Source organism: Streptomyces sp. NPDC045701, assembly GCF_056432045.1.
The window spans coordinates 238,532-351,699 of the sequence record NZ_JBWKJV010000003.1 but is presented as its reverse complement, the minus strand read 5'-3'; the positions used below and the strand labels follow the sequence as shown (position 1 = coordinate 351,699).

General features: G+C 70.8%; 102 protein-coding genes, 3 tRNA genes and 1 pseudogene. 60 read left to right on the top strand and 46 right to left on the bottom strand.

Annotated elements, in window-relative coordinates; all coding sequences use genetic code 11:
- Positions 1-49: 49 nt before the first annotated feature.
- The 4 genes from AC07DW_RS05730 to AC07DW_RS05715 all read right to left on the bottom strand — a co-directional run bounded on the left by AC07DW_RS05730 (position 50) and on the right by AC07DW_RS05715 (position 2,409).
- Positions 50-484 carry an SsgA family sporulation/cell division regulator gene (locus AC07DW_RS05730; RefSeq protein WP_478856389.1) on the bottom strand — a complete coding sequence of 145 codons (435 nt, stop codon included), beginning with the start codon at positions 482-484 and terminating at the stop codon, positions 50-52.
- Positions 485-634: 150 nt separating this feature from the next.
- Positions 635-1,399, bottom strand: a complete 765-nt coding sequence (locus tag AC07DW_RS05725; protein WP_478856388.1) for an IclR family transcriptional regulator — start codon at positions 1,397-1,399, stop codon at positions 635-637.
- A 281-nt stretch (positions 1,400-1,680) separates the two neighbouring features.
- Positions 1,681-1,893: a DUF5326 family protein gene (locus AC07DW_RS05720; RefSeq protein ID WP_478856387.1), complete on the bottom strand. Its 213-nt coding sequence runs from the start codon at positions 1,891-1,893 to the stop codon at positions 1,681-1,683.
- Between the two features lie 198 nt (positions 1,894-2,091).
- Complete coding sequence (locus AC07DW_RS05715) at positions 2,092-2,409, bottom strand: cupin domain-containing protein (RefSeq protein WP_478856334.1); 318 nt, start codon at positions 2,407-2,409, stop codon at positions 2,092-2,094.
- A gap of 51 nt (positions 2,410-2,460) precedes the next feature.
- On the opposite strand from AC07DW_RS05715, the gene AC07DW_RS05710 reads away from it, so the two are divergent.
- From AC07DW_RS05710 to AC07DW_RS05695, 4 genes are all read left to right on the top strand, one after another.
- Complete coding sequence (locus AC07DW_RS05710; protein WP_478856333.1) at positions 2,461-2,841, top strand: phage holin family protein; 381 nt, start codon at positions 2,461-2,463, stop codon at positions 2,839-2,841.
- A gap of 116 nt (positions 2,842-2,957) precedes the next feature.
- On the top strand, positions 2,958-4,079 hold the full coding sequence (locus AC07DW_RS05705) for a cystathionine gamma-lyase (protein WP_478856332.1): 1,122 nt from the start codon (positions 2,958-2,960) through the stop codon (positions 4,077-4,079).
- Between the two features lie 215 nt (positions 4,080-4,294).
- A complete protein-coding gene (locus AC07DW_RS05700) occupies positions 4,295-5,191 on the top strand; it encodes a LysR family transcriptional regulator (protein WP_478856331.1) in 897 nt (298 codons plus the stop codon).
- A 61-nt stretch (positions 5,192-5,252) separates the two neighbouring features.
- The gene (locus AC07DW_RS05695; protein ID WP_478856330.1) at positions 5,253-5,732 is read left to right on the top strand and encodes an NUDIX domain-containing protein; all 480 of its coding nucleotides are present in this window, start codon (positions 5,253-5,255) and stop codon (positions 5,730-5,732) included.
- A 58-nt stretch (positions 5,733-5,790) separates the two neighbouring features.
- On the opposite strand, the gene AC07DW_RS05690 is transcribed toward AC07DW_RS05695, so the two are convergent.
- The 4 genes from AC07DW_RS05690 to AC07DW_RS05675 all read right to left on the bottom strand — a co-directional run bounded on the left by AC07DW_RS05690 (position 5,791) and on the right by AC07DW_RS05675 (position 9,912).
- Complete coding sequence (locus AC07DW_RS05690; RefSeq protein WP_478856329.1) at positions 5,791-7,524, bottom strand: globin domain-containing protein; 1,734 nt, start codon at positions 7,522-7,524, stop codon at positions 5,791-5,793.
- Positions 7,525-7,834: 310 nt separating this feature from the next.
- Complete coding sequence (locus tag AC07DW_RS05685; protein WP_478856328.1) at positions 7,835-8,080, bottom strand: hypothetical protein; 246 nt, start codon at positions 8,078-8,080, stop codon at positions 7,835-7,837.
- Positions 8,081-8,216: 136 nt separating this feature from the next.
- Positions 8,217-8,642 carry a GlcG/HbpS family heme-binding protein gene (locus tag AC07DW_RS05680; RefSeq protein ID WP_478856327.1) on the bottom strand — a complete coding sequence of 142 codons (426 nt, stop codon included), beginning with the start codon at positions 8,640-8,642 and terminating at the stop codon, positions 8,217-8,219.
- A 55-nt stretch (positions 8,643-8,697) separates the two neighbouring features.
- Positions 8,698-9,912, bottom strand: coding sequence for an MFS transporter (locus AC07DW_RS05675; protein WP_478856326.1), 1,215 nt, complete (start codon positions 9,910-9,912; stop codon positions 8,698-8,700).
- Positions 9,913-10,052: 140 nt separating this feature from the next.
- Between AC07DW_RS05675 and AC07DW_RS05670 the strand changes: the two genes are divergently transcribed.
- Together AC07DW_RS05670 and AC07DW_RS05665 are read left to right on the top strand one after the other, a co-directional pair.
- Positions 10,053-10,514, top strand: a complete 462-nt coding sequence (locus AC07DW_RS05670; RefSeq protein ID WP_478856325.1) for a MarR family winged helix-turn-helix transcriptional regulator — start codon at positions 10,053-10,055, stop codon at positions 10,512-10,514.
- A 38-nt stretch (positions 10,515-10,552) separates the two neighbouring features.
- Positions 10,553-11,005: an N-acetyltransferase family protein gene (locus AC07DW_RS05665; protein ID WP_478856324.1), complete on the top strand. Its 453-nt coding sequence runs from the start codon at positions 10,553-10,555 to the stop codon at positions 11,003-11,005.
- A gap of 95 nt (positions 11,006-11,100) precedes the next feature.
- On the opposite strand, the gene AC07DW_RS05660 is transcribed toward AC07DW_RS05665, so the two are convergent.
- Positions 11,101-12,477 (bottom strand): serine hydrolase domain-containing protein, encoded by a 1,377-nt coding sequence (locus tag AC07DW_RS05660; RefSeq protein WP_478856323.1) that lies wholly within the window; start codon positions 12,475-12,477, stop codon positions 11,101-11,103.
- A gap of 167 nt (positions 12,478-12,644) precedes the next feature.
- Positions 12,645-13,742, bottom strand: a complete 1,098-nt coding sequence (locus AC07DW_RS05655; RefSeq protein WP_478856322.1) for a DNA polymerase III subunit beta family protein — start codon at positions 13,740-13,742, stop codon at positions 12,645-12,647.
- 314 nt (positions 13,743-14,056) lie between these two features.
- Here AC07DW_RS05655 and AC07DW_RS05650 point away from each other — a divergent pair, with 314 nt between their 5' ends.
- Positions 14,057-14,623 (top strand): dihydrofolate reductase family protein, encoded by a 567-nt coding sequence (locus AC07DW_RS05650; RefSeq protein WP_478856321.1) that lies wholly within the window; start codon positions 14,057-14,059, stop codon positions 14,621-14,623.
- A 185-nt stretch (positions 14,624-14,808) separates the two neighbouring features.
- Here the strand turns inward: AC07DW_RS05650 and dnaB are convergent, their stop codons facing one another.
- Positions 14,809-16,299 carry a replicative DNA helicase gene (gene dnaB / locus AC07DW_RS05645; protein WP_478856320.1) on the bottom strand — a complete coding sequence of 497 codons (1,491 nt, stop codon included), beginning with the start codon at positions 16,297-16,299 and terminating at the stop codon, positions 14,809-14,811.
- A gap of 424 nt (positions 16,300-16,723) precedes the next feature.
- On the opposite strand from dnaB, the gene AC07DW_RS05640 reads away from it, so the two are divergent.
- Positions 16,724-18,061, top strand: coding sequence for an MATE family efflux transporter (locus AC07DW_RS05640; protein ID WP_478856319.1), 1,338 nt, complete (start codon positions 16,724-16,726; stop codon positions 18,059-18,061).
- Between the two features lie 149 nt (positions 18,062-18,210).
- On the opposite strand, the gene rplI is transcribed toward AC07DW_RS05640, so the two are convergent.
- From rplI to rpsF, 4 genes are all read right to left on the bottom strand, one after another.
- Positions 18,211-18,657 carry a 50S ribosomal protein L9 gene (gene rplI, locus AC07DW_RS05635; protein WP_064069759.1) on the bottom strand — a complete coding sequence of 149 codons (447 nt, stop codon included), beginning with the start codon at positions 18,655-18,657 and terminating at the stop codon, positions 18,211-18,213.
- Positions 18,658-18,674: 17 nt separating this feature from the next.
- Positions 18,675-18,911 carry a 30S ribosomal protein S18 gene (gene rpsR / locus AC07DW_RS05630; RefSeq protein ID WP_005315025.1) on the bottom strand — a complete coding sequence of 79 codons (237 nt, stop codon included), beginning with the start codon at positions 18,909-18,911 and terminating at the stop codon, positions 18,675-18,677.
- A gap of 63 nt (positions 18,912-18,974) precedes the next feature.
- The gene (locus AC07DW_RS05625) at positions 18,975-19,562 is read right to left on the bottom strand and encodes a single-stranded DNA-binding protein (RefSeq protein ID WP_478856318.1); all 588 of its coding nucleotides are present in this window, start codon (positions 19,560-19,562) and stop codon (positions 18,975-18,977) included.
- A gap of 76 nt (positions 19,563-19,638) precedes the next feature.
- Positions 19,639-19,929, bottom strand: a complete 291-nt coding sequence (rpsF, locus tag AC07DW_RS05620; protein ID WP_004950685.1) for a 30S ribosomal protein S6 — start codon at positions 19,927-19,929, stop codon at positions 19,639-19,641.
- A 271-nt stretch (positions 19,930-20,200) separates the two neighbouring features.
- Here rpsF and AC07DW_RS05615 point away from each other — a divergent pair, with 271 nt between their 5' ends.
- The 3 genes from AC07DW_RS05615 to AC07DW_RS05605 all read left to right on the top strand — a co-directional run bounded on the left by AC07DW_RS05615 (position 20,201) and on the right by AC07DW_RS05605 (position 22,837).
- Entirely contained in the window at positions 20,201-20,515 is a 315-nt protein-coding gene (locus tag AC07DW_RS05615; protein WP_478856317.1) for a hypothetical protein, read from the top strand.
- A gap of 109 nt (positions 20,516-20,624) precedes the next feature.
- A complete protein-coding gene (locus AC07DW_RS05610; protein WP_478856316.1) occupies positions 20,625-21,743 on the top strand; it encodes a lipid II:glycine glycyltransferase FemX in 1,119 nt (372 codons plus the stop codon).
- A gap of 62 nt (positions 21,744-21,805) precedes the next feature.
- Entirely contained in the window at positions 21,806-22,837 is a 1,032-nt protein-coding gene (locus tag AC07DW_RS05605) for an alanine racemase (RefSeq protein WP_478856315.1), read from the top strand.
- Between the two features lie 129 nt (positions 22,838-22,966).
- Here AC07DW_RS05605 and AC07DW_RS05600 read toward each other — a convergent pair whose 3' ends face one another.
- Together AC07DW_RS05600 and AC07DW_RS05595 are read right to left on the bottom strand one after the other, a co-directional pair.
- Entirely contained in the window at positions 22,967-24,454 is a 1,488-nt protein-coding gene (locus AC07DW_RS05600; protein ID WP_478856314.1) for a glycosyltransferase family 87 protein, read from the bottom strand.
- Positions 24,455-24,647: 193 nt separating this feature from the next.
- Entirely contained in the window at positions 24,648-27,374 is a 2,727-nt protein-coding gene (locus AC07DW_RS05595; RefSeq protein WP_478856313.1) for a transglycosylase domain-containing protein, read from the bottom strand.
- Positions 27,375-27,750: 376 nt separating this feature from the next.
- Between AC07DW_RS05595 and AC07DW_RS05590 the strand changes: the two genes are divergently transcribed.
- The 3 genes from AC07DW_RS05590 (at position 27,751) to AC07DW_RS05580 (ending at position 30,940) form a co-directional block, all read left to right on the top strand.
- A complete protein-coding gene (locus AC07DW_RS05590) occupies positions 27,751-28,467 on the top strand; it encodes a PadR family transcriptional regulator (RefSeq protein ID WP_478856312.1) in 717 nt (238 codons plus the stop codon).
- Positions 28,468-28,516: 49 nt separating this feature from the next.
- Positions 28,517-29,599 (top strand): inositol-3-phosphate synthase, encoded by a 1,083-nt coding sequence (locus AC07DW_RS05585; protein ID WP_478856311.1) that lies wholly within the window; start codon positions 28,517-28,519, stop codon positions 29,597-29,599.
- Positions 29,600-29,671: 72 nt separating this feature from the next.
- Positions 29,672-30,940, top strand: a complete 1,269-nt coding sequence (locus AC07DW_RS05580) for an MFS transporter (protein WP_478856310.1) — start codon at positions 29,672-29,674, stop codon at positions 30,938-30,940.
- A 94-nt stretch (positions 30,941-31,034) separates the two neighbouring features.
- Here AC07DW_RS05580 and AC07DW_RS05575 read toward each other — a convergent pair whose 3' ends face one another.
- Positions 31,035-32,501 (bottom strand): CCA tRNA nucleotidyltransferase, encoded by a 1,467-nt coding sequence (locus tag AC07DW_RS05575; protein WP_478856309.1) that lies wholly within the window; start codon positions 32,499-32,501, stop codon positions 31,035-31,037.
- A 208-nt stretch (positions 32,502-32,709) separates the two neighbouring features.
- Here AC07DW_RS05575 and AC07DW_RS05570 point away from each other — a divergent pair, with 208 nt between their 5' ends.
- The 7 genes from AC07DW_RS05570 (at position 32,710) to trxA (ending at position 42,265) form a co-directional block, all read left to right on the top strand.
- Positions 32,710-35,067: a DUF6049 family protein gene (locus AC07DW_RS05570; RefSeq protein ID WP_478856308.1), complete on the top strand. Its 2,358-nt coding sequence runs from the start codon at positions 32,710-32,712 to the stop codon at positions 35,065-35,067.
- Between the two features lie 46 nt (positions 35,068-35,113).
- The gene (gene murJ / locus AC07DW_RS05565) at positions 35,114-37,288 is read left to right on the top strand and encodes a murein biosynthesis integral membrane protein MurJ (RefSeq protein ID WP_478856307.1); all 2,175 of its coding nucleotides are present in this window, start codon (positions 35,114-35,116) and stop codon (positions 37,286-37,288) included.
- 117 nt (positions 37,289-37,405) lie between these two features.
- Positions 37,406-39,130, top strand: a complete 1,725-nt coding sequence (locus AC07DW_RS05560) for a protein kinase family protein (protein WP_478856306.1) — start codon at positions 37,406-37,408, stop codon at positions 39,128-39,130.
- Positions 39,131-39,184: 54 nt separating this feature from the next.
- Positions 39,185-39,889, top strand: coding sequence for an RNA polymerase sigma factor SigM (gene sigM / locus AC07DW_RS05555; RefSeq protein WP_478856305.1), 705 nt, complete (start codon positions 39,185-39,187; stop codon positions 39,887-39,889).
- Positions 39,886-40,773, top strand: a complete 888-nt coding sequence (locus tag AC07DW_RS05550) for an anti-sigma factor (protein ID WP_478856304.1) — start codon at positions 39,886-39,888, stop codon at positions 40,771-40,773. The genes sigM and AC07DW_RS05550 overlap by 4 nt, the downstream gene beginning before the upstream one ends.
- Before the next feature lie 126 nt (positions 40,774-40,899).
- The gene (trxB, locus tag AC07DW_RS05545) at positions 40,900-41,874 is read left to right on the top strand and encodes a thioredoxin-disulfide reductase (protein WP_478856303.1); all 975 of its coding nucleotides are present in this window, start codon (positions 40,900-40,902) and stop codon (positions 41,872-41,874) included.
- A gap of 43 nt (positions 41,875-41,917) precedes the next feature.
- Complete coding sequence (gene trxA, locus AC07DW_RS05540; RefSeq protein WP_478856302.1) at positions 41,918-42,265, top strand: thioredoxin; 348 nt, start codon at positions 41,918-41,920, stop codon at positions 42,263-42,265.
- Positions 42,266-42,343: 78 nt separating this feature from the next.
- Here trxA and AC07DW_RS05535 read toward each other — a convergent pair whose 3' ends face one another.
- The 9 genes from AC07DW_RS05535 to rpmH all read right to left on the bottom strand — a co-directional run bounded on the left by AC07DW_RS05535 (position 42,344) and on the right by rpmH (position 49,177).
- Positions 42,344-42,961, bottom strand: a complete 618-nt coding sequence (locus AC07DW_RS05535) for a GNAT family N-acetyltransferase (RefSeq protein ID WP_478856301.1) — start codon at positions 42,959-42,961, stop codon at positions 42,344-42,346.
- A 317-nt stretch (positions 42,962-43,278) separates the two neighbouring features.
- Entirely contained in the window at positions 43,279-44,382 is a 1,104-nt protein-coding gene (locus AC07DW_RS05530) for a ParB/RepB/Spo0J family partition protein (RefSeq protein ID WP_478856300.1), read from the bottom strand.
- Positions 44,379-45,455: a ParA family protein gene (locus AC07DW_RS05525; protein ID WP_478856386.1), complete on the bottom strand. Its 1,077-nt coding sequence runs from the start codon at positions 45,453-45,455 to the stop codon at positions 44,379-44,381. Before AC07DW_RS05525 ends, AC07DW_RS05530 begins: the two co-directional genes overlap by 4 nt.
- A gap of 235 nt (positions 45,456-45,690) precedes the next feature.
- Entirely contained in the window at positions 45,691-46,401 is a 711-nt protein-coding gene (gene rsmG, locus AC07DW_RS05520) for a 16S rRNA (guanine(527)-N(7))-methyltransferase RsmG (RefSeq protein WP_189549758.1), read from the bottom strand.
- Between the two features lie 160 nt (positions 46,402-46,561).
- Positions 46,562-47,071 (bottom strand): Jag family protein, encoded by a 510-nt coding sequence (locus AC07DW_RS05515; protein ID WP_478856299.1) that lies wholly within the window; start codon positions 47,069-47,071, stop codon positions 46,562-46,564.
- A gap of 14 nt (positions 47,072-47,085) precedes the next feature.
- Positions 47,086-48,321 carry a membrane protein insertase YidC gene (gene yidC, locus AC07DW_RS05510; protein ID WP_478856298.1) on the bottom strand — a complete coding sequence of 412 codons (1,236 nt, stop codon included), beginning with the start codon at positions 48,319-48,321 and terminating at the stop codon, positions 47,086-47,088.
- A gap of 3 nt (positions 48,322-48,324) precedes the next feature.
- Positions 48,325-48,651: a membrane protein insertion efficiency factor YidD gene (gene yidD, locus AC07DW_RS05505; RefSeq protein WP_336321155.1), complete on the bottom strand. Its 327-nt coding sequence runs from the start codon at positions 48,649-48,651 to the stop codon at positions 48,325-48,327.
- A complete protein-coding gene (rnpA, locus tag AC07DW_RS05500; RefSeq protein WP_478856297.1) occupies positions 48,648-49,019 on the bottom strand; it encodes a ribonuclease P protein component in 372 nt (123 codons plus the stop codon). Before rnpA ends, yidD begins: the two co-directional genes overlap by 4 nt.
- 20 nt (positions 49,020-49,039) lie before the next feature.
- Positions 49,040-49,177 (bottom strand): 50S ribosomal protein L34, encoded by a 138-nt coding sequence (rpmH, locus tag AC07DW_RS05495; RefSeq protein ID WP_018846094.1) that lies wholly within the window; start codon positions 49,175-49,177, stop codon positions 49,040-49,042.
- A gap of 360 nt (positions 49,178-49,537) precedes the next feature.
- On the opposite strand from rpmH, the gene dnaA reads away from it, so the two are divergent.
- From dnaA to AC07DW_RS05440, 11 genes are all read left to right on the top strand, one after another.
- On the top strand, positions 49,538-51,304 hold the full coding sequence (gene dnaA / locus AC07DW_RS05490) for a chromosomal replication initiator protein DnaA (protein ID WP_478856296.1): 1,767 nt from the start codon (positions 49,538-49,540) through the stop codon (positions 51,302-51,304).
- A gap of 1,021 nt (positions 51,305-52,325) precedes the next feature.
- Positions 52,326-53,456 (top strand): DNA polymerase III subunit beta, encoded by a 1,131-nt coding sequence (gene dnaN, locus AC07DW_RS05485; protein ID WP_478856295.1) that lies wholly within the window; start codon positions 52,326-52,328, stop codon positions 53,454-53,456.
- 139 nt (positions 53,457-53,595) lie between these two features.
- Positions 53,596-54,474, top strand: coding sequence for a phosphogluconate dehydrogenase (NAD(+)-dependent, decarboxylating) (gnd, locus tag AC07DW_RS05480; RefSeq protein WP_478856294.1), 879 nt, complete (start codon positions 53,596-53,598; stop codon positions 54,472-54,474).
- Between the two features lie 58 nt (positions 54,475-54,532).
- The gene (gene recF, locus AC07DW_RS05475; RefSeq protein ID WP_478856293.1) at positions 54,533-55,651 is read left to right on the top strand and encodes a DNA replication/repair protein RecF; all 1,119 of its coding nucleotides are present in this window, start codon (positions 54,533-54,535) and stop codon (positions 55,649-55,651) included.
- Positions 55,648-56,193, top strand: a complete 546-nt coding sequence (locus AC07DW_RS05470) for a DciA family protein (RefSeq protein ID WP_478856292.1) — start codon at positions 55,648-55,650, stop codon at positions 56,191-56,193. The genes recF and AC07DW_RS05470 overlap by 4 nt, the downstream gene beginning before the upstream one ends.
- A gap of 677 nt (positions 56,194-56,870) precedes the next feature.
- Positions 56,871-58,943, top strand: a complete 2,073-nt coding sequence (gene gyrB, locus AC07DW_RS05465; RefSeq protein WP_478856291.1) for a DNA topoisomerase (ATP-hydrolyzing) subunit B — start codon at positions 56,871-56,873, stop codon at positions 58,941-58,943.
- A 41-nt stretch (positions 58,944-58,984) separates the two neighbouring features.
- Entirely contained in the window at positions 58,985-61,687 is a 2,703-nt protein-coding gene (gene gyrA, locus AC07DW_RS05460) for a DNA gyrase subunit A (protein ID WP_478856290.1), read from the top strand.
- A 3-nt stretch (positions 61,688-61,690) separates the two neighbouring features.
- On the top strand, positions 61,691-62,305 hold the full coding sequence (locus AC07DW_RS05455) for a DUF3566 domain-containing protein (protein ID WP_478856289.1): 615 nt from the start codon (positions 61,691-61,693) through the stop codon (positions 62,303-62,305).
- A 71-nt stretch (positions 62,306-62,376) separates the two neighbouring features.
- A tRNA-Ile gene (locus AC07DW_RS05450) sits at positions 62,377-62,450 on the top strand.
- 213 nt (positions 62,451-62,663) lie between these two features.
- On the top strand, positions 62,664-62,798 hold the full coding sequence (locus tag AC07DW_RS05445; protein WP_003958712.1) for a DLW-39 family protein: 135 nt from the start codon (positions 62,664-62,666) through the stop codon (positions 62,796-62,798).
- Between the two features lie 106 nt (positions 62,799-62,904).
- The gene (locus AC07DW_RS05440) at positions 62,905-64,446 is read left to right on the top strand and encodes a hypothetical protein (protein ID WP_478856288.1); all 1,542 of its coding nucleotides are present in this window, start codon (positions 62,905-62,907) and stop codon (positions 64,444-64,446) included.
- A 106-nt stretch (positions 64,447-64,552) separates the two neighbouring features.
- Here AC07DW_RS05440 and AC07DW_RS05435 read toward each other — a convergent pair whose 3' ends face one another.
- On the bottom strand, positions 64,553-65,911 hold the full coding sequence (locus AC07DW_RS05435) for a serine/threonine-protein kinase (RefSeq protein WP_478856287.1): 1,359 nt from the start codon (positions 65,909-65,911) through the stop codon (positions 64,553-64,555).
- A gap of 44 nt (positions 65,912-65,955) precedes the next feature.
- Positions 65,956-66,504, bottom strand: a complete 549-nt coding sequence (locus AC07DW_RS05430; protein WP_478856286.1) for a helix-turn-helix domain-containing protein — start codon at positions 66,502-66,504, stop codon at positions 65,956-65,958.
- A 151-nt stretch (positions 66,505-66,655) separates the two neighbouring features.
- Here AC07DW_RS05430 and AC07DW_RS05425 point away from each other — a divergent pair.
- The 4 genes from AC07DW_RS05425 to AC07DW_RS05410 all read left to right on the top strand — a co-directional run bounded on the left by AC07DW_RS05425 (position 66,656) and on the right by AC07DW_RS05410 (position 70,084).
- Positions 66,656-66,728 (top strand) — tRNA-Ala (locus tag AC07DW_RS05425).
- A 298-nt stretch (positions 66,729-67,026) separates the two neighbouring features.
- Positions 67,027-68,700 carry a hypothetical protein gene (locus AC07DW_RS05420; RefSeq protein WP_478856285.1) on the top strand — a complete coding sequence of 558 codons (1,674 nt, stop codon included), beginning with the start codon at positions 67,027-67,029 and terminating at the stop codon, positions 68,698-68,700.
- Positions 68,701-68,728: 28 nt separating this feature from the next.
- Entirely contained in the window at positions 68,729-69,493 is a 765-nt protein-coding gene (locus AC07DW_RS05415; protein WP_478856284.1) for a bestrophin-like domain, read from the top strand.
- 120 nt (positions 69,494-69,613) lie between these two features.
- Positions 69,614-70,084 carry a DUF6344 domain-containing protein gene (locus AC07DW_RS05410; RefSeq protein WP_478856283.1) on the top strand — a complete coding sequence of 157 codons (471 nt, stop codon included), beginning with the start codon at positions 69,614-69,616 and terminating at the stop codon, positions 70,082-70,084.
- 65 nt (positions 70,085-70,149) lie between these two features.
- Here AC07DW_RS05410 and AC07DW_RS05405 read toward each other — a convergent pair whose 3' ends face one another.
- Positions 70,150-70,872, bottom strand: coding sequence for a DUF5324 family protein (locus tag AC07DW_RS05405; protein ID WP_478856282.1), 723 nt, complete (start codon positions 70,870-70,872; stop codon positions 70,150-70,152).
- A 263-nt stretch (positions 70,873-71,135) separates the two neighbouring features.
- Between AC07DW_RS05405 and AC07DW_RS05400 the strand changes: the two genes are divergently transcribed.
- Both AC07DW_RS05400 and AC07DW_RS05395 read left to right on the top strand, forming a co-directional pair.
- Positions 71,136-71,669: a peptidylprolyl isomerase gene (locus AC07DW_RS05400; protein WP_478856281.1), complete on the top strand. Its 534-nt coding sequence runs from the start codon at positions 71,136-71,138 to the stop codon at positions 71,667-71,669.
- 154 nt (positions 71,670-71,823) lie between these two features.
- Positions 71,824-72,687 (top strand): rhomboid family intramembrane serine protease, encoded by an 864-nt coding sequence (locus tag AC07DW_RS05395; protein WP_478856280.1) that lies wholly within the window; start codon positions 71,824-71,826, stop codon positions 72,685-72,687.
- Positions 72,688-72,943: 256 nt separating this feature from the next.
- On the opposite strand, the gene crgA is transcribed toward AC07DW_RS05395, so the two are convergent.
- On the bottom strand, positions 72,944-73,201 hold the full coding sequence (gene crgA / locus AC07DW_RS05390; protein ID WP_433115732.1) for a cell division protein CrgA: 258 nt from the start codon (positions 73,199-73,201) through the stop codon (positions 72,944-72,946).
- A 147-nt stretch (positions 73,202-73,348) separates the two neighbouring features.
- Here crgA and AC07DW_RS05385 point away from each other — a divergent pair, with 147 nt between their 5' ends.
- The 5 genes from AC07DW_RS05385 (at position 73,349) to AC07DW_RS05365 (ending at position 76,853) form a co-directional block, all read left to right on the top strand.
- Positions 73,349-74,116 carry a DUF881 domain-containing protein gene (locus tag AC07DW_RS05385; protein ID WP_478856279.1) on the top strand — a complete coding sequence of 256 codons (768 nt, stop codon included), beginning with the start codon at positions 73,349-73,351 and terminating at the stop codon, positions 74,114-74,116.
- A gap of 167 nt (positions 74,117-74,283) precedes the next feature.
- Positions 74,284-74,445 carry a hypothetical protein gene (locus tag AC07DW_RS05380; protein WP_189549781.1) on the top strand — a complete coding sequence of 54 codons (162 nt, stop codon included), beginning with the start codon at positions 74,284-74,286 and terminating at the stop codon, positions 74,443-74,445.
- Positions 74,442-75,080 (top strand): aminodeoxychorismate/anthranilate synthase component II, encoded by a 639-nt coding sequence (locus AC07DW_RS05375; RefSeq protein WP_478856278.1) that lies wholly within the window; start codon positions 74,442-74,444, stop codon positions 75,078-75,080. The genes AC07DW_RS05380 and AC07DW_RS05375 overlap by 4 nt, the downstream gene beginning before the upstream one ends.
- Entirely contained in the window at positions 74,999-76,138 is a 1,140-nt protein-coding gene (locus AC07DW_RS05370; protein WP_478856385.1) for a class E sortase, read from the top strand. The genes AC07DW_RS05375 and AC07DW_RS05370 overlap by 82 nt, the downstream gene beginning before the upstream one ends.
- 37 nt (positions 76,139-76,175) lie before the next feature.
- Positions 76,176-76,853, top strand: a complete 678-nt coding sequence (locus tag AC07DW_RS05365; RefSeq protein ID WP_478856277.1) for a class E sortase — start codon at positions 76,176-76,178, stop codon at positions 76,851-76,853.
- Positions 76,854-76,925: 72 nt separating this feature from the next.
- On the opposite strand, the gene pknB is transcribed toward AC07DW_RS05365, so the two are convergent.
- The 6 genes from pknB to AC07DW_RS05335 form a co-directional block, all read right to left on the bottom strand.
- Positions 76,926-78,974: a Stk1 family PASTA domain-containing Ser/Thr kinase gene (gene pknB, locus AC07DW_RS05360; protein WP_478856276.1), complete on the bottom strand. Its 2,049-nt coding sequence runs from the start codon at positions 78,972-78,974 to the stop codon at positions 76,926-76,928.
- Positions 78,975-79,138: 164 nt separating this feature from the next.
- Complete coding sequence (locus tag AC07DW_RS05355) at positions 79,139-80,605, bottom strand: peptidoglycan D,D-transpeptidase FtsI family protein (protein WP_478856275.1); 1,467 nt, start codon at positions 80,603-80,605, stop codon at positions 79,139-79,141.
- On the bottom strand, positions 80,602-82,032 hold the full coding sequence (locus tag AC07DW_RS05350) for an FtsW/RodA/SpoVE family cell cycle protein (RefSeq protein WP_478856274.1): 1,431 nt from the start codon (positions 82,030-82,032) through the stop codon (positions 80,602-80,604). Before AC07DW_RS05350 ends, AC07DW_RS05355 begins: the two co-directional genes overlap by 4 nt.
- Before the next feature lie 27 nt (positions 82,033-82,059).
- Positions 82,060-83,559 carry a Stp1/IreP family PP2C-type Ser/Thr phosphatase gene (locus AC07DW_RS05345; protein ID WP_478856273.1) on the bottom strand — a complete coding sequence of 500 codons (1,500 nt, stop codon included), beginning with the start codon at positions 83,557-83,559 and terminating at the stop codon, positions 82,060-82,062.
- A gap of 138 nt (positions 83,560-83,697) precedes the next feature.
- Entirely contained in the window at positions 83,698-84,210 is a 513-nt protein-coding gene (locus tag AC07DW_RS05340) for an FHA domain-containing protein FhaB/FipA (protein WP_084900752.1), read from the bottom strand.
- Between the two features lie 10 nt (positions 84,211-84,220).
- Positions 84,221-85,084, bottom strand: a complete 864-nt coding sequence (locus AC07DW_RS05335) for an FhaA domain-containing protein (RefSeq protein WP_478856272.1) — start codon at positions 85,082-85,084, stop codon at positions 84,221-84,223.
- A 620-nt stretch (positions 85,085-85,704) separates the two neighbouring features.
- Here AC07DW_RS05335 and AC07DW_RS05330 point away from each other — a divergent pair.
- Positions 85,705-85,791, top strand: a tRNA-Leu gene (locus AC07DW_RS05330).
- A 256-nt stretch (positions 85,792-86,047) separates the two neighbouring features.
- Here the strand turns inward: AC07DW_RS05330 and nhaA are convergent.
- Both nhaA and AC07DW_RS05320 read right to left on the bottom strand, forming a co-directional pair.
- A complete protein-coding gene (nhaA, locus tag AC07DW_RS05325; RefSeq protein ID WP_478856271.1) occupies positions 86,048-87,346 on the bottom strand; it encodes a Na+/H+ antiporter NhaA in 1,299 nt (432 codons plus the stop codon).
- A 284-nt stretch (positions 87,347-87,630) separates the two neighbouring features.
- Positions 87,631-89,166, bottom strand: coding sequence for an alanine/glycine:cation symporter family protein (locus AC07DW_RS05320; RefSeq protein WP_478856270.1), 1,536 nt, complete (start codon positions 89,164-89,166; stop codon positions 87,631-87,633).
- A 317-nt stretch (positions 89,167-89,483) separates the two neighbouring features.
- Here AC07DW_RS05320 and AC07DW_RS05315 point away from each other — a divergent pair.
- From AC07DW_RS05315 to AC07DW_RS05300, 4 genes and pseudogenes are all read left to right on the top strand, one after another.
- A pseudogene (locus AC07DW_RS05315) lies at positions 89,484-90,005 on the top strand (DNA repair ATPase); the annotation flags it as partial.
- 437 nt (positions 90,006-90,442) lie between these two features.
- Positions 90,443-91,891, top strand: coding sequence for a DUF2252 domain-containing protein (locus AC07DW_RS05310; protein ID WP_478856269.1), 1,449 nt, complete (start codon positions 90,443-90,445; stop codon positions 91,889-91,891).
- A gap of 33 nt (positions 91,892-91,924) precedes the next feature.
- The gene (locus AC07DW_RS05305; RefSeq protein WP_478856268.1) at positions 91,925-92,758 is read left to right on the top strand and encodes a hypothetical protein; all 834 of its coding nucleotides are present in this window, start codon (positions 91,925-91,927) and stop codon (positions 92,756-92,758) included.
- Between the two features lie 104 nt (positions 92,759-92,862).
- Positions 92,863-93,207, top strand: coding sequence for a rhodanese-like domain-containing protein (locus AC07DW_RS05300; RefSeq protein ID WP_478856267.1), 345 nt, complete (start codon positions 92,863-92,865; stop codon positions 93,205-93,207).
- A gap of 120 nt (positions 93,208-93,327) precedes the next feature.
- Here the strand turns inward: AC07DW_RS05300 and AC07DW_RS05295 are convergent, their stop codons facing one another.
- From AC07DW_RS05295 to paaA, 5 genes are read right to left on the bottom strand one after another with little or no spacing between them, the layout of a single operon-like run.
- Entirely contained in the window at positions 93,328-94,389 is a 1,062-nt protein-coding gene (locus AC07DW_RS05295; protein WP_478856266.1) for a 2Fe-2S iron-sulfur cluster-binding protein, read from the bottom strand.
- Positions 94,390-94,917, bottom strand: a complete 528-nt coding sequence (paaD, locus tag AC07DW_RS05290) for a 1,2-phenylacetyl-CoA epoxidase subunit PaaD (RefSeq protein ID WP_478856265.1) — start codon at positions 94,915-94,917, stop codon at positions 94,390-94,392.
- A complete protein-coding gene (gene paaC, locus AC07DW_RS05285; protein WP_478856264.1) occupies positions 94,911-95,660 on the bottom strand; it encodes a 1,2-phenylacetyl-CoA epoxidase subunit PaaC in 750 nt (249 codons plus the stop codon). Before paaC ends, paaD begins: the two co-directional genes overlap by 7 nt.
- Positions 95,657-95,944 carry a 1,2-phenylacetyl-CoA epoxidase subunit PaaB gene (paaB, locus tag AC07DW_RS05280; protein ID WP_478856263.1) on the bottom strand — a complete coding sequence of 96 codons (288 nt, stop codon included), beginning with the start codon at positions 95,942-95,944 and terminating at the stop codon, positions 95,657-95,659. The genes paaC and paaB overlap by 4 nt, the downstream gene beginning before the upstream one ends.
- Positions 95,941-96,894 carry a 1,2-phenylacetyl-CoA epoxidase subunit PaaA gene (gene paaA / locus AC07DW_RS05275; RefSeq protein ID WP_478856262.1) on the bottom strand — a complete coding sequence of 318 codons (954 nt, stop codon included), beginning with the start codon at positions 96,892-96,894 and terminating at the stop codon, positions 95,941-95,943. The genes paaB and paaA overlap by 4 nt, the downstream gene beginning before the upstream one ends.
- Before the next feature lie 117 nt (positions 96,895-97,011).
- Here paaA and AC07DW_RS05270 point away from each other — a divergent pair, with 117 nt between their 5' ends.
- Genes AC07DW_RS05270 through AC07DW_RS05260 form a run of 3 tightly spaced genes read left to right on the top strand, consistent with a single transcriptional unit; the run spans position 97,012 to position 100,042 of the window.
- Entirely contained in the window at positions 97,012-98,148 is a 1,137-nt protein-coding gene (locus AC07DW_RS05270) for a DUF5819 family protein (protein WP_478856261.1), read from the top strand.
- Positions 98,145-99,389, top strand: a complete 1,245-nt coding sequence (locus AC07DW_RS05265) for an HTTM domain-containing protein (protein WP_478856260.1) — start codon at positions 98,145-98,147, stop codon at positions 99,387-99,389. Before AC07DW_RS05270 ends, AC07DW_RS05265 begins: the two co-directional genes overlap by 4 nt.
- A complete protein-coding gene (locus AC07DW_RS05260; protein ID WP_478856259.1) occupies positions 99,386-100,042 on the top strand; it encodes a TrmH family RNA methyltransferase in 657 nt (218 codons plus the stop codon). The genes AC07DW_RS05265 and AC07DW_RS05260 overlap by 4 nt, the downstream gene beginning before the upstream one ends.
- A gap of 115 nt (positions 100,043-100,157) precedes the next feature.
- Here the strand turns inward: AC07DW_RS05260 and paaN are convergent, their stop codons facing one another.
- Positions 100,158-101,852: a phenylacetic acid degradation protein PaaN gene (gene paaN, locus AC07DW_RS05255; RefSeq protein WP_478856258.1), complete on the bottom strand. Its 1,695-nt coding sequence runs from the start codon at positions 101,850-101,852 to the stop codon at positions 100,158-100,160.
- 123 nt (positions 101,853-101,975) lie between these two features.
- Between paaN and AC07DW_RS05250 the strand changes: the two genes are divergently transcribed.
- Complete coding sequence (locus AC07DW_RS05250; RefSeq protein ID WP_478856257.1) at positions 101,976-103,487, top strand: 3-hydroxyacyl-CoA dehydrogenase; 1,512 nt, start codon at positions 101,976-101,978, stop codon at positions 103,485-103,487.
- Positions 103,488-103,503: 16 nt separating this feature from the next.
- Positions 103,504-104,097 (top strand): TetR/AcrR family transcriptional regulator, encoded by a 594-nt coding sequence (locus AC07DW_RS05245; protein ID WP_478856256.1) that lies wholly within the window; start codon positions 103,504-103,506, stop codon positions 104,095-104,097.
- A gap of 188 nt (positions 104,098-104,285) precedes the next feature.
- Here AC07DW_RS05245 and AC07DW_RS05240 read toward each other — a convergent pair whose 3' ends face one another.
- Positions 104,286-104,798, bottom strand: a complete 513-nt coding sequence (locus tag AC07DW_RS05240) for an Lrp/AsnC family transcriptional regulator (RefSeq protein ID WP_478856384.1) — start codon at positions 104,796-104,798, stop codon at positions 104,286-104,288.
- A 199-nt stretch (positions 104,799-104,997) separates the two neighbouring features.
- On the opposite strand from AC07DW_RS05240, the gene pdhA reads away from it, so the two are divergent.
- The 7 genes from pdhA to AC07DW_RS05205 all read left to right on the top strand — a co-directional run bounded on the left by pdhA (position 104,998) and on the right by AC07DW_RS05205 (position 113,048).
- On the top strand, positions 104,998-106,131 hold the full coding sequence (gene pdhA / locus AC07DW_RS05235; protein WP_478856255.1) for a pyruvate dehydrogenase (acetyl-transferring) E1 component subunit alpha: 1,134 nt from the start codon (positions 104,998-105,000) through the stop codon (positions 106,129-106,131).
- A complete protein-coding gene (locus AC07DW_RS05230) occupies positions 106,131-107,156 on the top strand; it encodes an alpha-ketoacid dehydrogenase subunit beta (protein WP_478856254.1) in 1,026 nt (341 codons plus the stop codon). The genes pdhA and AC07DW_RS05230 overlap by 1 nt, the downstream gene beginning before the upstream one ends.
- A complete protein-coding gene (locus AC07DW_RS05225) occupies positions 107,156-108,604 on the top strand; it encodes a dihydrolipoamide acetyltransferase family protein (protein ID WP_478856253.1) in 1,449 nt (482 codons plus the stop codon). Before AC07DW_RS05230 ends, AC07DW_RS05225 begins: the two co-directional genes overlap by 1 nt.
- A gap of 101 nt (positions 108,605-108,705) precedes the next feature.
- Positions 108,706-109,662, top strand: coding sequence for an NTP transferase domain-containing protein (locus AC07DW_RS05220; RefSeq protein WP_478856252.1), 957 nt, complete (start codon positions 108,706-108,708; stop codon positions 109,660-109,662).
- Complete coding sequence (locus AC07DW_RS05215) at positions 109,659-110,972, top strand: molybdopterin molybdotransferase MoeA (RefSeq protein WP_478856251.1); 1,314 nt, start codon at positions 109,659-109,661, stop codon at positions 110,970-110,972. The genes AC07DW_RS05220 and AC07DW_RS05215 overlap by 4 nt, the downstream gene beginning before the upstream one ends.
- On the top strand, positions 110,969-112,051 hold the full coding sequence (locus AC07DW_RS05210) for a potassium channel family protein (RefSeq protein ID WP_478856250.1): 1,083 nt from the start codon (positions 110,969-110,971) through the stop codon (positions 112,049-112,051). The genes AC07DW_RS05215 and AC07DW_RS05210 overlap by 4 nt, the downstream gene beginning before the upstream one ends.
- A 10-nt stretch (positions 112,052-112,061) precedes the next feature.
- On the top strand, positions 112,062-113,048 hold the full coding sequence (locus AC07DW_RS05205) for an NAD(P)H-quinone oxidoreductase (protein ID WP_478856249.1): 987 nt from the start codon (positions 112,062-112,064) through the stop codon (positions 113,046-113,048).
- Positions 113,049-113,168 lie beyond the last annotated feature (120 nt).

Here is a 113,168-nt window from a genome sequence, read left to right as displayed (position 1 = left end):
ACGGCCGGTCCGGGGTGCCGCACGGTGCGCCGGACCGGCGCCGTCGTCGTCAGCCGGCGTTCTCCTCCGCGAGGATCCGGCCGAGGGCCTCTTCCAGGTGCTCCTCGAAGTCCCCGAGCGTGCGCTCCTGCCCCAGCGGCACCAGCTTGTCGGTCCGGTCGAGGAAGGCCACCAGGGGCGGCGCGCTGGACCGGAACAGCGCGCGGTCGCCGCCGACCTGCAGCTGGATGCTGACGTCCGACAGGTCCTCGGGACCGGTCGGAGAGATGTGCACATCGCCGTCGCCGCTCGGTCCGTTGATGCCGTCCAGCAGCAGCTCTCTTCCGAACGTCCAGGTCACAGGCGCATCGCCGGGGAGATGGAACGTCATCCGGACAGCGAAGGGGTCTTTGGTCTCGTACCCCAGCTCAACCGGAATCCTGAAGGAAAGCTCCTCGGAGACGACGAAGCTCATCAGGACTTCGGCCTGGACCGACTCGCGCATCATGTACCCCGCAATGGATGAAGCAGTGGTGAACAACGGCTGATGAAGATCGGTGAGGAAAGCGGCTGGAAAAATCGGCCAGTAATGATCCCTACTGACCTCTTGACGTAATCGTCCTGTAAGCACTACAGGATCACAAGGAGTGAGTTTTCAGATACTGATAGAGAAAGCAAGCGAGTTGAAGAGCTCTCCCACCTCCTGGCGGAGTCGACCGACTGCCGGCAGCAACCGTTGCTCCTGGTGGGAGGGTACGGAAATGGCCATCGTGGCGGCGGCGGAACCCGCCGAAATGGGGATGGCCGCACAGACCGTACCGAGCGCGTACTCCTGACGTTCGACCACCGGCCGGGTGCGCTCGGTGGTCCTCAGCCGGGCCAGCAGCGTGCGCCCGTCACGGACGGTGTACGGCGTGATGGGCTGGACGGGGTGGCGGTCCAGGTGGTCCCGGCGGTCCCGCTCGTCGAGCTGGCTCAGCAGGCACTGGCCGATCGCGTGGGCGTGGCCGGTCTCGCGGAAGTCGGCCCACTCGTCGACGGCGGGCGCGGTGGGCGTGTCGGCGACCGAGACGAGTTCGATCTCACCGTCCCGGTACACCGCGAAGTACACCGGGACGCCGATCGTGTCGCGCCAGTGCGCGAGAGAGTTCTCGATCTTGCTGCGACGATTCTGCAGAGCTTCGCCACGCGTCAGCCGCCCCACCGCGTCACCGAGGACGAACAGCCCCTGCTCCCTGCGCAGATAGCCCTCGTACGTGAGCGTACGCAGCAGGTGGTACGCCGTGGGCAGCGGCAGGCCCACCTCACGCGCCAGCTGCTTGGCGGGGGCGCCGTCGGCATGCGATCCGACGGCTTCCAGCAGCCTCAGCGCCCGCTGCACGGAGGCGATCAGGGTGGGGGGAGGGGTCGAGGGAGAGATCGAGGGAGGGGTCGCGGTTCGGGAAGGGGTACGGGAATGCGGTGCCGTGGCCAAAGGTCACCCCCAGGCGATTCGCCCCGTACAGTCATACAAACCGCTGGTAGGGCGTGAGTAAACCCCTTGAATCCAAGGGCAGTGGAGACTCGCCACTCTAATGGCAGCCTCCGTTCGGGGTGAGGTTTCGCCGGGGTCGTTCCCCCGCCCGGGCTAACAGCCGGGTGCCCGGCCGGGCAGGCGGACGAGGTCTTCGTACGCCTGTCTCAGTACGGCCTCGGAACGGGTCACCAGTCCCCGCGCGACGACGACGAGGACATGAACTTCCGCACGACGTAGATCAGTCCACCGACGAGCACCGCGAACACGAGCACCTTGAACAACAGCCCGATCAGCACGCTGATCACCGTCCCGATCAGGCCGCCGAACACCACCAGGGCGATGACAGGTATGGCGATCCACTTCACCCACCAGGGCATCCCCGCGAGAACGTTCCGAATCGCCGCCATTGTCCCTACCTCATCTCCGGTGACACGTCCTGCCGTTCGACACCCTCGATGCTAGGTGCCGGAAGGCCGGACGGACGCTCCGGCAGCCCCCGCTTCCCCCTGATCCTCCCCCTAGGGTGTATCGACCCGCGGGGTTGTCCACCCGGGTCGGTACACCCAGGGGGCCCCGGCCCCGCCGGGCGCCGGCGGTCAGCTCTCCGGAGGAGAGAAGACCACCATGACCCGCAGGTCCTCGGTGATGTGGTGGAACTTGTGCGGCACCCCGGACGGTACGTAGACCACGCTCCCCCGGCCCACCTGCGTCGTCTCCGTCCCCACCGTGATCGACGCGCGTCCGCTGACGACGAAGTACACCTCGTCCTCCTTGTGCGGCCGCTGCGGGTCGAGCTGCCCCGCGTCGAGCGCGTAGAGGCCCACCGACATGTTCCGTTCACGCAGGAACTGCAGATACGCGCCGTCGTTGGCGGCGCGTTCCGCCTCCAGCTCGTCCAGTCGGAATGCCTTCATCGCCCGTCCGTCCCTGCGCTCGGTCCTGTCACGTCTGCCACGATCAGACACATGATGAATTTCCTCGTCAAGACGATCGCGAACGCGGCCGCCCTGGCCGTGGCGATCTGGCTGCTCGCCGACATCACCCTGACCGGTGACAGCACCGGCAAGAAGGCCCTGACCCTGGTCCTGGTGGCGCTGGTCTTCGGCATCGTGAACGCCCTCGTCAAGCCGATCGTGAAGCTGTTCACACTGCCCCTGTTCATCCTCACGCTCGGCCTGTTCACACTGGTGGTCAACGCTCTGATGCTGTTGCTCACCTCGTGGCTGGCCGACAAGCTCGACCTGAACTTCCACGTCGAGGGCTTCTGGACCGCCGTACTGGGTGGCCTGATCATTTCCGTAGTGTCGTGGGCGATGAACGTGGTCCTCCCGGACGGCAGGGACTGACGCCTGCGGGTCCGGTGGGTCCGGTGGGTCCGGTCGGACCGATGGGGTCCGGCGGGTCCACGAGGATACGGTTGCCGCGGTCCTGCGACCCGGCGGAGTCCGAAGGAGCGTGCCGCATGACATGGGGCGAGGGGACGAGGGTGGTGCGGGCCGGGCTGCCCGAGCCGAAGGCCTACGAGCCGACCCTCCCGGGGCCGGTGTTCGCCGCCCACTACCACCTGCCCGGCGAGCCGACCGGCCCGTACACGTACGGGCGGGACGAGAACCCGACCTGGACGCACCTGGAGCGGGCCATCGGCGAGCTGGAGGCGCCGGGTGGGGCGGATGTCGAGACGGTCGTGTTCGCGTCCGGGATGGCCGCCATCTCCTCCGTCCTGTTCTCACAGCTCAAGGCGGGTGACGCGGTCGTCCTGCCGGCCGACGGGTACCAGGCGCTGGCGCTGGTGCGCGAGCAGCTGGCGGCGTACGGGATCGAGGTGCGCACCGCGCCGACCGGTGGCGACGCGCAGCTGTCGGTGCTGGGCGGGGCACGGCTGCTCTGGATCGAGACGCCGTCCAACCCGGGCCTCGACGTCTGCGACATCCGGCGTCTGGTGGCCGCCGCCCGCACGGAAGGCGCGCTGGTCGCGGTCGACAACACCCTCGCGACCCCCCTGGGGCAGCGCCCGCTGGAGCTGGGCGCGGACTTCTCCGTGGCCAGCGACACCAAGGGGCTGACCGGCCACGGGGACATCCTGCTCGGGCACGTGACCTGCCGCGACGCCTCGCTGGCCGGCTCCGTACGGCGCTGGCGCAAGATCGCCGGGGCCATTCCGGGCCCGATGGAGGCCTGGCTCGCCCACCGGTCGCTGGCCACGCTCCAGCTGCGGGTCGACCGGCAGTGCGCGACCGCGCTGGCTCTCGCCGAGGCGCTGTCGGCCCGCGACGACGTCTCCGGGCTGCGGTACCCGGGGCTGCCCGGCGACCCGTCGCACACGGTGGCGGCCGGGCAGATGCGGCGCTTCGGGTCGGTCGTCTCCTTCGTCCTGCCCGACCGCGAGCGGGCGGAGCGCTTCCTGGACGCGCTGCGGCTGGTGGACGACGCGACCAGCTTCGGCGGGGTGCGCTCCACGGCCGAACGGCGCGGCCGGTGGGGCGGGGACGCGGTGCCCGAGGGCTTCGTCCGGTTCTCGGTCGGGGCGGAGGACGCCGAGGACCTGGTGGCGGACGTGCTGCGCGCGCTCGACCGGGTGCGCTGAGCCCACCGGGTACGACGAACGGACGGTCCGAGCCTCCCCCCTCATGGCTCGGACCGCCCGCGCTTCCGGCGGATGACCGCGTGCCCAAGGCTAGTTGACTCTGTGTCAGTGTCCAATCACGGTAACGACAGAGACCTATCGACTTATTTATAGTTGGACGGTCGGCCCTGAGGCACCGTCAGCCGGACGTGGCCGGGGGTGGAGGGGGGAGGCACATGGATCTGGCGTTGCTGCGTACGTTCGTCACCGTGCACCGGGCCGGCTCCTTCACCCGCGCCGCCGCCCTTCTGGGCCTCTCGCAACCCGCTGTCACCAGCCAGATCCGTACGCTGGAACGCCAGTTGGGCCGCCCGCTCTTCCTGCGGCAGGCCCGCGGCGTCACCCCGACGACCATCGGTGACGAGCTCGCCCAGCGCGCCGCACCGCACCTGGACGCGCTCGTCGAGATCGCCGAGGCCGGTCTCGACGACGAGTCCGGAGTACGCACCCTCCACCTGGCCGGTCCGCCCGAGTTCACCTCCGTGCGCGCCCTGCCCGCCCTCACCGGGCTGGTATCCCAGGGCCTCGCGGTGCGCACGTCGCTGGTCTCCGCCGCCGAGGAGGTACTCGACGGGCTGGCCGCCGGCCACCACGACCTGGCCATCGCCACCGCCCGCCCCCGTGGTGGGCTGCTCACCGCGACACCGCTCTGCGACGAGGAGCACGTGCTGGTCGCCTCCCCGCGCTGGGCCGCCCGGCTGGCGCCGGGCGTCCTGCTGCGCCGGGGCGCCGTGGTGCTGGAGCAGCTGCCGGTGGTGGAGGTGCACGAGTCGCTGCCGTTCGTCGCGCGCTACTGGGCGGCCGTCTTCGAGTCCAAACCGGCCGCCGCGGCCACCGTCATCGCGCCGGACCTGCGCGCCGTCCTGGAGTCGGCCGCCTCGGGCGCCGGGCTCGCCGTACTGCCCCGCTACCTGTGCGAGGACGCCCTGGCCGACGGCCGGCTGGTAGCCCTGCTCGATCCGCCGGTACCGCCGCTGCGCACGTATTTCGTGGTCGTGCGCGCCGGCACGCTGTCCCTGCCGCACGTCGCGCGGGCGCACGAATCCCTGTTGCGCGCCGCGACGGACTGGTGACCACCCGAGGCCGGGGTGCCCCCGGGGTTTCAGAACGTGCGCCACGGGCCATTTTCAAGCCATGACCGAACGTCCAGTGGTCAAGCGCACCGCACGCGCCATCCTGCTCGACGGCGACGACCTCGTCCTGATCAAGCGGACGAAGCCCGGCATGGATCCCTACTGGCTCACACCGGGCGGCGGGGTCGAGCCGGATGACGCCACGGTGGTCGACGCGCTCCACCGGGAGGTGCACGAGGAACTGGGCGCCAAGATCATGGACGTGGTGCCGTGCTTCGTCGACACGGTCGAGCACATCGTGGACGGTGGCGTCTCGGGCGTGAAGGTCCAGCACTTCTTCGTCTGCCGGCTGGAGTCCATGGACCTCGCGCAGCGGCACGGACCGGAGGTGGACGAGCCGCTCGGCGAGTACGAGATCGTGCGGGTCCCCTTCAGCCGGGTCGGTATCGCCGCGGTCCACCTGGTGCCGCTGTCGCTGCGGCACTACCTGGACGGGAACATCGAGGGCGTGCGGGCGATGCACGCCCCCGACCTGGGCTAGGAGGGCCCCGACCGGTGTTCCGGGTCCCCCGGACGGTCCTCCGGGTGCCCGGACGCCCCTAATCGGCCGCCGCCACGAGTTCCTCCAGCGAGTCGTGGCGGATCCGCTCGTAGGGCACGCCGACTCCTCGCAGGGCGTCGACCCCGCTGCGGATCATGCCGACCGGGCCGGAGAGGTAGGCGTCGTACTCGTTCCAGGGGCCGTACTCGCGCACCACGTCCGGCAACTGCGTCTTGCCGTCGATCATCGCGCGCACCTCCAACCACGGATGCGACTGCTGGAGCCGCAGCATGGTGTCGATCTCGTACAGGTCGTTATCGGTCCGGGCACCGTAGAAGACCTCGACCGGGCGCCGCGCTCCGTGCTCGGCGACGTCCTCCACCAGCGCCTTGATGGGCGCTATACCGGTGCCGCCGCCCACGCAGAGGAGCCCGTTGTCGGTGGTGTGGTCGACGGTCATCGATCCGGCGGGCGGCCCCAGCCGCAGTACGTCGCCGGGGCGGGCGTGGTGGACCAGGGCGTTGGACACCCAGCCGGCCGGGACGGCCTTGACGTGGAAGGACAGCAGGCCGTCGGAGCGGGGGGCGGAGGCGAAGGAGTAGTGCCGCCAGATCCGCGGCCACCACGGGGTCTCCAGGCTCGTGTACTGCCCGGCCAGGAAGGGGTACGGCTGGTCGGGGCGGACCGTGATGACCGCGATGTCGGGCGTTCTCAGGTCGTGCGACACCACCTCGGCGTGCCACCAGGCCGGTGCGTGCCGCTCGTTCTCGGCAGCCGCGTCGATCATGATCTGGGAGATCGTGGTGTACGTCCGGACCCAGGCGGACTCGGTCTCCTCGTCCCAGGTCGTGGTCGCGTAGCGGCTGAGTGCCCCGATGAGCGCCTCACCGACGGCCGGGTAGTGGGACGCGTCGGTGCCGTACTTGCGGTGGCCGCGCCCGAGGTGCTGGAGATACCCGGTGAGCATCGCGGCGTTGTCCATGTGCTCGGCCGCGGTCAGCAGCGCCTTGAGGAGCCGGTCGCGCTGGGCCTCCATCGCCGCGGGGAACAGGGCGCGCAGCTCGGGGTTGCGGGTGAAGAGCAGGGCGTAGAAGTACGAGGTGACTTTGTCCGCCACGGGTCCGATCTCGCCGAGCGTCCGCCGGACCCGTACCGCGTCGGACGATCCGGACTCCGTGGCCGCGGTGTCGGCGGTCGGGGTCGCGGCGGTCGCGGGGCGGGGCGGCGCGGCGGGGGGCTCGCGGGGCGGGACCGGGTCCTGGCGGGGGGCGGGCCGGGGCCGGGGGGCGGGCCCCTGGCTGTCCGGGGCGACCGGGTGGCGGCCGCCGCCCGTTTGCTGGAGCCCCTCCCCGTGGCCGGTGGGCCCGTCGTACGGAGTGGTCCGCTGCTCGGGCCCGTGGGGAACCTCGGACGGGGCGCCCTGGGGCGCGGGGGCGGTGGGCCGGTCGGCGGGCCGCTCACGGACCGCGCGCCCCGAGCCGTCCGGCCACGGGGCGGCGGGCGGCGCGTGGGTCGCCGCGTCGGGCACCCGCGGCGCCGAGGTCATGTGCGGCTCGGCCGTACGCGCCGCCCCAGCGGCACCGACCATGCGTATGGAGGTCAGCGGCCGGCGCTGCCCGGCTATGCGCTCCTGGCTTCCGTCCGCGGCCTCACGGCCGCCCGCCTCGCGCTCCGCCCGCTCTCCGTCGGGAGACGTCGCGGGCTCGGTCGGCCTATCGGTGACCGGCTTGCGCGGGGTGAACCAGCCACCCCCTCCGCCGCTGTCGCTCGACGTGCCGTTATCGGCCGACATGGTGGTCGGAGCGTCCATAGAGTGCCTCGCCTCGAACATCTCTCGGTCGGTCTGTGCACTTCCGCCGGCCCGGAAGGTGCCTCAATTCGCCGCTTTCGGCTCGTATTCGCTGCCCGCCGCCGCCCACAGTAACCCTCGGTCGGTCCGAGAATCGGAAGGGGTGCCGCTGGCTGTGGCATCGACCGCGACAGCTGTGGCCGCGGCAGGGCGGGAGCGGCCGGCCCGTCAGAGGGGAAAGCGGAAAGCCCTGATGTGGTCCCCCGTTTTCGTTGGGCCGCGTTACCGCCCCGTCCTCGAACGAACGGCGGGGTCATACCAGTTCGTCGGCTTCGCGGAGATCGCCTCCCGTGTAAGCGTGTGTGGCAAGCCCGGACAGATGAGGGTCCGCGTTGAACGCCACCGCCACCGGGACCGTCGCGAAGATCTCCGCGTCGGACATGGAATCACCGTATGCAACACGCTCGTCCAGTTCCACCCCCAACCCCGCACAGAGTCGGTTCGCGATCTTCACTTTGGCCGACGTGTCGGGAATGCCCTCGCCCGGATATCCGCCCACACCTCGCGGGTGCCTCCAGCGCCCGGTGTGCGGCCAATCCCATGTTTCACGTGAAACAACGCCCGTCCCCCCGGCCGGGAGCGGGTCCGGGCCAGGGGGACGGGCGTGAGTGATCACCGGGGAGCGCACCCGGACTTTACGCCAGGGCCTCCACGGCGGCAGTGGCGAAGCCGTGGTCCTGCTCCGGGGCGCCGCCTCCTACGCCGATCGCGCCGATGAGGCGGCCGCCGCGGTGGACGGGGACGCCACCGGCGATGAAGAGGAGGGGGCGGTCAAGAGCGGTGGGGAGCGTGTGGAACGGGCCGCCCGGCTGTACGGCATCGACCAGATCCGCGGTCGGAGCGTTCAGCTGAAGGGCGGTGAACGCCTTGCGCGTACTCGTCTCGCCGGCGATCAGTACAGCGCGGTCGTCGCGGCGGAAGGCCAGCAGGTGGCCGCCCGCGTCCAGGACGGTGATGGCGACGGTGGCGCCGGCCGCCTCGGCGGCGCTGCGGGCCGTGTCCACCAGCGCCTCGGCGTCCTGGGTGGTCAGTGGGGCGACGGCGGTGGCGGTGGTGCTCATGCGGGTGCTCCTTGCGGCGTGGGCGGTACTGAGGTGAAGGTCGTGGGGTGATGCGTCAGGCCCGGGACACCGGGACGGCGGCCGTCTCGGGCGCTGCACCGGCGACGACGCGGCTCCGGCGGCCTGCGTCCCGGCGCTCCAGCGCGCTGGAGAGGACCGCGAGAACCAGCGCGGAGGCGGCCAGGGCGGCCCCGACCCAGTTGGGCGCCGTGAAGCCCAGTCCGGCGGCGATGACGAGGCCGCCGAGCCAGGAGGCGAGCGAGTTGCCCAGGTTGAAGGCGCCGATGTTCACGGCGGAGGCCAGGGTAGGGGCGCCGGAGGCCTGGTCCAGAACGCGCTTCTGCAGGGGCGGCACGGTCGCGAAGCCCAAGGCGCCGATCAGGGTGAGGGTGACGGCTGCGGCGACCTTGTCGTGGGCGGTGAAGGTGAACAGGGCCAGGACAAGGGCAAGCGCGGTCAGCGACACGTACAGCAGGGGCATCAGCGCGCGGTCGGCGAACTTGCCGCCGATCAGATTGCCGCCGACCATGCCGAGGCCGAAGAGGACCAGCAGCCAGTTGACGGAGCCGGCGGAGTATCCGGCGACGTCGGTCATCATCGGGGTGATGTAGGTGATCGCGGCGAAGACACCGCCGAAGCCGAGAATCGTCATCGCCATGGCGAGCAGGACCTGCACATTGCGGAAGGCCGCGATCTCGTGGCGCAGTCGTACGCCCTCGGGCTTCGGCTGCTCCGGAACGAGCTTGGCGACGCCCAGCAGGCCCAGCACTCCGAGCGCGGCGACCAGGAAGAACGTGGTGCGCCAGCCGGCGCTCTGGCCGATGAAGGTACCGAGCGGCACGCCGACGACGTTGGCGACGGTCAGGCCGGTGAACATCATCGCGATCGCTCCGGCCTTCTTCTCGGGGGCGACCAGGTCGGCGGCGACGACCGAGCCGATTCCGAAGAAGGCGCCGTGGGCGAACGAGGCGACCACGCGGCCGGCGAGCATGACCTCGAAGGCCGGGGCGGCTGCGGAGAGCACATTGCCCGCGATGAACAGGACCATCAGCAGCATCAGCATCCGCTTGCGGGACATCCGCGTGCCGAGCGCGGTCATCAGCGGGGCGCCGAGGACCACACCGAGGCCATAGCCGGTGACCAGCAGGCCGGCGGTGGGGATCGACACCTGGAAGTCGGCGGCCACCTCGGGCAGCAGGCCCATGATCACGAATTCGGTCGTCCCGATACCGAAGGCCCCGATGGCGAGGGCCAAGAGCGCGAGGGGCATGGAATGCACCTTCCAGAAGTTTGCGTCTGCGCCTTACAAGCGTCGACAATAATTGCAAACGCGGGTTAATTGCAAGCGCGGGCTATTGCAGACGTCGTCTACCCTGGTGACAAGCCGCACCGGGACCGAGGAGAGATCCCATGACCGCCACAGATCCGGCACTCACCGCCCTCTCGCAGGGGTGGTGCGCGCTCTCTCTGCTCCACGGCAGGATCGAGGCCCACATCGAGCGCGCGCTGGAAGCCGGGCACGGACTGAGCGTGCGCGAATTCTCCCTGCTGGACGTCCTCAGCCGACAGCACAGCGGGCCCGGCGGCCACCTCCAGATGAAGCAGGTCGCCGACGCGGTCGTCCTGAGCCAGAGCGCCACCACCCGCCTGGTCACCCGCCTGGAGGACCGCGGGCTGCTCACGCGCTACCTGTGTGACACCGATCGACGCGGCATCTACACCGACGTCACCGAAGCCGGCCTGGCCCTGCTCACCGAAGCCCGGCCCACCAATGACGCCGCTCTCCGGGAAGCCCTGGACGAGGCCGCGAAGAACCCGGAGCTCGCCCCGCTGGTCAGGGCCGTCGAGGAACTGCGCGTACCGGTGGGCTGACCGGTCCGGGCGGACGACCCACAGGTAGCCTGCGCTGCATGAGCGATCTTGAGATCAGGCCCGCCGCCCTCACCGACATCCCCGCGATCGTGGCCATGCTCGCCGACGACCCCCTGGGGGCGCGGCGCGAGTCGCCCGACGACCTGGCTCCGTACACGGTCGCCTTCGAGCGGCTGGCGGTCGACCCTCACCAGCACCTGGTTGTCGCCGTACGGGCGGAGCGGGTCGTCGGGACGTTGCAGCTGACGATCGTCCCCGGGTTGTCACGGCGTGGCGCGACCCGGTCGATCATCGAAGGTGTCCGCATCCACGCCGACGAGCGGGGCGGCGGCCTCGGCACGCAGCTCATCGAGTGGGCCGTCGCCGAATCGAGGCGGCAGCAATGCCAGTTGGTGCAACTGACCTCCGACGCCACGCGTACCGATGCCCACCGCTTCTACGAGCGGCTCGGCTTTGAAGCCTCCCACGTGGGCTTCAAGATGGCCCTGTGACGCCTGGCGCGCCGGGCGGGGGTACACCCCACCCACGCCTGGCGCGCCGGGCTGGAGGACACCCCACCCGGCGTTTCACGTGAAACATCGCGAGGTCAGAGCCCGCGCCACCCCGCCGGATCGACACCGCCCGGTACCGCGTCCCCGGACTCGTACGGCTCGCGCGTGAAAACGAAGGACCCGAGATCGAGGTGGCTCACCGAGCCGTCCTGGTGCCGCGCCACCCGCAGCGTCTCTCCCGTGTAGTAACCGTCCAGCCCGGTCCAGGTGCCGTCCGCCTCCGCCCGGAAGCGCGAGGCGCGCCCCTGCCCCCGCAACGGACCCAGCTCCACACCTCCACCCGCGAGAACCCGCAGGCCATAGGCGTACGTGCCCCAGTACCAGGGGCCGGTCAGCTCCAGCAGCGCCGGATCGATCCCGGGCAACGGGCGCCAGGGCTCAGGGATGCGCGGCTCGGCGTCGGCCACGATCCGTACGAGGTCGGCGGCGATCGCGCCGGGCATCGGCCCGGAAGTGGCGTTGGCCAGCACGACCGCGGCGACACCGTCCTGCACGCTCACCCACAGCCCGGCGAGGAACCCCGGCAGGGAGCCGGAGTGCCCCATAAGAGTCCGTCCACCCCGCCGTACCAACTGCAGCCCGAGCCCATAACCGCTCTCCCAGTCGCCGGCCTCCGGCGGTACGGCAGGGGTTCGCATTTCCCGCAGCGTCTCGGCATTCAGCACCCGCTCGTCGCCCTCCGCGAGGAAGACGGCGAACCGGCACAGGTCCGAGGCGGTCGACCACAGCTGGCCCGCCGACGCCATCAACCCCAAGTCCTCGGCCGGTTCGGGCAGCATCACATCGGCCCACGGGTGCACTGCCCAGCCTCCGGCATGCGGGGCGACGGGTTGGGGAGTCGTGCGCGTCAGCCCCAGAGGTTCGAGGATCTCGGCCTTCAGGGCCTCCTCCCAACTCACCCCGCGTACCGCCTCGACCAGCGAACCCAGCAGCGTGTAACCGGTGTTGGAGTAGTGGTGACGGCGCCCCGCCGGATGCAGCACCGGCCGCTCACCGAGCACGTCGGCGAGCTCCGGGCGCAGCGACCCCGCTGTCCGCTCCCACCACGGCGCCGGGGACTCCGCGGCCAGCCCGGCGCTGTGCCCGAGCAGTTGGGCGACCGTCACCTCGCCGACACCCGTCCCGGGCAGGTGCTTCTCCAGCGGATCATTCAGGTCCAGCAGGCCCTCGTCCCGCAGCCGCATCACCAGAACGGCGGTAAACGGCTTGGTGATGGACCCGATCCGGTACTGCGTATCGGCGTCCGGGACGTGCCCGTCGACGCAACTGCGCCCGCCTTCCCACACCAGCCTGCCGTCTCTGGCGACCGCGCCGACGAGCGAGGGCGTCCGCCCTTCCGCCTGCGCGGTGGCCACCCGGTGCAGCAGCGCACGCGCGGTGCTGGGGAGAAGGTCTTCGAAAGATGAGGTCATGCCCCAGGTCTATCCGCCGGGCACCGGCATCGTCGACCGCATTCGCGTACGAGGCCGAGCGTCCCGCGGCCGGCCCGGGCGCAGAACGGTGCGAGCGGTTCCATCACTCCTGGTTCGCAGCGCAGCGCCCTCTCCGGGGGGACTGGTGCCGTGCGACGTAGTGGGCCTCACGCCCGGCCGACCGGCATGACCAAGGTCGTGAAGCTGCCCTGGTCGGCGGAGCGCACCACGACCGGCTGCGTCGGAGAGGAGCTCTCCAGCAGGACGTCCGGCCCCACCGCCGCCTCCAGCGCCCCCAGGAGCACATCCGGGTCGAAGGCGATGTCCAGCGGCGGTCCCGTGCTGATGGCGCGCAGGGCGGTGCTCTCCGCCCCGGGGCCGGAGAGCACCAGCCGCCCTTCCTCCGTACGCAGGGCGATGGCCGACTGTCCGCAATGGCCGGCCACCGCCTCGCGGAGGTCCGTCCGTGCGGTGATGAGCCGGTGCACGGACGGGGGCAGAGCGTCCAGGACCATCCGGTACTCCGGGAAAGTCCCGTCGACGACCGGCACGGTGCGTATCCGGCCGCGGCCATGCGCACGGGTGCCCTGTTCGTCGCTCTCGATCGTGATCTCCGCCTCGCGCAGCGCCCAGGTCGCGAGGTCCCTCATCTCGGCGACCTCCACGAGCACCTGTCGTGGCGTGCCCTCGACGGCACCGGCACGCAGTACCCGGACGGCCAGGCGGAAGCGGTCCGTCGCCACCAGGCGTACCTCATGGCCGTCGAGTTCGAGCAGTACGCAGCCGAGCTCGGGAAACGCCTCCCGGGTCCCACCTGCCACAGCCGAGGCCGCCACCTGCCGTACCGCGCCGGCGAATTCGGCTCCGCCGACCCGGGCCCGGCTCCGCGCCGTCTTCGGCCCGCCCGCCGTATCCGTGGTCATGCCGGGCAGCTCCCGCAGGATGCTGTCGACAGCCGCCTGGGCCGCCGCCGCCATGTGGCGGCTCCTGCGCGCATGGCTCTCCAGCACCGCGCGAGCCTCTTCGGGGTTGCCGTCGAGCACCGCCACGACGTCCACCAGCGGTAGACCCGCCTCCCGCAAGCGCCGCACGAGGCCGGCCCGCCCCTCCTGACCCGGCGCGTAGAGGCGGTAGCCGGTCGCCCCGTCGACATGCGCGGGGCGCAGCACACCGCAGTCGTCGTAGAACCGCAAGGCACTCGGCGCCAGCCCCACCCGGCGGGCGAAGGCGCCGATGGTCAACCGTGCTTCGGTCGTCTCGTCCATGGGCGCGATTCTCGGCCTTCGACCAACGTGAAGGTCAAAGCCCCGCTGTGAGGTCTCGCCGCTCGCGACATGTCGATCCGGCATGACCTGGGCGTCCTTGGCTCTCACGGCCTTGGCACCCATGAGCGGTCTCCAATCCGTGGCATTTCACTCACGAGGGCGAGGTCGAGATCAGGCGGCTCTCCCGTGTCGGCCGAGTACACCGCGCTGAGCCCGGAGCACGAGGACTACCGGCGAGCCCAGATCGCGCACCGATGAGTTTCCCGCGCCACGCTGGTCCGTACATCGGACACCCGCGTACGGAAGGCTGGGCCATGCGGAAACTGATCTACGGCATGAACCTGACCCTGGACGGCTACATCGCCTCGGCCGGCGACGACATCGGCTGGAGCGGACCGCCGAGCCCGGAGCTGTTCCAGTGGTGGCTCGACCACGAGCGGGCGAGTGGCCTGTCGCTGTATGGGCGCAAGCTCTGGGAGGCGATGAGCTCCTACTGGCCGACCGGCGACCAGCAGCCCGACGCCACCCCGGCGGAGATCGAGTTCGCGCGGAACTGGCGGGACACGCCGAAGGTGGTGTTCTCCTCGACGATCGACAAGGTCGACTGGAACACCCGTCTGGTCACCGGCGACGCGATCACCGAGATCACCCGGCTCAAGGCCCAGGACGGCGGCCCAATGAGCATCGGCGGCGCAACGCTCGCCGGTGCGGCCATGCGCGCCGGGCTGATCGACGAGTACGTGGTCGCCGTCCATCCGGTCCTGGTGGGCGGCGGCACGCCGTTCTTCACAGCGCTGGACAGCTGGGTGGACCTGAACCTGGTGGAGACGCGGACGTTTCCCGGCGGCGTGGTCCTGACCAGGTACGAGACGAGGCGCTGAGCAGCTTCCCGCTGTCTCACGGCTTGGAGGGGTGCTTCCTCACACCGCAGTGCACCACGACAGCGACACACTCGAATGAGATGCGGCAGCGACCTGCGAACCGCAGCTCGGTGTCGGATCCGACTTTCATCCGACACCGACGGTGGGATTCCGACACGACATCCGATCCCCCGCACCCGCAGGGGTCAGGTCTGCGCCATGTCGACGAAGCGCGAGTAGTGGCCCTGGAAGGCCACGGTGATGGTCGCCGTCGGGCCGTTACGGTGCTTCGCCACGATCAGGTCCGCCTCGCCCGCACGGGGCGACTCCTTCTCGTACGCGTCCTCGCGGTGCAGCAGGATGACCATGTCGGCGTCCTGCTCGATGGAGCCGGATTCACGGAGGTCCGAGACCATCGGCTTCTTGTCCGTCCGCTGCTCGGGGCCACGGTTCAGCTGCGACAGGGCGATCACCGGCAGCTCCAGCTCCTTGGCCAGCAGTTTCAGGTTTCGCGACATGTCCGAGACCTCCTGCTGCCGGCTCTCGGCCCGCTTGGACCCGCCGGACTGCATCAGCTGGAGGTAGTCGATGACGACCAGCTTGAGGTTGTTGCGCTGCTTGAGCCGGCGGCACTTGGCCCGGATCTCCATCATCGACAGGTTCGGTGAGTCGTCGATGTAGAGCGGGGCCTGCGACACGTCCGGCATACGGCGGGCCAGCCGCGTCCAGTCCTCGTCCGTCATCGTGCCCGACCGCATGTGGTGCAGCGCCACGCGCGCCTCCGCCGACAGAAGACGCATCGCGATCTCGTTGCGCCCCATCTCCAGGGAGAAAATGACGCTCGGCAGGTTGTTCTTGATCGATGCCGCGCGCGCGAAGTCCAGGGCCAGCGTCGACTTACCCATGGCGGGGCGGGCGGCGATGACGATCATCTGGCCGGGGTGCAGGCCGTTGGTCAGGGAGTCGAAGTCCGTGAAGCCCGTCGGTACCCCGGTCATCTCGCCGCTGCGCGAGCCGATCGCCTCGATCTCGTCGAGAGCGCCCTCCATGATGTCACCGAGCGGCAGGTAGTCCTCGCTCGTGCGCTGCTCGGTGACCGCGTAGATCTCCGCCTGGGCCGAGTTGACGATCTCGTCGACGTCTCCGTCGGCCGCGTATCCCATCTGCGTGATCTTGGTGCCGGCCTGGACGAGCCGCCGGAGGACCGCCCGCTCGTGGACGATCTCGGCGTAGTACGAGGCGTTCGCCGCGGTCGGCACCGACTGGACGAGGGTGTGCAGGTAGGAGGCGCCGCCCACCCGGTTGATCTCTCCGCGCTTGGTCAGCTCGGCGCCCACCGTGATGGGGTCGGCCGGCTCGCCCTTGGCGTAGAGGTCGAGGATCGCGGTGTAGATCGTCTCGTGGGCCGGCTTGTAGAAGTCGTGGCCCTTGATGATCTCCACGACGTCAGCGATCGCGTCCTTGGAAAGCAGCATGCCGCCGAGCACGGACTGCTCGGCGTCGAGATCCTGCGGGGGCACCCGCTCGAAGCCGCCCGCACCGCTGTCCCAGGGGCCGCTGTCGCTGCCCCGCTCGTGCTGATCGTCGCGGCCGGTGCCGCGGCCGCGGTTGTCACCGCCGCGCTGGCGGGTGACGGGCAGACGGTCACTGGGACCGGTGTCGGCCCAGGGGTCGTCCAAGGGCTCGGAAATGCTCACCGGCCCACCTCCTCCCGTCCGCTCCGCGGACCCTCGCCGTGCCACTCTTTCTACGGCACGACACTGACAAAGCGAGTCGCTCAACTCCGCTTCTGGCGCGTCGAGCGCCGGACCACGGTAGGCCCGCGGGCACCGTCAGCCAATCTGGTTATCCACAGGGCCTGTGGGTGAAGACCCAGATGCTGTGGAGAACCCCGCAGAACCTGTGCACGGACCGGGGGACAGCCGTGTGGACAAACTCATAGCCGCAGCACGACAACCATGCTGACCTGCTGCTTTTCCGTCCACCGGCTGTGGGGGAGAAAAACTTTTCCCTCCGGACCAAGATCAGAACAAACAGCGCACACCCCGAGCGTCAACTTGGTGATCCGTAAGGACCCAAGGCCCCTTGCATCTCTTACCTGTGGAAGATTAGATTGCCTGCATGACCCAGGCACCCGCGCGACCCAAACGCGACCGGCGCCGGCACGACCGCGAGATCTTCGCGCTCGCCGTCCCGGCCTTCGGAGCGCTCGTCGCCGAGCCGCTGTTCGTCATGGTCGACAGCGCCATCGTCGGCCACCTCGGCACTCCCCAACTCGCCGGGCTCGGTATCGCCGCCGCCCTCCTGGCCACCGGTGTGAGCGTCTTCGTCTTCCTCGCCTACGCCACTACCGCGGCCGTATCCCGCCGCGTGGGCGCCGGCGACCTGCCGTCGGCCATCCGCCAGGGCATGGACGGCATCTGGCTGGCACTGCTCCTCGGTCTGGCCGTCATCGCCGTCACCCTCCCCACAGCACCCTGGCTGGTCGAGCTCTTCGGCGCCTCCGACACCGCCGCCCCCTACGCCACCACCTATCTCCGCATTTCCAGCCTCGGCATACCGGCCATGCTGATCGTCCTCGCCGCCACCGGTGTACTCCGCGGCCTCCAGGACACCAAGACCCCCCTGTACGTCGCCGTCGCGGGGTTCGCGGCCAACGCGGTACTGAACGTGGCCCTGGTGTACGGCGCCGGCCTCGGCATCGCCGGCTCCGCCTGGGGCACCGTCATCGCCCAGGTCGGCATGGCGGCGGCCTACCTGGTCGTGGTCGTACGGGGAGCCCGGCTCCATGGCGCCTCACTGCGCCCCGATGCCGCCGGCATACGGGCCAGCGCTCAGGCAGGCGTCCCGCTGCTGGTTCGCACGCTGTCACTCCGCGCGGTCCTGATGATCGCCACCGGCGTAGCCGCCCGGCTCGGCGACACCGAGGTCGCCGCCCATCAGATCATCCTGTCACTGTGGAGCCTGATGGCCTTCGCCCTGGACGCCATCGCCATCGCGGGGCAGGCCATCATCGGCCGCTACCTGGGCGCCGGAGATGCCGAGGGGGCGCGGCGGGTCTGCCGCCGCATGGTCGAGTGGGGCATCGCCTCCGGTCTGGTCCTGGGCGCGCTGATCGTCCTCGCCCGCCCCCTCTTCATCCCGCTGTTCACCGGCGACCAGACCGTACGGGACACGCTCCTGCCCGCGCTGCTGGTGGTGGCGCTCACGCAGCCGATCGCCGGCGTCGTTTTCATCCTGGACGGCGTGCTGATGGGCGCGGGAGACGGCCCCTACCTGGCGGTGGCCATGGTGGTGACGCTCATCGTCTTCGCTCCGGTCGCCCTGCTGGTGCCGGTCTTCGGCGGCGGGCTGACCGCGCTCTGGTGGGCGATGGGCCTGATGATGGCGGTCCGGATGGTGACGCTGTGGCTGCGCATGCGGTCCGGCCGGTGGGTGGTCACGGGCGCCTCCCGCTGATGCCGGTCCTGTTTCACGTGAAACAGAACCGAGTCGAAGGCAGGCCGGGCGCGGACCGGACACAGCAGAAGGGCCGCACCCGGAGGTGCGGCCCTTCAGTGTGCTGAACGGTCGCCGGGCGACCGCTGGCGAAGCGCTGAGCCCAATGCTCAGGCGGCGACGATCTCGACGCCCAGCTTCGCGACGACCTCGGCGTGCAGACGCACGGAGACCTGGTGCGAGCCAAGGGTCTTGATCGACGAGCCGAGCTCAACACGGCGCTTGTCGACCTCGGGGCCACCCGCCGACTTGATCGCCGCAGCGATGTCGGCCGGGGTCACGGAGCCGAAGAGACGGCCGGCGTCGCCGGAGCGAACGGCCAGGCGCACCTTCGTGCCCTCGAGCTGAGCCTTGATCTCGTTGGCCTGCTCGATGGTCGCGATCTCGTGGATCTTGCGGGCGCGGCGGATCTGCGCCACGTCCTTCTCGCCACCCTTGGTCCAGCGGATCGCGAAACCGCGCGGGACCAGGTAGTTGCGAGCGTAACCGTCCTTGACGTCGACGACGTCACCGGCGGTGCCGAGGCCGGAGACCTCGTGCTTGAGGATGATCTTCATATTTCGGTCACCCTCTCTTATCGCGCGGTGGACGTGTAGGGCAGCAGCGCCATCTCACGGCTGTTCTTCACGGCCGTGGCGACGTCACGCTGGTGCTGCGTGCAGTTGCCGGTAACGCGGCGGGCACGGATCTTGCCGCGGTCGGAAATGAACTTCCGCAGCATGTTCGTGTCCTTGTAGTCCACGTACGCGGTCTTGTCCTTGCAGAATGCGCAGACCTTCTTCTTCGGCTTGCGCACAGGCGGCTTCGCCATGGTGTATCTCCTGTGTGATCAAGAAGTGGGGTACGAGCCTGAACCCTGAAGCCCTGGAGGGGTCTAGAAGGGGGGCTCGTCCGAGTAGCCGCCGCCGGAGCCACCGGAGCTTCCGCCCCAGCTGCCTCCGCCGCCCTGCTGCTGGCCACCGGCCGGCGCACTGGTCGCCCACGGGTCGTCGGCGGGAGCGCCGCCACCCTGCTGGCCACCACCCGGGGCACCGCCCCAGTTGCCGCCGCCCTGCTGGCCGCCGCCGTAGCCGCCCTGGCCGCCCTGACCGCCCCGGCCCGTGGTCTTGGTGACCTTGGCCGTGGCGTTCTTGAGGCTGGGGCCGACTTCCTCGACGTCCAGCTCGTAGACCGTGCGCTTGACGCCCTCGCGGTCCTCGTACGACCGCTGCTTCAGCCGGCCCTGCACGACGACGCGCATGCCTCGCTGAAGAGACTCGGCGACGTTCTCCGCCGCCTGGCGCCAGACCGAGCAGGTCAGGAACAGGCTCTCGCCGTCCTTCCACTCATTGGTCTGACGGTCGAAGGTGCGGGGAGTGGACGCGACGCGGAACTTCGCGACCGCCGCACCGGACGGGGTGAAGCGCAGCTCGGGGTCGTCGACAAGATTGCCGACGACCGTGATGACGGTCTCGCCTGCCATGGGGAACCTCTCGGCGGGATTGCTTCTGGCTGCTTGCTGCTGCTACTCGAACCCGAATACCTCTGAGCGAGAGGGCTCAGTGGGTTTCGGGACGGAGGACCTTGGTCCGGAGGACCGACTCGTTCAGGTTCATCTGGCGGTCGAGCTCCTTGACGACCGCAGGCTCGGCCTGCAGGTCGATGACCGAGTAGATGCCCTCGGGCTTCTTCTTGATCTCGTAAGCGAGACGACGACGGCCCCAGGTGTCGACCTTCTCGACCTTTCCGTTGCCCTCACGGACGACGGAGAGGAAGTTCTCGATCAGCGGGGAGACAGCGCGCTCCTCGAGATCGGGGTCGAGGATGACCATCACCTCGTAGTGACGCATGTGGAACCCACCTCCTTTGGACTCAGCGGCCACGGTCGTTCCGTGGCAGGAGGGTCGTGATGCGTGAGCAACGGTATCGGCCACCACTGACAATCACCCTCAGGAATGAGGGATCCGGATCAGGGCATGGGCAGACACCGGTGCAGACCGTACAGACTACCCGTACACCGGCTTCCGGTTGAAATCCGGTGGCCAGGGGACGCAATCTGTACACATCGGGTGCGTGCGGCGCTACGATGCGCCGCCTTCCGGCACAGCCAGGAGGTATCTCATGGCACAGGCATTCCACCGTCACCCCACCTCGTCCCTCCTCGCCACGGACGGCAAGCCCCATCCGCTCCAGGACACGCTGATGGCGGTGACCCTGGTGCTGGGAGCCGTCGCCTTCATCACGGCCCAGTTCCACAGCCTCCACCTGATCAGCTCGTGGGCGGGCCTGATCGGCATCGTCACCGGCGCCTACGGCCAGTACGTCTCCGAGACGACACGCGAGCGCACCCTGCTGATCATCGGCATGGGGGCCTCGGCGATCGGTCTGGGGCTCGGAATGGCCCACGGCGGCCTCTTCGGCGGCGTGCTCGGTTAGGCCCTCCTGGCGTACGGCCAGTCGGGGCGCTCCCCCGGTGCCAGTAGGCTTCGCGCGAGAGCCGGAGCCCCTGTACCCATGGGGACACACCTGCCGAGGAGCGCCCCGCATGAGCCTGACCCTGAGGACCATCAGCCGAGAGCAGCATCTGGCGTACATCCAGACCCTGCCTGCGGCGAGCCACTGCCAGGTCCCCGCATGGGCTGATGTGAAGACCGAGTGGCGTTCGGAGAACCTTGGCTGGTTCGACAAGGACGGCCAGCTGGTCGGTGCCGGCCTGGTGCTCTACCGCCAGCTCCCGAAGATCAAGCGCTACCTCGCGTACCTGCCGGAGGGCCCGGTGATCAACTGGTACGCGCCCAACCTGGACGACTGGCTGCAGCCGATGCTGGCGCACCTGAAGAACCAGGGTGCCTTCTCGGTGAAGATGGGCCCGCCGGTGGTGATCCGCCGCTGGGACGCGGCCGCGATCAAGTCCGGCATCCAGGACCCGGACGTGAAGCGCCTGCGCGACGTCGAGGCCTCGCACATCGAGCCGCGCGCCTTCGAGGTGTCCGACCGCCTGCGCAAGATGGGCTGGCAGCAGGGCGAGGACGGCGGCGCCGGCTTCGGCGACGTACAGCCGCGCTACGTCTTCCAGGTGCCGCTGGCGAACCGTTCGCTCGACGACGTCCTCAAGGGCTTCAACCAGTTGTGGCGTCGCAACATCAAGAAGGCCGAGAAGGCCGGCGTCGAGGTCGTCCAGGGCGGTTACGAGGACCTCGCCGAGTGGCAGCGGCTGTACGAGATCACCGCCGTGCGCGACCGGTTCCGGCCCCGCCCGCTGTCGTACTTCCAGCGCATGTGGACCGTCCTCAACAACGAGGACCCCAACCGCATGCGGCTCTACTTCGCGCGCCACAACGGCGTGAACCTGTCGGCGGCCACCATGCTCGTGGTCGGTGGGCACGTCTGGTACTCCTACGGTGCCTCCGACAACATCGGCCGCGAGGTCCGGCCGTCGAACGCCATGCAGTGGCGGATGCTGCGCGACGCCTACGCGATGGGCGCCACCGTCTACGACCTGCGCGGCATCAGCGACTCGCTGGACGAGACGGACCACCTCTTCGGCCTCATCCAGTTCAAGGTGGGCACCGGCGGCGAGGCCGTCGAGTACATCGGCGAGTGGGACTTCCCGCTGAACAAGCTGCTGCACAAGGCGCTCGACATGTACATGTCCCGCCGCTGACGTTCCGTAGTCTCGTACACACCTCTGACACACCGCAGCCACAGAAAGGTTCCGGGCCGGCCATGGCGCTCTCCCTCTACGTCGACACCGCTCGCTGGCGGGCGCACCAGAAGTCCGTGATCGACCAGTTCCCGGGCCTGGTCCCGGTGTGCAAGGGCAACGGTTACGGATTCGGCCACGAGCGCCTGTCCGAGGAGGTGTCCCGCTTCGGGGCCGACATGCTCGCCGTCGGCACCACCTACGAGGCGGCCCGCGTCAAGGACTGGTTCGGCGGTGACCTGCTGGTCCTCACCCCGTTCCGGCGCGGCGAGGAGCCGGTTCCGCTGCCGGACCGGGTGATCCGCTCGGTGTCGTCCGTGGACGGCGTCCACGCCCTCGTCGGCGCCCGGGTCGTCATCGAGTGCATGAGCTCGATGAAGCGGCACGGCATCGGCGAGCACGAGCTCGGCCTGCTGCACGCCGCCATAGAGGACGTACGCCTCGAGGGCTTCGCCCTGCATCTGCCGCTGGACCGCACGGACGGCACCGACGCCGTCGAGGAGGTCATCGGCTGGATGGACCGGCTGCGTGCGGCCCGGCTGCCGCTGCACACCATGTTCGTCAGCCACCTCAAGGCCGACGAGCAGGCGCGGCTCCAGCAGCAGTTCCCGCAGACCCGGTTCCGGGCGCGCATCGGTACGCGGCTGTGGCTCGGCGACCACGAGGCGACGGAGTACCGCGGCGCGGTCCTGGACGTCACGCGCGTGGCCAAGGGTGACCGTTTCGGCTACCGCCAGCAGAAGGCGGCGTCCGACGGCTGGCTGGTCGTCGTGGCCGGCGGCACCTCCCACGGCGTGGGCCTGGAGGCGCCGAAGGCGATGCACGGCGTGATGCCGCGCGCCAAGGGCGTGGCGCGAGCCGGTCTGGCGACCGTGAACCGCAACCTGTCGCCGTTCGTATGGGCGGGCAAGCAGCGCTGGTTCGCCGAGCCGCCGCACATGCAGGTGTCGATCCTGTTCGTCCCGTCCGACGCCCAGGAGCCGAAGGTCGGCGACGAGCTGGTCGCCCACCTGCGGCACACCACGACCCAGTTCGACCGCCTGGTCGAGCGGTAGGCCCGCCGGGCCCCACGGACCCACAGGCACCACGGGCGCCGGACACCACAGCCACCGGACACCACGGGCGCCGGACGCCAGGCGCCGGACGCGCCTCCACCCGGCCGGTGGGGGCCGGTCCGGCGCCTCTCACCTTCGTACGACGCCCCACTCCACACGCGGCCCCTGGACCGCGTGTGCGGTGTGCTGCGGCGGGCGGGCGGCCCGGCCCAGGACGAAGACGTCCCCGGCGCGGTCCAGGACGCCCCCGGACGGGTCGTCCGTCCCGTCGCGCCGGACCCCGTCCCGCTCGGGCATCAGGATGTCCCGCACCACCATGGCGCACAGGAACAGCGTCCCGGCCAGGTGCAGGACGATCGCGAACTGGTAGCCCTCCGTCGGCAACCCCTGCTTGTTGCCGCTCGTCGTGTACGCGAGGTACATCCAGATGCCGGTGAAGTACATGACCTCGCAGGCCTGCCAGACCAAGAAGTCCCGCCAGCGCGGCCGGGCCAGCGCGGCGAGCGGGATCAGCCACAGCACGTACTGCGGCGAGTAGACCTTGTTGGTGAGGATGAACGCCGCGATCACCAGGAAGGCCAGTTGGGCGAAGCGGGGCCGGCGCGGCGCGGTCAGCGTCAGGGCGGCGATCCCGAGGCAGGCCAGCGCCATCAGCACGCTGGCGTACGTGTTGACGGCCTCCGGCGTGATGTTCGCGCCCGTGCGCTGGGTGATGACCAGCCAGAAGGAGCCGAAGTCGATGCCCCGCTCCTGGCTGAAGGTGTAGAACTTCTTCCACCCCTCGGGCGCCAGCAGCATCACCGGGACGTTCACCGCGAGCCACGAGGCGGCCGTGCCCAGCACGGCTGCCCCGAACTCCCGCCACTTCCAGGCCCGCCAGCACAGCAGCAGCAGCGGCCCGAGGAGCAGGAACGGGTAGAACTTGGCGGCGGTGGCGAGACCCAGGAAGATCCCGAAGGCGAGGGCCCGCCCGCGGGACCACATCAGCATGGCGACGGCGGTGAGCGCCAGGGCGAGCAGGTCCCAGTTGATGGTGGCGGTGAGGGCGAAGGCGGGCGCCAGGGCGACCAGCAGGGCGTCCCAGGGGCGGTGCCGGTGCGTGCGGGCGACGCAGACGGCGAGGACGGCGGCGCAGGCCATCAGCATGCCCGCGTTGACCATCCAGTACATCTGCTCGCGGTACTGCAGGTCCCCGTCGAAGGGCAGCGTCAGCCATGACGCGACCTGCATGAACAGGCCGGTCAGCACCGGGTACTCGAGGTACTCCATGTCGCCGCCGAGGCGGTCGAAGTACGGGATCAGTCCGTCGGCGAAGCCCCGCCCGATGAACAGGTGCGGGATGTCGGAGTAGCAGGCGTGGGTGTACTGCGAGCTGGTGCCCCGGAACCACGCCCAGTTGTAGCAGGGCAGCTTCTGCACCATGCCGAGCGCGAACATCCCGATCGTGACGAGGGCGATCACCCGGACGGGCGTGAGCCCGCCGCCGCCGAGCCGCGCCGAGCGGCCGAGCGGGCCGCCGATCAGCTCGCTGCCGGCGGCTGCGACCTCGTCCCGCCGGGTCGGGGCCACGACGGGCCGGTCCTGAGGGGCGCTCGTCGTCTTGTGTGGGCTCGGCATGGGGACATCCTGCCGTACGCGGCTGTGGGCGGTCGTCGGCCTGTGGACAACGCTCCCCGGACGGCTCCGGCCCCCTCCGGCACTTGTGGACAACGACGAGGGCCGCCGCGTCCGGCGTACGCACGCGCTGTGCGCACTCCGGTGCGGCGGCCCTCGCCCCGCTGCCCCGGGCGGCGGTGGGGAACGCCGGGCGCTAGCCCTCCGTTCCGCCGAACCAACTGCCGTTGCCGCCACCGTTGCCATTGCCGTTGGTGGTGCCGCCGGTGGTCACCGACGGACTGGGACTGACCCCGCCGGTGGTGGCGCCGCCGTCGTCCGTACCGCCGGTGTCGGTGCCGCCACCCCCGTCCTGGCCCTCGACCTGGCCACCGTCCTGGCCGCCGTTCTGGCCGCCGTCCTCGTTGGCGCAGTCCCAGTCGAAGGGTCCGCACGAGGGCTCCGCCGGCTTGGAGCTCTCCGACTGCGACGGGGTGGGCGACGGGCTCTGGGACGGCGTCTGGGACGGTGTCGGCGAAGGAGACTTCGAAGGCGTGGGCTCGGGGCTCTTGGCGCCGCCGCCGTAGACGGTGTCGGCCTCCAGCGGCTCCGGCTCGGGGAAGCGCATGACCTCCTCGCCCTTGAGCGCCGCCGACATGTACTTCTGCCAGATCTCGGACGGGAACGACGAACCGTGGATCTTCTGCTGACCGCCCGTGCCGAACATCTTCAGGAACTTGCGGTTCTTGTTCGCCGCGTTGTCGTCCATCCGGTACATGTCGATGGCGGTGGCCAGCTGCGGCGTGTAGCCGACGAACCAGGCGGACTTGTTGCCGTCGGTCGTACCGGTCTTGCCGGCGACCTGACGACCCGGGATGGCCGCGTTGTTACCGGTGCCCTCGGGGTCCTCGACGACGTCCTTCAGGACGTCGGTGACGTTGCTGGCGATGGCGGACGAGAAGGCCTGCTCGGTCTTGGCCTCGTGCTTGAAGATCGTCTCGCCGCGCTTCTTCACCTCCGTCACGGAGAACGGGTCACGCTGCTTGCCGTTGGCCGCGAAGGTGGCGTAGGCACCCGCCATGCGGATGGCGCTCGGGTCGGAGATGCCGATCGAGAAGGACGGCACGTTCGCCGCGACCAGGCTCTCCTTGCGCAGGCCGGCCGCGATCGCCGTCTGCCTGACCTCCTCGATGCCGACGTCCATGCCCAGTTGCACGAACGGTGAGTTGGCCGAGTGGATCATCGCCTCGCGAAGGTTGATGTCCCCGTAGCTCTGGTCGCCGTCGTTGACCTGGAGCCACTCCTCCCCGTCCTCGTTGTGCCAGACGCTGCCGTCATACTTCTTGATCTTGAGCTTGTTCTGGCCGTTGTAGTACGTCTTGTCCGGATCGACCGTGCGCCGCTGCTCCGGGCCCTGCACCGCCTCCCCGTTGGGGTCGCGGACGCCGTACTCCATGGCGGCGGCCAGCACGAAGGGCTTGAACGTCGAGCCGACCTGGGCACCGGTCTGGTCGGCGTTGTTGGTGAAGTGCTTGGTCGCGTCGGAGCCGCCGTAGATGGCGACGATCGCGCCCGTCCTCGGGTCGACGGAGGCTCCGCCGAACTGGACGTGGGTGTCCGTGTCGGGTCGCTTCTCCGGGTCGATGTTGGCCTTCTCGACCTTTTCGACGGCCAGCCTCAGCGCCTCGACCTTCTTCCGGTCGAAGGTCGTGCGGATCTCGTAGCCGCCCTGGGACAGCTTCTTCGCCGTGATGCCCACATCGTTGTTGTTGATGACGAACGCCTTGGCGAGGTCCACCATGTAACCCACCTGGCCGCTGAGGCGGGCTTGCTTCTTCGGCGGCTCCGGCATCGGGAACTCGTTGTACTTGGCTCGCTCCGCGGCGTCCAGGTGGCCGTCCTTGACCATCTCGTCGAGGATCCACTTCCACCGCTTGGTGGCCGCCGTCGTGTTGGCCTCGGGAGTGGCCCGCGGGTCGATGTCCACCGAACCGGCCGGGTCGTAGTAGGTGGCGCCCTTCAGCAGCGCGGCGAGGAAGGCACACTCGCTGGCGTTGAGCTCCTTGGCGTCCTTCTCGTAGTACGTCCGCGCCGCGGCCTGGATGCCGTACGCCCCGCGCCCGTAGTAGGAGGTGTTCAGGTAGCCCGCCATGACCTCCTCCTTGTCCCCCTCCATACCGGCCTTGAGGGAGATGAAGAGTTCCTTGGCCTTGCGGCTCACCGTCTGGCTCTGGTCGTCCAGCATCGCGTTCTTCACGTACTGCTGGGTGATGGTGGAGCCGCCCTGGGTCTGCTCGCCCATGGCCATGTTGTAGAAGGCCCGGCCGATGCCCTTCGGGTCGACGCCCTTGTCGCGCCAGAACGTCTTGTTCTCGGCCGAGACGACCGCGTTCTGCATGTCCTTGGGGATCTGCTCGAAGTCGAGGATCTGCCGGTTGATCTCACCACCGGTGGCGGCCATCTGGGTGCCGTCGGCGTAGAGGTACACATTGTTCTGCGCCGTCGCGATCTTGACCGCCTGCGGCACCTCCACCATGGAGTACACCACCGTCGCCCCGCCCAGGACCGTGGCCGCGAACCCCAGGGACATACCGCCCACGAGCTTCCAGGACGGCACCCAGCGACGCCACCCGTACTTGTCGTGGCGCGGGTAGTCGATCAGCCGCTTCCTGCCCGGCTCCCCTCCCCGCGCGCCACGCCCCCCGGCGGCCGCGGCGGCGGTCTCGGCACCACGCCGGCGGCCGCCGCGCTGGGCGGCCCGGCGGGCCTCGGCGCGACTGCCGTACGCGCGCTCCTCGCCGCCGCCGTACGGGTCGGCAGGAGATCCTGTTCTGGTTCCCCGCGCCTGGGCCGCCCTGCGGCCTGAGGGCTGCTGGGCGGCTCGCCTGGCCGCGGCACGTCCGCCGCCCTGCGGCTGCGGCGGTTTGCGACGGTGCTCGCTCATCGAACGACTACTCCTCGGGCAGGCGAGTACGCCTGGAAGCGGCAGCTGGGTTCCGGTCCCCCCGAAATGGTTACGGACCAGCCCTGGCTGGGGCTCATCCGCGATGCACTCAGAACGAGGACGCCTACCGGCATCGCTTGGTTCCCACTGGTGTGCATGCCGCACAGACTACGCACGCTCAAAAACCCCTGAGGACCGAAGTTCATCCCAAATCAGGCAAGTCGTTTACTGCGAATTGACTATGTGACGCCGCTCACCCTAACCGCCCTTGTCGGGGGTGCCGGGCCGTTCTATCGTCAGGATGTATCGAGTCGATACATCAGCACGGCATAAGAGCCACGGTGTACGAGCCGGCGAGAGCGGAGGAGGGCGACGGATGAGCAGGCGATCCGGCATCCTCGAGTTCGCCGTCCTCGGCCTGCTCCGCGAAGCCCCGATGCACGGGTACGAGCTGCGCAAGCGGCTCAACACGTCGCTGGGGATCTTCCGGGCCTTCAGTTACGGCACCCTGTACCCCTGCCTCAAGACGCTGGTCGCAAACGGCTGGTTGATCGAGGAACCGGGCAGTGCCCCCGAGGACGCCCTCGCCGCCTCCCTCGCGGGGCGCCGCGCCAAGATCGTCTACCGGCTGACGGCCGAAGGTAAGGACCACTTCGAGGAGCTCCTGTCCCACACCGGACCGGACTCCTGGGAGGACGAGCACTTCGCCGCCCGGTTCGCCTTCTTCGGTCAGACGGAGCGCGAGGTGCGGATGCGGGTGCTGGAAGGCCGGCGCAGCCGCCTGGAGGAGCGCCTGGAGAAGATGCGCGCCTCCCTGGCCCGTACCCGGGAGCGCCTGGACGACTACACGCTCGAGCTGCAGCGGCACGGCATGGAGTCCGTGGAGCGCGAAGTGCGCTGGCTGAACGAGCTCATCGAGAGCGAGCGGGCGGGGCGGGACCAGCGACGGTCCGGCCCCGGGAGCCCGAAGGCCGGCCAGGCCCCCGAGGGCTCGGCCGATGCTCAGCAGGACGACACATCTGGAGACACGGGCGGCCTGCCCCGGCACGGGGGCAGTACCCGGCCGGATCCGTCCGACGACACCGCCAAGTGAGGCCCTGCGACCCGCAGGGCTTCGAAGATCAACACAGGGAGCAACCGGAATGGGTTCGGTTCGCGTAGCCATCGTCGGCGTGGGCAACTGCGCCGCCTCGCTCGTGCAGGGCGTCGAGTACTACAAGGACGCCGACCCGGCGGCCAAGGTGCCGGGTCTGATGCACGTGCAGTTCGGCGAGTACCACGTACGGGACGTCGAGTTCGTGGCCGCCTTCGACGTGGACGCGAAGAAGGTGGGTCTTGACCTCGCGGACGCCATCGGCGCCAGCGAGAACAACACCATCAAGATCTGCGACGTGCCGTCGACGGGCGTGACCGTCCAGCGCGGCCACACCCTGGACGGCCTGGGCAAGTACTACCGCCAGACCATCGAGGAGTCCCCCGAGGCCCCGGTCGACGTCGTCCAGGTCCTCAAGGACAAGCAGGTCGACGTCCTCGTCTGCTACCTGCCGGTCGGCTCCGAGGACGCCGCGAAGTTCTACGCCCAGTGCGCCATCGACGCCAAGGTCGCCTTCGTCAACGCCCTTCCGGTCTTCATCGCCGGCACCAAGGAGTGGGCGGACAAGTTCACCGAGGCCGGCGTCCCGATCGTCGGTGACGACATCAAGTCGCAGGTCGGCGCCACCATCACGCACCGCGTCATGGCGAAGCTGTTCGAGGACCGGGGCGTCGTCCTGGACCGCACGATGCAGCTGAACGTCGGCGGCAACATGGACTTCAAGAACATGCTCGAGCGCGAGCGCCTGGAGTCCAAGAAGATCTCCAAGACGCAGGCCGTCACCTCCCAGATCCCCGACCGGGACCTCGGCGAGGACAACGTCCACATCGGTCCCTCGGACTACGTGGCCTGGCTGGACGACCGCAAGTGGGCGTACGTCCGCCTCGAGGGCCGTGCCTTCGGTGACGTCCCGCTGAACCTGGAGTACAAGCTCGAGGTCTGGGACTCCCCGAACTCGGCGGGTGTCATCATCGACGCCCTGCGCGCCGCGAAGATCGCAAAGGACCGCGGCATCGGCGGCCCGATCCTCTCCGCGTCCTCGTACTTCATGAAGTCCCCGCCGGTCCAGTTCTTCGACGACGAGGCCCGTACGAACGTCGAGAAGTTCATCAAGGGCGAGGTCGAGCGCTAAAGCTCCACCCCACCGCCGAAGGTCTCCGTGGCATCTGCCCGGGGACCTTCGGCGTATGTGACCCTTGCTGCCATGCCTGTCGTACGTGACCTGCGCGTACTCGTGCGCCTGACGGACTTCCGCCGCCTGCTGGCCGTACGACTGCTCTCCCAGTGCGCCGACGGCGTCTACCAGGTCGCGCTCGCCGCGTACGTCGTCTTCTCCCCCGAGAGGCAGACCTCCCCCGCGGCGATCGCCGCCGCCATGGCGGTCCTGCTGCTGCCGTACTCGTTCGTCGGCCCGTTCGCGGGTGTCCTGCTGGACCGGTGGCCGCGCCGCCAGGTCTTCCTCTACGGCAATCTGCTGCGCGCCCTGCTCGCCACCGGCACGGCGTTCCTCATCCTGGCCTCCGTACCGGACTGGCTGTTCTACGCGTCGGCGCTCTCCGTCACGGCCGTCAACCGGTTCGTCCTCGCCGGGCTTTCGGCGGCCCTGCCCCGGGTCGTGGACCCCAGCCGGCTCGTGATGGCCAACTCGCTCTCGCCCACCGCCGGCACACTCGCCGCGACGGCGGGTGGCGGGCTCGCCTTTGTCGTGCGACTGGCCGGCTCCGGTTCCGACGCCGCGGTGGTATTGCTGGGCGCCGGCCTCTACCTGGGCTCGGCCCTCGCCTCCCTGCGCATGGGCCGCGAACTGCTCGGCCCCGACCCGGACGGAGTGCAGCCCCGGCTCGGCGCCGCCCTGGCCTCGACGGCCAAGGGGTTGGTCAGCGGGGTGCGCCACCTCGCTCGGCGGCGGGCGGCTGCCCGGGTGCTCGTCGCGATGACGGTGATGCGCTTCTGCTACGGCGCGCTGACCGTGATGGTGCTGATGCTCTGCCGATACGCCTGGTCGTCGACCGAGTCGGAGGGGCTCGCCCTGCTGGGGCTGGCGGTCGGCGCCTCGGGGGCGGGGTTCTTCGCCGCCGCCGTGTTGTCGCCCTGGGCAGTCGAACGGCTGAGGCGAAGCGGCTGGATGGTGTGGTGCGCCGCTTCGGCCGCGGTGCTGACACCGGCGCTGGCGTTGCTCTTCGCCCCCACGCCCATACTGGTCGCCGCCTTCGTGCTCGGGCTCGTCACCCAGGGCTCCAAGATCGCCACGGACACGGTGGTGCAGCTGGCGGTGGACGATGCCTACCGGGGGCGGGTCTTCTCGCTGTACGACGTCCTCTACAACACGGCCTTCGTCGGCGCGGCCGGGATCTCCGCCCTCATGCTGCCCCCGGACGGCCGATCCGTCCCGCTGGTCGTCATGACCGCTGCCCTGTACGCCGTCGTCGCCACCGCGCTGGAGCACTGGAGGCGCAGGGACGCCGTGCTCTGACGCGAAGGGGTGGTGTTTCACGTGAAACACCACCCCACAGTCAGCGGGCGGCCCGGTCATGTTTCACGTGAAACACGACCCGGCTTCCCCGCGCTCAGTTCTGCCCGGCCCACCACTCCCTGAGTGCGGCGACGGCGTCACTGTGCTCCATGGGTCCGTTCTCCAGGCGCAGCTCCAGGAGGAACTTGTACGCCTGGCCGACCGCCGGCCCCGGACGGATACCGAGGACCTCCTGGATCTCGTTGCCGTCCAGGTCGGGCCGGATGGCATCCAGCTCTTCCTGCTCCTGAAGCTTCGCGATCCGCTCCTCCAGCCCGTCGTACGCGCGGGAGAGGGCGGCCGCCTTGCGCTTGTTCCGGGTGGTGCAGTCCGAGCGGGTCAGCTTGTGCAGCCGGCTCAGCAGCGGCCCTGCGTCGCGCACATAGCGGCGTACCGCGGAGTCGGTCCATTCGCCGGTGCCGTACCCGTGGAAGCGCAGATGCAGCTCCACCAGGCGCGAGACGTCCTTGACCATCTCGTTGGAGTACTTGAGCGCGACCATGCGCTTCTTGGTCATCTTCGCGCCGACCACCTCGTGGTGGTGGAAGGAGACCCGCCCGTCGGACTCGAAGCGGCGCGTACGCGGCTTGCCGATGTCGTGCAGGAGCGCCGCAAGCCGGAGCACCAGGTCGGGGCCATCCTCTTCGAGGTCGATGGCCTGCTCCAGCACGGTGAGCGAGTGCTCGTAGACGTCCTTGTGCCGGTGGTGCTCGTCGCTTTCGAGTCGCAGCGCGGGCAGCTCCGGCAGCACCCGCTGGGCGAGCCCGCTGTCGACCAGCAGGCCCAGCCCCGTGCGGGGGCCGGCGGAGAGGATCAGCTTGTTGAACTCGTCCCGTACCCGCTCGGCGGAGACGATCTCGATCCGCTCGGCCATCCGCTTCATCGCGTCCACGACCTCAGGAGCGACCTCGAAATCCAGCTGCGCGGCGAAGCGTGCCGCGCGCATCATGCGCAGCGGGTCGTCGGAGAAGGACTCCTCCGGCGTTCCCGGTGTCCGCAGCACGCGGCCGGCCAGGTCCTCCAGCCCGCCGTGCGGGTCGATGAACTCCTTCTCCGGCAGGGCGACGGCCATCGCGTTGACGGTGAAGTCGCGGCGGACCAGGTCCTCCTCGATGGAGTCCCCGTAGGACACCTCCGGCTTGCGGGAGGTCCTGTCGTACGCCTCTGAGCGGTATGTCGTGATCTCGATCTGGAAGACCTGATCCGTGTCTCCGACACGGGCGGCCTTCTGCACGCCCACCGTGCCGAAGGCGATGCCGACCTCCCACACCGCGTCGGCCCACGGCCGGACGATCTTCAGCACGTCCTCGGGCCGGGCGTCGGTGGTGAAGTCCAGGTCATTGCCGAGCCTGCCGAGCAGTGCGTCCCGTACCGATCCGCCGACCAGGGCGAGGCGGAAGCCCGCCTCCCGGAAACGGCGGGCGAGATCATCGGCAGCGGGGGACACACGCAGTAGTTCACTGACCGCGCGGTGTTGCGCCTGGCTCAGTGCAGTCGGGTTGTCTTCGTTGGCGTTCGGCACAACAGAAAAGGGTACGTGCCCCGGCCCGGGGCGGCGTCCCGGTTTTCAGCGGCCTCGAGCCCCTGCTCCCCGCTTCCTCCGGGCCCCCGTGTGCCCGATCATGTGGAGCAGTCCGCGGCACTTAGCCGCGGCGCTCCTCGTTACCATGCGTGGACGCAGGAACCGACGAACCACCAACGGCAACAGACGAACGAGGACGGGCGAGCGCGTGGCCGAGGCGGCAGACTTCCAGAGCACGAGTCGCTCTCCTGCCCGGCGGTGGCTACGGCGCGCGGCCTCCGCCCTCGTGAGTGCGCCGGTCCTGGCGACCCTGCTGTACGTCCCCGCCACGCCCGCGTCCGCCGCCGAGAAGGCGTCCCCGTCCCGGACGGTCGATGTGTCCCTGGACACGGTGACGCCCACCACGCCGGTCGAGGGGGACACCCTCACGATCAGCGGCACCGTGACGAATGAGGGCAAGGAGACGGTGAACGCGGCGAAGGTCGACCTGCGGCTCGGGTCCCGGATGGCCAACCGGGGCGAGATCGACGCGGTGGCCAAGCGCACCGGCTTCAGGCCCGGCGACGACGGCGCGGCGCTCGGCGGCCCGTACAGCATCAAGATCCCGCAGCTCGCCGCCGGCATCAGCAAGGACTTCAGCATCGCCGTACCGGTCGAGAAGCTGGGCCTCGACGACGAGGGCGTGTACCAGCTCGGGGTCTCCCTCACGGGCCGGACGGGGAGTGCCCGCTACGACCAGGTGCTGGGAATCGAACGGACCCTCCTGCCCTGGCAGCCCGAGGCGACCGAGAAGAAGACGCAGGTCACCTATCTCTGGCCGCTGATCTCCTCGACGCACCTGTCCGCGGAGACCGGCTCGGACGACCAGCAGACGCCGGTGTTCGAGGACGACGACCTGGCCGCGGAGCTGGCTCCGGGCGGCCGGCTGGAGCGGCTGGTGGCGCTCGGCGCGGAGCTCCCCGTCACCTGGGTCGTCGACCCGGACCTGCTCGCCACCGTCGATGCGATGACGCGGAACTATCAGATCAAGGCCGATGACGAGCGCGTACCCGGCAAGAACCAGGCCATCGCCAAGCAGTGGCTGAACAGCCTGGACAAGGCGGTGCAGGGCGACAAGGTGGTGGCCCTGCCCTACGCCGACCCGGACCTGGCGTCCCTCGCCCATCGGGGCAAGGACGTCTCCGGCTCGCTGAGTCATCTCCAGCCGGCGACCCAGGTGGCCGAGAGCACGGTCGAGACGATCCTCCATGTGAAGCCGTCCGTCGACTTCGCCTGGCCGGTCGACGGAGCGGTCGACCCGTCGATCATCGACATCGCCACCTCAGCCGGCGCCGACAAGGTGATCGCCCGCAGCGACAGCATCCGGGACGAACTGCCCTACACGCCCAACGCCGCACGACCCATCGGCGGTGGAACCACCGCCGTCGTGGCCGACGCGTCGCTGTCCACGGTGTTCGAGGGCGACATGACCCGGGCGGGGAACTCCACCCTCGCCGTCCAGCAGTTCCTCGCCCACACCCTGGCCGTGACCCAGCAGCAGCCGGGCAAGCTGCGCAGCATCGTGGTCGCCCCGCAGCGGATGCCGACCGCCGCGCAGGCCCAGTCGATGGCCACCGCGCTGCGGGCCCTGTCCGCACAGCGCTGGACACAGCCCAGCGACCTGCTCACGGCGGCGGCGGCCAAGCCCGACGACCGGGCGACGACGAAGGTCCCGGGCGCCAGGAAGTACCCGGCCAAGCTCCGCAAGCGCGAGTTGCCCGTCCAGACCTTCCAGGACATGAAGATCACCCAGGACAGCCTGGACAACTTCAAGGTCATCCTGACGACGGCGTCCCGGGTCGTCACGCCCTTCGGCAACGCGATCAACAGGGAGATGTCGACGTCCTGGCGCGGCCGCGCCCAGCCGGCGTCGGCCTACCGGGAGAGCGTGCAGGTCCATCTGCTGGACCTCACCTCCGAGGTCCAGCTGATCGACAAGTCCGACCTCACGCTCTCGGGACGCAGCGCCACCATCCCGGTCACGGTGCAGAACCAGCTGTTGCAGGACGTCGAGCACCTGGTGCTGCGGCTGACGTCGACCAAGCCGACCCGTCTGAAGCTGAACGGCGGCAACGCCGTGACGGAGCTGCCGGTGAAGATCGCCGGCGGGCACAGCCAGTCGGTGAAGTTCACGGCGTCCGCCAACGCCAATGGTCCGGTCCCGATGACGGCCCAGTTGTACACGGAGGACGGCAAGCCGTACGGCAAGCCGATGATCTTCACGGTGAAGGTCTCCGAGATCACGCCGACCGTGATGCTGGTGATCGCCGGCGGCTTCCTGCTGCTGGCTCTCGCCGGCATCAGGATGTACACCCACCGCAAGCGCGCCGCGGCGCGCGAGGCGGACGCGGTCGACGAACCCGGCACCGAGGCGGAGACGCCGTCGGCGTCCGGTCCGGGCGCCACCCCCGGGGCCGGCGATGCGACTGCGCAGAGCAACGATCCCGAGCAGCCGAGTGACCCGGTGCCGGACACCGGAGCACAAAGCACCGACCCGTCGGGTCAGGGTGAGAAAGTGGACCGTTGAGCGATGTCGTGGCCGGTCGGCCGGGGACGATGAGGTGGGGTAAACCATGAACGCGCCGTACGACGGTGACCGCGGTCAAGGCGCGGGCGGCGGCAGCGCGCCTTCCGGGGGGACGTTCCCCCCGGCGGGCCATGTCCCGCCCCCGGGCCCGCCGCCCGCCCCGGACCCGTACGTCCAGCACGCCTACGAGCAGGACCCGTACGGCAGCCACGACCTCGCCGCGCAGGACCCGGTCGGCGAGGCGCTCTACGACCGAGCGGCGCACCCTCCGCCGCCGCCCGGCACCTACGAGGAGCCGCCGCCGCTCTACCAGCAGCCGGCGGCGCCGCAGTACGCCCCGGACCCGCGGGTCTGGGCGCAGACCCCGCCGCCCGAGCCCGACGGGCCGTCCCGCCACCTCCCGTACGGCGACGACGCCCGGACCGTTCAGTTCACCGGGGTCGACGACCTCGTCACGCACGCCGCCGATGAGCAGCCCGAGCCGGACGCGTTCGCGCACCTGTACCGCGACCAGCAGGCCCACGGGCAGCCACCGGCCCCCCGGGAGCCCGAACCGGAACCGGCTGCCGCGCCCGCCCCCAAGAAGTCGGGCGGTCGCGCGTCGGGCCTGCTCAAGTCGAGCGCCGTGATGGCGGCCGGCACGCTGGTCTCCCGGCTCACCGGCTTCGTACGCAGCCTGGTGATCACCGGTGCCCTGGGGGCCGCGCTGCTGGGCGACACCTACACCATCGCGGCCACCCTGCCGACGATGATCTACATCCTGACCGTCGGTGGCGGTCTCAACTCGGTCTTCGTCCCCCAGCTCGTCCGCTCGATGAAGGACGACGAGGACGGCGGCGAGGCGTACGCCAATCGCCTGCTGACGCTGGTGATGGTCGCGCTGGGCGTGATCGTCACCATCGCGGTGTTCGGCGCCCCGCTGCTGATCCGGGCGATGTCGGACACCATCGCGAGCGACGCCTCCGCGAACAGTGTGGCCGTCACCTTCGCCCGCTTCTGCCTGCCCACCATCTTCTTCATGGGCGTGCACGTGGTGATGGGTCAGATCCTCAACGCCCGCGGCCGGTTCGGCGCGATGATGTGGACCCCGGTCCTCAACAACGTCGTCGTGATCTTCACCTTCGCCATGTTCATCTGGGTGTACGGCTCCTCCGCCGAGACCGAGATGGGCGTCACGACCATCCCCGACGAGGGCATCCGCCTGCTGGGCATCGGTACGCTGCTCGGCCTGGTGGTCCAGTCGCTGGCGATGATCCCGTACCTGCGCGAGGCCGGCTTCCGCTTCCGCCCCCGCTTCGACTGGAAGGGCCACGGCCTCGGCAAGACGGTCAAACTCGCCAAGTGGACCGTCCTGTTCGTCCTCGCCAACCAGGCCGGTGTCGTCGTCGTCACGCAGCTGGCCACGGCGGCGGGCAAGGCGTCCGGCCAGGACGGCGCCGGCTTCCTCGCGTACTCCAACGCCCAGTTGATCTGGGGCATGCCGCAGGCCATCATCACCGTCTCGGTCATGGCCGCGCTGCTGCCGCGCATCTCGCGCGCCGCCCACGACAACGACGCGGGCGCCGTCCGCGACGACATCTCCCAGGGGCTGCGGAACTCCGCCGTCGCGATCGTGCCCGTCGCCTTCACCTTCCTGGCTCTCGGCGTCCCGATGTGCACGCTGCTGTACGCCTCCAGCGGCACCGAGGCCGCCCGGAGCATGGGCTTCATCCTGATGGCCTTCGGCCTCGGCCTGATCCCCTACTCGGTGCAGTACGTCGTCCTGCGCGGCTTCTACGCCTACGAGGACACCCGGACGCCCTTCTACAACACCGTGATCGTGGCCGCCGTGAACGCGGCGGCGTCGGCGGCCTGCTACGTACTGCTGCCTCCCAAGTGGGCCGTCGTCGGCATGGCCGCCTCCTACGGTCTGGCGTACGCCGTCGGTGTCGGTGTCGCCTGGCGTCGGCTGCGCAACAGGCTGGGCGGCGACCTGGACGGCGCGCACGTCGTGCGCACCTACGCCAGGCTGTGCATGGCCTCCGTCCCCGGCGCGGTCCTCGGCGGCGCCGCGGGCTTCGGGATCCTCAAGGCCCTGGGTGACGGTGCCCTCGGGTCGCTCGCGGCACTCGTGGGCGGTGGGATCGTACTGATGGGCGTGTTCTACGTCGGGGCCCGGAAGATGCGGATCGCGGAGCTGAACGCCATGGTCGGCATGGTGCGCGGGCGTCTCGGACGCTAGAAACTAGGACTGGCACAACCATCGTGGGCGACCGCGTGTCGTGCATAGCGCCGGACTGTGGGCACAATTGGCATGGCTGTTGGATGTGGCGCAACGGATGGGGAGGCAGGAACGACGGTGGCGGAACGTAGCACGGCTGCCGTCGACGTGGCCGACAACAGCGGAAACGACCCGCTGACCGCCAAGGCGGACGAGGCCGCGAGCGACGGGGTGGCGGAAGCGCAGGACACGGCGGAGCGGTCCGCCCAGGACAGCGACGGCGAACGGCGGGACAGCGAGCAGACCCTCATCACGACGCCCGAGCTCCACAGTGGCCACAAACTCGCCAGACGCTACCGGCTCGAGGAGTGCGTCACCCGTCTGGACGGGTTCAGCAGTTGGCGTGCCGTCGACGAGAAACTGCGCCGGGCCGTCGGGGTCCACATCCTCCCCGCCGACCACCCGAGGGCCCGTTCGGTGCTGGCCGCCGCACGCTCCTCGGCACTCCTCGGCGACCCGCGCTTCGTCCAGGTCCTGGACGCGGTCGAGGAGAACGACCTCGTCTACGTCGTCCACGAGTGGCTGCCGGACGCCACCGAGCTCACCGCGCTGCTCGCGGCCGGCCCGCTCGAAGCGCACGACGCCTACCAACTCGTCAGCCAGGTCTCCCAAGCCATGGCCGCCGCCCACCGCGAGGGCCTCGCCCACCTGCGGCTCACGCCGAGCGCCGTGCTGCGGAGCTCCACCGGCCAGTACCGGATCCGCGGACTCGCCGTGAACGCCGCCCTGCGCGGCATCAGTGCCGAACGTCCCCAGCGCACCGACACCGAGGCGATCGGCGCCCTGCTGTACGCGGCGCTGACCAAGCGCTGGCCGTACGAGAACGACGCCTACGGCCTGTCGGGGCTGCCCAAGGGCGTCGGGCTGATCCCCCCGGACCAGGTTCGGGCCGGCGTGCACCGCGGACTGTCCGAGATCGCCATGCGCGCCCTGGTCAACGACGGAGCGACCGCGTCCCGCCAGGAGCCCCCCTGCACCACGCCCGACGAACTCGCCAAGGCCGTCGCGGCCATGCCCCGCATCCGGCCGCCGGAGCCCGAGTTCCCGACGCCCCTCGAGTACCAGCGCACGACCTACCAGCAGGGCAACTACGGCCGTTCCCAGTCGCGCACCGGAGCGGCGGCCACCGTGGCCTCGCCGATGCCGCCTCCCCCGTTGCAGAGCCGTACCGGCAAGGCCCTCAAGTGGGCCGTGTCGGCACTCCTCATCGCGGCCCTCGGGCTGGGCAGCTGGCAGGTGGCCGACAAGCTGCTCGACCGGGGGAGCAACGAGAAGACCGGCGAGACCGGCACCCAGACCTCTCCGGGCGGCCAGAACCAGAAGAAGCCTCAGCAGCCCCCGCAACCCCTGCACATCTCCGACGCCCGTGAGTACAAGCCCGGAGGGTCCGGAATACAGGAGGACGAGGTGGCGAACGCGGTGGACGACAGTGCCGACACCGCCTGGATCACCCCCCAGTACTTCACCTTCGCCAATTTCGGCAATCTGACCAACCGCAAGCAGGGCAGCGGGATCATCGTCGACCTCGGCAGCGTGCAGAACGTCCGGGGCATCGACGTGACCATGTACCGCGCCGGGCAGAAGGCACAGGTGCTCACGGCTGACGAAGGGGCGACCGACCCCCGTGCGCCGGGCGACTTCACGCACCGCTTGACCGAACTCGAGACGGTGGGCGACACCCTCAAGGCCAGCGTGGACAAGCCCATCCGTACGCGCTACGTGCTCGTCCACATCACCGAGCTGCCGAGCGACGGCGAAGGCGGCTACCGTGGCGGCATCTCCGGCATCAAGGTGCTCGGTTGAGCCTGCGGGCTCGACGCCGGGTGCCGACGGTGACAGTGGAGGGGAGGTGGCGGCATGACGAGCGGGGCGACCGAGAGTCTCAGTGACCACGACCTCCTGGCGCACCATGTGGCAGGCGATCCGGACGCCTTCGGCGAACTCGTACGCCGGCACCGGGACCGGCTCTGGGCCGTCGCCCTGCGTACGCTCGGAGACCGCGAGGAGGCCGCTGACGCCGTCCAGGACGCCCTCGTGTCCGCCTTCCGGGCCGCCCACACCTTCCGCGGTCAGTCGGCCGTCACGACCTGGTTGCACCGCATCACCGTGAACGCGTGTCTCGACCGGGCTCGCAAGGCCGCCTCCCGCAGGACCTCGCCCGTCGACGACACCGAGCGCCTGGAGCAGCTCCTGGAGCCGCACGAGTCCGCCGAGGCTCCGGCGGAGCGACAGGACCTGCACCGCGAGCTGTTCGCCGCGCTCGGGAAGCTGCCGCCGGATCAGCGCGCCGCTCTGGTCCTCGTGGACATGCAGGGCTATCCGGTCGCCGAGGCGGCACGCGTCCTCGACGTACCGACAGGGACCGTGAAGAGCCGCTGCGCGCGGGGCAGAGCCAGGCTCCTCCCGCTGCTCACTCATCTGCGCGGGGACACCGTGGATAACGACGGCCCCGACCGGGCAAGGAACCGGACGCCGGGGACATCCGTCCCACCGGCGTCGGGACCAAGGGATGCAGGACCGAGTGATCCTGCTGCTGTGAAGGGCGGAGGTGGGCGCGCGTGACCACGACCGACACGACTCAGCACCCGGACGTCTCGGAGATCTCCGATCTCACGGAGGGGCTGCTGTCACCGTCCCGGACGGCCGACGTACGCGCGCACCTCGACGGCTGCGCGCTGTGCGCCGATGTCCGGTCCTCCCTGGAGGAGATCCGGGGGCTGCTGGGCACCCTCCCCGGCCCCGCTCGCATGCCGGCCGACATCGCCGAGCGCATCGACGCCGCCCTCGCCGCCGAGGCGCTGCTGGATGCCACCGCCCCAGCAGAGGCCGGGGCGCACGTTTCACGTGAAACAACGCCCGCGTCCGTCCCCACCGAGCCCGTGCATACCGACCGCCCTGCGGGCCGTCCCCGAGCCGCTACAGGACCAGGGCGTCAGCGACCGGCACGGCGTCGGCGGCGCACCGCCGTTCTCGGCGCGGTCTTCGGCGCGGCGGCCATGGGAGTCACCGTCCTCTTCTTCCAGGCCGGTCGGTCCGGGGACGACCCCTCCGGGTCCAAGACCGCGGACGCCGCCGTGAGCGCGCCCGATGAGGGGATGTTCTCCGGTAAGGCCGTGGAGGACCGGGTGGACGCGCTGCTGACCGCTCCGGAGCCTCCCAAGTCCGCCCGCACCGAGAAGCAGCCTCCCTCGATCGACCAGCCGTCGACGATGTTCACCGCAGAGGCCGTGACGGTTCCGGCCTGCGTCCAGGCGGGCACCGGGCGCGACGACCGGGCTCTCGCCGCGGAGCCCGGGACCTACGAGGGCAAGGCCGCCTACCTGGTGGTCCTGCCGCACGTCACGAACCCTTCCCAGGTCCAGGCATACGTTCTCGACGCCTCCTGCACCACCCGGAAGACCGCCAAGGCGGACGTGCTGCTGACCCACGCCTACCCTCGTCCCTGACACCGCCCCCGTGCCGCTCGGACACCTCGGGAATGCACGCCCCGTAGGATCCGTTGGGTGGGGTGAGAGGTCGTAGACCTGGCCCCCGTAGGCAGTAGGCAGTCCGCAGAGACGAGGAAGAAACCCGTGAGCGACGTCCGTAACGTGATCATCATCGGTTCCGGGCCCGCCGGCTACACGGCTGCGCTGTATACGGCGCGAGCCTCGCTGAAGCCGCTGGTCTTCGAAGGGGCCGTCACCGCCGGTGGTGCGCTCATGAACACGACTGACGTGGAGAACTTCCCCGGCTTCCGTGACGGGATCATGGGCCCGGACCTGATGGACAACATGCGGGCCCAGGCCGAGCGCTTCGGCGCCGAGCTCGTTCCGGACGATGTCGTCTCGGTCGACCTGACCGGCGACATCAAGACGGTGACCGACACGGCCGGCACGGTGCACCGAGCCAAGGCTGTGATCGTGACGACCGGTTCCCAGCACCGCAAGCTGGGCCTGCCGAACGAGGACGCGCTGTCGGGTCGCGGCGTCTCCTGGTGTGCCACCTGTGACGGGTTCTTCTTCAAGGACCAGGACATCGCCGTGGTGGGCGGCGGCGACACCGCCATGGAGGAGGCGACCTTCCTCTCCCGGTTCGCCAAGTCCGTCACCATCGTCCACCGCCGGGACACCCTGCGCGCCTCCAAGGCCATGCAGGAGCGCGCCTTCGCCGACCCGAAGATCAAGTTCGCGTGGGACAGCGAGGTCGCGGCGATCCACGGCGAGCAGAAGCTCTCCGGTCTGACGCTGCGCAACACCAAGACCGGCGAGACCTCCGAGCTGCCGGTCACGGGTCTGTTCATCGCCGTGGGCCACGACCCGCGCACGGAGCTGTTCAAGGGACAGCTGGAGCTGGACGACGAGGGCTACCTCAAGGTGAACGCGCCCTCGACGCGCACCAACCTGGCCGGTGTCTTCGGCGCTGGTGACGTCGTGGACCACACCTACCGCCAGGCGATCACGGCCGCAGGCACGGGCTGCTCCGCCGCTCTGGACGCCGAGCGCTTCCTGGCGGCCCTCGCCGATGGTGAGAAGGCCGCCGAGCCGGAGAAGACCGCCACGGTCTGACCACCATTCCCCACCCACACCCCGCGAAGTGAAGGAGGCCGCCGTGGCCGGCGACCTGAAGAACGTGACCGACGACTCCTTCGAGGAGGACGTCCTCAAGAGCGACAAGCCCGTGCTGGTGGACTTCTGGGCTGCCTGGTGCGGCCCGTGCCGCCAGATCGCGCCGTCGCTGGAGGCCATCGCCGCCGAGCACGGTGAGCAGATCACCATCGTCAAGCTCAACATCGACGAGAACCCCGCCACGGCCGCCAAGTACGGCGTCATGTCGATCCCGACGCTGAACGTCTACAAGAACGGCGAGGTCGACAAGACCATCGTCGGCGCCAAGCCGAAGGCCGCGATCCTCCGCGACCTGGAGCCCTACCTCGGAGACCAGGTCTCCAAGGCCTGACGCCGCTGTTTCACGTGAAACACCAACGGCCCATCCCCTCGGGGATGGGCCGTTCGGCTGAGAAAAACCCTGCGGTTCTCACAAGGGCCGCAGCACCGGCTCCTTCTGTACGGCGCCGAGCAAGCGGTCCAAGGCCATCTCTACGTCTTCCTTCCAGGACAAGGTCGTCCGCAGCTCCAGACGGAGCCTCGGGTACGCCGGATGCGGACGCACGGTCTTGAAGCCCACGGCCAGCAAATGGTCGGCCGGCAGCACACAGGCCGGCTCCTTCCAGCGGGCGTCACCGAATGCCTCGATGGCCTTGAAGCCACGGCGCAGCAGGTCCTTCGCCACGGTTTGGACCATTACCCGTCCCAAGCCCTGCCCCTGGTAGCCGGGGGCGATCCATGCCGTCATCAGCTGAACCGCGTCGGGGGACACGGGACTCGTGGGAAAGGCGGTCGACCGCGGAACATAAGCGGGCGGCGCGTAGAGAACGTACCCGGCCGGTACGTCGTCCACGTAGACCACCCGGCCGCAGGACCCCCAGTCCAGCAGCACGGCGGAGATCCACGCTTCCTTCTCCAGCTCCGGAGTGCCCGCCTTTACCGCGGCCTCTCCGCTGACCGGATCAAGCTCCCAGAAGACGCACGCGCGACACCGTTGGGGGAGATCCGGAAGGTTGTCCAACGTGAGCGGTACGAGCCGACGCCCCATGAAGGCTGTTCCTCACTTCCTTCGCCTGCCGCTCCGAGAGCGGCGGTCAGCGCGCTCCGTTCCCGGAGCAAGCTGCCGATGAACCCGCCGACCGCACCGAGTCCCAGTCCTGCGGTCAGCAGTTGGCTGCGGCTCACCTCTCGCATGCCTGGCTCTCCCTTCGAGGTGGATCAGGCGGATGCGCATACCAGAACGCATCGTATCGATCGGGTGATGACACGCATACGGGAAGAGGCCAAAGGGCGGGCCGTGTCCCGGTGAACACCGGAACGCGGCCCGCCCTGACAATCTCTGACGACCGGGGAAGAACTCCCCTCTCAGCCCTCGTCGCCGTCCTGGAGGTCCTCCTCGGCCAGCTTCTTCTCCAGGACCCTGCCCTCCCCCGGAGCAAGGGTGCCGAGGATGCGCTCCAGGTCCTCCATCGAGGCGAACTCGACGACGATCTTGCCCTTCTTCTGCCCCAGGTCCACCTTCACCCGCGTCTCGAAGCGGTCGGAGAGCCGGGTGGCCAGCTCCGACAGCGCCGGCGAGACACGGGCGCCGGCGCGTGGGCCCTTCGCCTTCGGCGGGCTGCTGGGCTCGGAGCCCATGAGCGTCACGATCTCCTCGACGGCCCGGACCGAAAGTCCCTCGGCCACGATCCGGTAGGCCAGCTTCTCCTGAGCCTCGGGATCGTCGACCGAAAGCAGGGCCCTGGCATGCCCCGCCGACAGCACGCCCGCAGCGACCCGACGCTGGACCGTGGGTGACAGCCGCAGCAGGCGCAACGTGTTGGAGACCTGCGGACGTGAACGCCCGATGCGGTCGGCCAGCTGCTCGTGGGTGCAGTTGAAATCCTTGAGCAGCTGGTCGTAGGCCATGGCCTCTTCGACCGGGTTGAGCTGCGCCCGGTGCAGGTTCTCCAGCAGGGCGTCCAGCAGGAGCTTCTCGTCCTCGGTGGCACGCACGATCGCCGGAATGTGTTCCAGGCCCGCCTCACGACAGGCCCGCCAGCGACGCTCGCCCATGATGAGCTCATAGCGCTCGACACCCAGCTGCCGAACGACGACGGGCTGGAGCAGGCCCACCTCCTTGATGGAGGTCACCAGCTCGGCCAGGGCATCCTCGTCGAACACCTCGCGCGGCTGGCGCGGGTTCGGAGTGATGGCGTCCAGCGGAAGCTCGGCGAAGTAGGCGACAGCCTCCGTCCCGGCCTCGGCCACGACCTCCGGCTCTACGACGGACAGCTCACTTTCGACAGGCTCAGGGCTCTGCGGAAGCGTCGCCACCTTCGCGGCCGCCACTCCGCGCTCCGCGGGAAGCGACGGAATGGCCCCCGGGGAGGCGGATCCCACACCCACCGACGTCGTCTGCCGCTCCTGCGGCGCGGCGGGGATCAGCGCACTGAGTCCTCGCCCCAGCCCCCTACGTCGCTCGCTCACTGGATCCCCTCCGACATGCTGTGCTGGTTGTTCCGGTTACCCGTGGGGGTGTGCTGGGCGTCGTAGTGCATCCCGACGCCCCGCAGTGCGATCTCGCGGGCCGCTTCGAGGTACGACAACGAGCCACTGGACCCGGGGTCGTAGGTCAGGACCGTCTGCCCGTAGCTCGGGGCCTCGGAGATACGGACGGACCTTGGAATGCTCGTCCGCAGGACCTCGTCACCGAAGTGGCTCCGGACTTCCTCCGCCACCTGGGACGCCAGCCTGGTCCGGCCGTCGTACATGGTGAGGAGGATGGTCGAGACGTGCAAGGCCGGATTGAGATGGCCGCGCACCAGGTCGACGTTCCGCAGCAGCTGGCCGAGTCCCTCCAGCGCGTAGTACTCGCACTGGATGGGAATGAGCACCTCGGCACCGGCCACCAGGGCGTTGACCGTGAGCAGACCGAGAGAGGGCGGGCAGTCGATCAGGATGTAGTCCAGTGGCTGCTCATACGCCTGGATCGCTCGTTGGAGCCGGCTCTCCCGCGCCACCAGCGACACCAGCTCGATCTCCGCACCGGCGAGATCGATGGTGGCCGGAGCGCAGAAGAGTCCCTCCACGTCGGGGACGGGCTGAACCACGTCGGAGAGCGGCTTGCTCTCCACCAGGACGTCGTAGATCGACGGAACCTCGGCATGATGGTCGATACCGAGAGCCGTTGAGGCATTGCCCTGCGGGTCGAGGTCGACGACCAGGACCCGAGCGCCGTGGAGTGCCAGCGAGGCGGCGAGGTTGACCGTCGTGGTGGTCTTGCCCACCCCACCCTTCTGGTTGGCGACCACCATGATGCGTGTCTGTTCAGGCCGGGGAAGTCCTTCACCCGCACGGCCCAGAGCCTCTACTGCCAGTTGGGCAGCTCGACCAATAGGGGTGTCGTCCATCGGGGGCGGTGTTTCACGTGAAACATCCTCCCCCGCCGATTCGGTTCGGGGACCGGGGACCGGATCGGTCATCGGTCCCGCGATGTTGGCGTCGGACCGCAAGGATTCACTCTCCTCGGCTTCAGGCTCGCGATGAGGAGAGCCTGCCATGCTTTCGGGGTCATGAACCAGCGAGGCCCCTGGTTCTGTGGAGAACTCCACCTCTGTGGACAACTCCGTAACCCTCGCGAGTGGCCTGCGGTCGCGCGGCGTGGCAGCCGCGCGACCGCGGCTGATGATTCCCTGCAGCAGTGAGCGACGTTTCACGTGAAACATTGATGCACTCACCGCCCAGTCAGGGCGTCACGACACTCCGAAATGCGTACGTATGAGGATCAACCAGGCATCAACGGCGCCGACGTGAGGGCCTGGCCGCCTTGGCCCGCTTGGCAGCGAACCGCACACCGCCGGGGCTTTCACCGACCTCCACGCGCACCACGGTCGACAGAGGATCCACGATGCCTTCTCCCACATGAAGGACGGAGGCCCCCACGACGCCCAGCTTGCTCAAAGCGGCACGGGCGCCTTGGATCTCCTCCTCGGCCGTGTCGCCCTTCAGCGCCAGCATCTCTCCGTAGGGCCGCAGCAGCGGGACACCCCAGCCGGCGAGGCGGTCCAGCGGGGCGACGGCCCGCGCGGTGACGACATGGACGGGCGGCAGCTTGCCGAGGACTTCCTCGGCCCGGCCCCGTACCACGGTGACATGGTCCAGGCCGAGCAGCTCCACGACTTCCTGGAGGAAGTTCGTACGGCGCAGCAGCGGCTCGAGAAGGGTGATCTTCAGGTCGGGTCGGACCAGCGCGAGCGGGATGCCGGGCAGACCGGCGCCGGAGCCGACGTCGCAGACAGTGACCCCCTCGGGCACGACCTCGGAGAGCACCGCACAGTTCAGCAGGTGCCGCTCCCACAGCCGTGGCACCTCGCGGGGACCGATCAGCCCGCGCTTGACACCCGCGTCCGCGAGGAGCTCCGCGTACCGGACGGCCTCGGGGAAGAACTCACCGAAAACCGTCCGCGCTTCTTGAGGCGCATGGGGAAGCTCTTCTGCCTCCGTCACGGGAACCGTCCTTCCGTACCGCATTACCGCACTGGGTGCTGGCCCCAGTGATCAGTGACTATCAGGCTGACAAAGATCGGCCCCGCCTGCGAACAGACGGGGCCGATTCCCCCAAGCTCTCAGCTTCGTTCGAGCAGGGGGAACCCCTACCGAAGTGCGGTCAGGCAGGGAGCACGACGACGAAGCGCTGCGGCTCCTCGCCCTCGGACTCGCTGCGCAGACCGGCGGCGGCCACCGCGTCGTGCACGACCTTGCGCTCGAACGGTGTCATCGGCTGCATCTTGACCGGCTCACCGGTGCTCTTCACCTCGTCGGCCGCCTGGGCGCCCAGCTGGGCGAGCTCGGTGCGCCTCCTGGCCCTGAAGCCGGCGATGTCCAGCATCAGCCGGCTGCGGTCACCCGTCTCGCGGTGCACGGCGAGGCGCGTCAGCTCCTGAAGCGCCTCCAGCACCTCGCCGTCGCGACCCACCAGCTTCTGGAGGTCACGGCTGTCGGAGTCGCTGATGATCGAGACCGCGGCGCGGTCCGCCTCGACGTCCATGTCGATGTCGCCGTCGAGATCGGCGATGTCGAGCAGACCCTCGAGGTAGTCGGCCGCGATCTCGCCCTCCTGCTCCAGGCGGGTCAGGGTGTCGCCACCCTGGGCGGCGGAGGTGATGCCTTCCGTCACGGATGGACTCCTTCTTACTTCTTGGACGACGGGTGCTTGGGCCGCTGCTGGCCCTTGCGCTGTCCGGACTTGGCTTGGCGAGTGGAGCCGCCGGCGGGCTTGGCCGGCTGCTTCGTTGCCTCCTGGGGCGCGTCGGCCTTCTCCAAGGAGGTCTTCGCCGGGGGCTGCTGAGCGCCGCCGGCCTGGCGCTTCGCCTTGGGCTGGCGCTTGGGCTGCTGGCGCCGGGCCGCGGCCGCGTTCTCCGCCTCGGCGGTGGCGGGGTCGACCTTCTTCACGGAGCCGTCGGCCTGCGGGGTGAAGCCGGCCTTGGCGAGCGCCGTCACGAACTTGCGCTCGTTGTCGTTGCGGTCCGGGCCCTTGGCCACGATCCCCTGGACGACGGTGCGCCGACGGCGCCCCCGGACCTCACCGTGAGCGGTGACGCTCTTCACCAGACGCTGAAGGTAGTGGTCCTGTGCCTTGCTGCCCGGGGTCGGGTTCTGGTTGATCACGTACATCTGCTGGCCCATGGTCCACACGTTGGTGGTCAGCCAGTAGACGAGGACACCGACCGGGAAGTTGATGCCCATCACGGCGAAGATGATCGGGAAGATGTACATCAGCATCTTCTGCTGCTGCATGTACGGGGTCTTCACCGTCAGGTCGACGTTCTTCTGCATCAGCTGGCGCTGGGTGAAGAACTGCGACAGCGACATCATGACGATCATGACGGCGGTGACGATGCGGACGTCCGTCAGGGAGGCGTTCAGCGCCTCGACCTTGCCCGGGTCGTCCATGAACTTCGCCGCGATGGGGGCCCCGACGATGTGGGCCTCACGGGCGCTGTTCACCAGGTCCTGGTTGAGGACCCCGATCGTGTCACCCGAAGCGATCTTCGACAGCACGTGGTAGAGGGCGAAGAAGAACGGCGACTGCGCCAGGATGGGAAGGCACGAGGAGAGCGGGTTGGTGCCCGTCTCCTTGTACAGCTTCATCATCTCTTCGGACTGACGCTGCTTGTCGTTCTTGTAGCGCTCCTGGATCGCCTTCATCTTCGGCTGGAGCGCCTGCATGTTCCGGGTCGACTTGATCTGCTTCACGAAGAGCGGGATCAGGCAGATCCGGATGAGCACCACCAGGGACACGATCGACAGACCCCAGGCCCAGCCCGTGTCAGGGCCGAACATCGCCCCGTACAGCTTGTGGAACTGGACGATGATCCACGAGACAGGTGTGGTGATGAAGCTGAACAGACTGGCAATCGTGTCCACTAATCAGGCTCCTTGAGCATGGGGCGGGGTCTCTGCGGCCGGGCTCGTCTCGGCGGAGTGCCCGCCCTTGCCGCCGCGCAGCGCGTCGCGCAGCATTTCGTGCCAGCGCGGGCGCTTACGAGGGGGAACATGGTCCACGCCACCCGGCGACCACGGGTTGCACCGCAGGATGCGCCAGGCGGTCAGGGCTGTGCCCTTGACCGCGCCGTGCCGGTCGATGGCCGTGAACCCGTAGTGGGAACACGACGGGTAGTACCGGCAGACGGGTCCGAGCAGCGGGCTGATCGTCCACTGGTAGAGCTTGATCAGAGCCAGCAGCGGGTACTTCATCGCGCGCCCCCTCCCAGCAACCGCTGAAGGGCGGCGTCCAGGTCTTGGGCCAGCTGTGCATGGTCGGCGTCGCCCGCACCGGGCAGCGCACGTACTACCACCAGGCTACCGGGGGGCAGTACGGGCAGCCGGTCGCGCATCAGGTGGCGAAGGCGGCGCTTCACCTGGTTACGGACGACGGCGCCACCCACGGCCTTGCTGACGACGAAACCCGCACGTGTCGGGGGAGCGGTCTCCCCTGACGCGTGCGGGTCCGTTGCACCGCTGTTGAGGTGGACGACGAGGAGCGGGCGGCCGGCCCGGCGTCCTCGGCGTACCGCGGTCGCGAAGTCCTCGCGCCGCCTCAGCCGATTCTCGGTAGGCAGCACGTCATGACCTGTTTAAGCGATCAGGCGGACAGGTTGGCGCGACCCTTGCTGCGGCGGTTCGCCAGGATGGCGCGACCGGCGCGGGTACGCATGCGCAGACGGAAACCGTGGGTCTTCGCGCGACGACGGTTGTTCGGCTGGAAGGTGCGCTTGCTCACTCGGGGGCTCCAGAAATGATTCGGGTGGTGGCGGGACATCGCCTGGCTGTCACCGTGCGCCCACGAGTAGCTCGCAATACGCCCGAGTGCACCGCTTCACGATCACGGATCGTGATCTTTGCCCATCGGAGGCAGGCGGCAGCAGCCATCGACAACTCGACCTGGTTACGGTACGCGCGGCTACGCCATCCGGTCAAACCGGCGCCGAGCCGTGGTCCACTATGCACAGGCTGTGGACAACAACTTGAACCACGTGAGCCGCCGCGACTACCGTGGCCGGACTCGGATTCCTTTCCTGCCTGTCCTTCCATCCCGTCCCGAGAACCACACATTCGTGGGACCTGTGAGAGAGCGTGCCTTGTGGCTGACGTACCTGCTGATCTTGCCGCAGTGTGGCCACGAGTGCTCGAGCAGCTTCTGGGGGAAGGCCAGCAGGGCATCGAGCCGAAGGACAAGCAGTGGATCGAGCGCTGCCAGCCCCTGGCCCTGGTCGCGGACACCGCGCTGCTCGCCGTCCCCAATGAATGGGGCAAGCGGGTCCTTGAGGGCCGGCTCGCCCCGCTGATCAGCGACACGCTCAGCCGCGAGTGCGGCCGCCCCATCCGGATCGCGATCACCGTCGACGACTCCGCGGGCGACCCGCCGCCCGCGCCGCCGGCCCCGGGCAGGCACCAGCAGCAGCCCCGCTACGACGACCGCCAGCAGGGCGAGGGGTACGACAAGCCGTACGAGAAGTACGACGGCTACGGGCACCGGCCGATGCCCGACGACGGCCTGCCCACCGTGCGCCCGGCCTACCCGGACTACCAGCAGCAGCGGCCCGAGCCCGGCTCCTGGCCGCGTACCCAGGAGGATCTTTCCTGGCAGCAGCCGCGGCTCGGCGGCTTCCAGGAGCGCGACCCCTACGCGACGGCCCGGCCGCAGCAGCCGCACCACGACTACCGAGGTCCGCAGGCGCCCGACCCCTCCCCGTACGACCAGCAGCGCGGTGAGCGGCGGGAGCACCCCGAGGCGCCGGGCCAGCAGCGTCCCGGCGGCGGCAACCCGGCCGGCGGGACCGGGGCGGGGACGGCGGGCGGCCGCCCCGGCGAGCAGCACGCGCGCCTCAACCCCAAGTACCTGTTCGACACCTTTGTCATCGGGTCGTCCAACCGGTTCGCCCACGCGGCGGCGGTCGCGGTCGCGGAGGCGCCGGCGAAGGCGTACAACCCCCTCTTCATCTACGGGGAGTCCGGGCTCGGCAAGACGCACCTGCTCCACGCGATCGGGCACTACGCGCGCAGCCTCTACCCCGGCACGCGCGTGCGGTACGTGAGCTCGGAGGAGTTCACCAACGAGTTCATCAACTCCATCCGGGACGGCAAGGGCGACACCTTCCGCAAGCGCTACCGCGACGTGGACATCCTGCTCGTCGACGACATCCAGTTCCTGGCGAGCAAGGAGTCGACGCAGGAGGAGTTCTTCCACACCTTCAACACGCTCCACAACGCCAACAAGCAGATCGTGCTGTCCTCGGACCGGCCGCCCAAGCAGCTGATGACCCTGGAGGACCGGCTCCGCAATCGCTTCGAGTGGGGCCTGACGACCGACGTGCAGCCGCCGGAGCTGGAGACCCGGATCGCGATCCTCCGTAAGAAGGCGGTGCAGGAGCAGCTCAACGCCCCGCCGGAGGTGCTGGAGTTCATCGCCTCCCGGATCTCGCGCAACATCCGCGAGCTGGAGGGGGCGCTGATCCGGGTGACGGCGTTCGCGAGCCTCAACCGGCAGCCGGTCGACCTGGTGCTCACCGAGGGCGTGCTGAAGGACCTGATCCCGGGTGGTGAGAACGCCGCCCCGGAGATCACCGCCGGCGCCATCATGGCGGCCACCGCCGACTACTTCGGGCTGACGGTCGAGGACCTCTGCGGATCGTCGCGCAGCCGGGTGCTGGTGACGGCCCGCCAGATCGCGATGTACCTGTGCCGTGAGCTGACCGACCTGTCGCTGCCGAAGATCGGCGCCCAGTTCGGCGGCCGGGACCACACGACCGTGATGCACGCCGACCGGAAGATCCGGGCGTTGATGGCGGAGCGGCGCTCGATCTACAACCAGGTCACCGAGCTGACCAACCGCATCAAGAACGGCTGAGACAGCCGAGGACCGCCTGAGCCCCCGTCCGGGGCGGCCGAGACCGCCGCCCGGGCCGGGGGCTCGGCGCGTCCCGAGCCCGCCCCGCGACCGGTCCCGGTCCCGGGGCGGGCTCGGGACGCCGGGCGGGACAGTCGCTCGGGGTCGGCGCGCGGGACGGCCGGGGCGGGCGGAGGCGCGCGGAGGCGCGGCGGAGGCGCGGCGGAGGCGGCCGATCCAGGCCGGGGGACGCCTCCGGCACACCCTGAGGGGCGGTGGGAGGCGGGGTTTCCGGCTGTCCACACCCGGCGCCGTGACCCGTGCTGTTCGAATAGTTCGGTCGGTCACCCGGTTCTCCACAACTCCGGGGGAGATCGGCAATCCACAGGCTGGGGACTGCGAAGTTGTCCAGACGGTGTCCACAGGGTGGGGTGAGGAGATCACATCATCGCAGCTCAAAGGCTTGTGGATTTGTGGCCGAGCGCGCTCCACAGGCTGTGGACGCGCGCGTCGTCCACAGGGCCTCTCCGGAGTTGTCCACCAGCGGCCCACAGGGGGCGGTCCATGGTCCACAGCTTCTCCACACCCCTGTCCACTGTTCGGCAACGAAACGCCCGGGCTCACCGTGCGGAGTGAAAGCCGTCACACCAAGGTGGTCGGTTGGCCTGTGGGGAAGCTGGGTAAAACTGGGGACGGCGCTGGGGAGAAGTAGCCCCGTGCTGTGCATCGGGTGTGCAGAACTTTTCCGCGTCCACAGATAGCGGTGGTTGTCCACCGGCACCACCCACAGGCGCGGTGGACAAAAAACCCGCTGTGACCTGGGCGGATGGGGTTATCCACCGTTTCCACAGGCCCTACTACTACTCCCACTCAGAGTTACCGGGAAATCCGCTTCGAAGCGGGGCCTGTGCACAACTCGGCGCCGGAGCGTCCGGGGCCGCCCGTCGCGGCTTGACCCCGAGCCGCACCGACTGTCGGTGCTGTGCGTCAGACTGGTGCCCGCAGTCGAGATACGAGCCAGCAACAGCAGGAGGCGGTTCCGGTGAAGATCCGGGTGGAGCGCGATGTACTCGCGGAGGCGGTGGCCTGGGTGGCCCGCAGCCTCCCGGCCCGTCCGCCGGCGCCCGTACTCGCGGGCCTTCTGCTGAAGGCCGAGGACGGCGCGCTCAGCTTCTCCAGCTTCGACTACGAGGTCTCCGCGCGGGTCTCGGTCGAGGCCGAGGTGGAGGAGGACGGCACGGTCCTCGTCTCCGGCCGCCTTCTCGCCGACATCTGCCGCGCCCTCCCCAACCGGCCGGTGGAGATCTCCACGGACGGTGTGCGGGCGACCGTGGTCTGCGGCTCCTCCCGGTTCACCCTCCACACCATGCCCGTGGAGGAGTACCCGGCCCTCCCGGAGATGCCCACCGCGACCGGCACCGTCCCCGGCGAGGTGTTCGCCTCCGCCGCCGCGCAGGTCGCCATCGCGGCCGGCCGTGACGACACGCTGCCCGTCCTCACCGGCGTGCGCATCGAGATCGAGGGCGACACCGTCACGCTGGCGTCCACCGACCGCTACCGCTTCGCGGTCCGCGAGTTCCTGTGGAAGCCGGAGTCCCCGGACGCCTCGGCGGTCGCCCTGGTGCCCGCCAAGACGCTGCTGGACACCGCCAAGGCGCTGACGAGCGGTGACACGGTGACGCTGGCGCTGTCGGGCTCGGGCAAGGGCGAGGGCCTCATCGGCTTCGAGGGCGCGGGCCGGCGCACCACCACCCGGCTGCTGGAGGGGGACCTCCCGAAGTACCGCACGCTTTTCCCCACCGAGTTCAACTCGGTCGCGGTGATCGAGACGGCGCCGTTCGTCGAGGCCGTCAAGCGTGTGGCGCTGGTGGCCGAGCGGAACACGCCGGTACGGCTGAGCTTCGAGCAGGGTGTGCTCATCCTGGAGGCCGGTTCCAGCGACGACGCACAGGCTGTGGAGCGGGTGGACGCCCAGCTGGAGGGCGACGACATCTCGATCGCCTTCAACCCGACGTTCCTGCTGGACGGCCTGAGCGCGATCGACTCCCCGGTGGCCCAGCTCTCCTTCACCACCTCCACCAAGCCGGCGCTGCTGAGCGGCAGGCCGGCCGTGGACGCGGAGGCGAACGAGGCCTACAAGTACCTGATCATGCCGGTGCGGCTGAGCGGCTGAGTCCGCCCCCGGGTCGGTGCGCCTGAGCGGCTGATCATGCGCCCGATGAGCGCCCGACCCCACAGGTGTGCGCCCGCGTCCGGGCGTAGGCTCGGACGCGGGTACGAACTCTCCGCACACAACGATTGAGGATTCTCTGATGGAGCTCGGTCTCGTCGGTCTCGGCAAGATGGGCGGCAACATGCGCGAGCGCATCCGCCGCGCGGGTCACACCGTCATCGGATACGACCGCAACCCCGACCTCGCGGATGTCCACAGCCTCGAGGAGCTTGTGGGCAAGCTCAAGGGGCCGCGCGTCGTGTGGGTCATGGTCCCGGCCGGTGCCGCGACCCAGTCCACCATCGACGAGCTGTCCGAGCTGCTCTCCCCGGGCGACGTGGTCGTCGACGGCGGCAACTCGCGCTGGACGGACGACGAGAAGCACGCGGCCGAGCTGCGCGAGAAGGGCATCGGGTTCGTCGACTGCGGCGTCTCCGGCGGTGTGTGGGGCCTGGAGAACGGCTACGCCCTGATGTACGGCGGCGACGCCGAGGACGTGGCGAAGGTCCAGCCGATCTTCGACGCGCTGAAGCCCGAGGGCGACTTCGGCTCCGTCCACGCGGGCAAGGTCGGCGCGGGCCACTTCGCCAAGATGGTCCACAACGGCATCGAGTACGCCATGATGCAGGCGTACGCCGAGGGCTGGGAGCTGCTGGAGAAGGTCGACTCCGTCACCGACGTGCGTGAGGTCTTCCGCTCCTGGCAGGAGGGCACCGTCATTCGTTCGTGGCTGCTCGACCTGGCGGTCAACGCGCTGGACGAGGACGAGCACCTGGACCGGCTGCGCGGCTTCGCACAGGACTCCGGCGAGGGCCGGTGGACCGTGGAGGCCGCCATCGACAACGCGGTCCCGCTGCCGGCGATCACCGCGTCGCTGTTCGCGCGGTTCGCGTCCCGGCAGGACGACTCCCCGCAGATGAAGATGATCGCCGCGCTGCGCAACCAGTTCGGCGGCCACGCGGTCGAGTCCAAGAAGTAGATCCACAGGCTGTGCACCCGGCGGTGCACGGCATGCCGGGGGAAGGTCGGCGCACACCATGCACGTCACGCATCTGTCGCTGGCCGACTTCCGCTCGTACGCCCGGGTCGAGGTCCCTCTCGATCCGGGCGTCAGCGTCTTCGTCGGCGCCAACGGGCAGGGCAAGACCAACCTCGTCGAGGCGGTCGGCTACCTGGCCACGCTCGGCAGCCACCGGGTGTCGTCCGACGCCCCCCTGGTGCGGATGGGCGCCGAGCGGGCGATCATCAGGGCGGCCGTACGGCAGGGCGAGCGGTCGCAGCTGGTGGAGCTGGAGCTCAACCCGGGCCGGGCGAACCGGGCCCGGGTCAACAGGTCGTCGCAGGTCAGGCCGCGCGACGTGTTGGGGATCGTCCGGACGGTGCTGTTCGCGCCGGAGGACCTCGCGCTGGTGAAGGGCGACCCGGGCGAGCGGCGGCGTTTCCTGGACGAGCTGATCACGGCGCGCTCGCCCCGGATGGCGGGCGTGCGGTCGGACTACGAGCGGGTGCTCAGGCAACGCAACACGCTGCTGAAATCGGCCGCGATGGCGCGGCGTCACGGCGGCCGTTCCATGGACCTGTCCACGCTGGACGTCTGGGACCAGCACCTCGCGCGGGCCGGCGCGGAGCTGTTGGCGCAGCGCCTGGACCTGGTGGCGACGCTGCAGCCGCTGGCCGACAAGGCGTACGAGCAGCTGGCACCGAGCGGCGGGCCGGTCGCCCTGGAGTACAAGGGAGCCGTCTCCGGGGCGCACGGGCGGGAGGCCCTGTACGAAGGGCTGCTCGCCGCCATGGTGGAGGTGCGCAAGCAGGAGATCGAGCGGGGCGTCACGCTGGTGGGCCCCCACCGTGACGAGCTGGTGCTCAAGCTGGGCGAACTGCCCGCGAAGGGGTACGCCAGCCACGGCGAGTCCTGGTCGTACGCCCTGGCCCTGCGGCTCGCCTCGTACGACCTGCTGCGCGGCGAGGGCAACGAGCCGGTGCTCGTCCTGGACGACGTGTTCGCGGAGCTGGACGCGCGGCGCCGGGAGCGGCTGGCGGAGCTGGTCGCCCCCGGTGAGCAGGTCCTGGTGACGGCCGCGGTCGACGACGACGTTCCGGGGGTGCTGGCGGGCGCCCGGTACGACGTGTCGGAGGGGTCGGTGGAGCGGCTGTGACGATCGATCCCCTGCCGGAGCCGTCGGTTCCGGAGCCGTCCGGCGTCGACCTGGCGCGGGTCGCGCTGCGGGCGGCGAAGGAGCAGGCACGGGCGCGGGGCGCGGCGGCTCAGCAGAAGAAGCAGGCCCGGCGGGGCGGTGGACTACGGTCCGGTGCCCGCGCGGACGGGCGCGATCCGCTGCCACTGGGCGCCGCCATCAACAGGCTGATCACCGAGCGCGGGTGGGAGACCCCGGCGGCGGTCGGCGGCGTGATGGGGCGGTGGCCGCAGATCGTGGGCGAGGACCTGGCGAAGCACTGTGTGCCGCTGCGGTACGACGAGGACCCGGACGAGCGGGTGCTGACCGTGCAGTGCGACTCCACGGCGTGGGCGACACAGCTGCGGCTGCTGGCGCCGCGGCTGGTGGCCCGGCTGAACGAGGACCTGGGGCACGGCACGGTCCGGGTGATCAAGGTGCTCGGGCCGGGCGGGCCCCGGCGCGGCTACGGCGGCCCCCTGCGGGCGCCGGGCAGCACGGGCCCGGGCGACACCTACGGCTGACGGGCACACCCGACGGGGCGGGCGGACCGCGCCGGGCGCCCTCCGCCGCGACCGGGTGCTCGGCTACCGGGGACCGGCCCCGCTCCGAGGGCGCGGGCCGCGTGCCGCCGGGCCGCACGCTGCCGGGCGGGCCACCTACGACTGACGTCCGCCCCCCCCAGGCCCCAGTCGGTCCCCACCCGTCGCCCTGACCGACACCGGCTCCCGGCCGCCCCGCCCCCGCCCCGCCTTCGCCGGGTCCTCCAGTCCAGCGGCCCCAGCGGCTCCAGTGCCGCACCGGCCCGGCTGAGGGCATAGAGAGGACAACGGTCACGGGCCCGGCCGCCCCCGAGCCCGGAAACCCGATGCGGAGCCGGTCGCCCGCGCGGGACGGCGAGGCCGCCGCCGCGGCCCCTGCGCGGCCCCCGGCACCCGGCGGAGCGGCGCTCGGGATGAGGTGGTCGTCACCGTTGCTGGAGGTTGACAGGCCGAAGCGCTGAGTGGCGGCGTGAGGCTCCTGGAGCCCCTTCCCGGATATGGGGAGTCGGTCGGCGCCGGTTCAGGGCGGCACATGCGGACTCAGGTACCGGCAAGCCCCCATTAATGTCAGTGCTACCGGTAGACTGGTAGGTAATCCCGCCCCACCGCGGAACATGTCGAACGACGCAGCCGCTCCCGCATGCCCGGAGAGACGGCTTGTGCTGTGCCAGAAAGGGCGCTTCGTGGCCGATTCCGGCAACCCCAACGAGAACATCCCGTCCACAGCTGCCGGCGAGAACGGTGAGGTCACCTCGTCGTACGACGCCAGCGCGATCACCGTCCTCGAGGGTCTGGACGCGGTGCGCAAGCGTCCCGGCATGTACATCGGCTCGACCGGTGAGCGCGGACTCCACCACCTCGTACAAGAGGTCGTCGACAACTCCGTCGACGAGGCCCTGGCAGGGCACGCGGACACCATCGACGTGACCATCCTCGCGGACGGTGGCGTCAAGGTCGTGGACAACGGCCGCGGTATCCCCGTGGACATGCACCCCGTCGAGAAGAAGCCGGCCGTCGAGGTCGTGCTCACCGTCCTGCACGCGGGCGGCAAGTTCGGCGGCGGCGGTTACGCCGTCTCCGGCGGTCTGCACGGCGTGGGCGTCTCCGTCGTGAACGCGCTGTCCACCAAGGTGTCGGTCGACATCAAGCGCGACGGCTACCGCTGGACCCAGGACTACAAGCTGGGCGTGCCCACGGCCCCGCTCGCGAGGCACGAGGCGGTCGAGGACTCCGGTACGACCGTGACGTTCTGGGCGGACCCGGACGTCTTCGAGACGACCGAGTACTCCTTCGAGACGCTCTCGCGCCGCTTCCAGGAGATGGCCTTCCTCAACAAGGGCCTCCGGATCACGCTGACCGACGAGCGCGAGTCGGCCAAGGCGACGATGAACGCCGACGACCCCGACGCCGCCGAGACGGTGGAGGAGGCGCCCGCGCGGACGGTCTCGTACCACTACGAAGGCGGCATCGTCGACTTCGTCAAGTACCTGAACTCGCGCAAGGGCGAGCTGATCCACCCCACGGTCATCTCGGTCGAGGCCGAGGACAAGGACCGCCTGCTCTCCGTCGAGATCGCGATGCAGTGGAACTCTCAGTACACCGAGGGCGTGTACTCGTTCGCGAACACGATCCACACCCATGAGGGCGGCACGCACGAAGAGGGCTTCCGTGCCGCGCTGACGGGTCTCGTCAACCGGTACGCGCGCGACAAGAAGCTGCTGCGCGAGAAGGACGACAACCTCACCGGTGAGGACATCCGCGAGGGCCTGACGGCGATCATCTCGGTCAAGCTGGGCGAGCCGCAGTTCGAGGGCCAGACCAAGACCAAGCTGGGCAACACCGAGGCCAAGACGTTCGTCCAGAAGGTGCTGCACGAGCACCTCTCCGACTGGTTCGACCGCAATCCGAACGAGGCCGCGGACATCATCCGCAAGTCGATCCAGGCCGCCACGGCCCGCGTCGCCGCCCGCAAGGCCCGCGACCTCACCCGCCGCAAGGGCCTGCTGGAGTCGGCCTCCCTGCCGGGCAAGCTGTCCGACTGCCAGTCGAACGACCCGTCCAAGTGCGAGATCTTCATCGTCGAGGGTGACTCCGCCGGTGGCTCGGCCAAGTCCGGCCGCAACCCGGAGTTCCAGGCCATCCTGCCCATCCGCGGCAAGATCCTGAACGTCGAGAAGGCGCGGATCGACAAGATCCTCCAGAACACCGAGGTCCAGGCGCTGATCTCCGCCTTCGGCACCGGTGTGCACGAGGACTTCGACATCGAGAAGCTCCGCTATCACAAGATCATCCTTATGGCGGACGCCGACGTCGACGGCCAGCACATCAACACCCTGCTGCTGACCTTCCTCTTCCGCTTCATGCGCCCGCTGGTCGAGGCCGGACACGTCTACCTGTCCCGCCCGCCGCTGTACAAGATCAAGTGGGGCCGGGACGACTTCGAGTACGCCTACTCGGACCGTGAGCGCGACGCGCTCGTGGAGCTCGGCAAGCAGAACGGCAAGCGCATCCGCGAGGACTCCATCCAGCGCTTCAAGGGTCTGGGCGAGATGAACGCCGAGGAACTGCGCATCACCACCATGGACCAGGACCACCGGGTGCTCGGCCAGGTCACGCTGGACGACGCGGCCCAGGCCGACGATCTGTTCTCCGTGCTGATGGGTGAGGACGTGGAGGCGCGGCGCTCGTTCATCCAGCGCAACGCCAAGGACGTCCGCTTCCTCGACATCTGAGTCGGTCTCAGCTGACCGTACGAAAGGACCGAAGACCAGCAATGGCCGACGAGAACACCCCTGACACTCCTGACACGCCCAGCACCCCGGTCGTCGTGACGCCCGAGGAGGAGCCCCCCGTCCCCGGTGTGGGTCTCCGCGTCGAGCCCGTCGGGCTCGAGACCGAGATGCAGCGCTCGTATCTCGACTACGCGATGTCCGTCATCGTGTCGCGCGCGCTGCCCGACGTACGGGACGGGCTCAAGCCCGTCCACCGCCGCGTGCTGTACGCGATGTACGACGGCGGGTACCGGCCCGAGAAGGGCTTCTACAAGTGCGCCCGCGTCGTCGGCGACGTCATGGGTACGTACCACCCGCACGGCGACTCCTCGATCTACGACGCCCTGGTCCGGCTGGCCCAGCCGTGGTCGATGCGCATGCCGCTGGTGGACTCCAACGGCAACTTCGGCTCCCCCGGCAACGACCCGGCGGCCGCCATGCGGTACACCGAGTGCAAGATGGCGCCGCTGTCCATGGAGATGCTCCGGGACATCGACGAGGAGACCGTCGACTTCACGGACAACTACGACGGCCGCAACCAGGAGCCGACGGTCCTGCCGGCGCGCTTCCCGAACCTCCTGGTCAACGGCTCGGCCGGTATCGCGGTCGGTATGGCGACCAACATCCCGCCGCACAATCTGCGCGAGGTCGCGGCCGGCGCCCAGTGGGCGCTGGAGCACCCCGAGGCCACCCACGAGGAGCTCCTGGACGCGCTGATCGAGCGCATCAAGGGCCCCGACTTCCCGACCGGCGCCCTCGTCGTCGGCCGCAAGGGCATCGAGGAGGCGTACCGCACGGGCCGTGGCTCCATCACGATGCGCGCGGTCGTCGAGGTCGAGGAGATCCAGAACCGCCAGTGCCTGGTGGTCACGGAGCTTCCGTACCAGGTCAACCCGGACAACCTGGCTCAGAAGATCGCCGACCTCGTCAAGGACGGCAAGATCGGCGGCATCGCCGACGTCCGTGACGAGACGTCCTCCCGCACCGGTCAGCGCCTGGTGATCGTCCTCAAGCGGGACGCGGTCGCCAAGGTCGTCCTCAACAACCTCTACAAGCACACCGACCTCCAGACGAACTTCGGCGCCAACATGCTGGCGCTCGTCGACGGCGTGCCGCGCACCCTCTCGCTGGACGCGTTCATCCGCCACTGGGTGACGCACCAGATCGAGGTCATCGTCCGGCGTACGAAGTTCCGCCTGCGCAAGGCGGAGGAGCGGGCGCACATCCTGCGCGGTCTGCTCAAGGCGCTCGACGCGATCGACGAGGTCATCGCGCTGATCCGGCGCAGCGACACCGTCGACGTCGCGCGCGAGGGCCTGATGGGCCTGCTGGAGATCGACGAGATCCAGGCCAACGCCATCCTGGAGATGCAGCTGCGCCGCCTGGCCGCCCTGGAGCGCCAGAAGATCGTCGCCGAGCACGACGAGCTCCAGGCCAAGATCAGCGAGTACAACGGCATCCTGGCCTCGGAGTCCCGTCAGCGGCAGATCGTCAGCGAGGAGCTGGCCGCGCTCGTCGAGAAGTTCGGTGACGACCGCCGCTCCAAGCTGATCCCCTTCGACGGCGACATGTCCATGGAGGACCTGATCGCCGAGGAGGACATCGTCGTCACCATCACGCGTGGCGGCTATGTGAAGCGCACCAAGACCGACGACTACCGCTCGCAGAAGCGCGGCGGCAAGGGCGTGCGCGGGACGAAGCTCAAGGAAGACGACATCGTCGACCACTTCTTCGTCTCCACCACGCACCACTGGCTGCTGTTCTTCACCAACAAGGGCCGGGTCTACCGCGCCAAGGCGTACGAGCTGCCGGACGCCGGCCGGGACGCCCGCGGCCAGCACGTCGCCAACCTGCTGGCCTTCCAGCCGGACGAGCAGATCGCCGAGATCCTCGCGATCCGCGACTACGACGCGGCGCCGTACCTGGTGCTCGCCACCAAGGCCGGTCTGGTGAAGAAGACGTCCCTGAAGGACTACGACTCGCCCCGCTCCGGCGGCGTCATCGCGATCAACCTCCGGGAGAAGGAGGACGGCAGCGACGACGAGCTGATCGGCGCGGAGCTGGTGTCGGCGGAGGACGACCTGCTGCTCATCAGCCGGAAGGCGCAGTCGATCCGGTTCACCGCGACGGACGAGGCACTGCGCCCGATGGGCCGTGCGACCTCGGGTGTCAAGGGCATGAGTTTCCGCGAGGGCGACGAGCTGCTCTCGATGAATGTGGTCCGGCCCGGTACGTTCGTCTTCACCGCGACGGACGGCGGGTACGCGAAGCGGACCGCCGTCGACGAGTACCGCGTCCAGGGTCGTGGCGGCCTCGGCATCAAGGCTGCCAAGATCGTGGAGGACCGCGGCTCGCTCGTCGGCGCGCTGGTGGTGGAGGAGACGGACGAGATCCTCGCCATCACGTTGTCCGGTGGTGTGATTCGTACGCGAGTCAACGAAGTCAGGGAGACGGGCCGTGACACCATGGGCGTCCAACTGATCAATTTGGGCAAGCGCGACGCCGTTGTCGGCATCGCCCGCAACGCCGAGGCCGGTCGCGAGGCCGAAGAGGTCGAAGGAGTCGACGTGATCGACGGCTCCGACGACATCGACGGGACCGACGTGACCGACGAGGCCGTAGACACCGGGGCTGCCGCAGCAAGCGGAGCCGCGGCCGACGCAGCCGAGGGCACGGAGCCTTCGGCCGGGGAGCACGAGGAGTAGAGCGTGAGTAAGGCCACGGGCGCCGGATCGGCCGCTTCCAAGACGAGCGGTGCCCGTGGCCCTGCCACGGACTCCCAGGGGGTAACGGTGACCACGTACGACGACGGTCCGCTGCCTGCCGAGCGGCCCGGTTCCGGGCAGCAGGCGGCTCAGCCGTACCACCCGCCGCAGGCGTACGCCACACAGGGCGGCGGCACCACGGGCGCTGCGGTGCGCCGGCCGCGTACGGGCGCGAAGACCATGCCCCGTACGCGCAAGGCACGGCTGCGGGTGGCCAAGGCCGACCCGTGGTCGGTGATGAAGGTCAGCTTCCTGCTCTCCATCGCGCTGGGCATCTGCACGGTGGTGGCGGCGGCGGTGCTGTGGATGGTCATGGACGCCATGGGCGTGTTCTCGACCGTCGGCGGCACGATCAGCGAGGCCACGGGCTCCAACGAGAGCAACGGCTTCGACCTCCAGTCGTTCCTGTCGCTGCCGCGCGTGCTGGTCTTCACGTCGGTGATCGCGGTCATCGACGTGGTGCTCGCCACGGCCCTCGCGACGCTGGGTGCCTTCATCTACAACCTGTCCGCCGGGTTCGTCGGGGGCGTCGAGCTCACGCTGGCCGAGGACGAGTAGCGGATTTGGGAAGACGCCGCTCCGTGCGCTAATCTTCAGAGGTCAGCGCGGGGCGGCGAGCCCAGCGCGGCGGGGCTATAGCTCAGTTGGTTAGAGCGCATCCCTGATAAGGATGAGGCCACAGGTTCAAATCCTGTTAGCCCCACAGTCATGAACGGCCCGGACGGAGAGAACTCCGTCCGGGCCGTTCGCTTTGCCCCGGTGGATTCCCGTTGCCGGGACCGTCCGGCTTCGCCGTGAACCGTCTCGCTTCGCCGGGGGAGCGCTGGGCGGGGACGTAGGTCACCGATCGGTATCGGTCGTGTGTATAGTCGGGCGCCAGAAGGTCCCCTACGCCAAGGAAAGACGAGGTCGCGCCGTGAAGAAGCTCCTCCTGGTCGCACTGGCCGCCATCGGCGGGCTCCTCGTGTACCGCCAGATCCAGGCGGATCGCGCCGAGCAGGATCTGTGGACGGAGGCGACCGACTCCGTGCCCGCAGGTTCCGGTGTGTGAGTCGCACGCGAGCAGTCCGCGCATGGGCCCCGGCCGCTGAGAAGCGGCCGGGGCCCCTTGCGTTCACCTGAGCGAATTTTTTGTTTGCAGTGGTGAAGTTGAGGCGGTGAGCGCTTCCTGCCGGGGCCGGGGACAGCGGCGGGGCGGGCGGGGCAGGATGGACCGGCAGGCGCGGCCGTCACGGCGGTGGGCGGGCGCGGTCGTCCCGGGCACGGGAGCCGCGCTCACCACTGCGGCGGCGGCGACGGGCGGGCTTGGAGAGGACGAGGGGGCGTACGTGATGAGGCGCAGGGGCGCCCGGGCCGGCCGGGCGGTGCCGGTCGCGTCGGCGGCGGTGGCCGCGGTGTGCCTGGCGGTGACGCTGCCCGGCGAGGCGTGGGCGGTGCGGGCGGGTGCGGTGCCGACCGGTGCGGTCGGGACCGGTGGGTACGCCTTCGCCGACGGCATAGAGCGGATCCGCGGGGCGGCCACCACCAATGACGCGCCGACGCTCGCCCGGGGCGGCACGTACAAGGACGAGATCGAGGGCGGCGCCCAACTGGTCTACAGCCTGGACCTGGACGCGAGGACGAACGCCTACGTCTCCGCCGTCGCCGTCCCGAAACCCGGCAGCAAGGTCGGCACCTTCGACAGCCTGAAGGTCTCCCTCCAGGACCGCAACGGCCACGACTGCGGCTCCAACGAGTCGCGGTTCGGCGCGGCCGAGTTCCCCCGCCCCATCGCGGCCTACGCGCACCGGACGATGGACCGGGACAGCTCCTCCTGCCAGGACGCCGGCCGCTACTACGTCGTCGTCGAGCGCCGCGGCAAGGATGCCGCCCCGGGCACTTGGGACCTGGAGATCCGGCACGAGCTGGAGCCCCGGCTCAGGACCGAGGGCCCCACCGCCGCCCCCGAGAACTGGCCCAGCGCCTCGCCCCCCGCACCGGCCGGCGAGCCCCGGGACCGGGCCGGTGGGGCGGGGTTCGCCGACGCGACCGGCCTCACCGAGGGCGAGTGGACGGACCGGATCGAGCCGGGCCAGTCCCTCTTCTACCGGGTGCCGGTGGACTGGGGTCAGCAGCTCTTCGCCGGGGCGGACCTCGCCAGCTCGTCCGGCGGCGGTTTCGTGATCAGCGCCCTCGACGTGACGCTGTTCAACCCGATGCAGGGTGTGGTCACCAGCGCCAACCCGGTCGCGTACGACGGCAAGCAGAAGTCCGCCGACCTCGAACCGCTCCCGCCGGTGAAGTACGAGAACCGCTTCGACTCCGACGCGCGCTTCGCCAACACGCGTTTCGCGGGCTGGTATTACCTGCGCGTCAGCCTGAGCCCGCGGGTGGCGGAGGAGTTCGGCAGGAAGCCGTACGGGCTGACGCTGCGGATCGACGTGGAGGGCGCGCCGGGGGCCGACCCGGGGTACGCCGGGGCGCCCGGGATCTTCGACGTCACGGAGGCGGACCAGGACGCGGCGGCGAGCGGCCGGAGCGGTACGGAGGCGGCGGCGAACGGCACGATGAAGGTGGTCGCGGCGGCCGGCATCGGCACCGGGACGGTCCTCGTCCTGGGGCTGGGCGCCTGGACGCTGCTGGCGCGGCGCCGCGTGGCCCGGTCGGAGGCGCCCGGGGATTACGGACCGACGCGGTACGGACCGCCCACGGCCCGGTGAGCGAGGCGGGTCCCGGCGGCCCGGTCGGAGGCGCCCGGGGATTACGGACCGACGCGGTACGGACCGCCCACGGCCCGGTGAGCGAGGCGGGTCCCGGCGGCCCGGCTCACGTCCGGGTGAGCGCCCAGATGCCGACGGCGAAGCAGACCAGGGCCACGAGCAGCACCGGGACCGCCACCTTCGGGGGCGGTCCCGGTCGTCCGGGCGCGACAGGCCGCTGCCGGGCCGGCACCGGCGCGGCGTGGTCCGTGTACTGACGGGTGGGCAGGGTGGAGGCGGCCGCGTGCGGCGCCGCGACGGCCGGGGGGTGCGGGTACTCCGGGGCGGCGGCGTGATGAGGGCCGGCCGCGGGAGCGGGCGCCGGGCCGGGCGTACCCGGGAGCGAGGGGTGGGCGGCGCCGGAGGGCATGGGCGCGGAGGGCGCGGGCGAGGGGAACGGGTGCGCGGGGAAGGGGTGCGCGGGCGCGGGATGCGGCGCCGGGGCCCGGGTGGGCGGCTCGTGGGGTGCGGGCCGCTGTGGCGGTGGGGCCAGGTGGAAGCTTCCGGTCTCCGAAGCCACCGGCCCGGGCGAGGACTTGAGCGAGCCGAGCGGGCCCTCGGGCCCGAAGCCGTCCGGGAGCGGGCCGATCTGGTCGAAGACCTCGACCGGCTCCTCGTCGGCCGCCGGGGCGGGCAGCATCTCGACCGCGGCCGTCAGCGCCTTGCGGGCGCCCGTGGCCGTACGGAACCGGGCCTCCGGGTCGGGCTGGAGCAGACCCGCGAGCACCTGCCACAGCGGCTCCGGGATGCCCTGCGGGGCGCCGGGTGTGCCGTACGCGGCGAAGTGCTCGACCAGGGCCCGGGAATCGGGCTTCCGCCCCCGCAGCAGGTACAGCGCCACCAGTCCGACCGCGAACAGGTCGGCCGGGAAGTCGGGCTCCGCGCCCATCATCTGCTCGGGAGCGAAGTAACCCGGCGTGCCCACCACATAGTCGGTCTCGGTCAGCCGCGGTTCACCCTTGCGCATGGAGATGCCGAAATCGGACAGCCGCAGGTGCGGCCGCCCGGTCCCGGTCGCCTCCAGCAGGATGTTGGCCGGCTTGATGTCGCGGTGCACGACCCCCTCCGCGTGCACCGCGGCCAGTCCGGACAGCAGCTGGTCGAGCAGGGTGCAGACGAACCGGGGCGGCAGCGGGCCGTAGTCGCCGATGACGTGCGCCAGCGACCCGCCGGTCACCAGGTCCATGGTGAACAGGACCTTTTCGTCGTCGGCCGCCCAGCTGGCGGGCGCGAGGACGTGCGGGTGGTCGATCCTCAGCGCCTGTTCGCGCACGAAGCGCAGCAGGGTGTGCGCGTCGCTCCGCTGGAGGACCTTGGCCGCCACGTAACGGCGCCGGCGGTGGTCCCAGGCGCGCCAGACGGCGCCCACACCGCCCCGGCCGATCGGGTCGATCAACTCGTACCGCCCGGCGAAGACCTCACCCATCGCGCTGCGCCCGCTCCCAGTCGCCCGTCCGGTGCCCTGCTCGATCAGCTCTGGTGCGACTCGTAGTGGGCGACCGCGTCCGCGGTGCGCCCGGCGCCGTACACCCGGAGGAACTCTGCCAGTTCGGGATGGGTCGGTGCGAGGGAGTCGGCGGCGTCGATGATGTCGCCGGCGGCGGCGACCGAGCGGAGCAGCGACTGGATCTCGCGCACCACGCGGCGGACGGTCGGCGCCCCGGAGCTGGTCGTCGTCTGGCTGGAGGCCGTGAGGACCGAGCCGCCCTGGGACTTCTTGATCTCGTCCATCCGGTCGGTGGCCTCCACCGCGCTCACGCTGCCGTCGGCGACCTGAACGGCCAGTTCCTGGAGCGCCTGCACGCGCTGGACGACCGCCGGGTTGCCGATCTTGGCGCGCTGGCCGCTCATCAGCTGGGACAGCATCGGAGCAGACAGTCCGAGCACCGCGGCGAGGCGGGCCTGGTTCAGGCCCAGGTCGTCGATGAGCCTGCGGAAAAGCGCCCCCAACGGCTCCCCGTACCAACTGCGCTGAAGCTCTCTGGCTCTCGCGGTCGCTTCCTGCTGTGCTGCATCCATTGCGTCTCCCCATCGCTTCGGTTCGCTGCTGCGAACCTCGTCCAGCATCTTACGGAGAGTGGTTGTGGACCGGGAGTCCCAAACCTTTTGCGGGGCACCCCCCGGTACCCGGTACTCTGGTCAGCGGCACGTGCCGTGAACCGGCCGTCCCGGGGCCTTAGCTCAGTTGGTAGAGCGCTGTCTTTGCATGGCAGATGTCAGGGGTTCGACTCCCCTAGGCTCCACGCGCACCAGACCCCTCCGACCCGGGCAACCGGTCGGAGGGGTCTTCTCGTCCTGTCCACGGCCCGTTGGCCGTTCGCTGCGGCAGGTCCCCGGCCCGCGGCCGTCTTCGCACCGGCACCCCACCGGCCCCCGCGGCTCCCGGTCCCCGCCGCCCCCGCCCCCGGCCGCTCTCCGCCATCGCGGTGCACTCGCGCACGGACAGCGCAATCGCCGCCCCCCCGGCTTTCCGGCCTCCCGGCCGTGACGGACGCTGGCCGGAGTCCGGGCACACCCGAAGACCGGAAGGGGAACCCCTGGATGGCGGTCAGGCGCACCACCCGCACCCGTACCAGAACGCTCCTCCTCTCCACCGGAGCCCTGCTCCTGGTGGCCCACGTGAGCGGCTGGCCGCTGGCCTCCCGCCCTCCGCAGGCCACCGCCGACGGCGTGGGGCGTTCGGCACTGGTCCTGTCCGTCACCGTCAACAAGAAGACGCCGCGGCAGGCGGAGCGCATCGGCATCCGGGTCGGGCACCCCGTGGTCAAGCGGTACCGCCTGACCAACCGCTCGGGCGCCGACCTCCACCGCGTCACGCTCACCGACCCGTCCGTGCCCGGCAAGGCGCTGCGCTGTCCGCGCCGGCAGGGGTTCTGGATGCGCGGGATGAGCACGGTCACCTGTACGGCACGCTTCAGCGCCGCACCGGGGCGGCACAGCGCCACCGTGCGGGCCCGTGGGGAGATCCCGTCGCTCGGCATGCGCCCCACCGCTTCCGTGCCGGCCGGCTACCAGGGCGTCACCGGCGCCCTGTCGCTCGGCGTCACGGTCGCGGAGACCGTGGCGCCCCGGGCGGTCGTCCGGTACACGATCAGCAACCCGGGCAACCGCACGGTCCACGGCACCCGGCTCGTCGATCCCGTCCTGGGGCGGACCCCCGTCGACTGCGGCGGCCGGGCCGGGCCCCCGCAGGCCCTCGGGCCGGGCGCCGTCGCGGTGTGCGTCGCGCGGCTGACCGGCCTCCGGCCCGGTACGTACCGGAGCACGCCCGAAGTGCGGGGCAGTGACCGGCTGTTCACCCTGGGCCCGACGTGTACGCGGCTCGTCCGGCCGCCGGTCCTGGTGGCCCGTGCGGCCGCGCCGTTCGTGGTACGCCCCCGCCCGGTGCCCCCGCCGCCGCCCGCGCCGCCCGTTCGGGCGGTGCCTCCGCCGGGTGGTGGCGGCGGAGCTGGAGGAGGCGGTGGCGGGGCCGGTGGTGGAGGAGGCGGTGGAGGAGGCGGTGGCGGGGCCGGTGGTGGTGGCGGTGCGGTGTCGTCGCCGGGCAGTGGTGCCGCTGTTGCGGGCGGGGCGAGCGCTGGTGGTGGCGCGGGTGGGGGTGGTGGCGCTGGGGTCGCGGGTGTCGGTGGCGCGGGTGCTGTGGGTGCTGTGGGTACCGGCGCGGGTGCCGGTGTTCCGGGTGCCCCCGGGGCCCTGGGGGCACCCGGAGTGCCGGCGGCGCCCGGTACGGGAGCGGCGCCCGGTACGGGAGCGGCGGGCGCCGGGCCGGCCGCCGGAGCCGCCGTACCTGGGCTCACCGCTCCGGGGGCCGCCGTACCTGGGCTCACCGCCCCCGGAACCGCCCCCGGCCTCGCGGTCCCGCCCGGCATCGGCGTTCCGCCCGGGGTAGGTGTCCCGCCCGGCATCGGCGTCCCGCCGGGCGTGGGCGTCCGGCCGGGCGTCGGCGTTCCGCCCGGCATCGGCGTCCCGCCGGGCGTGGGCGTCCCGCCCGGCGTCGGCGTCCCGCCCGGGGTAGGCGTCCCGCCCGGCGTCGGCCCGCGCCCGCCCGCCGACCGGCGCGAATCCTCCCGTACCGCCGAGAACCCCGACGACCGGGGCCTGACCGCGCGGGCGCGGGGAACGTACCGGCGGGACGACTCCATGAGCCCCGCCGCGTTCCTGCTCCTGCTCTTCCTCCCCGCGGCGGCCCTCGTCGTGCTGGCGAGCCGCCGCCTGTGACGGCCCCCACAAGAGAGGAGGAGCGGCCATGGGGCATGTGATCGCGACGCTGACCCTCGGGCTGCTCGCCGCGCTGGTCGCCGCCGCCGCGGTGGTGGCCTGGCGCCACTTCCACCCCGTCGAGGCCGAGGACGAGGAGGCCGGCGGGGAAGTGGCCGAGTACATGTCGATGATGATCGCCCTGCTGTACGCGCTGCTCCTCGGCCTCGCCCTGGTCTCCGTCTGGGAGCTGCGGGGTGCCGCCGAGGGCCACACCTCCACCGAGGCGGGCGCCCTGCACCAGATGACGGTCCTCGCGGAGGGGTTGCCCCCCGAGCAGCAGAAGCGCGTCGAGAGCGTGGCCGAGCGCTACGCCGTGCACGTGGTCCGGGACGAGTGGCCGCGCATGCGGCAGGGGGCGCAGCCGACCGATACCGGATGGGGCCTGGTGCGGCAACTGCGCGCGGTGTCCGCCGCCCCGCCCCAGGCGACCTCGTCCCAGGAGGTGACGGCCCTGGAGCTGCTCGGTCAGCTCAGCGCGCTCGACGACGCCCGCCGCGGCCGTGAGGCGGTGTCCCAGGAGTCCCTGTCACCGGTGCTCTGGGCCGGCATCTTCGTCGGGGCGCTCCTGTCGGTCGGCATGCTGTTCTTCTTCGGCATCGGCCGGAGTCCGGGTCAGCTGATGATGGCGATGGGCATGGTGGTGCTCACCGTGTTCCTGGGGCTGCTGATCCACTACCTGTCCACGCCGTTCGGGGACGTGATGGGCGTCAGCGCGGACCCCTTCACGCGCTACTTCCCGATGGCCGCCTGAGCCGTCCGGGTGGTGTTCATCGGAAGATCTGCGCAGCGGTGGCGTTGCTCCATGGCATCCCGAGATGCGTACACATCATGAGAAAGGTATGTAGATCGCTCAACCCGAAAGCGAGGGGCCATGGCTGCCGTCGTCAAGGACACGCACCCGGTGACGCACTCGGTCGCGCACCCGGTCACGCACTTCTGGACCGCCTTCTTCTCTCTCCTGTCCGCGATCCTCACCGCTCTCGGCGTGAAGCGCACGCCGAAGGCCCCCGTTCCGGTGTACGCGGCGGCCCCCGCCCCGGCCGGCGGTGCCGCGCTCGCCCCGGCCGCTTGTGACGCCGCGCCCCGCTGCTGCACACCGGCATGGGCCTCCGGGCACGTCCGGTCCCTGCCGCCCACCATCAAGCAGCGCATCCGGGCCGAGGCGCACGGCGCCTCACCCTCCGTACGGCACCTGTCCGCCGCCCCGGTTCCGCACCCCGCCTACGTCACGGACGCGACCGACCCGGTCGACCTCGCCGACCGGGCCGACCTCATGGAGAAGGCCGACCGCGCCGGCGAGGCCGACCGGGTCGGCCTCGGTGATCTCGCTCTCGCCGCCTAGGGCGTGTCCGTGAAGTCTCGCCCGGCCCGCCCTTCGGACGGACGCCGATACTTTCCGGACACTCCTCAGCGGCGCTCGTCGTTCGTGCCCGCGTCGGCGTCGGCGTCGGCTTCCGCCTCCGCCTGCTTCGCCTCCACCTCGGGGTCGAGCACTGCCGGGCCCGTACCGTCGACGGAGGTCAGCGGAGTGCGCTCCGGGACCTCGGTGGGAGCCGGGGGCTCGACCAGCCAGTCCGGGTTGGCCTGCTTGTCCCACCACTTCCAGGCGGCGTAAGCGCCGCCGGCCAGCACGCCGAAGACCGCGAGCCCCCTGGCGAGGCGGCCGGCCCTGGCCCGACGCTCGTGCTTCCTCACGATCTTCTGAATGTCCTTGACCGTCACCTGACCGCGCACCGCGGCCACGGCGGCGGCGGAGCGGGCCACTGCCTGCTCCTTCACAGGCTGAGCCGCTGCCATCGCCTGCTCCACCCGAGGCATGGTGTAGACGGCCGCCTGTCGTGCGGCCTGACGGGTCCGGACCGCGGCGCGATGCGCGGCCTCGTCGACCCTCGGGGGCACATGCGGAGCGACAAGCGTGTCGTACTGGACGCGTGCCTGTGTGCGGGCCTGACGCGCGGCCTTGGAGACCTTCGGCGCGACCTTGACACGGGCCTCGTTCGCGTAGTGCTGCGCATAGTGCGCGGCCGTGTCCTTTGCCGTTCCGGCATAGGGCGCCACCACTTCCGCGGCGTGCCGCACGCTTTCCTTTGCCGAGCTGGTCGCGGCGCGCACGCTGTCCTTGCGGGTCACGGGATCCTCCTCCTCGGTGGCGGGGTCGGTTATCGCCTTTCCGTCCTTTTTGAAATCATGCCTGCCGGTGTTCGGTCCGGCATGCGTACGGGGCATCCGGGGCATCCGGGTGCGAACGGGCCGCCCGCCGGGGCCCGGTGCCACGTTGTCACGGTTCGCCCTCCCGTGCGGCGCTTCGAGGAGTATGGGGTCGGCTTTCCTTGTGGGCGTCCCTTCCGTGCGAGGATCGGTGGACGTCAGAGCAGACTTACGGAAGGCACATCGTGGCCGAGCAGCTTTACGCCACCCTGAAGACCAATCACGGCGACATCGAGATCCGGCTCTTCCCGTATCACGCGCCGAAGACGGTCAAGAACTTCGTCGAACTGGCCACGGGCGAGCGCGAGTGGACCCACCCGGCGACCGGGAAGAAGTCCACGGACCGCCTCTACGACGGCACGGTCTTCCACCGCGTCATCAGCGGCTTCATGATCCAGGGCGGCGACCCGCTGGGCAACGGCACCGGCGGACCGGGCTACGAGTTCCGGGACGAGTTCCACCCGGAGCTCTCCTTCAACAAGCCGTACCTGCTGGCGATGGCCAACGCCGGTCCGGGCACCAACGGTTCGCAGTTCTTCATCACCGTGGCCCCCACCACGTGGCTGACCGGCAAGCACACGATCTTCGGCGAGGTCGCCAACGAGGCCGGCAAGAAGGTCGTGGACGCGATCGCGGCCATCAGGACCAACCCGCGCACGGACCGGCCGGTCGACGACGTGGTCATCGAGACCGTCCAGATCGAGTCCCGCAAGGCCTGACTCCCCGGTCCGCCCCGCGGTCCCGGCGTCCGGCGGAGGCCCGACAGGGGTCCGACGCCGCTGAGGGGAACCTTTCCGCCTCGTCCGTCCGTAAGGATGGACGAGGCGTTGTCGTCGTTACGGGCAGAGGCCGAGAGGCCGACGAGGGGATCCCATGGAGCAGGCGCAGTTGCCGGGCTGCTACCGCCACCCCGGCGTGGAGACGGGGGTCCGCTGCACACGCTGCGAGCGGCCCATCTGCCATGCCTGCATGGTGGACGCGTCGGTGGGCTTCCAGTGCCCCGAGTGTGTGCGCGACGGGTCGGGCACCGGGCACTCGCGCACCGCCAACCAGCCGCGCACGATCGCCGGCGGCCGGATCACGGCCGGTCGTCCGCACCTGGTCACCCATGTCCTGATCGGCCTGAACCTGCTGGTCTTCCTGCTCGGCAGGCTGAACCCGGCCCTCATCGACGAGACGGTGCTCATCGGCTTCGCCTTCGACCCGGATCTCGGCCGGGTGGTCGGCGTCGCGGACGGCGAGTGGTACCGGCTGGTGACCTCGATGTTCCTGCACCAGGAGATCTGGCACATCGCCGGCAACATGCTGCTGCTGTGGCTGATCGGCGGCACCCTGGAGGCGGAGCTCGGGCGGGCCAGGTACCTGACGCTCTACCTGCTGTCCGGCCTGGCCGGCAGCGCCCTCACCTACCTGATCGCCGCGGAGAACCAGGGGTCGCTCGGCGCCTCGGGCGCCATCTACGGCCTGCTGGGCGCCACCGTGGTCCTGATGCGCCGGCTCGAGCGCGACATGCGGCCCATCATCGCCCTGGTGGTGATCAACCTGGTGATCACCTTCGCGCGTGAGGGCATCGCCTGGGAGGCGCACATCGGCGGACTGATCGCCGGTGTGATCATCGCGTACGCCATGGTCAGCGGGCCTCGTGATCGGCGGGCCCTGCTCCAGGGCGCGGCCTGCGCGCTGGTCCTGCTCCTGGCGCTGGGGACTGTGGTTCTGAGGACAATGGCGCTCACCTGAGCGGCGATTGTCCCCACCGTTGTCCACAGCACGTGTCCGATCTTGCGCAACATGTGGGGAACGTGTGTGCCCCTCGCCTCTGACCTGCGGTTTCGCAGGCAGGGCGAGGGGCTTCGCCGACTCGTGCGGACAGGCGGCTGCGATCACATCGGCGTCAACCCGATGCAAGTTATCCACAGATGGTCTGACCTTTTCCACGCGCTGTGCACAACGCTGTGGATAACTCAGGGCAGGGCTTGACGGGGGTGCCGGACCGCTACTTCCACTGCGTGGAGACGCCGAAGCCGGCCGCGATGAAGCCGAAGCCGACGACGATGTTGAGGTTCCCGAGCGACTCGACGGGCAGGGACCCGTCGGTGACGTAGAAAACCACGATCCAGGCGAGCCCGATGGCGAACAGCGCCAGCATCACCGGAGCCACCCAGCTTCGGCTGGTCAGCTTGATGTTGGTCGCCTGCTTCGCGGACGGCGGCGGCGTGAACTCGGCCTTCTTGCGGATACGTGACTTCGGCACGAGGGACTCTCCTGTCGATGCGCTGCGTGACCGCGCAGGAACTGTGGCTTCGGGGCTGGTCGCCGGGGTGGGGCGAGGGGGACCGCTGCCTCACCCGGGCGTCCGTTAGCGTAGTGGTTCCGCGGGGCTGAAGGAGATAAGGGTACGTTGAGCAATTCCGCCGACTCTCCCCAAGAGCGGGCCGGGCGCAGGAACTGGCGGCCGGTCCGGTTGCTCACCGCTGCCGTCTTCGCCCTGGCCGGCCTGATCTTCGTCACCAGCTTCAACACCGCCAAGGGCACCAACATCCGTACGGACGCCTCGCTGCTGAAGCTCTCCGACCTCATCCGCGAGCGCAGCCAGAAGAACGCCGAGCTCGACGAGACGACCGCCGCCGTCCGGGACGAGGTCGACACCCTCGCCCGCCGGGACGACGGTTCCACCAAGGCGGAGGACGCCCGGCTCGGTGCCCTGGAGAAGGCGGCCGGCACCACCAAGGTCGCCGGCCACGGCCTCACCGTGACCCTCGACGACGCCCCGCCCGGCGCCCAGGCCGCCCCCGGCTACCCGGAACCGCAGGCCAACGACCTGGTCATCCACCAGCAGGACCTCCAGGCGGTCGTCAACGCCCTGTGGAAGGGCGGCGCGAAGGGCATCCGTGTCATGGACCAGCGGCTGATCTCCACCAGCGCGGTGCGCTGCGTCGGCAACACCCTGATCCTCCAGGGGCGGGTCTACTCCCCTCCCTACCGGATCACCGCCGTGGGTGACACCGGGAAGCTCCAGCGCGCCCTGGACGACTCCACCGCCATCCAGAACTACCTGCTCTACGTGAAGGCGTACGGGCTCGGCTGGAAGGTCGACGAGCACGAGGCGGTGACCCTCCCCGGCTACTCGGGCACGGTGGACCTGCACTACGCGCGGCCCGCCGGCTGACGGCAGGGGTGCCGGGTGGAGTTCGGCCCGGCGCCGGTGACACCGGGTTTCCCGGCCGGCCGCAGGCCCCGCGCGCACGGCTTTCCACAGCTGCCCCACCCGGTCGGTATCGCCCCGTACTCTGGTGCGGTAGCGAAGGGCATTCGACGGAAGGACCGGCAGGCGTCATGTACGGCTGGATCTGGCGGCATCTGCCGGGCAACGCGTGGGTGCGGGCGCTGATCTCGCTCGTGCTCGCCCTCGCGGTGGTCTACGTGCTCTTCCAGTACGTGTTCCCCTGGGCGGAGCCCCTGCTTCCGTTCAATGACGTGACGGTGGACGGTCAGTGAGCGCGCGCATTCTCGTCGTCGACAACTACGACAGCTTCGTCTTCAACCTGGTCCAGTACCTGTACCAGCTCGGGGCCGAGTGCGAGGTCCGGCGCAACGACGAGGTCGAGCTGGGCCACGCCCAGGACGGCTTCGACGGCGTCCTGCTCTCCCCCGGCCCCGGTACCCCCGAGGAGGCCGGCGTCTGCGTCGACATGGTGCGCCACTGCGCCGACACCGGCATCCCGGTCTTCGGCGTGTGCCTCGGCATGCAGTCGATGGCGGTGGCGTACGGCGGTGTCGTCGACCGGGCGCCCGAGCTGCTGCACGGCAAGACCTCCCCGGTCGTGCACGAGGGGCGGGGTGTCTTCGCCGGGCTGCCGTCGCCGTTCACCGCGACCCGGTACCACTCGCTGGCCGCCGAGCCCGCCGACCTGCCGGAGGTCCTGGAGGTCACCGCCCGGACCGAGGACGGCATCATCATGGGGCTGCGGCACCGCGATCTCGCCGTCGAGGGCGTGCAGTTCCACCCGGAGTCGGTGCTCACCGAGCACGGGCACCTGATGCTCGCCAACTGGCTGGAGCAGTGCGGCGACACCGGCGCGGTCGGCCGGTCGGCAGGGCTCGCGCCGGTGGTGGGCAAGGCCGTCGCGTGACCCCGGTACGTCCGGAGCATGAGCACGGTTCGCCGTGGTTCCGGGCGTCCAACCTGCCGGAATCCCAGGCTCCGGATCCTCCGCCGGAGCCCGCACCGCAGCGGTACGCCGGTACGTGGGCGCCCGGAAGCGGTCCTGTACCGGACGACGAGACGATGGCGCTCCGCAGCGAGGACACGCGGCGAATAGTGGCCGATCCGGCGGCCCGCCCGCCCGGCTCCCCGCCCGAGCGCCCCACCGGTGGCCGCGCCGAGCGCCGCAAGGCCGCCAAGGGTCGCGGGCGCCGCCGCAAGGGGTCCTCCCCGGCACCCGCCCCGGCCCCGCCGTCCCCGGCCACCGGCCGGCCGCTCACCCGCGTCGAGGCCCGGCGCGCCGCCCGGGCGCGCAAGGACAGCGTCGGCGTCGTCGCCAGCCGGGTCGTCGGCGAGCTCTTCATCACGTTCGGCGTCGTCATGCTGCTGTTCGTCACGTACCAGCTCTGGTGGACGAACGTCCGCGCCGGCTTCCAGGCGGACGAGGCGAAGCAGGGCATCGAGAACGCCTGGGCGGAGGGCCGCGAGCCGGACGCCTTCGAGCCCGGCCAGGGCTTCGCGATCATGTACATCCCCAAGCTGGACGTCGTCGTGCCCATCGCCGAGGGCATCGACAAGAAGCGGGTCCTCGACCGGGGGATGGTCGGTCACTACGCGGAGGGGCAGCTCAAGACCGCCATGCCCTCCGACAAGCGGGGCAACTTCGCGGTCGCCGGCCACCGCAACACCCACGGCGAGCCGTTCCGCTACATCAACCAGCTCACCCCGGGTGACCCGATCGTGGTGGAGACGCAGGACGCGTACTACACGTACGAGATGACGAGCATCCTGCCGCAGACCCCGCCCTCGAACGTCACGGTCATCCAGCCCGTGCCGCAGGGTTCGGGCTTCACGGGGCCGGGCCGGTACATCACGCTCACCACCTGCACACCCGAGTTCACCAGTACGTACCGGATGATCGTGTGGGGCAAGATGGTCGACGAACGCCCGCGCAGCAAGGGGAAACCGGACGCGCTCGTAGGCTAGGGCGGCCTGGCTTCGACCTTCAGACGGGACAGATGTAGTGGCACGTGCGCGCAACCGGATCGCCGGCGTCATCAGTGTCTTCGGCGAGCTGCTGATCACCGCCGGGGTGATCATGGGCCTCTTCGTCGTCTACTCGCTGTGGTGGACGAACGTCCTCGCCGACCGTGAGGCCGACAAGCAGGGCGACGAGGTGCGCGACCACTGGGCCTCGGCGGCCCCCGGCGCCCTCGACACCAGGGACGGCATCGGCTTCCTCCACGTACCGGCCATGAAGAACGGCGAGGTGCTGGTCAGGAAGGGCACCGACCCCAAGATCCTGAACCATGGCGTGGCCGGCTACTACACGGCCCCCGTCAGGTCCGCCCTCCCCTCCGCCCGGCAGGGCAACTTCTCCCTGGCCGCGCACCGCGACGGGCACGGCGCGAAGTTCCACAACATCCACAAGCTGAAGAACGGCGACTCGATCGTCTTCGAGACCAAGGACACCTGGTACGTCTACAAGGTCTACAAGACGCTTCCCGAGACGTCGAAGTACAACGTGGAGGTCCTCCAGCCGGTGCCCAAGGAGTCGGGGAAGACCAAGCCGGGCCGCTACATCACGCTCACCACGTGCACGCCCGTCTACACCTCCACGTACCGCTACGTCGTATGGGGCGAGCTGGAGCGCACCGAGAAGGTCGACGGCGCCCGGACGCCCCCCGCGGAGCTGCGCTAGCGGTACGACGAAGCCCCGGCACCCTGAGAAGGGGTGCCGGGGCTTCGTCGTGTCCGCTCGGCCCTGCTCGCGTCAGCCCTGCTCGCGGAAGATGACACCCGACGGGCCGCCGAAGAAGCCGCCGTCGTTGTCACCGTCGTTGTCGCCGTTGTTCCCGTTGCCACCGTTGTTGCCGTTGCCACCGTTGCCGCCCTGGCAGTTCAGGGTGGTCAGCGTGACGGTGGTGGCCGCCGGGTCCACCTGGGTGCCGACCTGCGGGTCGCTGCCGGTCACGATGGCGTTGTCGTCGGCCGGGCAGCCCGGGGCGACCTGGACGTTGGTGAGGCCCACGGCCCCCAGCGTCTGCTTGGCCTGACCCAGCGTCTGGGTCCGCATCTCGGGCACCGGGACCTGCTGCTGCTGCGGGCCCTTGGAGACCTTGAGGGTGATCTCACTGCCCTTGGGAGCCGTGCTGCCGCCCTCGGGGCTCTGTCCGACGACGGTGTTGGCCGCCTGGTCGGAGTCGACGTCCTCGCGCTTGACCTGGAAACCGAGCGTCTCCAGCTGCGACTTCGCGGCGTCGAACGGCTGGCCGGTGACCGGCGGCACGTCGCGCTCCGCCTGCTTGGACACCGTGAGGGTCACCTTGGAGCCCTTCTCGGCCTGGGTGCCGCCCGCGGGGTCCTGGTCCAGGACCTCGCCCGGCTGCTTGTCGGACTCCTTGTACTCGACCTTGACCTCGAAGCCCTTGTTCTCCAGGTTCTGCCGCGCGGTCTTCTCCGACTGCTCCACCACGCTCGGCACCTCGACCTTGGCGGCGCCCTCGGAGACGACGACCGAGATGGTCTCGCCCTTCTGCATCGTCCCCGACTCGGGCGACTGGCTGCAGATCGAGCCCTTGGGCCGGTCGCAGGCGTCCGTACCCGATCGGGCGATCTTCAGGCCGGTCGCCTCCACCGTGCGCTCGGCCTCCGCGAACGGCCGGCCGACCACCTTGGGTACGTCGACGGCGTCCGAGCCGCTGTCCCCCTGGTCGCCGAAGACCGACTTGCCGATGAGAATCGCGCCGACCAGGACCAGGATGCCCGCCAGGATCAGCAGGATCGTGGAGACGTTCGACTTCTTCTGGCGCCGGCGGTCCGGGCGGTCGTCGTAGCCGTAGCCGCCGTCGTCCGGATTCACGGGCGGCAGCATCGACGTCTGGCCGGCCGGGTCGGCCGGGCGCATCGCCGTGGTCGGCTGGTCGTCGGGGCCGTAACCGCCGAACCCGGCCCCGCCCATCGCCGCCGTCGCGGCCACCGGCTGGCCGTCGAGGCACGCCTCGATGTCGGCCCGCATCTCGTCGGCCGACTGGTACCGGTAGTCCGGGTCCTTGACCAGCGCCTTCAGGACGATGGCGTCCATCTCGGGCGTGATCTCGGCGTCGAAGTTGCTGGGCGGCTGCGGCTCCTCACGCACGTGCTGGTACGCCACCGCGACCGGCGAGTCGCCCACGAACGGCGGGCGGACGGTCAGCAGCTCGTACAGCAGGCAGCCGGTGGAGTAGAGGTCCGAGCGGGCGTCGACCTGCTCGCCCTTGGCCTGCTCCGGGGAGAGGTACTGGGCGGTGCCGATCACGGCAGCGGTCTGCGTCATCGTCATCCCGGAGTCGCCCATGGCGCGGGCGATGCCGAAGTCCATGACCTTGACCTGGCCGGTGCGCGTCAGCATGACGTTCGCCGGCTTGATGTCGCGGTGGACGATACCGGCCCGGTGCGAGTACTCCAGGGCCTGGAGGATGCCGACCGTCATCTCCAGCGTGCGCTCGGGCAGCAGCTTGCGCCCCGAGTGGAGGAGCTCACGCAGGGTGGAGCCGTCGACGTACTCCATCACGATGTACGGGATGGAGATGTTGTCGACGTAGTCCTCGCCGGTGTCGTAGACCGCGACGATCGCCGGGTGGTTGAGCGAGGCGGCCGACTGGGCCTCACGGCGGAACCGGGCCTGGAAGGACGGGTCACGGGCGAGGTCGGCCCGCAGCGTCTTCACGGCGACGGTGCGGCCGAGCCGGGTGTCGTGGGCGAGGTAGACCTCCGCCATGCCACCGCGGCCGAGCACCGAGCCCAGCTCGTACCGGCCGCCGAGGCGACGCGGCTCTTCCATAACTGTTCCAGCCCTCTCCGTCAGTCCCGACCGCACCCGTGTGTGGTCCGGCGGTGTGCTGTTCGCGCATACGCTACCGGCCACGGGAAGTCGATCGGACCGCGACCACTACCTGATACGGGACCGGTACACACCGGCACCCAGGGGCGGCCGCGGCTCGCTCGTCACTTCTTGCTGTCGAGTACCGCCTTCATCACATCGCGGGCGATGGGCCCGGCCAGGCCACCACCGGTGATGTCGTCACGGGTCGCGCTGGAGTCCTCGACCACGACCGCGACGGCGACGGGCGAGCCGTTGTCGGTCTTGGCGTACGAGATGAACCACGCGTAGGGGCGGGCCTTGTTCAGCTCGCCGTGCTGGGCGGTTCCGGTCTTGCCGCCGACCTTCACGCCGTCGATCTTCGCCTTGCCGCCGGTGCCGACGTCGCTCTCGACGACGCTCTCCATCATCTCCTGCACGAGCTGGGCGGTCCTCGCCGACATCGGCCGGCTCATCTCCTCCGGCTCGTGCTTCTCCAGCACGTCGAGGTCCGGCGAGCGCAGCTCGTCCACCATGTACGGCTTCATCAGCTTGCCGTCGTTGGCGATCGCCGCGGCCACCATGGCCATCTGGAGCGGGGTGGCGCTCGTGTTGAACTGGCCGATCGAGGACAGCGCGTTCTGCGGGCGGTCCATGTTCCGGTCGTAGACCGACGTGGCGGCACGGACCGGGGTGTCGATCTCCCCGTTGTTGAAGCCGAACTTCTCGGCCATCTTCACCATGTTGTCGCGGCCGACCTCATGGCCGAGCTTGGCGAAGACCGAGTTGCAGGACACCTCCAGCGCGTACTTCAGCGTGGCGTTCTCGCAGTTCCGGGCGTGGTTCACCATCTCGCGGCTGGTGTCGGGAAGGATGTACGGCTCGGGCGTCCTGGTCGCCGCGTTGATGTCGGTGACCTTGCCGTACTCCAGCGCCGCGGCGGCCGTCAGCACCTTGAAGGTGGAGCCGGGCGGGTAGATCTCGCGCAGCGCGCGGTTCAGCTTCGGCTTGTCCTTGTCCTTCTCCAGCGCCTGCCACGCCTTGGCGTCCTTGTCGTGGTACCCGGCGAAGGAGGAGGGGTCGTACGAGGGCGTGGACGCCAGCGCCAGGATCTTGCCGGTCGACGGCTCGATCGCCGCGACGGCGCCCTTCTTGTCGCCGAGACCCTTGAAGGCGGCCTTCTGGGCGGCCCCGCTGAGGGTGGTGACGACGTCCCCGCCCTTCTTCCTGTCGCCCGTGAACATCGACAGGGTGCGGTCGAAGAACAGCCGGTCGTCGTTGCCGGTGAGGATCCCGTCCTCCAGCTTCTCCAGCTGGTTGGCGTCGAACGCCTGCGAGGCGTACCCGGTGACGGGCGCCCACATGGGGCCGTCGACGTAGGTGCGCTTGTACTTGTAGAACGGGTCCTTCGAGTCGACGGTGCCGGTGATCGGCTTGCCGTCGACGATGATGTTGCCGCGGACGTTGGCGTACCGCTCGATGGTGACCCGGCGGTTCTTCTCGTGCGTGCTCAGCTCGCCGGCGCGGACGTACTGGATCCAGTTGTCCCGGATCAGCAGGGCGAGCACCAGCAGACCGCAGAAGATCGCGATCCGGCGCAGGGGCTTGTTCACGGTCGGACCACCTGGGTCATCTCGGCGTCGGGGGACGGGGCGGGTGCCGGCGCGGGACGGCGCGCGGTGTCGCTGATCCGCAGCAGGATGGCGACCAGGGCCCAGTTGGCGATCACGGACGAACCGCCGTACGCGAGGAACGGCATGGTCATACCCGTCAGCGGGATCAGGCCCATCACGCCGCCGGCGACGACGAAGATCTGGAGGGCAAAGGCACCGGACAGGCCGGTCGCCAGCAGCTTGCCGAACGGGTCGCGCGCGGCGAGCGCGGTGCGGAGACCCCGTTCCACGATCAGCGCGTACATCAGCAGGAAGGCCATGACACCGGCCAGCCCCAGCTCCTCGCCGACGGTGGCGAAGATGAAGTCGGAGTTGGCGGCGAAGCCGACCAGATCGGAGTTGCCCTGGCCCAGGCCGGCGCCGAGGGTGCCGCCGGAACCGAACGACATCAGCACCTGGGTCATCTGGTCACAGGCCTGGATCATGTTCGATCCCTCGGGCGCCGTCTCCAGGCACCCGAACGGGTCGAGCCAGGCGGCGACACGGGACTTCACGTGGCTGGCGGTCGAACCGACGACCACCGCGCCGCCCACGGCCATCAGCAGACCCATGATGATCCAGCTGGTCCGCTCGGTCGCCACGTACAGCATGATCACGAACATGCCGAAGAACAGCAGCGACGTACCGAGGTCGTTCTCGAAGACCAGGATGAGCAGGCTGACGGCCCAGATGGTGAGGATCGGGCCCAGGTCACGGCCACGGGGCAGGTAGAGCCCCATGAACCGGCGGCTGGCCAGGGCGAGCGCGTCCCGCTTCACCATCAGGTAGCCGGAGAAGAAGACCGCGATGACGATCTTCGCGAACTCACCGGGCTGGATCGAGAAGGGGCCGACCTTGATCCAGATCTTGGCGCCGAAGACGTCCGAGCCGAGGCCCGGTACCAGTGGGAGCAGCAGCAGGATGACCGCCGCCACCATGGAGATGTACGTGTAGCGCTGGAGGACGCGGTGGTCCTTCAGGAAGACCAGCACCAGCAGGAACAGCGCGACACCGATCGCCGAGTACATCAGCTGCTTGGGCGCGTCCGGCGTGAACGTGTCGTACCGGGCGATGATGCGCGGCGACTGGTCCAGGCGCCAGATGAGCACCAGTCCCAGCCCGTTCAGCAGGGTGGCCAGCGGTAGCAGGATCGGGTCGGCGTACTTGGCGAACCGCCGCACCAGCAGGTGCGCGATGCCCGCCAGCAGGCCCAGTCCGATGCCGTAGCCGAGCATGCCCGCCGGGACCTTGCCGTCCAGGGCGAGGCCCACGTTCAGGTACGCGAAGACCGGGATGGCGACCGCGAAGCCGAGCAGCGCCAGCTCGGTGTTGCGGCGGCTCGGCAGGTCGATCGCGCCGATGGTGGTCGTGTTGGTGACAACGCTCATGGTGGTGAAAGGCCCCCCTACGGGTGCTTACTGCTTTCCGCAGTTCGAGGCCAGCTTCTGCTCCTCCTCCGAGAGGGTGGGGCCCGGAGTCGGAGTGGCTGCGGTGCTGGTGGACGGCTTGGGCGTGGGCTCGGTCGGGAGGCCGGTCGTGCCGCCGGCCTGGCCCTCACCGGGAGGTGCGGCGGGCACGCGGTCGGCGGCCTGTCGGCGCTGCTCCCGCTTCTTGCAGGCCGACGCCTGGGTGGCGAGCTCCTGGATCTTGTCCTGGGCCTTGGCGAGGTTGCCGCCGGCGATGGTCTCCTCGACCTGCTTGCGCTGGTAGTCGGGGAGGTACTTGAGTTCGATCTCCGGGTGGTCCTTCTCGACCTCGGAGAGCGACACCCACGCCAGGTCCTGGCTGATGCCCCGGTAGAGGGCGACGTGGTCGTCGTTGGTGCCGACGTAGTACTGCGTCTGCGTCCAGCGGTAGCCGCCGTACGTCGCGCCGCCGACCACGGCGAGGGCGAGCAGGATGAAGAACGATCTCTTCAGCCACTTCCGGCCGGTGCGCGGCTTGGTGAAGTCCTGCTCGCCGTACGCCCCGAAGCCACCCCCCGGCGGCATGCCGCCGTACCCGAGGTCGTCGCCGCTGCCGGGCGGGCCGAAGCCACCGCCGGGCGGCTGCGGCGCGTGGCGGCCGAGGCCGGCCGCGCGGCCCGCGGGCGTCTCCATGGCGCCGCCGTCGTTCAGCTGCGTCTGGTTCTCGGCCACCGCGCCCACCACGACGGGGGTGTCGCTGAGCTGCCCCGCCAGGGTGTCGCCGCCGTCGACGTCGAGGACGTCGGCGACGATCACGGTGATGTTGTCGGGGCCGCCGCCGCGCAGCGCGAGCTGGATCAGGTCCTGAACGGTCTCCTGCGGGCCCTGGTAGCTGGCGAGGGTCTCCTCCATCGTCTGGTGGGAGACGACGCCGGACAGGCCGTCGGAGCAGATCAGGTACCGGTCGCCGGCGCGCACCTCACGGATGGAGAGGTCCGGCTCGACGTGGTCGCCACTGCCCAGCGCGCGCATCAGCAGCGAGCGCTGCGGGTGGGTGGTGGCTTCCTCCTCGGTGATACGGCCCTCGTCGACGAGGCGCTGCACCCACGTGTGGTCCTGGGTGATCTGCGTCAGGACGCCGTCGCGCAGGAGGTACGCGCGGGAGTCGCCGACGTGGACCAGGCCGAGGCGCTGGCCCGTCCACAGCAGGGCGGTCAGGGTGGTCCCCATGCCCTCCAGCTGCGGGTCCTCCTCGACCATCACCCGCAGCTGGTCGTTGGCGCGCTGCACCGCCGTACCGAGCGAGGTGAGGATGTCGGAGCCGGGCACGTCGTCGTCGAGCGTGACCAGCGTGGAGATCACCTCGGAGGAGGCGACCTCGCCGGCGGCCTGGCCGCCCATGCCGTCGGCGATCGCGAGCAGTCGGGGACCGGCGTACCCGGAGTCCTCGTTGCCCTCGCGGATCATGCCCTTGTGCGATCCGGCGGCGAAACGCAGTGACAGACTCATGCGCACCTGCCCTGTCGACTCCGACGCCTCCGGGTACAGCCGGTCTCGAGCCACACTGCCCACCCTCCGGTCGGGAGCCTGTGCCGGTCACCTGTGGGCACCGCTGCGGCTCGCTCGCTCCGCTCGCTCATTGTCGTACTACTTCCGCAGCTCGATGACGGTCTTGCCGATGCGGATCGGCGCGCCCAGCGGAATCGGTGTCGGGGTGGTGAGTCGGGTCCGGTCGAGATACGTGCCGTTGGTGGACCCGAGATCCTCGACGATCCACTGGCCGTCACGGTCCGGGTAGATCCTGGCATGCCTGCTGGACGCGTAGTCGTCGTCCAGGACGATCGTGGAGTCGTGCGCGCGTCCCAGGGTGATCGTCTGCCCCTGGAGGGCGACCGTGGTGCCCGTGAGGGTGCCCTCGGAGACGACCAGCTTGGTCGGTGCCCCGCGACGTTGACGGCCGGACTGCTGGCGCTGCTGCGGCGGTGCCGCTGCCTGCTGGCGGGCGGCCTGCTGGGGGCGCGCGTTCTCGCGGCGCGAACCGCGCTGCGTGACACGCGTCCCGAACAGGTCGCTTCGGATGACCTGAACGGCCACGATGACGAACAGCCACAGTACGGCGAGGAAACCCAACCGCATGACCGTGAGGGTCAGCTCTGACATTGCCCCCGCTTCACCCTTCGGCTTGCCGGTAAACGATGGTGGTACTGCCCACGACGATCCGCGAGCCGTCGCGGAGCGTAGCGCGGGTGGTGTGCTGCCCGTCCACCACGATGCCGTTGGTGGACCCGAGATCCTGGATCGTCGAGGGCGTTCCGGTCCGGATCTCGCAGTGTCGGCGCGATACGCCGGGGTCGTCGATCCGCACGTCGGCTTCGGTGCTGCGACCCAGCACCAGCGTCGGGCGGGAGATCTGGTGGCGGGTGCCGTTGATCTCGATCCAGCGGCGCACCTGGGCGCCGGGCATGGGGGCCGCCGCGCCCGGCGGGCGGCCGGCGGGCGGACGGTTCATGCCGGGCGGCGGGGCCGCCGGCATGGGGGGAGCGGCGCTGGGGGTTCCCCCGCCGTACGCCGGGGGCGGGTAGCCGTAGCCACCGGGGCGGCCACCGGCCTGCGGCGCGGACGGACCGGCGGGGCCGGACGGTGCCTGCGACTGTGACGTACTCGACGCGAGCGTCCGGCTGCGTACCCGGTACAGGCCCGTGTCGAGGTCGTCCGCCTTCTCCAGGTGGACCTTGATCGGGCCCATGAAGGTGTAGCGCTGCTGCTTGGCGTAGTCGCGGACCAGGCCCGAGAGCTCGTCGCCGAGCTGTCCCGAGTACGGGCTCAGGCGCTCGTAGTCCGGCGCGCTCAGCTCCACGATGAAGTCGTTGGGGACGACCGTGCGGTCCCGGTTCCAGATCGAGGCGTTGTTGTCGCACTCGCGCTGGAGGGCACCCGCGATCTCGACGGGCTGGACCTCGGACTTGAAGACCTTGGCGAAGGTGCCGTTGACCAGGCCTTCGAGACGCTGCTCGAAACGCTTCAGGACTCCCATGGGGCACCTCCTCCGTCGTTGCCGTCCTGGTACTGCTTACTGATCGTATCCACGCGTCGGGAAATCGGCTGGTTCCCCTTCTCTGCCCTGTGGACGAGTGTCACCTCTCACAGGGATCGTAGAGGCGCCCTCCAGACAGTGTCCCGCACCTGGCGCGCACCCTGGAGGAGTGGGTGGGGCGGGAAGAAGTTCCCTGTTCCGCCCGCGCGTCTCCGGCCGTGTCGTGTCCTCCCGGGTCGTGTCCTGCGCGTGTCGTGCGTTCCGTGTGCCGCCGCGCGCCCGCGCCCGGGTGCCGGGTGCCGGGTGTGCGACGTGGTCCCCGGGCGAGTGAGCCGCTCCCGGGCCCGCCGTGCCCGGTGGTGCCACCGGGCGGGCCGGTGGCGTCCGGCCGGGCCGGTGGCGCGCGTGGCCGGGTACCGAGAGCAGTCCGGATGCCGGTCCGACGGGTCGCCGCCCGTCCTCTCCCCTCCCTCTCCTTCCGCTTCCTTCCCCTCTCTGTTCGCCCGCGGGGTGCCCGAAACAAACGGATGTGAATCCCTCTCCGGTGGCGTGCTAATCTTCAGATGTCGCCAGGGGGACGCACCGGGAGAACGGTGGGAACCCAAGCGGCAACACCCAATGCGCGGGTGGCGGAATAGGCAGACGCGCTGGATTCAGGTTCCAGTGCCCGCAAGGGCGTGGGGGTTCAACTCCCCCCTCGCGCACCATGAGAAACCGATGAGACGGGTTCTCGCCAGAGACGAAAGTCCGGGCGAGGGCCCGTTTCTCGTTGTTGGGCGGCGGGCCCGCATCCCGGGCGCCGGATCCGCGCAGGACGCCGCGCGGGTGACGTAAATCACCGCAAGGGCGCTCTGTGCGAACCCGTGTCGTCCTTGGCGAGGAGCGGCGCACGCGCGTCGTCGAGTCCGCCCCGGCCGGGCGCCGCCCGCCGCCGCGGGCGGCCCGCGCTTCTCACGGTGCCTGTCAGCGCCCGGTGGTGCTGCCGCGCTGGTAGATGTCGGGGATGCCGTCGTGGTCGTCGTCCCGGGTCTCCTCCTCGTACAGGCGCCGGTAGACGCCGTTGCGGCGCTTGATGAGGAGGGCGGCCAGAGCGGCGGCGATGAGGGAGCCGACGAGGACCGCGGCCTTGACGCGTTCGGTCATGTGCGGGTCGGGGAACGCCAGCTCACCGATCAGCAGGGCGACGGTGAAGCCGATTCCGGCGAGGACGGCGAGGGCGAAGACGTCCGCCCATGCCAGTTCGGGGTTGAGCCGGGCGCGGGTGAAGCGGGCGGCGAGATAGGTGCCGGCGAAGATGCCCAGCGTCTTTCCGACCACCAGGCCCAGGACCACGCCGAGCGGCTCCGGCTCGGTGAACACCTGGGCCAGGGCGGCGCCGGTGACGCCGACACCCGCGGCGAAGAGGGCGAACAGGGGCACGACGACGCCTGCCGAGGCCGGGTGGATCAGGTGCGAGGTGCGCTCGGCGGGGGAGGCCGTCTCGTCCTTGTCGCGTTTGGTGCGCAGGATGAGGCCGATGGCGACTCCGGCGACGGTCGCGTGGACTCCGCTGTTGTACATCAGCGCCCATGTGACGACGCCGAGGGGGACGTACCACCACCAGCCCCGCACGCGGAACCGCTGGAGGGCGGAGAAGGCCACCAGGCAGGCGAGAGCGCCGCCGAGGGCGGCGAAGTCCAGGTCGCCGGTGAAGAAGATCGCGATGATGAGGATCGCGCCGAGGTCGTCGACGACGGCGAGGGTGAGCAGGAAGGCGCGCAGTGCGGCGGGCAGGTGGCTGCTGAGGACCGCGAGGACGGCGAGGGCGAAGGCGATGTCGGTGGCCATGGGCACCGCCCAGCCGCCGGGGCTTCCCCCACCGGCCGCGGCGGTGGCGGCGTAGAGGGCGGCGGGGACGGCCATGCCGCAGAGGGCGGCGATGACGGGGAGGGCGGCTGTGGCGGGGGTGCGCAGTTCGCCGACGACCAGTTCGCGCTTCAGCTCGATGCCGGCGACGAGGAAGAAGAGGGTGAGCAGTCCGTCGGAGGCCCAGTGCTCGACCGAGAGGTCCAGGCCGAGGGCCGGTACGCCGAAGTGGAACTCGCGTATCTGCTCGTACGCCCCGCTCCAGGGGCTGTTGGCCCATATCAGCGCCACGACGGCGGCCGCGAGGAGTACCAGCCCGCCGACCGTCTCCGTCCGCAGAGCCTGGACGACCGCGTTGCGCTCCGGCAGCGGCAGCAGTCCGAGGAAGGGGGAACGCTCGCGGGGCGCGGCAGCCATCGGGGGAACCTCCGGGGGATCGGCATCAGGGCATACGAGCCCCACGACGCCGACCAGACTTCCCGGCACACCGCGCGTCCGGCACAGCCACTCAGAGGTGGGGCGCCGACGCGTTCCTCACACCCTAGCCCGCCCTCTCGCCATGCCACCAGACCCCATTTCACCTGCTGAAACGGGGTCCGGAGGCATGGCGAAGGGGGCCCGTCCACACCATGGCGCGAGGTGTGTACGGGCCCCTCCCAGCCCAGGGCGGGGGACTCCCGTGGGCCGGGCCGCGGGGGCGGTCAGGCGGTGGTCTTCACCGGCTCCCGGTCCTCGTCGTCCTCGGTGGTCTCACCGGCGTCGCGGGCGCGGACGAACTCCAGGAAGGAGTTGAGCTCGCGCTTGACGACCGGTGCGAGGAGGTACAGGCCGATGATGTTGATGACGGCGAGCATGAACAGCACCGCGTCGGCCATGTCGATCAGCGTCTGGAGCGTCAGCAGGGAGCCCGCGACCGCGAACAGGGTGTAGAGGACCTTGAAGGTCAGCTCGCTGGTCCGGCTGCGGCCGAAGAGGTGCGTCCACGCCTTCATGCAGTAGTAGCCCCAGGTCAGCACCGTGGAGATGGCGAACAGCATCACCGCGACGGTGAGGATGTACGGGAACCAGGGCAGGACGGTCGCGAAGGCGTCGGAGGTGATCGTCACGCCTCCGATCGACTCGCCCTTGCGGGCCTCGCCCCAGCTGGCCGGGTTGGCGATGACGATGGTCAGCGCGGTCATCGTGCAGATGACGACGGTGTCGATGAACGGCTCCAGCAGGGCGACCAGGCCCTCGCTCGCGGGGTGCTTGGTCTTGACCGCGGAGTGCGCGATCGGCGCGGAGCCGAGACCGGCCTCGTTGGAGAACGCCGCCCGCTTGAAGCCGATGATCAGCGCGCCGAGCACACCGCCGGCCACGCCCTGCGGGTTGAAGGCGCCTTCGATGATGGTGCCGATCGCGGCCGGGACGGCGGAGACGTGGACCAGGATGACGATCAGGCAGGCCACGATGTAGATGCCGGCCATCGCGGGGACCAGCTTGCTGGTGACGTTGGCGATGGAGCGGATGCCGCCCAGGAGCACGATGCCGACGAGCGCGGCGATGAGGACGCCGAAGAACAGGGCGCCGGCGGAGGAGCCCATCAGGCCGTCCTCGCCGCCGGTGACGGAGACCAGCTGCGCGTAGGACTGGTTGACCTGGAAGAGGTTGCCGCCGAAGAGTCCGAAGAACAGCACGAAGAAGGACGCGAGGATCGCCAGGACCTTGCCGAGGGTCTTGCCGTTCTTGCCGAAGCGGTCGGCCAGACCCTTGGGCAGGTAGTGCATCGGGCCACCGGAGACGGTGCCGTCGGCGTGCACCTCGCGGTACTTCACGCCCAGGGTGACCTCGACGAACTTGGTGGCCATGCCGAGCAGGCCGCACAGGATCATCCAGAACGTGGCGCCCGGGCCGCCGATGGAGACGGCGACGGCGACACCGGCGATGTTGCCGAGGCCGACCGTGCCGGAGACGGCGGCGGTGAGGGCCTGGAAGTGGTTGACCTCGCCGGCCGACCCCTTCTCGTCGTACTTGCCTCTCACCACGTCGAGGGCGAGCTTGAACTTGCGGACCTGCACGAGGCCGAACCAGGCGGTGAAGACCAGGCCGGCGATGACGAGCCAGGCGACGATGAGCGGCAGCTCCGTACCCCCGACGGGGACGGAGTAGAAGACGACTTCCCCGAGCCAGGTGGCTATGGGCTCGAAGAATCCGCTGACGGCTTCGTCGACGGATGTGGTGATGGAGTCGAGTGACACGGTGGCTACCTCGATGGCGCAGTACCGGCGCGCGGGAGGTGCGCCGGGAGGATGTGCGGTCTTTGAGCGAACGCCGTTGTCCGATCGGCGACTCTGGGTGCGTGCTCCGTGGACTCGGAGCGTGATCACCCTGGTCGTGCTGCCGGTGCGTGCCGACCGCTCCGCGCTTGCGGCGAGGGGTGGTGCCACCTGCGGAGTTGCGCAGTTCTACCACGGCCTTTGCCAGATCTTTAGTGGCGCAAATCACATTACGGTCAGTAGTCTTCGAAAATGCCAGCGAGCGAGACCAGACCGTTATTCGGACAACTTGATCCGTGCATCGGACACTTTTCCCGTCGGCCCGGCGCCGCTCCCTCGGTCGCGGCCACCTGCCGCTGATCGGCGCCGACCTCGTCCAGCAGATCGGCATCACGGTGACGGCGGGCGTGCCGACACCAGCGGGCTGCTGCTGTTCCTCTCACCGCCCGGGTACGGCAGGACGACCCATACGAGGACGTCGCCGACCGCCTCGGCCTCCTGCCGGTCATGGCCGACGGACCCGCCGTCGGCCATGAGGTGACCTCCCTCGACCCGGCAGAGGTACCGAACGCCGCCGCCCGGAGAAGTTTCGCTTCGCGCTGGCCGTGGGCAGCAACGTCCTGCTGCACCTGGACGACATCCAGCACACCTCGCCCGAGCTGTTGCGGAAGTTCGTGCCGCTGTGCGACGCCACCCGCACTCCGGACGGCCACGACCTGCGCGGCGAGCGCTTCGCCGTCTGCATGGCCGGCAACCCGATGACGGCGGCCGGCTCGTCGTCGTTCATGGCGGGGAGACCCGCGCGGCGATCTTGTTCATGGGGACGGCCAGGACCGGCTGCAGCTCGGGGGCGCGTAGGGGTGGGCGAGCCGGTCGCGGCGGGCGGCCGGGTCGTCGGCGGCGATGGGGTGGAGCCGCGCGGCCGTGGCACGGGCGCGGCGGGCGAACGCCGTCACCTCGCGCTGGACGGTGTCGACCGACTCGTCGCGTCCGGATGACATCGGGGACGACCTCCTCGCTGTGCGTACGGCCCGGCCCGGGCACGGGTACCGCGGGCGCGCCACGTCACGTACCGGCCGGGGGCTGTGGGCGGGGAACGGGGCTGTGGACGGGGCCGGGGGTGGGCACGGGGTGTGGGGGATTGAGGGTGGGGAGGGGACGCGGTCCTGGTCGACGTTGTCCACAGGTCCGGGACGGCCGGCGGGGGGCGGGGGTACCGTCTGGGGCAACTGGGTGATGGTGAACGGGGGTGGGTCTGATGGGCGACATCCGGAAGGAGACGCCGGCGCGGCGCGGGACCGGGGGTGATGGCGCGCGCATACCGGAGGTGCCGGGGTTCGGCTCCGTGGACCGGGTCCGGGGCATGGGGGAGTCGCCCAAGGCGCGGGGCAAGGCGCTGAGGGAGCGGGTGCCCCGGTCGTCGCACGAGGCGCCGGGCCCGGCCGACGGGCGGCCGGACGCGGTGCGGGCGGTGGAGGAGTCGAGCCGCGGCCGGGTGGCCGGGCTGACACCGATACGGGTGGGCCGGATGGCCGCGACGCCGTTCGCGTTCCTGCGCGGTTCCGCCGGGCTGATGGCGCACGACCTGGCGCGGACGCCGGTCACCGGCATCGGCGCCCAGATATGCGGCGACGCGCACGCGGCGAACTTCGGGCTGTACGGCGACGCGCGCGGCCGGCTGGTGATCGACCTGAACGACTTCGACGAGACCGTGACCGGTCCCTGGGAGTGGGACCTCAAGCGGCTCGTGACGTCCCTGGTGCTGGCAGGGCGGGAGGCGGGCGCGGACGAGGACGTGTGCCGCGCGGCGGCGTTCGACGCGGTGGGCGCCTACCGGCGGACCATGCGGCTGCTCGCCGGCCTGCCGGCGGCCGACGCCTGGAACGCGATCGCGGACGAGGAGCTGGTGTCCTACACCGACGCACGGGACCTGCTGGGCACGCTGGAGCGGGTGGCGGAGAAGGCACGGGGCAACACCAGTGCCCGGTTCGCCGCCAAGGCGACGGAGGAGTGCCCGGACGGCGGGCGGCGGTTCGTCGACGCGCCGCCCGTGCTGCGCCGCGTGCCGGACGCCGAGGCCTCGGCGGTCGCCGCCTCGCTGGGCGCGTACGTGGAGACCCTGCCCGAGGACCGGCTGCCGCTGCTCGCGCGGTACGCCATCCACGATGTGGCGTTCCGGGTGGTGGGCACCGGGAGCGTGGGGACGCGTTCGTACGTGGTGCTGCTGCTGGACCACCGGGGCGAGCCGCTGGTGCTCCAGGTGAAGGAGGCGCGGCCCTCCGCGCTGCTGCCGTACCTGCCGGAGGTGGGTTTCACCGTGCCGGAGGTGGCGCACGAGGGACGGCGCGTGGTCCTCGGGCAGAAGCGCATGCAGGTGGTCAGCGACAACCTGCTGGGCTGGACGACGGTCGAGGGCAGGCCCTACCAGGTGCGGCAGTTCCGCAACCGCAAGGGCAGCGTGGACCCGGCCGCGCTCTCGGCCGACCAGGTCGACGACTACGGGCGGATGACCGGCGCCCTGCTGGCCCGGGCGCACGCGCACAGCGCGGACCCGCGGCTCGTCGCCGGGTACTGCGGCAAGAACGAGGAGCTGGACGAGGCCATCGCCCGCTTCGCCGTGGCGTACGCGGACCGGACGGAGGCGGATCACGCCGATCTGCTGGCGGCGGTCCGGAGCGGGCGCATAGCCGCCGAGCTGGGGGTGTGACGGGTCGGCGCCCGTCGCCCGTACGCTGGTCGGGTGACGACCCCGAACGATGACGTGACCGGTGCCCCGACCGCCGACGCGACCGGCGCGGCCGAGCGCCCCGAGGCGCGGCTGGACCGGGCGGTGCGCGCGGCGGAGCAGGCGCTGATCGAGTTCGAGATCGCGGTGGAGACGTTCCGGGTGGAGGTGGAGAACTTCTCCCGGCTGCACCACCAGAAGCTCGGCCCGATGTACGCGCGGCTGGACGAGCTCGACGCGCTGATCGCCGAGGCCAGGGCGGCCCGTACCGGGGACCCGGAGGACGTGGCGCGGGCGCAGGCGGCGCGGGCGCTGGTGATGCCGATGCCGGGGGTCGACGAACTGTTCGGCGACTGGATGGACTCCGACGGCCTGTCCCCCGAGGCCGCCGCGATGCTGACCGACCGGCCGGTGCAGCCGCCCAAGCGGGTGCGGCCCAGTGATGAGGTGCGCAAGCTCTACCGCGAGCTGGCCCGCAAGGCGCATCCGGACCTGGCCCGTGAGGAGGAGGACCGGCAGCGCCGGGAGGAGTTCATCACGCGGGTCAACGCCGCGTACGGGCGCGGTGACGAGGCACTGCTGCGGGCGCTCTCCGAGGAGTGGGCGGCGGGCCCCGCGCCGGTGACCCCCGAGCTCAGCGAGAGCGAGGAGCTGTACGCCAGGCTCGAATGGCTGGCCCGGCGCAAGGAGCTGCTGACCGTGGTGGCGCGGGACCTGGAGGACAGCGCGATCGGCGCGATGCTCCGCATGGCTCCCGACGACCCGGACCGGCTCCTGGAGGAGATCGCCGAGCAGTTGCTGGCGCAGGTGGCCGAGCGTGAGGCGGAGCTGGCCGCGCTCGCGCGGTAGCCGTGGTGCAGTAGCGTCGGGAGGTACCCCCTGCCGCGCGGGACCGCGCGCCGGGCCCGCCGGCGCCGGCCGACGAGTCCCCACGATGAGAGAAGGCCTGACCCATGAACTTCGCACCGCTGCCCACCGTGGACGCCGCGTCGGTGCCGGCCGACGGACTGGTGCTGGACGTCCGTGAGGACGACGAATGGGCGGCCGGGCACGTCGAGGGTGCGCTGCACGTGCCGATGAGCGACTTCGTGGCCCGGTTCGGTGAGGTGACCGAGGCGGTCGCCGACGGGCGCCGCGCCTATGTGATGTGCCGGGTCGGCGGCCGGTCGGCCCAGGTGACGCAGTACCTGGTGCAGCAGGGCATCGACGCCGTGAACATCGACGGCGGCATGCTCGCCTGGGAAGGCGCCGGCCGGCCCATGGTGACCGACGACGGCACCTCCGCCTTCGTCCTGTAGCCCGCCTCCGGGGCCGCCGGGGCCCCGGGCCGGGACAACGTGGCCGCGTCCCGCCCGCCGGGCGGGACGTCCGGGAGGCTCCGACGCCCGCCCGGTGAGCTGACGGCCCGTCGAGGTGGCTCAGCGGTCGAAGTCGAGCTCCACGTCGGGGGTCACCGGGTGGGACTGGCAGGCCAGCACGTACCCCGCGTCGGTCTCCTCGCTCTCCAGGGCGTAGTTGCGGTCCATCCGGACCTCGCCGGTGACCAGGAAGGCGCGGCAGGTGCCGCAGACACCGCCCTTGCAGGCGTACGGCGCGTCGGACCGGCCGCGCAGCACCGTCTCCAGCAGTGACTCCCCCTCCCGCACCGGCCAGGTGCCGGACCGGCCGTCCAGGGTGGCGGTGAGCGTGGCGTGGGCGGGCGCCGAAGCCGTCCGCACGGCGGCGGGCGCCGAGCCGTCGTCCACGTGAAAGATCTCCTGGTGGACGCGGCCGCGGTCCACGCCCAGGCTCCGCAGCGCCCGTTCGGCGCCGACGACCAGGCCGAAGGGCCCGCACAGATACCAGCCGTCCACGTCGGCGACGGGCAGCAGGGCGGGGAGCAGTCCGGCCAGCCGCTCCTGGTCCAGCCGCCCGGAAGGCAGCCCGGACTGCTGCTCCTCCCGCGACAGCACGGTCACCAGCTGGAACCGGCCGGGGTAGCGGTCCTTCAGGTCGGCGACCTCCTCGAGGAACATCGTCGAGGCCGCCGTACGGTCGCTGCGCACCAGGCAGAACCGGGCTTCCGGTTCACGGGCCAGCAGGGTCGAGGCCATCGACAGCACGGGGGTGATCCCGCTGCCGCCCACGACGGCCGCGAAGTACCCGGGGCGCGGCGGCAGGAGGAACCGGCCCATCGGCTCCATGACCTCGACCACGTCGCCGACCTGGAGTTCCTTGAGCGCGTACGTGGAGAACTCGCCGCCCTCGACCAGCCGGATGCCGACGCGCAGCACCGGGTCCTCGCCCTCGGGCGTGGCGGGGGAGCAGATCGAGTACGTACGGCGGACCTCTTCGCCGCCGGCGCCCCGGCGGCGCAGGGCGAGGTGTTGGCCGGGGGTGTGGCGGAAGGTGTCGCGCAGCTCGGGCGGCACCGCGAAGGTGACGGCGACCGAGTCGTCCGTGAGCCGCTCGACCTCGCTCACCCGGAGCGGGTGGAACATCTACAACTCCTTGAAGTGGTCGAACGGTTCACGGCAGGCGGTGCAGCGGCGCAGCGCCTTGCACGCGGTGGAGGAGAAGCGGCTCAGCAGTTCCGTCTCGGTCGAGCCGCAGTGCGGGCAGCGGATGGCCAGGCTGACCGGCACCGGGCCGGAACCGGTGCCGGTGCCGGTGCCGGTGCCCTGGTGGCGGGGCGGCGCTATGCCGAACTCGGCGAGCTTGCGGCGGCCCTCCGCGCTGATGTCGTCGGTCGACCAGGCGGGGGAGAGCACGGTGACGACGGAGACGTCCGCGACGCCGCGCTCGCGCAGGACGCGCTCGATGTCCGACGACATCGCCTCCACGGCGGGACAACCGGTGTAGGTGGGGGTCAGTTCGACCTGCACGCGGCCGGGAGCGAGGACCCGCACCCCGCGCAGAACGCCCAGCTCCTCCAGCGTGATGACGGGCAGCTCGGGATCGGGGACGGAGCCGGCCAGCCGGCTCAGCTCCTCCTCCAGCGCCGTCATGTCCGCCGTGCCGGTCACCATGACGCTCCCGGGTGGCTGCGGTGCAGGTGCTGCATTTCGGCCAGCATCCGGCCGAAGCTCTCCGTGTGCAGTCCCTGGCGGCCCGCCCCGGCGCTCCACGCGCCCGTGCGGGGGCCGTCCGGCACCGGGAGGGTGGCCCGCTCCAGGACCGCCGAGACCGAGGCCAGCCAGTCGGACTCGAGCTCCTGCCAATCGACGTCCAACCCCTCCACCGGCTGGAACAGCTCGCCCGTGAAGCGCCACAGGGCCGTGCAGGCCCTCAGCATCCGCTCGTGGCTTTCGGCGGTGCCGTCGCCCAGCCGCAGCGTCCACTGCTCGGCGTGATCCTGGTGGTAGGCGACCTCCTTGACCGCCTTCGCCGCCAGACCGGTCAGCACGCCGCCGCCGTCGCCGGCCCCATCGCCGCCGTCGCCGGCCGCGGCCAGCCGGCCGTACAGCAGCCGCTGGTAGGTCGAGAAGTACAGCTGCCGGACGATGGTGTGGGCGAAGTCGCCGTTGGGCTGCTCGACCAGCTGGACGTTGCGGAACGCCCGCTCCTCGCGCAGGTACGCCAGCTCGTCCTCGTCGCCGACGAGGGAGAGCAGCACCCGGGCCTGGCCGAGCAGGTCCAGCGCGATGTTGGCCAGCGCGACCTCCTCCTCCAGGACGGGGGCGTGGCCCGCCCACTCCCCCAGCCGGTGCGACAGCACCAGCGCGTCGTCGCCGAGGGCGAGCGCCGCGGCGGTGGGCACGGTGGCGGTCACAGGTTCTTCACCCCCTCCGGGACCTCGTAGAACGTCGGGTGCCGGTAGGGCTTGTCGGCGGACGGCTCGAAGAACGGGTCCTTCTCGTCGGGCGAGGAGGCGGTGATCTCCGTGGACGGCACCACCCAGAGGGAGACGCCCTCGCTGCGGCGGGTGTACAGATCCCGCGCGTTGCGCAGCGCCATCTGCGCGTCCGGCGCGTGGAGGCTTCCCGCGTGCGTGTGGGACAGTCCGCGGCGCGAGCGCACGAACACCTCCCACAGCGGCCAGTCGCTGGTCGTCATGCCGTCGCCTCCCCGTGCTTGGCCGCGTACGCCGCCGCGGCCTCCCTGACCCAGGCGCCGTCCTCGTGGGCGCGGCGGCGCTGGGTGATGCGCTGGTCGTTGCAGGGGCCGTTGCCCTTGAGGACGTCCCAGAACTCGGTCCAGTCGATCGGGCCGAAGTCGTAGTGCCCGCGCTCCTCGTTCCACCGGAGGTCCGGGTCGGGGAGGGTGAGGCCCAGGGCCTCCGCCTGCGGGACGCAGATGTCGACGAACCGCTGGCGCAGCTCGTCGTTCGAGTGCCGCTTGATCTTCCACGCCATGGACTGCGCCGAGTGCGACGACTCGTCGTCCGGCGGACCGAACATCATCAGCGACGGCCACCACCAGCGGTTCACCGCGTCCTGTGCCATCGCGTGCTGCTCGGGCGTCCCGCGCGAGAGGGCGAGGAGCGATTCGTACCCCTGGCGCTGGTGGAAGGACTCCTCCTTGCAGATCCGCACCATCGCGCGTGCGTACGGGCCGTAGGAGCAGCGGCACAACGGCACCTGGTTGGTGATCGCCGCGCCGTCCACGAGCCAGCCGATGGCGCCGACATCGGCCCAGGTCAGCGTGGGGTAGTTGAAGATGGAGGAGTACTTCTGGCGGCCGGTGTGGAGCTTGTCCAGCAGCTCGTCGCGGCCGGTGCCGAGGGTCTCGGCGGCGCTGTACAGGTACAGGCCGTGCCCCGCCTCGTCCTGCACCTTGGCCATCAGGATCGCCTTGCGGCGCAGCGAGGGCGCCCGGGTGATCCAGTTCGCCTCCGGCTGCATGCCGATGATCTCGGAGTGGGCGTGCTGGGCGATCTGCCGCACGAGGGTGGCGCGATACGCCTCGGGCATCCAGTCGCGCGGCTCGATCCGCTCGTCGGCGGCCACGGCCGCGTCGAACGCCGCCTGGTACGTCTCCTGCGTGTCCGCAGTCACTGCCGTCATCGGGCTCCCTACCGACCGATCGTTCGGTTGAATGACTTCAATGGTGAGTCGGCGGCCCGTATGGTGTCAACCCTGTGGATAACTCCGACTGATCGATGGGGAACGGAACGGGGCGGGATGGACTCGTACGACAAGGAGGCGGGTGGCCGGGCCCGGAGCGCCACCGAAGCGGAGGCCTCCGGCTCCGTGACCCCGCCGGCCGCCGCTCCCGCCCCGTCGGCGTCCGGCCCGGTGCCGGGCCCGGAATCCGCGCCCGCCAGATCGGAAGCCGGGTCCGCACGCGCCCCGGAGGGCTCCCCCGCATCCACGGCAGCCGACTGCGCCGATCGGGCGACCCGCCGGCGCTCCGCCCCCGCACCACGGACCCCCGCGCCCGAGGACCGGGCGGCGGCCGGCGACCGGGCCGCAAATGACCGGCCGGCCGGCGACCGGGCGGTGTCCCGGGACCGTGCCGCCGGCCCGTCCTGGTCCGTGACGGGCACCGCCGAAGAGCCGGGTTCCGCGCCCGGGGGCCTCGTGAGCGAGCCCGGACCGCAGGCGCGGACCGCGGCGGCCGCGGGTGAGCGGGCGGGCACCGGGGGCGGGCCGGGGGCCGTGGGGATCACCGCGCTGTCACTGCCGTACCAGGTGGTGGCCGCCGTGGCGCTGGCCGTCGTGGGGGTGTTCGCCTGCGTGCACCTGGCCATGGCGTTCCTGCACGTCGCACCCTCGAACACGCTCACCAAGCAGCATGGCGAGGCCGTCGACGACTGGGTGTTCCCCGAGTTCGAGCAGAACTGGAAGCTCTTCGCGCCCAACCCGCTCCAGCAGAACATCGCCGTCCACGCCCGCGCCGAGGTCGTGGGGAGCGACGGCGGACGCAGGACCACCGGCTGGATCGACCTCTCCGCCGACGACGGGGAGGCGATCCGGGGCAACTTCCTCCCGAGCCATGTGAACCAGAACGAGCTCCGCCGGGGCTGGGACTTCTACGTGAACTCGCACACCGACGGCAACCGTCCCAACGGGATGCGCGGGCAGCTCTCCGAGCGCTACATCCGGCGCATCGCCATGCTGCGGCTCGACGGCCACCGGCTCGGCGGCAGGATCGAGCGGATACAGCTCCGCTCGGCCAGCCGGGGCGTCGAGGCTCCGGTCTGGAGTGACGAGAAGACCGACACCCGGTCCTACTACCGGCTGCTCCCGTGGTGGTCCGTCACCGCCGCGGACCTGCCCGGCGGCGTCGGCGGCGGCCGTACGGAGGCGGACAAGTGAACCGGACCGACGCCCACACCCGTACCGCCACCGGGACGGGTACCCGAACCCGTACCCGCGCCGAGCCGCTCGACCGCCGGCTCGCCCGCGCCGTCCAGCGCGTCACCGGCACCGCCCTCGGCCCGTACCAGGCCGCCGTCGTACGCATCGGCTTCGCCGGCGCCTGGCTGTTGTTCCTGCTGCGCGAGTTCCCCCACCGCCATGAGCTGTACGGGCCGGACGGGCCCTGGTCGTGGGACATGGGTCAGCAGCTCATCGCCAACAACCACGCGTTCACCGTGCTGATGTGGACCGACAGCGTCGTGTGGTTCGAGACCGTCTACGCCCTCGCCGTGGTGTCCAGCGTCCTGCTGCTGATCGGCTGGCGCACCCGCACCATGTCGGTGCTGTTCATGGTCGGCGTGCTGTCGCTGCAGAACCGCTCCATCTTCATGGGAGACGGCGGCGACAACGTCGTGCACCTGATGGCCATCTACCTCGTCCTGACCCGCTGCGGCCGGGTCTGGTCCCTCGACGCCCGGCGCGCGGCGCGCCCCGCGCCCGTGCGCGACCCGCTGGGGCCGGTGCTGTGGGGGGCCGGTGCCTTCGGCCTGGTGGCGGCGACGCTGTTCGTCGACCGGACCGGCGAGCCGTGGCTGCTGGTGCTGCTGTGGCTGGTGTGGGCCGCGCAGGCGGTGTGGTGGCTGGTGTGCCGGTACGCGCCGGGAGAGCCGCGCGTCCTGGCCGACGTCCTGGCCAACCTCGTCCACAACGCCACCCTCGTCGTGATCATGGCCGAGGTGTGTCTGATCTACGCCACGGCGGGCTGGTACAAGATCCAGGGTTCCCGCTGGCAGGACGGCACGGCGCTGTACTACCCGCTCAAGCTCGACTACTTCACCCCCTGGCCCTTCCTGTCGGACGTACTGGCCGCCAGTGGGCTGGTGGTGATGATCCTGACGTACGGCACGGTCGTCGTGCAGGTGGCCTTCCCCTTCACCCTGTTCAACCGGCGGGTCAAGAACGTCCTGCTGGTGGCGATGATGCTCGAACACGCCGGGATCGCGCTGTTGCTCGGGCTGCCGTTCTTCTCGCTCGCGATGATCGCCGCCGACGCCGTCTTCCTGCCCACGGTGTTCCTGCTCCGGCTGGGCGCCCGCGTCCGGCGCGGCCGCGACCGGCTCCTGCCGGACTTCCGGCGAGTACCGCCGCGACAGCGGCCCGCCGGCGAGGAGCCCACCCCCCGTACCCTCGTGGGGTGAGCAGCGACACCCCACTCCAGTACGACGACGGTTACGGCTCCGAGATCGGCGTCGGCCCGCACCCCCGGCCGTGGCCGGAGGACGAGCGGTACGACCCGGAGCTGCTCGCCGGCGGCGACCGGCGCAATGTGGTCGACCGCTACCGGTACTGGCGGCGGGAGGCGATCGTCGCCGACCTGGACACCCGGCGGCACGACTTCCACGTCGCCGTGGAGAACTGGGGCCACGACTTCAACATCGGCTCCGTCGTCCGGACCGCCAACGCGTTCCTGGCGAACCAGGTCCACATCGTGGGGCGGCGGCGCTGGAACCGGCGTGGCGCGATGGTCACCGACCGGTACCAGCACGTGCGCCACCACCCGGACACCCAGTCGCTGACCGCCTGGGCGGAGGCCGAGGGGCTGCCGATCATCGGGATCGACAACCTTCCCGGCGCCGTGCCGCTGGAACGGACCGAGCTTCCGCGCCGCTGCGTGCTGCTCTTCGGGCAGGAGGGTCCCGGCCTCACGGACGAGGCCCGCGAGCACGCCGCGATGGTCTGCTCCATCGCGCAGTTCGGTTCCACCCGGTCGATCAACGCCGGGGCGGCCGCCGCGATCGCCATGCACGCGTGGGTGCAGCGGTACGCGGAGATCTCCGGCCCCGGGGCCTAATCCGGCCCCGGTCACGGCTTCGCGGGCCCGCCGGAGCCGGTCCGCCTCCGTCGGGCCGACCGCACGGCCGCCGAATACGACCGGCCGCCGGGCCCGCCGTACGCCCCGGCCGCCGTCACGCCTGGCGGCGCACCTCGACCACCCGGAACCGGCTGGCCACGAACGCGCCGTCGCACAGGGCGGCGTTCGCCGCCGGGTTGCCGCCCGAGCCGTGGAAGTCGGAGAACGCCGCGGTCTGGTTGACGTACACCCCGCCCGTCAGGTTCAGCGACAGCTGGGCCGACTCCTCCAGGCAGACCTCCTCCACGGCACGCTCGACGTCCGGGGAGGTCGTGTACGCGCCGACCGTCATCGCGCCCTTCTCCCGCACCGTGCGCCGCAGCAGCTCCAGCGCGTCGGCGGTGGACTCGACCGAGACGGCGAAGGCGACCGGACCGAAGCACTCGGACATGTACGCCGCCTCCGCGTCCGGCTTCGAGCCGTCCAGCTTGAGCAGGACGGGAGTCCGGACGACGGCGTCGGGGAAGTCGGGGTTGGCCACCTCGCGGGAGGCGAGGGCCACCTCGCCGAGCTCTGCGGCCGCGTCCAGCCGGGCCTTCACGTCCGGGTTGACGATGGCGCCCAGAAGCGCGTTCGCCCGGGCGTCGTCGCCCAGCAGCCCGTCCACGGCGGCCGCGAGGTCGGCGACCACCTCGTCGTACGACTTGGGGCCGGCGTCCGTGGTGATGCCGTCGCGGGGGATCAGCAGGTTCTGCGGGGTGGTGCACATCTGGCCGCTGTACAGGGACAGCGAGAAGGCCAGGTTGGACAGCATCCCCTTGTAGTCGTCGGTCGAGTCGACGACGACCGTGTTGACGCCGGCCTTCTCGGTGTAGACCTGGGCCTGCCGGGCGTTGGCCTCCAGCCAGTCGCCGAAGGAGGTCGAGCCGGTGTAGTCGATGATCCGGATCTCCGGGCGGACGGCCAGGTCCTTGGCGATGCCCTCGCCCGGCCGCTCGACCGCCAGCGCGACCAGGTTCGGGTCGAAGCCGGCCTCGGCGAGCACCTCGCGCGCCACCCTGACCGTCAGCGCCAGCGGCAGCACGGCTCGCGGGTGCGGCTTGACCAGGACCGGGTTGCCGGTGGCCAGGGAGGCGAACAGGCCCGGATAGCCGTTCCACGTCGGGAAGGTGTTGCAGCCGATCATCAGCGAGATGCCGCGCGGCACCGGGGTGAACGTCTTGCGCAGCTCCAGCGGGTCCCGCTTGCCCTGCGGCTTCGACCAGTCGGCGTCCAGCGGGGTGCGGACCTGCTCCGCGTACGCGTACGCCACCGCCTCCAGGCCGCGGTCCTGCGCGTGGGGCCCGCCCGCCTGGAACGCCATCATGAACGCCTGCCCGCTGGTGTGCATCACCGCGTGCGCGAACTCGTGCGTGCGGGCGCTGATCCGGGCCAGGATCTCCAGGCACACCAGGGCGCGGGTCTCGGGACCGGCGTCCCGCCAGGCTCCCATGCCGGCGCGCATCGCGGGGATCAGGACGTCCATGTCGGCGTGCGGGTACTCCACGCCCAGCGCCGGACCGTACGGCGACACCTCGCCGCCCGTCCAGCCGTCCGTGCCCGGCTGGTCCAGCTCGAAGCGCGCGCCGAGGGTCGCCTTGTGGGCCGAGAGGCCGTCGGCTGCGCTCAGCGAGCCGTTCTCCCCGTACGCCTTGGGGTGCTCGGGGTGCGGGGACCAGTAGGCCCGGGTGCGGATGGCTTCGAGGGCCTGTTCCAGCGTGGGGCGGTGCCTCTCGGACAGGTGGTCGGAGGTGAGCTGAGCGGCGGCCATGACGGACCAACTCCTCGTCGAGCTGGGCAGGGACAGGCGGACAGAGCTAGAGTAACCGAACGATCGGTCGGGACAAGGGGGTCTCCCGAACCTGTGGACAGCTCATCGGGGAGGATCACTGTCATGACCGACAACATGGCCATCGAGCGGAGCCGCACCGTCGCCGTCGTGGGCACCGGCACCATGGGTCAGGGCATCGCCCAGGTCGCCCTGGTCGCCGGCCACCCGGTACGCCTCCACGACACCGCGCCCGGCCGCGCGCGGCAGGCCGCCGAAGCCCTCTCCGGGCGCCTCGACCGGCTCGTCGAAAAGGGCCGGATGTCACCGGACGAGCGGGACGCGGCGGCCGGCCGGCTGAGCGTGGCGGAGACCCTCGAGGACCTCGCCGACGCGGCGCTCGTGATCGAGGCCGTCGTCGAGCGGCTCGCGGTCAAGCAGGAGCTCTTCGCGCGGCTGGAGAAGACCGTCGCCGACGACTGCCTGCTCGCGACCAACACCTCCTCCCTGTCCGTCACCGCCATCGCGGGGAACCTGCGCCTGCCGGGGCGCTTCGTCGGACTCCACTTCTTCAACCCGGCGCCCCTCCTGCCGCTCGTGGAGGTCGTCAGCGGCTTCGCGACCGACAAAGCCGCCGCCACGCGCGCGTACGCCACCGTCAAGGAGTGGGGCAAGACGCCGGTGCGCTGCGCCGACACCCCGGGCTTCATCGTCAACCGCATCGCCCGCCCCTTCTACGCGGAGGCCCTGCGCCTGTACGAGGAGCGGGCCGCCGACCCGGCCACCATCGACGCCGTCCTGCGCGAGTGCGGCGGCTTCAGGATGGGGCCGTTCGAGCTGACCGACCTGATCGGCCAGGACGTCAACGAAGCCGTCACCCGCTCCGTCTGGGACGCCTTCTACCAGGACCCGAAGTTCACCCCGTCCCTCGCGCAGCGGCGCCTGGTCGAGTCGGGGCGCCTGGGCCGCAAGACGGGCCAGGGCTGGTACGCGTACGCCGACGGCGCCGAGCGCCCCGCGCCCCGGACCGAGGCGCCCGCACCCGCGCCCGCCAAGGTCACCGTCCACGGCCGCCTCGGCCACGCCGAGCCGCTCGTCGGGATGATCGAGGCAGCCGGTATCAAGGTCCGGCGGCAGAAGCGCGGGCAGCACATCGTCCTGCCGGGCGGCGGCCATCTCACCCTCGCGGACGGCGAAGCGGTGTTCGAGTACGACGGCGAGGAGATCATCTACTTCGACCTCGCCCACGACTACACGTCCGCCACCCGGATCGCTCTCGCCACCGCCCCGACGACCTCGTCCGAGACCCTTCAGGAAGCCGTCGGCCTCTTCCAAGCCCTCGGCAAGGAGGTCACCGTCATCGGCGACGTCCCGGGCATGATCGTCGCCCGGACCGTCGCGATGCTGGTGGACCTCGCCGTGGACGCCGTGGAGCGCGGCGTGGCCTCCGCCGAGGACATCGACACCGCCATGCGCCTCGGCGTGAACTACCCGGCCGGTCCCTTCGAGTGGGCCGCCCTGCTCGGCTACGAGAAGGTGTCCGAGCTGCTCGGCGCCCTCCACACGCGCTACCCCACCGGCCGCTACGCCCCCTGCCTCGCCGTCGTCCGCCGCGAGTACGAGGAGAAGGCGCGATGAAGGGCGAGGACAGCCGATGACCACCGCCAAGCGCGACACGTACACCCCCGAGACACTGCTCTCCGTCGCCGTCCGCGTGTTCAACGAACGCGGCTACGACGGCACCTCCATGGAGCACCTGTCCAAAGCGGCCGGAATCTCCAAGTCCTCGATCTACCACCATGTCGCGGGCAAGGAGGAGCTGCTGCGGCGGGCCGTCAGCCGGGCCCTCGACGGCCTCTTCGCGGTCCTCGACGAACCGGGCGCCACGCGCGGGAGGGCCATCGAGCGGGTCGAGTACGTGACCCGGCGCACCGTCGAGGTGCTGATGGACGAATTGCCGTACGTGACGCTCCTGCTGCGCGTACGCGGCAACACCACGACCGAGCGCTGGGCCCTGGAGCGCCGCCGCGAGTTCGACCACCGGGTCGCCGACCTGCTCAAGGCCGCCGCCGCGGACGGCGACCTGCGCGCGGACGTGGACATACGGCTGGCCACCCGGCTGCTCTTCGGCATGGTCAACTCGCTGGTCGAGTGGTACCGGCCGCAGCCGGGCGGGGACGCCGAGCGCCGGCAGGTCGTCGAGACCGTCGTCCACCTGGCCTTCGACGGGCTGCGCACCAGCCCCTGAGCGCCGGCGGACGCTCGCCACCCAGTGGTGCGTCCGGCGGGCGGGCGCCCCTGAGGCCCCGCCCGCCCGCGCTCGCCGGCCGGTACTCGTCCGCCTGCGCACGTCCGCCGTCAGGGCGCTCGCCGGTCGGCCCGTGCGCCCTCGGAACGCGTCCGCCCTGAGAACGCGTCCGTCTCGGAATCCGTCGGTCAGAGCTCGTCCGTCAGGGCCCGCCGGCCGAGGTCCGTCTCCTCGAAGACCAGCAGCGTGCGGGTGGAGAGCACCTCCGGGATCGCCTGGAGCCTGGTCAGGACCAGTTCGCGCAACGTCCGGTTGTCCGGCGTGTGCACCAGCAGGAGCACGTCGAAGTCCCCGCTCACCAGGGCGATGTGCGCCGCGCCCGGCAGCGCCTGGAGCTGCTCGCGGACCGTACGCCACGAGTTCTGCACGATCTTCAGCGTGATGTACGCGGAGGCGCCCTGGCCCGCCCGCTCGTGGTTCACCCGGGCGCTGAAGCCGCGGATCACCCCGTCCTCGATCAGCCGGTTGATCCGCGCGTAGGCGTTGGCGCGGGACACATGGACGCGGTCGGCCACGGAGCGTATCGAGGCGCGGCCGTCCGCCTGGAGGATACGGAGGATGTCGCGGTCGATCGCGTCGAGCGGCCGTGGCGGCGCCTGGTACTCCTCGCCCGGCGGACCGTGGTCCCTGCCGTCGGCCATTTGTTCAGCTGCCATGTCCCCCCGCCTCTCCTGCATGGACGACCTGCCTCTATCCCAGGCTGTGGAGAACCGTTTGTCCACAGACCGAAGGCGCCTGTAGCCAAAATGCCGCCACGACCGAACAATCGGTAGGTGAGGCGCGTCACAGTCGACGCCGTCTCCGGGTCTTATGCCCGCTCCCGCACGAGGAGGTGCTGTCATGACGGTCCAAGAGCTGCCCGGTGCCGCCCCTTACCGGCCCACCCCGCCCCCGGCGTGGAAGCCGCGCACCGACCCCGCACCGCTGCTCCCGGACCCCGAGCCGTACCGGGTGCTGGGCACGGACGCCGCGGCCGGCTTCGCGCCCGAGCTGCTGCGCCGCCTCTACGCCGAGCTGGTGCGCGGCCGCCGGTACAACACGCAGGCGACGGCCCTCACCAAGCAGGGCAGGCTGGCCGTCTACCCGTCGAGCACCGGCCAGGAGGCGTGCGAGGTCGCCGCCGCCCTGGTGCTGGAGGACCGGGACTGGCTCTTCCCGTCGTACCGCGACACCCTCGCCGCCGTGGCACGCGGCCTCGACCCCGTCCAGGCCCTGACCCTGCTGCGGGGCGACTGGCACACCGGGTACGACCCGCGCGAGCACCGCGTCGCGCCGCTGTGCACGCCGCTCGCCACCCAGCTGCCGCACGCCGTGGGCCTGGCGCACGCGGCCCGCCTCAAGGGCGACGACGTGGTCGCGCTCGCCATGGTCGGCGACGGCGGCACCAGTGAGGGCGACTTCCACGAGGCGCTGAACTTCGCGGCGGTCTGGCAGGCCCCGGTCGTCTTCCTCGTGCAGAACAACGGCTTCGCGATCTCCGTCCCGCTGGCCAAGCAGACCGCGGCCCCGTCCCTGGCCCACAAGGCCGTGGGGTACGGGATGCCGGGCCGGCTCGTCGACGGCAACGACGCCCCCGCCGTGCACCAGGTGCTCTCCGAGGCGGTCGCCCGGGCCCGGCGCGGCGGCGGACCGACCCTCGTGGAGGCGGTCACCTACCGCATCGACGCCCACACCAACGCCGACGACGCCACCCGCTACCGGGGCGACGGCGAGGTGGAGACCTGGCGGGCCCACGACCCGGTCCGTCTGCTGGAGCACGAGCTGACCGAGCGCGGTCTGCTCGACGAGGACGGCGTACGGCAGGCCGCCGAGGACGCCGAGACGATGGCCGCGCGGCTGCGGGAGCGCATGAACGCCGACGCCGAGCTCGACCCGATGGACCTGTTCGCGCACGTCTACGCCGAGCAGACAGCACAACTGCGGGAGCAGGCGGCACAGCTGCGCGCCGAGCTCGACGCCGAGGGTGGTGCCTGATGACGACCGTGGCCAAGGCGGCGACGAAGCCCGCCACCAAGCCCGCGACCATGGCCCAGGCGCTCCAGCGCGCCATGCGCGACGCGATGGCCGAGGACCCGTCGGTCCACGTCATGGGGGAGGACGTCGGCACGCTCGGCGGCGTCTTCCGGGTCACCGACGGACTCGCCAAGGAGTTCGGCGAGGACCGCTGCACGGACACCCCGCTCGCCGAGGCGGGCATCCTCGGTACGGCGGTCGGCATGGCGATGTACGGGCTGCGCCCGGTCGTCGAGATGCAGTTCGACGCCTTCGCCTATCCGGCGTTCGAGCAGCTGCTCAGCCATGTCGCGAAGATGCGGAACCGGACGCGGGGCGCCATGCCGCTGCCCATCGTCGTGCGCGTGCCGTACGGCGGCGGGATCGGCGGCGTCGAGCACCACAGCGACTCGTCCGAGGCGTACTACATGGCGACTCCGGGGCTCCATGTCGTCACGCCCGCGACGGTCGCCGACGCCTACGGTCTGCTCCGGGCCGCGATCGCCTCCGACGACCCGGTGGTCTTCCTGGAGCCCAAGCGGCTGTACTGGTCGAAGGCCCAGTGGTCGCCGGACGCGCCCGACCCGGTCGAGCCGATAGGGCGCGCGGTGGTCCGGCGGACGGGCCGCGGCGCCACCCTCATCACGTACGGGCCGTCCCTGCCGGTGTGCCTGGAGGCCGCCGAGGCCGCGCAGGCGGAGGGCTGGGACCTGGAGGTCGTGGACCTGCGGTCGCTGGTGCCGTTCGACGACGAGACGGTCTGCGCGTCGGTGCGGCGCACCGGGCGGGCGATCGTCGTCCACGAGTCGACCGGTTTCGGCGGGCCGGGCGGGGAGATCGCCGCCCGGGTCACGGAGCGGTGCTTCCACCACCTGGAGGCGCCGGTGCTGCGGGTGGCCGGGTTCGACATCCCCTACCCGCCGCCGATGCTGGAGCGGCACCACCTGCCGGGCGTGGACCGGATCCTGGACGCCGTGGCGCGACTGCAGTGGGAGGCGCAGAGCTGATGGCCCAGGTGCTGGAGTTCAAGCTGCCGGACCTCGGTGAGGGGTTGACCGAGGCGGAGATCGTGCGCTGGCTGGTGGACGTCGGGGACGTCGTCGCCATCGACCAGCCGGTCGTCGAGGTCGAGACCGCGAAGGCGATGGTCGAGGTGCCGTGCCCCTACGCGGGCGTGGTCACCGCGCGGTACGGCGAGGAGGGCACGGAACTGCCCGTCGGCTCACCGCTGTTGACGGTGGCGGTGGGCGCGGCCCCGGAGTCCGCGACCGCTCCCGCGTCGGGTGGGCCGGGGGCGGCGGGTGCGTCGGCATCGCCGAACGGATCCGGATCGTCCAACGGATCCGGGCCGTCCGGCGGGACCGGCTCCTCCCCCGCGGCGGCCCCGGCCGCGGAGGGCTCGGGCAATGTGCTCGTCGGGTACGGCACCGCCGCCCCGGCGGCGCGCAGGCGGCGTGTCCGGCGGGACACGACCGGCCCGGCGGGACCGGCTGCGTCGGCCCCCGCCCCGGCGGCTCCGCGGGCGACGGCTCCGCAGGCGGTGGCTGCGGCACCGGAAGCCGTCGCGCCTCACGACGGGCCGGTTCCGGTGATCTCCCCCCTCGTGCGGAGGCTGGCCCGGGAGAAGGGCGTCGACCTGCGCCGGCTGCGGGGCTCCGGGCCCGACGGCCTGATCCTGCGGGCGGACGTGGAGCGGGCGGTGGCCGATCCGGTGGCCCAGGAGGCACCCGCACCCGCGCCCATCGCGGCGGCGGCCCCGGCCGGCGCCGGTGAGCGGGTGCCGCTGCGCGGCGTACGTGGCGCGGTCGCGGACAAGCTGTCCCGCAGCCGGACCGAGATCCCGGACGCCACCTGCTGGGTCGACGCCGACGCCACCGAGCTGATGACCGCGCGTGCCGCGATGAACGCCGCCGGGGGGCCGAAGATCTCCTTGCTGGCGCTCCTCGCCCGGATCTGCGTCGCGGCACTCGCCCGGTATCCCGAGCTCAACTCCAGGGTCGACATGGCGGCGCGGGAGATCGTGCGCCTGCCCGAGGTGCATCTGGGCTTCGCGGCGCAGACCGACCGGGGCCTGGTCGTGCCCGTCGTCCGGGACGCGCACCGTCGCACGGCGGAGTCCCTGACGGCCGAGTTCACCCGCCTGACGGAGGCCGGCAGGGCCGGGACGCTGACGCCCGCCGACCTGACGGGCGGCACGTTCACGCTGAACAACTACGGAGTGTTCGGGGTCGACGGCTCGACGCCGATCATCAACCACCCCGAGGCGGCGATGCTGGGCGTCGGCCGGATCGTCCCCAAGCCGTGGGTGCACGAGGGCCAACTGGCCGTGCGGCAGGTCGTCCAGCTGTCCCTCACCTTCGACCACCGGGTGTGTGACGGAGGTACGGCGGGCGGCTTCCTGCGGTACGTGGCCGACTGCGTGGAGCAGCCGGCGGTGCTGCTGCGGACGCTGTGACACCGGTGACCCCATGACCGCCTGAGGGCCCGGGGGCCGTGTGACCCCCGGCCCGGCGGCCCCGGGGCGGGCGGGGACGCGTCCCCGGGGATACTGGTGCCGTGACCCCATTTGACGTCGTCGTGCTCGCCGGGGGTGCCGCCAGGCGGCTCGGCGGCGTGGACAAGCCGGGTGTGAGTGTCGGCGGGAGGACCCTGCTCGATCGTGTGCTGGGAGCCTGCCGGGAGGCAGGGCGCACCGTTGTCGTGGGCGGCCGGCGGGCCACCGCGCGCCCCGTGGTGTGGGCGCGGGAAGAGCCGCCCGGCAGCGGGCCGCTCGCCGCGCTGGCGGCCGGTGTGCGGCACGTGGAGGCCGACACGGTCGTCGTCCTCAGCGGCGACCTGCCGTTCCTCCAGGACGGCGTCATAAGGCAGTTGGCCGACGCGCTGGCGGACGGGGACGCGGAGGGCGTCCTGTCCGTGGATCCCGACGGGCGGGACCAGCCGCTCGTCGCCGCGTACCGTACCGAGCCGCTGCGCCGCGAACTGGCCCTCCTGGCAGCGGAACACGGCAACCTGACCGGGCTGCCGCTGCGGCTGCTCGTGCACGAGCTGCGGCTCCTGCGCATCCCGTCCGCGCCCCTCGCCTCCTTCGACTGCGACACCTGGGAGGACATCGCCACGGCCCGGGCCGCGATCAGGGAGCATGGGAACGTGCTGGACGAATGGATCACCGCAGTCAAGGCCGAGCTCGGCATCGACCTGGACGTCGACACCGGCGTCCTGCTCGACCTGGCCCGGGACGCCGCCCATGGCGTCGCCCGGCCCGCCGCGCCGCTCACCACCTTCCTGGTCGGTTACGCGGCCGCCAAGGCGGCCGGGAACGGCCCCGAGGCCGTCTCAGGGGCGGTGACCGAAGCCGCGCGCAGAGCGTCGGCCCTCGCCGCCCGCTGGGCGGCCGAAGACGACGGCGCCACCGGCCGGGCAGCCGGCGGCCCCGCCCCTGCCCCCGGAACCGCCCCCGGACCCGGGCCCGGCCCCGGCAACGACGACACCGATGGCGGGGCCGGCCGGAGATGAACGACCCGGAAGTCGACGGCGTCGACGAAGCGCTCGCCCTGGTCGGGCCACGGGTCCGGAAGCCGGAGCGGCACCGGGCGACACCCTGGGCCGACGCCCGTTCCGTCGCCGCCCGCCTCGGCACTGCCGGCCCCGCCCGGACGCGACAGGTGGCTCTCGCCCAGGCACTGGGCGGAGTCCTCGCCCAGCCGCTGACCGCGCTCACCGACCTGCCGTCGTTCGACACCTCGGCCATGGACGGGTGGGCCGTCGCCGGCCCCGGACCCTGGCGCGTCCGCGAGGGCGACTCCGTCCTCGCCGGGCACGCGCGGACGCCCCCACTGCCCGACGGCGAGGCGGTACGGATCGCCACCGGCGCCCGCGTGCCGCCCGGCACCACCGCCGTCATCCGCAGCGAGCACTCCCGTACGGACGCCATCGGCCACCTGCACGCCCATCGCGACGTGACGCACGGGCAGGACATCCGGCCGCGCGGACAGGAGTGCCGCTCCGGCGACCAGCTGCTGCCCGGCTCGGCACCCGTCACCCCGGCCGTCCTCGGCCTGGCCGCCGCCGCCGGGTACGACGAGCTGCACCTCGTCGAACGCCCGCGCGTCGACGTCCTCGTCCTCGGCGACGAGCTGCTCACGGCCGGCCTCCCACACGAAGGACTCATCCGTGACGCCCTCGGCCCGATGCTCGCGCCCTGGCTGCGCGCCCTCGGCGCGGACGTCACCGTGACCCGGCGCATCGGGGACGACGCCGACGCGCTGTACGCGGCGGTGAGCGGGACCGGGGCGGACGTAGTGATCACCACGGGAGGCACCGCCTCGGGACCCGTCGACCATGTGCACCCCGTCCTGCGCAGGGCGGGCGCCGAGTTGCTGGTCGACGGTGTGAAGGTCCGCCCGGGCCACCCGATGCTGCTCGCCCGGCTCGCCCCGTCCCGGTACCTCGTGGGCCTGCCCGGCAACCCGCTCGCGGCCGTGTCGGGCCTGCTGACGCTCGCCGAGCCGCTGCTCCGCGGTCTCGCGGGCCGGCGGACCCCCGAGGCGTACCGGGCGGCCCTCCGCGACGAGGTGCAGGGGCACCCGCACGACACCCGGCTCGTGCCGGTCACCCACGCCACCGGACGCGCCACCCAGGGGCGGGCCGCCGGTTCGGGATGCCCGCTCGTCGTACCGCTGCACTACAACGGGCCGGCCATGCTGCGCGGGATCGCGGCGGCAAGCGGGCTCGCGGTCGTCCCGCCGGGCGGTGCCCGGGCCGGTGACGTGCTGGAGATCCTCGATCTGCCCTGGGCGGCGACCACCGAGAGGTGTTTCACGTGAAACTGCCAGGCCAGGACGCGATGGCCCGCCACGCCGAGGAGCACCTCGTCGGTGGCCAGATCAGGCTGCCGAACCCGATCCTCCAGCGGCCCCTGCGGCAGGTGGGCGCGCGGTTGCTGATGGCCCTGTTCGTACTGCTCCTGACCGTCCTCATCGTCTACATCGACCGCGGCGGTTACCACGACAACGCCGACGAGTCCGTCGACCTCCTCGACGCCGTCTACTACGCGACCGTGACCCTGTCGACGACGGGCTACGGCGACATCGTTCCGCACAGTGACAGCGCGCGGCTGGTGAACGTGCTGCTGGTGACGCCGCTGCGCGTGCTGTTCCTGATCATCCTGGTCGGTACCACTCTCGAGGTCCTCACCCAACGGACCCGTGAGGAGTGGCGGCTCAACCGCTGGAGGTCCACCTTGCGCGACCACACCGTCATCATCGGCTTCGGCACCAAGGGCCGGTCGGCGATCCAGACGCTGTGCGCCACCGGTCTGAAGAAGGAGCAGATCGTCATCGTCGACCCGAGCAGCAAGGTCATCGAGACGGCCAACGCGGACGGGTTCACGGGCGTGATCGGCGACGCCACCCGCAGTGATGTACTGCTGCGCGCCGAGGTGCAGCGCGCCCGGCAGATCGTCATCGCCACCCAGCGCGACGACACCGCCGTCCTGGTCACCCTCACCGCACGCCAGCTCAACCGCGGCGCCAAGATCGTCGCGGCGGTACGGGAGGAGGAGAACGCGCCGCTGCTGCGCCAGTCCGGCGCGGACGCCGTGATCACCAGCGCCAGTGCCGCCGGCCGACTGCTGGGCCTGTCCGTGCTGAGCCCCAGCGCGGGCACGGTCATGGAGGACCTGATCCAGCAGGGCAGCGGTCTCGACCTGGTCGAACGGCCGGTCATAAAGGCCGAGGTGGGCAAGGGCGTGCGGGAGACGGACGACCTGGTCATCAGTGTCCTGCGGGGGCACCGGCTGCTCGGTTACGACGACCCGGCGGCCAGCCCGCTCCAGCTGACGGACCGGCTGATCACGATCGTACGAGCCCGGAGCGGGCCGCCTTCGAGGACGTCGCCGGAGTAGCCTCGCGGCCATGCATGCGATCACGATTCCCGAACCCGGTGGTCCCGAAGCTCTCGTGTGGGCCGAGGTGCCCGATCCCGTACCCGGTGAGGGCGAAGTCCTCGTCGAGGTGGCGGCGAGCGCGGTCAACCGTGCCGACCTGCTGCAACGGCAGGGCTTCTACAACCCTCCGCCCGGCGCGTCCCCGTATCCGGGCCTCGAATGCTCCGGCCGTATCGCGGCCCTGGGACCCGGGGTCGCCGGATGGGCCGTCGGCGACCAGGTGTGCGCCCTCCTGGCGGGCGGTGGCTACGCCGAGAAGGTCGCCGTCCCGGCAGGGCAGGTGCTGCCCGTACCGGAGGGCGTGGACCTGGTGACGGCGGCGGCGCTGCCCGAGGTGACGGCCACCGTCTGGTCGAACGTCTTCATGGTCGCGCACCTGCGGCCGGGCGAGACGCTGCTGGTGCACGGAGGGGCCAGCGGCATCGGCACGATGGCCATCCAACTCGCCAAGGCGGTGGGCGCACGGGTCGCGGTGACGGCGGGCGGCCCGGAGAAGCTGGCACGCTGCGCCGAGTTGGGAGCCGACATCCTGATCGACTACCGCGAGCAGGACTTCGTCGAGGAGGTGCACAAGGCGACGGACGGGGCCGGCGCGGACGTCATCCTCGACATCATGGGCGCCAAGTACCTGGAGCGGAACGTGAAGGCGCTCGCCGTGAACGGGCGGCTCGCGGTGATCGGCCTCCAGGGCGGCCGGAAGGCCGAACTCGACCTCAGCGCCCTGCTGGACAAGCGCGCGGCGGTGACGGCTACGTCGCTGCGCAAGCGGCCCCTGGAGGAGAAGACCGCCATCATCGCGGCGGTCCGCGAGCACGTCTGGCCGCTGGTCGGAGCGGGGACCGTCCGCCCGGTCGTGGACCGCACCTACCCCATGGCGCAGGCACCGGAAGCCCACCGCACGCTGGAGTCGAGCACCCACGTGGGCAAGGTGCTGCTGGTCACGCCGTCCGCCTGACGACGACACCGGTCACGCCGTCTCCTGACGGCAACGCCCGGGGGCCCGGCGCACGCGTGGTGCGCCGGGGGACCAGGGGGGGGGGGGGGGTCCCGGAGGGGGGGAAAGAGGCGGGGGAGG

What these genes read in the sequence shown, in the direction of transcription:
- AC07DW_RS05730 (WP_478856389.1), bottom strand. Translation starts at nt 484, where the DNA reads ATGCGCGAGTCGGTCCAGGCCGAAGTCCTGATGAGCTTCGTCGTCTCC.
- AC07DW_RS05715 (WP_478856334.1), bottom strand. Translation starts at nt 2,409, where the DNA reads ATGAAGGCATTCCGACTGGACGAGCTGGAGGCGGAACGCGCCGCCAAC.
- AC07DW_RS05710 (WP_478856333.1), top strand. Translation starts at nt 2,461, where the DNA reads ATGATGAATTTCCTCGTCAAGACGATCGCGAACGCGGCCGCCCTGGCC.
- AC07DW_RS05705 (WP_478856332.1), top strand. Translation starts at nt 2,958, where the DNA reads ATGACATGGGGCGAGGGGACGAGGGTGGTGCGGGCCGGGCTGCCCGAG.
- AC07DW_RS05700 (WP_478856331.1), top strand. Translation starts at nt 4,295, where the DNA reads ATGGATCTGGCGTTGCTGCGTACGTTCGTCACCGTGCACCGGGCCGGC.
- AC07DW_RS05695 (WP_478856330.1), top strand. Translation starts at nt 5,253, where the DNA reads ATGACCGAACGTCCAGTGGTCAAGCGCACCGCACGCGCCATCCTGCTC.
- AC07DW_RS05690 (WP_478856329.1), bottom strand. Translation starts at nt 7,524, where the DNA reads ATGTCGGCCGATAACGGCACGTCGAGCGACAGCGGCGGAGGGGGTGGC.
- AC07DW_RS05680 (WP_478856327.1), bottom strand. Translation starts at nt 8,642, where the DNA reads ATGAGCACCACCGCCACCGCCGTCGCCCCACTGACCACCCAGGACGCC.
- AC07DW_RS05675 (WP_478856326.1), bottom strand. Translation starts at nt 9,912, where the DNA reads ATGCCCCTCGCGCTCTTGGCCCTCGCCATCGGGGCCTTCGGTATCGGG.
- AC07DW_RS05670 (WP_478856325.1), top strand. Translation starts at nt 10,053, where the DNA reads ATGACCGCCACAGATCCGGCACTCACCGCCCTCTCGCAGGGGTGGTGC.
- AC07DW_RS05665 (WP_478856324.1), top strand. Translation starts at nt 10,553, where the DNA reads ATGAGCGATCTTGAGATCAGGCCCGCCGCCCTCACCGACATCCCCGCG.
- AC07DW_RS05660 (WP_478856323.1), bottom strand. Translation starts at nt 12,477, where the DNA reads ATGACCTCATCTTTCGAAGACCTTCTCCCCAGCACCGCGCGTGCGCTG.
- AC07DW_RS05655 (WP_478856322.1), bottom strand. Translation starts at nt 13,742, where the DNA reads ATGGACGAGACGACCGAAGCACGGTTGACCATCGGCGCCTTCGCCCGC.
- AC07DW_RS05650 (WP_478856321.1), top strand. Translation starts at nt 14,057, where the DNA reads ATGCGGAAACTGATCTACGGCATGAACCTGACCCTGGACGGCTACATC.
- AC07DW_RS05640 (WP_478856319.1), top strand. Translation starts at nt 16,724, where the DNA reads ATGACCCAGGCACCCGCGCGACCCAAACGCGACCGGCGCCGGCACGAC.
- rplI (WP_064069759.1), bottom strand. Translation starts at nt 18,657, where the DNA reads ATGAAGATCATCCTCAAGCACGAGGTCTCCGGCCTCGGCACCGCCGGT.
- rpsR (WP_005315025.1), bottom strand. Translation starts at nt 18,911, where the DNA reads ATGGCGAAGCCGCCTGTGCGCAAGCCGAAGAAGAAGGTCTGCGCATTC.
- AC07DW_RS05625 (WP_478856318.1), bottom strand. Translation starts at nt 19,562, where the DNA reads ATGGCAGGCGAGACCGTCATCACGGTCGTCGGCAATCTTGTCGACGAC.
- rpsF (WP_004950685.1), bottom strand. Translation starts at nt 19,929, where the DNA reads ATGCGTCACTACGAGGTGATGGTCATCCTCGACCCCGATCTCGAGGAG.
- AC07DW_RS05615 (WP_478856317.1), top strand. Translation starts at nt 20,201, where the DNA reads ATGGCACAGGCATTCCACCGTCACCCCACCTCGTCCCTCCTCGCCACG.
- AC07DW_RS05610 (WP_478856316.1), top strand. Translation starts at nt 20,625, where the DNA reads ATGAGCCTGACCCTGAGGACCATCAGCCGAGAGCAGCATCTGGCGTAC.
- AC07DW_RS05605 (WP_478856315.1), top strand. Translation starts at nt 21,806, where the DNA reads ATGGCGCTCTCCCTCTACGTCGACACCGCTCGCTGGCGGGCGCACCAG.
- AC07DW_RS05600 (WP_478856314.1), bottom strand. Translation starts at nt 24,454, where the DNA reads ATGCCGAGCCCACACAAGACGACGAGCGCCCCTCAGGACCGGCCCGTC.
- AC07DW_RS05595 (WP_478856313.1), bottom strand. Translation starts at nt 27,374, where the DNA reads ATGAGCGAGCACCGTCGCAAACCGCCGCAGCCGCAGGGCGGCGGACGT.
- AC07DW_RS05590 (WP_478856312.1), top strand. Translation starts at nt 27,751, where the DNA reads ATGAGCAGGCGATCCGGCATCCTCGAGTTCGCCGTCCTCGGCCTGCTC.
- AC07DW_RS05585 (WP_478856311.1), top strand. Translation starts at nt 28,517, where the DNA reads ATGGGTTCGGTTCGCGTAGCCATCGTCGGCGTGGGCAACTGCGCCGCC.
- AC07DW_RS05580 (WP_478856310.1), top strand. Translation starts at nt 29,672, where the DNA reads ATGCCTGTCGTACGTGACCTGCGCGTACTCGTGCGCCTGACGGACTTC.
- murJ (WP_478856307.1), top strand. Translation starts at nt 35,114, where the DNA reads ATGAACGCGCCGTACGACGGTGACCGCGGTCAAGGCGCGGGCGGCGGC.
- sigM (WP_478856305.1), top strand. Translation starts at nt 39,185, where the DNA reads ATGACGAGCGGGGCGACCGAGAGTCTCAGTGACCACGACCTCCTGGCG.
- AC07DW_RS05535 (WP_478856301.1), bottom strand. Translation starts at nt 42,961, where the DNA reads ATGGGGCGTCGGCTCGTACCGCTCACGTTGGACAACCTTCCGGATCTC.
- AC07DW_RS05525 (WP_478856386.1), bottom strand. Translation starts at nt 45,455, where the DNA reads ATGGCAGGCTCTCCTCATCGCGAGCCTGAAGCCGAGGAGAGTGAATCC.
- yidD (WP_336321155.1), bottom strand. Translation starts at nt 48,651, where the DNA reads ATGAAGTACCCGCTGCTGGCTCTGATCAAGCTCTACCAGTGGACGATC.
- gnd (WP_478856294.1), top strand. Translation starts at nt 53,596, where the DNA reads ATGGAGCTCGGTCTCGTCGGTCTCGGCAAGATGGGCGGCAACATGCGC.
- recF (WP_478856293.1), top strand. Translation starts at nt 54,533, where the DNA reads ATGCACGTCACGCATCTGTCGCTGGCCGACTTCCGCTCGTACGCCCGG.
- gyrA (WP_478856290.1), top strand. Translation starts at nt 58,985, where the DNA reads ATGGCCGACGAGAACACCCCTGACACTCCTGACACGCCCAGCACCCCG.
- AC07DW_RS05435 (WP_478856287.1), bottom strand. Translation starts at nt 65,911, where the DNA reads ATGGGTGAGGTCTTCGCCGGGCGGTACGAGTTGATCGACCCGATCGGC.
- AC07DW_RS05430 (WP_478856286.1), bottom strand. Translation starts at nt 66,504, where the DNA reads ATGGATGCAGCACAGCAGGAAGCGACCGCGAGAGCCAGAGAGCTTCAG.
- AC07DW_RS05420 (WP_478856285.1), top strand. Translation starts at nt 67,027, where the DNA reads ATGGCGGTCAGGCGCACCACCCGCACCCGTACCAGAACGCTCCTCCTC.
- AC07DW_RS05415 (WP_478856284.1), top strand. Translation starts at nt 68,729, where the DNA reads ATGGGGCATGTGATCGCGACGCTGACCCTCGGGCTGCTCGCCGCGCTG.
- AC07DW_RS05410 (WP_478856283.1), top strand. Translation starts at nt 69,614, where the DNA reads ATGGCTGCCGTCGTCAAGGACACGCACCCGGTGACGCACTCGGTCGCG.
- AC07DW_RS05395 (WP_478856280.1), top strand. Translation starts at nt 71,824, where the DNA reads ATGGAGCAGGCGCAGTTGCCGGGCTGCTACCGCCACCCCGGCGTGGAG.
- AC07DW_RS05380 (WP_189549781.1), top strand. Translation starts at nt 74,284, where the DNA reads ATGTACGGCTGGATCTGGCGGCATCTGCCGGGCAACGCGTGGGTGCGG.
- pknB (WP_478856276.1), bottom strand. Translation starts at nt 78,974, where the DNA reads ATGGAAGAGCCGCGTCGCCTCGGCGGCCGGTACGAGCTGGGCTCGGTG.
- AC07DW_RS05350 (WP_478856274.1), bottom strand. Translation starts at nt 82,032, where the DNA reads ATGAGCGTTGTCACCAACACGACCACCATCGGCGCGATCGACCTGCCG.
- AC07DW_RS05345 (WP_478856273.1), bottom strand. Translation starts at nt 83,559, where the DNA reads ATGAGTCTGTCACTGCGTTTCGCCGCCGGATCGCACAAGGGCATGATC.
- AC07DW_RS05340 (WP_084900752.1), bottom strand. Translation starts at nt 84,210, where the DNA reads ATGTCAGAGCTGACCCTCACGGTCATGCGGTTGGGTTTCCTCGCCGTA.
- AC07DW_RS05335 (WP_478856272.1), bottom strand. Translation starts at nt 85,084, where the DNA reads ATGGGAGTCCTGAAGCGTTTCGAGCAGCGTCTCGAAGGCCTGGTCAAC.
- nhaA (WP_478856271.1), bottom strand. Translation starts at nt 87,346, where the DNA reads ATGGCTGCCGCGCCCCGCGAGCGTTCCCCCTTCCTCGGACTGCTGCCG.
- AC07DW_RS05310 (WP_478856269.1), top strand. Translation starts at nt 90,443, where the DNA reads ATGGGCGACATCCGGAAGGAGACGCCGGCGCGGCGCGGGACCGGGGGT.
- AC07DW_RS05300 (WP_478856267.1), top strand. Translation starts at nt 92,863, where the DNA reads ATGAACTTCGCACCGCTGCCCACCGTGGACGCCGCGTCGGTGCCGGCC.
- AC07DW_RS05295 (WP_478856266.1), bottom strand. Translation starts at nt 94,389, where the DNA reads ATGTTCCACCCGCTCCGGGTGAGCGAGGTCGAGCGGCTCACGGACGAC.
- paaD (WP_478856265.1), bottom strand. Translation starts at nt 94,917, where the DNA reads ATGGTGACCGGCACGGCGGACATGACGGCGCTGGAGGAGGAGCTGAGC.
- paaB (WP_478856263.1), bottom strand. Translation starts at nt 95,944, where the DNA reads ATGACGACCAGCGACTGGCCGCTGTGGGAGGTGTTCGTGCGCTCGCGC.
- paaA (WP_478856262.1), bottom strand. Translation starts at nt 96,894, where the DNA reads ATGACGGCAGTGACTGCGGACACGCAGGAGACGTACCAGGCGGCGTTC.
- AC07DW_RS05270 (WP_478856261.1), top strand. Translation starts at nt 97,012, where the DNA reads ATGGACTCGTACGACAAGGAGGCGGGTGGCCGGGCCCGGAGCGCCACC.
- paaN (WP_478856258.1), bottom strand. Translation starts at nt 101,852, where the DNA reads ATGGCCGCCGCTCAGCTCACCTCCGACCACCTGTCCGAGAGGCACCGC.
- AC07DW_RS05250 (WP_478856257.1), top strand. Translation starts at nt 101,976, where the DNA reads ATGACCGACAACATGGCCATCGAGCGGAGCCGCACCGTCGCCGTCGTG.
- AC07DW_RS05245 (WP_478856256.1), top strand. Translation starts at nt 103,504, where the DNA reads ATGACCACCGCCAAGCGCGACACGTACACCCCCGAGACACTGCTCTCC.
- AC07DW_RS05240 (WP_478856384.1), bottom strand. Translation starts at nt 104,798, where the DNA reads ATGGCCGACGGCAGGGACCACGGTCCGCCGGGCGAGGAGTACCAGGCG.
- pdhA (WP_478856255.1), top strand. Translation starts at nt 104,998, where the DNA reads ATGACGGTCCAAGAGCTGCCCGGTGCCGCCCCTTACCGGCCCACCCCG.
- AC07DW_RS05230 (WP_478856254.1), top strand. Translation starts at nt 106,131, where the DNA reads ATGACGACCGTGGCCAAGGCGGCGACGAAGCCCGCCACCAAGCCCGCG.
- AC07DW_RS05225 (WP_478856253.1), top strand. Translation starts at nt 107,156, where the DNA reads ATGGCCCAGGTGCTGGAGTTCAAGCTGCCGGACCTCGGTGAGGGGTTG.
- AC07DW_RS05215 (WP_478856251.1), top strand. Translation starts at nt 109,659, where the DNA reads ATGAACGACCCGGAAGTCGACGGCGTCGACGAAGCGCTCGCCCTGGTC.
- AC07DW_RS05205 (WP_478856249.1), top strand. Translation starts at nt 112,062, where the DNA reads ATGCATGCGATCACGATTCCCGAACCCGGTGGTCCCGAAGCTCTCGTG.